This window comes from Arthrobacter rhizophilus, assembly GCF_026241105.1.
In the GTDB taxonomy this organism is placed as follows: Bacteria; Actinomycetota; Actinomycetes; order Actinomycetales; family Micrococcaceae; genus Arthrobacter.
On sequence record NZ_JAPFFT010000012.1, the window covers coordinates 1 to 111,139 of the forward strand.

Annotated in this window: 110 protein-coding genes, 1 pseudogene and 4 riboswitches (1 of these 115 cut by a window edge); of the genes and pseudogenes, 40 read left to right on the plus strand and 71 right to left on the minus strand. The window is 63.9% G+C overall.

Annotated features, from left to right (window positions below; genetic code table 11):
• Window positions 1–103: 103 nt before the first annotated feature.
• Window positions 104–637 (minus strand): GNAT family N-acetyltransferase, encoded by a 534-nt coding sequence (locus OOZ51_RS11620; RefSeq protein WP_265979741.1) that lies wholly within the window; start codon window positions 635–637, stop codon window positions 104–106.
• A gap of 127 nt (window positions 638–764) precedes the next feature.
• Between OOZ51_RS11620 and OOZ51_RS11625 the strand changes: the two genes are divergently transcribed.
• Window positions 765–2,288, plus strand: coding sequence for a UDP-N-acetylglucosamine 1-carboxyvinyltransferase (locus OOZ51_RS11625; RefSeq protein ID WP_265979742.1), 1,524 nt, complete (start codon window positions 765–767; stop codon window positions 2,286–2,288).
• 146 nt (window positions 2,289–2,434) lie between these two features.
• Here OOZ51_RS11625 and OOZ51_RS11630 read toward each other — a convergent pair whose 3' ends face one another.
• Window positions 2,435–3,259: an endonuclease domain-containing protein gene (locus tag OOZ51_RS11630; RefSeq protein ID WP_265979744.1), complete on the minus strand. Its 825-nt coding sequence runs from the start codon at window positions 3,257–3,259 to the stop codon at window positions 2,435–2,437.
• Window positions 3,260–3,545: 286 nt separating this feature from the next.
• Here OOZ51_RS11630 and OOZ51_RS11635 point away from each other — a divergent pair, with 286 nt between their 5' ends.
• Complete coding sequence (locus OOZ51_RS11635; RefSeq protein WP_265979745.1) at window positions 3,546–4,835, plus strand: glutamate--cysteine ligase 2; 1,290 nt, start codon at window positions 3,546–3,548, stop codon at window positions 4,833–4,835.
• Between the two features lie 41 nt (window positions 4,836–4,876).
• Here the strand turns inward: OOZ51_RS11635 and OOZ51_RS11640 are convergent, their stop codons facing one another.
• The 4 genes from OOZ51_RS11640 to OOZ51_RS11655 all read right to left on the minus strand — a co-directional run bounded on the left by OOZ51_RS11640 (window position 4,877) and on the right by OOZ51_RS11655 (window position 7,422).
• Complete coding sequence (locus tag OOZ51_RS11640) at window positions 4,877–6,085, minus strand: O-succinylhomoserine sulfhydrylase (protein WP_265979746.1); 1,209 nt, start codon at window positions 6,083–6,085, stop codon at window positions 4,877–4,879.
• A complete protein-coding gene (locus OOZ51_RS11645) occupies window positions 6,086–6,496 on the minus strand; it encodes a rhodanese-like domain-containing protein (RefSeq protein ID WP_265979747.1) in 411 nt (136 codons plus the stop codon).
• Window positions 6,493–6,750, minus strand: a complete 258-nt coding sequence (locus OOZ51_RS11650) for a DUF1737 domain-containing protein (RefSeq protein ID WP_265979748.1) — start codon at window positions 6,748–6,750, stop codon at window positions 6,493–6,495. Before OOZ51_RS11650 ends, OOZ51_RS11645 begins: the two co-directional genes overlap by 4 nt.
• 10 nt (window positions 6,751–6,760) lie before the next feature.
• Window positions 6,761–6,873, minus strand: a riboswitch (SAM riboswitch).
• A gap of 189 nt (window positions 6,874–7,062) precedes the next feature.
• The gene (locus OOZ51_RS11655) at window positions 7,063–7,422 is read right to left on the minus strand and encodes a hypothetical protein (RefSeq protein ID WP_265979749.1); all 360 of its coding nucleotides are present in this window, start codon (window positions 7,420–7,422) and stop codon (window positions 7,063–7,065) included.
• Between the two features lie 285 nt (window positions 7,423–7,707).
• On the opposite strand from OOZ51_RS11655, the gene OOZ51_RS11660 reads away from it, so the two are divergent.
• Window positions 7,708–8,292, plus strand: coding sequence for a hypothetical protein (locus OOZ51_RS11660; RefSeq protein WP_265979750.1), 585 nt, complete (start codon window positions 7,708–7,710; stop codon window positions 8,290–8,292).
• 77 nt (window positions 8,293–8,369) lie between these two features.
• Window positions 8,370–8,867: a DinB family protein gene (locus OOZ51_RS11665; protein ID WP_265979751.1), complete on the plus strand. Its 498-nt coding sequence runs from the start codon at window positions 8,370–8,372 to the stop codon at window positions 8,865–8,867.
• 14 nt (window positions 8,868–8,881) lie between these two features.
• On the opposite strand, the gene OOZ51_RS11670 is transcribed toward OOZ51_RS11665, so the two are convergent.
• Complete coding sequence (locus tag OOZ51_RS11670; protein ID WP_265979752.1) at window positions 8,882–9,823, minus strand: aminodeoxychorismate lyase; 942 nt, start codon at window positions 9,821–9,823, stop codon at window positions 8,882–8,884.
• Window positions 9,824–9,922: 99 nt separating this feature from the next.
• Here OOZ51_RS11670 and cls point away from each other — a divergent pair, with 99 nt between their 5' ends.
• The gene (cls, locus tag OOZ51_RS11675) at window positions 9,923–11,395 is read left to right on the plus strand and encodes a cardiolipin synthase (protein WP_265979754.1); all 1,473 of its coding nucleotides are present in this window, start codon (window positions 9,923–9,925) and stop codon (window positions 11,393–11,395) included.
• Between the two features lie 3 nt (window positions 11,396–11,398).
• Here cls and OOZ51_RS11680 read toward each other — a convergent pair whose 3' ends face one another.
• Window positions 11,399–11,848: a MarR family winged helix-turn-helix transcriptional regulator gene (locus OOZ51_RS11680; protein WP_265979756.1), complete on the minus strand. Its 450-nt coding sequence runs from the start codon at window positions 11,846–11,848 to the stop codon at window positions 11,399–11,401.
• 112 nt (window positions 11,849–11,960) lie between these two features.
• On the opposite strand from OOZ51_RS11680, the gene OOZ51_RS11685 reads away from it, so the two are divergent.
• Window positions 11,961–13,058 carry an FAD-dependent oxidoreductase gene (locus OOZ51_RS11685; RefSeq protein ID WP_265979757.1) on the plus strand — a complete coding sequence of 366 codons (1,098 nt, stop codon included), beginning with the start codon at window positions 11,961–11,963 and terminating at the stop codon, window positions 13,056–13,058.
• A gap of 44 nt (window positions 13,059–13,102) precedes the next feature.
• Here OOZ51_RS11685 and OOZ51_RS11690 read toward each other — a convergent pair whose 3' ends face one another.
• On the minus strand, window positions 13,103–13,744 hold the full coding sequence (locus OOZ51_RS11690) for a hypothetical protein (RefSeq protein WP_265979758.1): 642 nt from the start codon (window positions 13,742–13,744) through the stop codon (window positions 13,103–13,105).
• Between the two features lie 288 nt (window positions 13,745–14,032).
• Between OOZ51_RS11690 and OOZ51_RS11695 the strand changes: the two genes are divergently transcribed.
• Window positions 14,033–15,613 (plus strand): NCS1 family nucleobase:cation symporter-1, encoded by a 1,581-nt coding sequence (locus OOZ51_RS11695; RefSeq protein ID WP_265979759.1) that lies wholly within the window; start codon window positions 14,033–14,035, stop codon window positions 15,611–15,613.
• Between the two features lies 1 nt (window position 15,614).
• Here OOZ51_RS11695 and pabB read toward each other — a convergent pair whose 3' ends face one another.
• The 7 genes from pabB to uriH form a co-directional block, all read right to left on the minus strand.
• Entirely contained in the window at window positions 15,615–17,642 is a 2,028-nt protein-coding gene (gene pabB, locus OOZ51_RS11700) for an aminodeoxychorismate synthase component I (protein ID WP_265979760.1), read from the minus strand.
• Entirely contained in the window at window positions 17,639–18,274 is a 636-nt protein-coding gene (locus OOZ51_RS11705) for a low molecular weight protein-tyrosine-phosphatase (protein ID WP_489667151.1), read from the minus strand. The genes pabB and OOZ51_RS11705 overlap by 4 nt, the downstream gene beginning before the upstream one ends.
• Window positions 18,275–18,479: 205 nt before the next feature.
• Window positions 18,480–20,072 carry an ABC transporter permease gene (locus tag OOZ51_RS11710; RefSeq protein ID WP_265979761.1) on the minus strand — a complete coding sequence of 531 codons (1,593 nt, stop codon included), beginning with the start codon at window positions 20,070–20,072 and terminating at the stop codon, window positions 18,480–18,482.
• Window positions 20,069–21,031 carry an ABC transporter ATP-binding protein gene (locus OOZ51_RS11715; protein WP_265979762.1) on the minus strand — a complete coding sequence of 321 codons (963 nt, stop codon included), beginning with the start codon at window positions 21,029–21,031 and terminating at the stop codon, window positions 20,069–20,071. Before OOZ51_RS11715 ends, OOZ51_RS11710 begins: the two co-directional genes overlap by 4 nt.
• Before the next feature lie 160 nt (window positions 21,032–21,191).
• Complete coding sequence (locus tag OOZ51_RS11720) at window positions 21,192–22,136, minus strand: ribokinase (RefSeq protein ID WP_265979764.1); 945 nt, start codon at window positions 22,134–22,136, stop codon at window positions 21,192–21,194.
• A complete protein-coding gene (gene uriT / locus OOZ51_RS11725) occupies window positions 22,133–23,560 on the minus strand; it encodes a uridine transporter UriT (RefSeq protein WP_265979766.1) in 1,428 nt (475 codons plus the stop codon). Before uriT ends, OOZ51_RS11720 begins: the two co-directional genes overlap by 4 nt.
• On the minus strand, window positions 23,561–24,631 hold the full coding sequence (gene uriH / locus OOZ51_RS11730; protein ID WP_265979767.1) for a uridine-preferring nucleoside hydrolase UriH: 1,071 nt from the start codon (window positions 24,629–24,631) through the stop codon (window positions 23,561–23,563).
• Window positions 24,632–24,794: 163 nt separating this feature from the next.
• Here uriH and OOZ51_RS11735 point away from each other — a divergent pair, with 163 nt between their 5' ends.
• Window positions 24,795–25,832 carry a LacI family DNA-binding transcriptional regulator gene (locus OOZ51_RS11735; RefSeq protein WP_416346374.1) on the plus strand — a complete coding sequence of 346 codons (1,038 nt, stop codon included), beginning with the start codon at window positions 24,795–24,797 and terminating at the stop codon, window positions 25,830–25,832.
• A 128-nt stretch (window positions 25,833–25,960) separates the two neighbouring features.
• Here OOZ51_RS11735 and OOZ51_RS11740 read toward each other — a convergent pair whose 3' ends face one another.
• The 7 genes from OOZ51_RS11740 to OOZ51_RS11770 all read right to left on the minus strand — a co-directional run bounded on the left by OOZ51_RS11740 (window position 25,961) and on the right by OOZ51_RS11770 (window position 30,443).
• The gene (locus OOZ51_RS11740; protein ID WP_265979768.1) at window positions 25,961–26,584 is read right to left on the minus strand and encodes a LysE family transporter; all 624 of its coding nucleotides are present in this window, start codon (window positions 26,582–26,584) and stop codon (window positions 25,961–25,963) included.
• Window positions 26,585–26,691: 107 nt separating this feature from the next.
• Window positions 26,692–27,084, minus strand: a complete 393-nt coding sequence (locus OOZ51_RS11745; RefSeq protein WP_265979769.1) for a type II toxin-antitoxin system VapC family toxin — start codon at window positions 27,082–27,084, stop codon at window positions 26,692–26,694.
• Window positions 27,081–27,305 carry a type II toxin-antitoxin system Phd/YefM family antitoxin gene (locus tag OOZ51_RS11750; protein WP_265979770.1) on the minus strand — a complete coding sequence of 75 codons (225 nt, stop codon included), beginning with the start codon at window positions 27,303–27,305 and terminating at the stop codon, window positions 27,081–27,083. Before OOZ51_RS11750 ends, OOZ51_RS11745 begins: the two co-directional genes overlap by 4 nt.
• A gap of 82 nt (window positions 27,306–27,387) precedes the next feature.
• Entirely contained in the window at window positions 27,388–27,849 is a 462-nt protein-coding gene (locus OOZ51_RS11755; protein WP_265979771.1) for a hypothetical protein, read from the minus strand.
• Between the two features lie 48 nt (window positions 27,850–27,897).
• Entirely contained in the window at window positions 27,898–29,151 is a 1,254-nt protein-coding gene (locus OOZ51_RS11760; protein WP_265979772.1) for an RNA polymerase sigma factor, read from the minus strand.
• 3 nt (window positions 29,152–29,154) lie between these two features.
• Complete coding sequence (locus OOZ51_RS11765; RefSeq protein ID WP_265979773.1) at window positions 29,155–29,514, minus strand: YciI family protein; 360 nt, start codon at window positions 29,512–29,514, stop codon at window positions 29,155–29,157.
• Between the two features lie 113 nt (window positions 29,515–29,627).
• Window positions 29,628–30,443 (minus strand): methyltransferase domain-containing protein, encoded by an 816-nt coding sequence (locus tag OOZ51_RS11770; protein WP_265979774.1) that lies wholly within the window; start codon window positions 30,441–30,443, stop codon window positions 29,628–29,630.
• Between the two features lie 86 nt (window positions 30,444–30,529).
• Here OOZ51_RS11770 and OOZ51_RS11775 point away from each other — a divergent pair, with 86 nt between their 5' ends.
• Window positions 30,530–31,372, plus strand: a complete 843-nt coding sequence (locus OOZ51_RS11775; protein WP_265979775.1) for a hypothetical protein — start codon at window positions 30,530–30,532, stop codon at window positions 31,370–31,372.
• Between the two features lie 111 nt (window positions 31,373–31,483).
• Here OOZ51_RS11775 and OOZ51_RS11780 read toward each other — a convergent pair whose 3' ends face one another.
• The 14 genes from OOZ51_RS11780 to OOZ51_RS11845 all read right to left on the minus strand — a co-directional run bounded on the left by OOZ51_RS11780 (window position 31,484) and on the right by OOZ51_RS11845 (window position 44,606).
• Window positions 31,484–32,710, minus strand: a complete 1,227-nt coding sequence (locus OOZ51_RS11780) for a pyridoxal phosphate-dependent aminotransferase (RefSeq protein WP_265979776.1) — start codon at window positions 32,708–32,710, stop codon at window positions 31,484–31,486.
• Between the two features lie 63 nt (window positions 32,711–32,773).
• On the minus strand, window positions 32,774–33,703 hold the full coding sequence (locus OOZ51_RS11785; RefSeq protein WP_265979777.1) for a PASTA domain-containing protein: 930 nt from the start codon (window positions 33,701–33,703) through the stop codon (window positions 32,774–32,776).
• Window positions 33,704–33,751: 48 nt separating this feature from the next.
• Window positions 33,752–34,222, minus strand: a complete 471-nt coding sequence (locus tag OOZ51_RS11790; RefSeq protein WP_265979779.1) for a hypothetical protein — start codon at window positions 34,220–34,222, stop codon at window positions 33,752–33,754.
• Window positions 34,219–34,755, minus strand: a complete 537-nt coding sequence (locus tag OOZ51_RS11795) for a phage tail protein (RefSeq protein WP_265979780.1) — start codon at window positions 34,753–34,755, stop codon at window positions 34,219–34,221. The genes OOZ51_RS11790 and OOZ51_RS11795 overlap by 4 nt, the downstream gene beginning before the upstream one ends.
• Window positions 34,742–37,369: a baseplate J/gp47 family protein gene (locus OOZ51_RS11800; protein ID WP_265979781.1), complete on the minus strand. Its 2,628-nt coding sequence runs from the start codon at window positions 37,367–37,369 to the stop codon at window positions 34,742–34,744. Before OOZ51_RS11800 ends, OOZ51_RS11795 begins: the two co-directional genes overlap by 14 nt.
• Entirely contained in the window at window positions 37,366–37,800 is a 435-nt protein-coding gene (locus OOZ51_RS11805) for a GPW/gp25 family protein (protein ID WP_265979782.1), read from the minus strand. Before OOZ51_RS11805 ends, OOZ51_RS11800 begins: the two co-directional genes overlap by 4 nt.
• 13 nt (window positions 37,801–37,813) lie before the next feature.
• The gene (locus tag OOZ51_RS11810) at window positions 37,814–38,155 is read right to left on the minus strand and encodes a hypothetical protein (RefSeq protein ID WP_265979783.1); all 342 of its coding nucleotides are present in this window, start codon (window positions 38,153–38,155) and stop codon (window positions 37,814–37,816) included.
• Window positions 38,155–39,675, minus strand: coding sequence for a phage baseplate assembly protein V (locus tag OOZ51_RS11815; protein ID WP_265979784.1), 1,521 nt, complete (start codon window positions 39,673–39,675; stop codon window positions 38,155–38,157). Before OOZ51_RS11815 ends, OOZ51_RS11810 begins: the two co-directional genes overlap by 1 nt.
• Window positions 39,672–40,430: a CIS tube protein gene (locus tag OOZ51_RS11820; RefSeq protein ID WP_265979786.1), complete on the minus strand. Its 759-nt coding sequence runs from the start codon at window positions 40,428–40,430 to the stop codon at window positions 39,672–39,674. Before OOZ51_RS11820 ends, OOZ51_RS11815 begins: the two co-directional genes overlap by 4 nt.
• Before the next feature lies 1 nt (window position 40,431).
• The gene (locus OOZ51_RS11825; protein ID WP_265979787.1) at window positions 40,432–40,911 is read right to left on the minus strand and encodes a hypothetical protein; all 480 of its coding nucleotides are present in this window, start codon (window positions 40,909–40,911) and stop codon (window positions 40,432–40,434) included.
• A 649-nt stretch (window positions 40,912–41,560) separates the two neighbouring features.
• A complete protein-coding gene (locus OOZ51_RS11830; protein ID WP_265979789.1) occupies window positions 41,561–42,052 on the minus strand; it encodes a phage tail protein in 492 nt (163 codons plus the stop codon).
• Between the two features lies 1 nt (window position 42,053).
• Window positions 42,054–43,343 (minus strand): phage tail sheath family protein, encoded by a 1,290-nt coding sequence (locus OOZ51_RS11835; RefSeq protein WP_265979790.1) that lies wholly within the window; start codon window positions 43,341–43,343, stop codon window positions 42,054–42,056.
• 13 nt (window positions 43,344–43,356) lie between these two features.
• Window positions 43,357–44,052, minus strand: a complete 696-nt coding sequence (locus OOZ51_RS11840) for a hypothetical protein (RefSeq protein WP_265979793.1) — start codon at window positions 44,050–44,052, stop codon at window positions 43,357–43,359.
• Window positions 44,053–44,069: 17 nt separating this feature from the next.
• Window positions 44,070–44,606 (minus strand): MarR family winged helix-turn-helix transcriptional regulator, encoded by a 537-nt coding sequence (locus OOZ51_RS11845; protein WP_265979794.1) that lies wholly within the window; start codon window positions 44,604–44,606, stop codon window positions 44,070–44,072.
• 75 nt (window positions 44,607–44,681) lie between these two features.
• Here OOZ51_RS11845 and OOZ51_RS11850 point away from each other — a divergent pair, with 75 nt between their 5' ends.
• Complete coding sequence (locus tag OOZ51_RS11850) at window positions 44,682–46,889, plus strand: MMPL family transporter (RefSeq protein ID WP_265979796.1); 2,208 nt, start codon at window positions 44,682–44,684, stop codon at window positions 46,887–46,889.
• On the opposite strand, the gene OOZ51_RS11855 is transcribed toward OOZ51_RS11850, so the two are convergent.
• Window positions 46,865–47,800 (minus strand): NAD-dependent epimerase/dehydratase family protein, encoded by a 936-nt coding sequence (locus tag OOZ51_RS11855; protein WP_265979797.1) that lies wholly within the window; start codon window positions 47,798–47,800, stop codon window positions 46,865–46,867. The two genes, OOZ51_RS11850 and OOZ51_RS11855, sit on opposite strands and share 25 nt — an antisense overlap.
• A gap of 135 nt (window positions 47,801–47,935) precedes the next feature.
• Here OOZ51_RS11855 and OOZ51_RS11860 point away from each other — a divergent pair, with 135 nt between their 5' ends.
• The 7 genes from OOZ51_RS11860 to OOZ51_RS11890 all read left to right on the plus strand — a co-directional run bounded on the left by OOZ51_RS11860 (window position 47,936) and on the right by OOZ51_RS11890 (window position 54,708).
• Window positions 47,936–48,661 carry a TetR/AcrR family transcriptional regulator gene (locus tag OOZ51_RS11860; RefSeq protein ID WP_265979798.1) on the plus strand — a complete coding sequence of 242 codons (726 nt, stop codon included), beginning with the start codon at window positions 47,936–47,938 and terminating at the stop codon, window positions 48,659–48,661.
• A 22-nt stretch (window positions 48,662–48,683) separates the two neighbouring features.
• Window positions 48,684–49,505: an oxygenase MpaB family protein gene (locus OOZ51_RS11865; RefSeq protein WP_265979799.1), complete on the plus strand. Its 822-nt coding sequence runs from the start codon at window positions 48,684–48,686 to the stop codon at window positions 49,503–49,505.
• On the plus strand, window positions 49,498–50,349 hold the full coding sequence (locus tag OOZ51_RS11870) for a DUF817 domain-containing protein (RefSeq protein ID WP_265979800.1): 852 nt from the start codon (window positions 49,498–49,500) through the stop codon (window positions 50,347–50,349). Before OOZ51_RS11865 ends, OOZ51_RS11870 begins: the two co-directional genes overlap by 8 nt.
• Before the next feature lie 268 nt (window positions 50,350–50,617).
• Complete coding sequence (gene dnaK, locus OOZ51_RS11875) at window positions 50,618–52,498, plus strand: molecular chaperone DnaK (RefSeq protein WP_265979801.1); 1,881 nt, start codon at window positions 50,618–50,620, stop codon at window positions 52,496–52,498.
• A 2-nt stretch (window positions 52,499–52,500) separates the two neighbouring features.
• Window positions 52,501–53,184: a nucleotide exchange factor GrpE gene (locus OOZ51_RS11880; RefSeq protein ID WP_265979802.1), complete on the plus strand. Its 684-nt coding sequence runs from the start codon at window positions 52,501–52,503 to the stop codon at window positions 53,182–53,184.
• A gap of 106 nt (window positions 53,185–53,290) precedes the next feature.
• Window positions 53,291–54,256, plus strand: coding sequence for a DnaJ C-terminal domain-containing protein (locus tag OOZ51_RS11885; RefSeq protein WP_265979803.1), 966 nt, complete (start codon window positions 53,291–53,293; stop codon window positions 54,254–54,256).
• Window positions 54,257–54,285: 29 nt separating this feature from the next.
• A complete protein-coding gene (locus tag OOZ51_RS11890; RefSeq protein ID WP_265979804.1) occupies window positions 54,286–54,708 on the plus strand; it encodes a heat shock protein transcriptional repressor HspR in 423 nt (140 codons plus the stop codon).
• A gap of 4 nt (window positions 54,709–54,712) precedes the next feature.
• On the opposite strand, the gene OOZ51_RS11895 is transcribed toward OOZ51_RS11890, so the two are convergent.
• The 6 genes from OOZ51_RS11895 to OOZ51_RS11920 are packed head-to-tail and all read right to left on the minus strand — an operon-like array spanning window position 54,713 to window position 61,735.
• A complete protein-coding gene (locus OOZ51_RS11895) occupies window positions 54,713–55,348 on the minus strand; it encodes a CG0192-related protein (RefSeq protein WP_265979806.1) in 636 nt (211 codons plus the stop codon).
• A 10-nt stretch (window positions 55,349–55,358) separates the two neighbouring features.
• On the minus strand, window positions 55,359–57,749 hold the full coding sequence (locus tag OOZ51_RS11900) for a bifunctional salicylyl-CoA 5-hydroxylase/oxidoreductase (protein WP_265979807.1): 2,391 nt from the start codon (window positions 57,747–57,749) through the stop codon (window positions 55,359–55,361).
• Between the two features lie 15 nt (window positions 57,750–57,764).
• Window positions 57,765–59,423: an AMP-binding protein gene (locus OOZ51_RS11905; protein ID WP_265979808.1), complete on the minus strand. Its 1,659-nt coding sequence runs from the start codon at window positions 59,421–59,423 to the stop codon at window positions 57,765–57,767.
• 41 nt (window positions 59,424–59,464) lie between these two features.
• Complete coding sequence (locus OOZ51_RS11910) at window positions 59,465–60,355, minus strand: acyl-CoA thioesterase (RefSeq protein WP_265979809.1); 891 nt, start codon at window positions 60,353–60,355, stop codon at window positions 59,465–59,467.
• A gap of 5 nt (window positions 60,356–60,360) precedes the next feature.
• Window positions 60,361–60,843, minus strand: coding sequence for a cupin domain-containing protein (locus OOZ51_RS11915; RefSeq protein WP_265979810.1), 483 nt, complete (start codon window positions 60,841–60,843; stop codon window positions 60,361–60,363).
• Between the two features lie 34 nt (window positions 60,844–60,877).
• Complete coding sequence (locus OOZ51_RS11920; protein WP_265979811.1) at window positions 60,878–61,735, minus strand: fumarylacetoacetate hydrolase family protein; 858 nt, start codon at window positions 61,733–61,735, stop codon at window positions 60,878–60,880.
• 165 nt (window positions 61,736–61,900) lie between these two features.
• Here OOZ51_RS11920 and OOZ51_RS11925 point away from each other — a divergent pair, with 165 nt between their 5' ends.
• On the plus strand, window positions 61,901–62,299 hold the full coding sequence (locus tag OOZ51_RS11925; RefSeq protein WP_236813204.1) for a RidA family protein: 399 nt from the start codon (window positions 61,901–61,903) through the stop codon (window positions 62,297–62,299).
• 46 nt (window positions 62,300–62,345) lie between these two features.
• Entirely contained in the window at window positions 62,346–63,845 is a 1,500-nt protein-coding gene (locus OOZ51_RS11930) for an amino acid permease (RefSeq protein WP_265979812.1), read from the plus strand.
• An 86-nt stretch (window positions 63,846–63,931) separates the two neighbouring features.
• Here the strand turns inward: OOZ51_RS11930 and OOZ51_RS11935 are convergent, their stop codons facing one another.
• From OOZ51_RS11935 to OOZ51_RS11970, 8 genes are all read right to left on the minus strand, one after another.
• On the minus strand, window positions 63,932–64,807 hold the full coding sequence (locus OOZ51_RS11935) for a PaaX family transcriptional regulator (RefSeq protein ID WP_265979813.1): 876 nt from the start codon (window positions 64,805–64,807) through the stop codon (window positions 63,932–63,934).
• Between the two features lie 261 nt (window positions 64,808–65,068).
• Window positions 65,069–65,764, minus strand: coding sequence for a GntR family transcriptional regulator (locus OOZ51_RS11940; RefSeq protein WP_265979814.1), 696 nt, complete (start codon window positions 65,762–65,764; stop codon window positions 65,069–65,071).
• Window positions 65,761–66,540, minus strand: coding sequence for an amino acid ABC transporter ATP-binding protein (locus OOZ51_RS11945; RefSeq protein ID WP_265979815.1), 780 nt, complete (start codon window positions 66,538–66,540; stop codon window positions 65,761–65,763). The genes OOZ51_RS11940 and OOZ51_RS11945 overlap by 4 nt, the downstream gene beginning before the upstream one ends.
• A complete protein-coding gene (locus OOZ51_RS11950) occupies window positions 66,537–67,511 on the minus strand; it encodes an amino acid ABC transporter permease (RefSeq protein ID WP_265979816.1) in 975 nt (324 codons plus the stop codon). Before OOZ51_RS11950 ends, OOZ51_RS11945 begins: the two co-directional genes overlap by 4 nt.
• A 113-nt stretch (window positions 67,512–67,624) precedes the next feature.
• Window positions 67,625–68,545 carry an ABC transporter substrate-binding protein gene (locus OOZ51_RS11955; RefSeq protein ID WP_265979817.1) on the minus strand — a complete coding sequence of 307 codons (921 nt, stop codon included), beginning with the start codon at window positions 68,543–68,545 and terminating at the stop codon, window positions 67,625–67,627.
• 120 nt (window positions 68,546–68,665) lie between these two features.
• The gene (locus OOZ51_RS11960) at window positions 68,666–70,360 is read right to left on the minus strand and encodes an amidohydrolase family protein (RefSeq protein WP_265979818.1); all 1,695 of its coding nucleotides are present in this window, start codon (window positions 70,358–70,360) and stop codon (window positions 68,666–68,668) included.
• Between the two features lie 313 nt (window positions 70,361–70,673).
• On the minus strand, window positions 70,674–71,207 hold the full coding sequence (locus OOZ51_RS11965) for a Fic family protein (RefSeq protein WP_323054744.1): 534 nt from the start codon (window positions 71,205–71,207) through the stop codon (window positions 70,674–70,676).
• A 280-nt stretch (window positions 71,208–71,487) separates the two neighbouring features.
• Entirely contained in the window at window positions 71,488–74,862 is a 3,375-nt protein-coding gene (locus OOZ51_RS11970) for a DEAD/DEAH box helicase (protein ID WP_265979819.1), read from the minus strand.
• A gap of 166 nt (window positions 74,863–75,028) precedes the next feature.
• Here OOZ51_RS11970 and OOZ51_RS11975 point away from each other — a divergent pair, with 166 nt between their 5' ends.
• Window positions 75,029–75,859 carry a DMP19 family protein gene (locus OOZ51_RS11975; RefSeq protein WP_265979820.1) on the plus strand — a complete coding sequence of 277 codons (831 nt, stop codon included), beginning with the start codon at window positions 75,029–75,031 and terminating at the stop codon, window positions 75,857–75,859.
• Window positions 75,860–75,974: 115 nt separating this feature from the next.
• Here OOZ51_RS11975 and OOZ51_RS11980 read toward each other — a convergent pair whose 3' ends face one another.
• Entirely contained in the window at window positions 75,975–76,517 is a 543-nt protein-coding gene (locus OOZ51_RS11980) for a COG4315 family predicted lipoprotein (protein WP_265979821.1), read from the minus strand.
• Window positions 76,518–76,671: 154 nt separating this feature from the next.
• Between OOZ51_RS11980 and OOZ51_RS11985 the strand changes: the two genes are divergently transcribed.
• Entirely contained in the window at window positions 76,672–77,172 is a 501-nt protein-coding gene (locus OOZ51_RS11985; protein ID WP_265979822.1) for a sigma-70 family RNA polymerase sigma factor, read from the plus strand.
• Window positions 77,169–77,864 (plus strand): anti-sigma factor, encoded by a 696-nt coding sequence (locus tag OOZ51_RS11990; RefSeq protein WP_265979823.1) that lies wholly within the window; start codon window positions 77,169–77,171, stop codon window positions 77,862–77,864. The genes OOZ51_RS11985 and OOZ51_RS11990 overlap by 4 nt, the downstream gene beginning before the upstream one ends.
• A 33-nt stretch (window positions 77,865–77,897) precedes the next feature.
• On the opposite strand, the gene OOZ51_RS11995 is transcribed toward OOZ51_RS11990, so the two are convergent.
• From OOZ51_RS11995 to OOZ51_RS12005, 3 genes are all read right to left on the minus strand, one after another.
• On the minus strand, window positions 77,898–78,710 hold the full coding sequence (locus tag OOZ51_RS11995) for a methylenetetrahydrofolate reductase (RefSeq protein WP_265979824.1): 813 nt from the start codon (window positions 78,708–78,710) through the stop codon (window positions 77,898–77,900).
• A 17-nt stretch (window positions 78,711–78,727) separates the two neighbouring features.
• A complete protein-coding gene (lipA, locus tag OOZ51_RS12000; RefSeq protein WP_265979825.1) occupies window positions 78,728–79,753 on the minus strand; it encodes a lipoyl synthase in 1,026 nt (341 codons plus the stop codon).
• Between the two features lie 49 nt (window positions 79,754–79,802).
• Window positions 79,803–79,908: riboswitch (glycine riboswitch) on the minus strand.
• Between the two features lies 1 nt (window position 79,909).
• Window positions 79,910–80,008: riboswitch (glycine riboswitch) on the minus strand.
• Window positions 80,009–80,128: 120 nt separating this feature from the next.
• The gene (locus OOZ51_RS12005) at window positions 80,129–80,887 is read right to left on the minus strand and encodes an IclR family transcriptional regulator (RefSeq protein WP_265979826.1); all 759 of its coding nucleotides are present in this window, start codon (window positions 80,885–80,887) and stop codon (window positions 80,129–80,131) included.
• A 172-nt stretch (window positions 80,888–81,059) separates the two neighbouring features.
• Between OOZ51_RS12005 and OOZ51_RS12010 the strand changes: the two genes are divergently transcribed.
• The 6 genes and pseudogenes from OOZ51_RS12010 to dhaL (OOZ51_RS12035) all read left to right on the plus strand — a co-directional run bounded on the left by OOZ51_RS12010 (window position 81,060) and on the right by dhaL (OOZ51_RS12035) (window position 85,917).
• Window positions 81,060–81,815 (plus strand): MIP/aquaporin family protein, encoded by a 756-nt coding sequence (locus OOZ51_RS12010; RefSeq protein WP_265979827.1) that lies wholly within the window; start codon window positions 81,060–81,062, stop codon window positions 81,813–81,815.
• A pseudogene (gene dhaK, locus OOZ51_RS12015) lies at window positions 81,812–82,803 on the plus strand (dihydroxyacetone kinase subunit DhaK). The gene OOZ51_RS12010 and the pseudogene dhaK overlap by 4 nt, the downstream one beginning before the upstream one ends.
• A gap of 1 nt (window position 82,804) precedes the next feature.
• Window positions 82,805–83,452, plus strand: coding sequence for a dihydroxyacetone kinase subunit DhaL (dhaL, locus tag OOZ51_RS12020; protein ID WP_265979828.1), 648 nt, complete (start codon window positions 82,805–82,807; stop codon window positions 83,450–83,452).
• A complete protein-coding gene (locus tag OOZ51_RS12025; RefSeq protein WP_265979829.1) occupies window positions 83,449–84,168 on the plus strand; it encodes an HPr family phosphocarrier protein in 720 nt (239 codons plus the stop codon). The genes dhaL (OOZ51_RS12020) and OOZ51_RS12025 overlap by 4 nt, the downstream gene beginning before the upstream one ends.
• Window positions 84,169–84,226: 58 nt before the next feature.
• Entirely contained in the window at window positions 84,227–85,234 is a 1,008-nt protein-coding gene (locus OOZ51_RS12030; RefSeq protein ID WP_265979830.1) for a dihydroxyacetone kinase subunit DhaK, read from the plus strand.
• Between the two features lie 26 nt (window positions 85,235–85,260).
• Window positions 85,261–85,917, plus strand: a complete 657-nt coding sequence (gene dhaL, locus OOZ51_RS12035; RefSeq protein ID WP_265979831.1) for a dihydroxyacetone kinase subunit DhaL — start codon at window positions 85,261–85,263, stop codon at window positions 85,915–85,917.
• A 133-nt stretch (window positions 85,918–86,050) separates the two neighbouring features.
• Here dhaL (OOZ51_RS12035) and trmB read toward each other — a convergent pair whose 3' ends face one another.
• On the minus strand, window positions 86,051–86,974 hold the full coding sequence (gene trmB / locus OOZ51_RS12040; RefSeq protein ID WP_265979832.1) for a tRNA (guanosine(46)-N7)-methyltransferase TrmB: 924 nt from the start codon (window positions 86,972–86,974) through the stop codon (window positions 86,051–86,053).
• 77 nt (window positions 86,975–87,051) lie between these two features.
• On the opposite strand from trmB, the gene OOZ51_RS12045 reads away from it, so the two are divergent.
• On the plus strand, window positions 87,052–88,338 hold the full coding sequence (locus OOZ51_RS12045; RefSeq protein ID WP_416346375.1) for an MFS transporter: 1,287 nt from the start codon (window positions 87,052–87,054) through the stop codon (window positions 88,336–88,338).
• A gap of 72 nt (window positions 88,339–88,410) precedes the next feature.
• On the opposite strand, the gene OOZ51_RS12050 is transcribed toward OOZ51_RS12045, so the two are convergent.
• Together OOZ51_RS12050 and OOZ51_RS12055 are read right to left on the minus strand one after the other, a co-directional pair.
• The gene (locus tag OOZ51_RS12050; RefSeq protein WP_265979833.1) at window positions 88,411–89,703 is read right to left on the minus strand and encodes an MFS transporter; all 1,293 of its coding nucleotides are present in this window, start codon (window positions 89,701–89,703) and stop codon (window positions 88,411–88,413) included.
• Window positions 89,704–89,731: 28 nt separating this feature from the next.
• Complete coding sequence (locus OOZ51_RS12055; protein WP_265979834.1) at window positions 89,732–90,964, minus strand: M20 metallopeptidase family protein; 1,233 nt, start codon at window positions 90,962–90,964, stop codon at window positions 89,732–89,734.
• Between the two features lie 143 nt (window positions 90,965–91,107).
• Here OOZ51_RS12055 and OOZ51_RS12060 point away from each other — a divergent pair, with 143 nt between their 5' ends.
• Window positions 91,108–92,163 carry an Lrp/AsnC family transcriptional regulator gene (locus OOZ51_RS12060; RefSeq protein ID WP_265979835.1) on the plus strand — a complete coding sequence of 352 codons (1,056 nt, stop codon included), beginning with the start codon at window positions 91,108–91,110 and terminating at the stop codon, window positions 92,161–92,163.
• 29 nt (window positions 92,164–92,192) lie between these two features.
• Here OOZ51_RS12060 and OOZ51_RS12065 read toward each other — a convergent pair whose 3' ends face one another.
• On the minus strand, window positions 92,193–93,344 hold the full coding sequence (locus tag OOZ51_RS12065; protein WP_265979836.1) for an alkaline phosphatase family protein: 1,152 nt from the start codon (window positions 93,342–93,344) through the stop codon (window positions 92,193–92,195).
• On the minus strand, window positions 93,341–94,606 hold the full coding sequence (locus OOZ51_RS12070; protein ID WP_265979837.1) for an alkaline phosphatase family protein: 1,266 nt from the start codon (window positions 94,604–94,606) through the stop codon (window positions 93,341–93,343). The genes OOZ51_RS12065 and OOZ51_RS12070 overlap by 4 nt, the downstream gene beginning before the upstream one ends.
• A 151-nt stretch (window positions 94,607–94,757) precedes the next feature.
• Between OOZ51_RS12070 and OOZ51_RS12075 the strand changes: the two genes are divergently transcribed.
• Window positions 94,758–96,227, plus strand: coding sequence for an MFS transporter (locus OOZ51_RS12075; RefSeq protein WP_265979838.1), 1,470 nt, complete (start codon window positions 94,758–94,760; stop codon window positions 96,225–96,227).
• On the opposite strand, the gene OOZ51_RS12080 is transcribed toward OOZ51_RS12075, so the two are convergent.
• A complete protein-coding gene (locus OOZ51_RS12080; protein WP_265979839.1) occupies window positions 96,224–96,898 on the minus strand; it encodes an SAM-dependent methyltransferase in 675 nt (224 codons plus the stop codon). The two genes, OOZ51_RS12075 and OOZ51_RS12080, sit on opposite strands and share 4 nt — an antisense overlap.
• A gap of 383 nt (window positions 96,899–97,281) precedes the next feature.
• On the opposite strand from OOZ51_RS12080, the gene OOZ51_RS12085 reads away from it, so the two are divergent.
• Window positions 97,282–99,006, plus strand: coding sequence for a DEAD/DEAH box helicase (locus OOZ51_RS12085; RefSeq protein WP_265979840.1), 1,725 nt, complete (start codon window positions 97,282–97,284; stop codon window positions 99,004–99,006).
• A 113-nt stretch (window positions 99,007–99,119) separates the two neighbouring features.
• Here OOZ51_RS12085 and OOZ51_RS12090 read toward each other — a convergent pair whose 3' ends face one another.
• The 5 genes from OOZ51_RS12090 to OOZ51_RS12110 all read right to left on the minus strand — a co-directional run bounded on the left by OOZ51_RS12090 (window position 99,120) and on the right by OOZ51_RS12110 (window position 102,508).
• Window positions 99,120–99,770 (minus strand): MBL fold metallo-hydrolase, encoded by a 651-nt coding sequence (locus OOZ51_RS12090; RefSeq protein WP_265979841.1) that lies wholly within the window; start codon window positions 99,768–99,770, stop codon window positions 99,120–99,122.
• 36 nt (window positions 99,771–99,806) lie between these two features.
• A complete protein-coding gene (locus OOZ51_RS12095) occupies window positions 99,807–100,826 on the minus strand; it encodes an aldo/keto reductase (RefSeq protein WP_265979842.1) in 1,020 nt (339 codons plus the stop codon).
• Window positions 100,827–100,904: 78 nt separating this feature from the next.
• On the minus strand, window positions 100,905–101,270 hold the full coding sequence (locus OOZ51_RS12100) for a DMT family transporter (RefSeq protein WP_265979843.1): 366 nt from the start codon (window positions 101,268–101,270) through the stop codon (window positions 100,905–100,907).
• Between the two features lie 2 nt (window positions 101,271–101,272).
• On the minus strand, window positions 101,273–101,587 hold the full coding sequence (locus OOZ51_RS12105) for a DMT family transporter (RefSeq protein ID WP_265979844.1): 315 nt from the start codon (window positions 101,585–101,587) through the stop codon (window positions 101,273–101,275).
• A gap of 9 nt (window positions 101,588–101,596) precedes the next feature.
• Window positions 101,597–101,661, minus strand: a riboswitch (guanidine-III (ykkC-III) riboswitch).
• A gap of 217 nt (window positions 101,662–101,878) precedes the next feature.
• Complete coding sequence (locus tag OOZ51_RS12110) at window positions 101,879–102,508, minus strand: HutD/Ves family protein (protein ID WP_265979845.1); 630 nt, start codon at window positions 102,506–102,508, stop codon at window positions 101,879–101,881.
• A gap of 133 nt (window positions 102,509–102,641) precedes the next feature.
• Here OOZ51_RS12110 and OOZ51_RS12115 point away from each other — a divergent pair, with 133 nt between their 5' ends.
• The 7 genes from OOZ51_RS12115 (at window position 102,642) to OOZ51_RS12145 (ending at window position 107,871) form a co-directional block, all read left to right on the plus strand.
• Window positions 102,642–103,238: a phosphoribosylanthranilate isomerase gene (locus OOZ51_RS12115; RefSeq protein ID WP_265979846.1), complete on the plus strand. Its 597-nt coding sequence runs from the start codon at window positions 102,642–102,644 to the stop codon at window positions 103,236–103,238.
• Between the two features lie 217 nt (window positions 103,239–103,455).
• Entirely contained in the window at window positions 103,456–103,806 is a 351-nt protein-coding gene (locus tag OOZ51_RS12120) for an ArsR/SmtB family transcription factor (RefSeq protein WP_265979847.1), read from the plus strand.
• Window positions 103,803–104,264: an SRPBCC family protein gene (locus tag OOZ51_RS12125; RefSeq protein WP_265979848.1), complete on the plus strand. Its 462-nt coding sequence runs from the start codon at window positions 103,803–103,805 to the stop codon at window positions 104,262–104,264. Before OOZ51_RS12120 ends, OOZ51_RS12125 begins: the two co-directional genes overlap by 4 nt.
• Window positions 104,265–104,393: 129 nt before the next feature.
• Window positions 104,394–104,870 carry a hypothetical protein gene (locus OOZ51_RS12130; protein WP_416346376.1) on the plus strand — a complete coding sequence of 159 codons (477 nt, stop codon included), beginning with the start codon at window positions 104,394–104,396 and terminating at the stop codon, window positions 104,868–104,870.
• 342 nt (window positions 104,871–105,212) lie between these two features.
• The gene (locus OOZ51_RS12135) at window positions 105,213–105,614 is read left to right on the plus strand and encodes a YccF domain-containing protein (protein WP_265979886.1); all 402 of its coding nucleotides are present in this window, start codon (window positions 105,213–105,215) and stop codon (window positions 105,612–105,614) included.
• An 81-nt stretch (window positions 105,615–105,695) separates the two neighbouring features.
• Window positions 105,696–107,432 carry a ubiquinone-dependent pyruvate dehydrogenase gene (gene poxB, locus OOZ51_RS12140; RefSeq protein WP_265979850.1) on the plus strand — a complete coding sequence of 579 codons (1,737 nt, stop codon included), beginning with the start codon at window positions 105,696–105,698 and terminating at the stop codon, window positions 107,430–107,432.
• A gap of 100 nt (window positions 107,433–107,532) precedes the next feature.
• Window positions 107,533–107,871: a DUF1801 domain-containing protein gene (locus tag OOZ51_RS12145; protein ID WP_265979851.1), complete on the plus strand. Its 339-nt coding sequence runs from the start codon at window positions 107,533–107,535 to the stop codon at window positions 107,869–107,871.
• A 24-nt stretch (window positions 107,872–107,895) separates the two neighbouring features.
• Here OOZ51_RS12145 and OOZ51_RS12150 read toward each other — a convergent pair whose 3' ends face one another.
• The 4 genes from OOZ51_RS12150 to OOZ51_RS12165 form a co-directional block, all read right to left on the minus strand.
• Complete coding sequence (locus tag OOZ51_RS12150) at window positions 107,896–108,675, minus strand: 2-phosphosulfolactate phosphatase (protein ID WP_265979852.1); 780 nt, start codon at window positions 108,673–108,675, stop codon at window positions 107,896–107,898.
• Complete coding sequence (locus OOZ51_RS12155) at window positions 108,672–109,541, minus strand: DUF4031 domain-containing protein (RefSeq protein ID WP_265979853.1); 870 nt, start codon at window positions 109,539–109,541, stop codon at window positions 108,672–108,674. The genes OOZ51_RS12150 and OOZ51_RS12155 overlap by 4 nt, the downstream gene beginning before the upstream one ends.
• A gap of 18 nt (window positions 109,542–109,559) precedes the next feature.
• On the minus strand, window positions 109,560–110,027 hold the full coding sequence (locus OOZ51_RS12160) for an SRPBCC family protein (protein WP_265979855.1): 468 nt from the start codon (window positions 110,025–110,027) through the stop codon (window positions 109,560–109,562).
• A 96-nt stretch (window positions 110,028–110,123) separates the two neighbouring features.
• Complete coding sequence (locus tag OOZ51_RS12165; protein ID WP_265979856.1) at window positions 110,124–110,462, minus strand: hypothetical protein; 339 nt, start codon at window positions 110,460–110,462, stop codon at window positions 110,124–110,126.
• Between the two features lie 225 nt (window positions 110,463–110,687).
• On the opposite strand from OOZ51_RS12165, the gene clpB reads away from it, so the two are divergent.
• Window positions 110,688–111,139, plus strand: the start of a protein-coding gene (clpB, locus tag OOZ51_RS12170) for an ATP-dependent chaperone ClpB (protein ID WP_265979857.1). 2,218 nt of this gene lie beyond the right edge of the window; the window shows 452 of its 2,670 coding nt (coding positions 1–452); it begins with the start codon at window positions 110,688–110,690; the stop codon falls past the right edge of the window.

Below are 111,139 nucleotides of genomic sequence, written 5' to 3' on the forward strand. Positions count from 1 at the left end.
GCGGGCACTCTGAGGAAATGACCTGACCATAAAACGCTCCATCAATCAGAGCGTTGCTACGACCATATGACTTTGCCGGCCTCATAGCGACAACAACTGCGAGTTAGTTGGGTATTGTCGGGCGGTTGGCCCGCATAAGTGCGCCCGCACCGCCGTCGAACTGTGTTGTGTGAAAGCTCGGCGCCCTGGCGACTTCCACGAACCCCCATCGGCGATGCAACTCGATCGACGCCAGGTTGGACGCGTTGACGACGTACCAAGCTTCCGATGTGCGGCGCCATATCCAATCCAGTCGGGCTTGGGTCAGTGCTGTGCCGATGCCGCTGCGTCGATGTTCTGGCTGCACGGTGATCCCGCCCAGATAATGGCCCTTGGGAGCGAGGCCGTCGTCATAGTCCCAGAAGTGGGTCTTCCCCCAGCCGGCAAGCTCCCCGAGGTCGGACACTCCGCGCACAAAGGCAACCACCACGAGGCGGGTGTCGTCGTCGATCGCTTCTTCCAAGCTGTCGGCGGCTGGAAGGGCGAGGCCAGCTTTGGCCTGGATATCGAGAATGCCGGCGATGTCGGATCTTTTGGCAAGGCGGATTTCCGCACGTAGCTCAGGGGGCACACAGTTGGAAAAGCTGTTGCCGCTCATCGACTGAGCCTCCCTCCCAGTCGCGGTCGTGTCAATGCATATCGCACCAAACGACTATTTTGCCGAAATTGCGGCGTGTTGCACCATGAAATGGGCCCTCGTAGACCATCCATGATATTTATTGGTTATGACGCAACCGACTGCCGAACATGTAGGTCTCCTTCTTCGCGACGCCCGCGGCGAAAAGGGCTGGACACAGGGCCAGCTCGCTTCGGAACTGGGCACCAGCCAAAGCGCCATTGCCCGAATGGAACAGGGCAAGCAGAACCTCAGCCTCCGGATGATCGAACGCCTTGAATCCATCTTCGGTCGCACCATCGTCAAAGTCGGCAAGCGACAGATGACCCACCTGCGCGTCGAGGGCGGACGCACGCTCTCCGGCTCGGTGGACGTCAACAGTAGCAAGAATGCCGGCGTCGCGCTGCTTTGTGCGAGCCTCATCAACCGCGGCACCACCACCTTGCGCCGACTGGCACGGATCGAAGAAGTCAACCGGATCGTCGAGGTTTTGACCTCCATCGGTGTCGAGTGCACTTGGCTGAACGGCAACGATTTGCGCATCCGCCGCCCGAAGACCCTTGACCTCGCCTCCATGGACGTGGAGGCGGCGCGCCGCACTCGCAGCGTCATCATGCTGCTGGGTCCCCTCCTGGATGAGGCGGCTTCGTACCAGTTGCCTTACGCCGGCGGTTGCGACCTAGGGACTCGAACTGTGGAACCGCACATGCAGGCGCTACGTCAGTTCGGGCTCTCTGTGGAGGCCAAGTCCGGCTTCTATTCCGTGCAGGCCCCACCGGCCGACGGCGATCACCGCACGTTCGTGCTCACGGAGCGCGGTGACACGGTAACGGAGAACGCCATCATGGCCGCCGCACACCGCAGCGGTACCACGGTGATCCGCAACGCCAGCCCCAACTACATGGTGCAGGATCTGTGTTTCTACCTCCAGGGGCTCGGAGTGGTGATTGACGGCATCGGGACAACCACCCTGAAGATCACAGGCCGCCCGGCGATCGACGTCGACATTGAGTACTTCCCGTCTGAAGACCCGATCGAAGCCATGAGCCTCATCACCGCCGGCATCGTGACCAACTCGGAGGTCACCATCTGCCGTGTTCCGATTGAGTTCATGGAGATCGAACTGGCCACGCTTGAGCAGATGGGCCAGCAATTGGATATCTCCGGCGAGTACTTTGCACGCAACGGACGGACACGCTTGGTGGATGTCACCACCAAGCCATCCCGGCTACGCGCGCCGGAGGACAAGATCCATCCGATGCCGTTCCCCGGGTTGAACATCGACAACCTGCCTTTCTTCGCGGTCATCGCTGGCAATGCTGAGGGCCAGACCATGATCCACGACTGGGTCTACGAAAACCGGGCCATCTACCTGACCGAGCTCAACAAGCTAGGAGCCCAGATACAGCTCCTCGATCCCCACCGCATCTATGTAAATGGCCCCACCAAGTGGCGGGGGGCCGAAGTGGGATGCCCACCGGCCCTCCGTCCTGCCGCTTGCCTGCTGTTGGCCATGCTGGCGGCCCGTGGCACGTCCGAGTTGCGCAATATCTACGTGATTGAACGCGGATACGAGGATCTGGCCGAGCGGCTCAACACCATCGGCGCCAAGATCGAGTACTTCCAGGACTGACGGCGTCGGATTTCTGCGCTGAGCTCGGCCCTGGTCGGGCGGAACATTCTGCTGGATCACCCGGAGCGTGCTTTCGCCCAGGCCCGGAAACCCGCGGGGTGTGCCTTCTACCAGAGGCGGTGATCCAGCAGAATCCGTCGTTGCGATCAGTTCTGTTCGTTGTCCAGGGCCAGTACGGCGCGGATTTCCTCCATCACCTGCACCGGGTTGTTCCAGATCCTCTCGGGAGCGAAGCTCAGGACGTCAAAGCCACGTACCTGCGCAGCGTTCAGTCGTGCCATGTCTTTCCTCAACGCCTCCCGGGAACTGTGGAACGCGTAGCCATTGACTTCAACGATCAACCGACTGCCAATCAAAAAGTCGACCCGTCCGACACCGCGGATATGGACTTGGCGGCGGAATGGCAGGCCTTCCGATTCAAACAGCAGACGGGCGCTGATCTCGGGTACGGATTCGGACAGTCCGTCAGCCTTTGCTAACAGCCTTCTGGCGTTTCCGTAGTAGTCGGCAGAGATCTCACTTTCGATCATGGCCTGGGGGATGCCGAACTGCTGCATGGCCGACTGCGCAATGGCAATAGCATCCACGTCCGGCAAACAGGTCAGAGCGTGAATGACGGTGTCTTCTACGGATGCCACGGGGACGGCATTCTCCAGAGAGAAGCGAAGCCCGCCATGCCGGACGAAGCCCCTGCCCCGGCAGTGGCGCGTGGCCAGGTGCACATGCCAGGGTTTGTCCTTGATCCACAGACCGTAGCGTAAGGCCGCACTTGCACAGGTGAGCTGCCCGTTGTTGAGGATCGCCGTGAGGTATTCCGGATCCGCCGATGGGAGGGCCCACACGCCCTTTCGTGGTTGGTGTGCCCCAGCGGAAGCCAGCTTGTGGATCGCTGCGGGCGTATAGCCGTTGGCACGAAGCAGACCTACCCGGGCGACGCCGCCCACCGAGGAGAGGTAATCCAGGGCATCCATGGATCCAGCTAGCCATGGAATTTCAGCTGACGCCCCAATGAATGTGGCGTATGTGGATGAGTTGGCCGACATTCTGCTGGATCATTCCAGGGTGGCTTCCGCTCATGCCCGGAATATGGGGACACTCGTTCCGCATGGCCGGAGTGATCCAGCAGAATCCGTCGGGAGCCCACCCCAGCCCGGCCCCAGCCCACCCCAGCCCGGCCCCAGCCCACCCCAGCCCGCCCGGCCCCAGTCCCCGCCCCGCCCCTGTTTCCGAAAGGCTGCCATGGCGCACAATTGATCCGTGCGCACTTTTGGTGTGGAAGAGGAGTTGCTGATCGTCGATCCCGTGACCGGCGAGCCTCTTGCCCTGGCCGACGCGCTCCTTTCGGGCATGGCCCAGCGCGGCGCACCCCAGAATGGAGCGCCCCAGTACGGCGTCACCCAAGACGACCCCACCCCGGACGCCCCCGAGACCAGCTTCAACCCTGAGGACATGGACGACCCCGATACCGCCCTCACCCACGAGCTCAAGCTTGAGCAGATCGAGACGCAGACCCGGCCATGCCGCAGCTACGCTGAACTGTTGCACCAGATCCGCAAGGGGCGGGGCCTCGCGAGCCACGCGGCACGGCGCCACGGTGCAAGGATCGCGGCGTTGGCCACGTCACCCGTGGACGCCGCTTTGCACACCACTCCGGATCCCCGGTATGCCGTCATGCTCGAACGCTTCGGCATCACGGCACACGAACAGCTCACCTGCGGATTCCATGTACACACCTCGATCGAGTCTCCGGAAGAAGGCGTTGTGGTCCTGGACCACATCCGGGACAAGCTGGCGGTCCTCACCGCAATCAGTGCCAATTCGCCCTTTTGGCGGGGGCTGGCGACGGGCTTTGAGAGCTACCGGACGCAGGCCTGGAACCGTTGGCCGTCCTCGGGTCCGTCGGCCGTCTTCGGTTCCTTGGCCTCATACCGGCGGGTGGTCCGAAGGCTCATCGAAACGGGTGTCCTGCTGGACGAAGGCATGGTCTACTTCGATGCCCGGCTATCCCGGCACGTTCCTACGGTGGAAGTTCGTGTGGCCGATGTCTGCCTCCGGGCCGAGGACGCCGCGTTGATCGCAGTGCTCGTCAGGGCCTTGGTAGAGACCTCTGTGCGTGAGTACCATGCCGGGATAGAGCCCGCGGTAGTGCCCACGGTGCTCTTGCGGATGGCGTCGTGGCAGGCAAGCAACTTTGGACTCCGCGGCGAACTCCTGGACTTTGGAACCTTTCGGCCCGAGCCTGCTGCCGACGTGGTCTGGTCTCTGGTGGAATATCTGGAACCGGTGCTTGCCGAACAGGGTGAATTCGACTTGGCGAAGGCCGGCGTGGCAGCCATCCTGAGCCGTGGCAACGGCGCTATCGAACAGCGTGGTGTTGCCGAGCGCTGGAGCGAGAACAATGGCGGGGCGCCCGACGCCGCCGGGCTGGCCGCCGTCGTCGAGCACGCTGTTCAGATCACGATGCGCTCAGAGAGGGATCAGAGCGACACCAAGCCGCAGCCTGTGCTCACCTGGGTGCGCCAGGACTGGCGCGAGGCGCCCGGCTAACCCACGCCGGGCTAGACCACGCCAGGCTAGACCACGCCCGGCTAGACCTGCTTGAGTGCCTGTTCCAGGTCCCGGATGAGGTCGTCCACATCCTCCAGCCCCACCGAAAGCCGCACCACGCCGTCAGCGAGCCCGATGGCTGCCCGGCCTTCGGGACCCATGGCACGGTGCGTAGTGGTGGCGGGGTGAGTGATGAGGGACTTGGAATCGCCGAGGTTGTTCGAGATGTCGATGACTGAGAGCCCGTCCAAAAGCGCGAACGCGGACTCTTTCGCCGAACGTCCCGCGGAGGGGAGCAGCTCGAAGGTCAGCACGGTGCCGCCGGCTTTCATCTGCTTCGCGGCGAGTTCGTACTGCGGGTGCGACTTCAAGAGCGGGTACTTGACCCAGCTGATGGCCGGCTGTTCCTCAAGCCATTCAGCGATCCGCAGCGCCGACGCCGAGGAGTGGTTCACGCGCAGCCCCATCGTTTCAAGGCCCTTGGTCAGGACCCAGGCGTTGAACGCGGAGAGGGATGGTCCGGTGTGCCGCATGAGCTGCTTGACGGGACCATCGATGAACTCCTTGGTGCCCAGGATCGCTCCGCCCAGGACCCGGCCCTGGCCATCGATGTGCTTGGTGCCCGAGTAGACAATCACGTCTGCGCCGAGATCGCCGCAGCGCTGCAGCAGGGGAGTGGCAAAGACGTTGTCGACGACGACGGTGGCGCCGGCCGCGTGGGCCAGTTCGCTCACCGCGGCGATGTCCACGATTTCCTGCATGGGGTTTGACGGCGACTCGAAGAACACTGCCGTTGTCGGCTCGGACAACGCGGCACGCCACTGGTCCAGGTCCGGTCCGTCAACGAAGACGGTCTCGACTCCCCAGCGCGGCAGGATCTCGTTGAGGATGACGAAGCAGGAACCGAACAGTGAGCGCGCGGCAACCACCCGGTCACCGGCAGCCAGCAATGCACCAAGGGCGGTGAAGACAGCGGACATGCCCGACGCCGTCGCGAAGCACGCCTCGGCACCCTCAAGCAGGCGGAGGCGTTCCTGGAAGGTGGCCACGGAGGGGTTGCCGTAACGGGAGTAGACGAAGCGTTCGTCCTCTCCGGTGAACGCGCGCTCGGCGGCTGCGGCGGATTCGTAGACGAAGCCGGAGTTGAGGAAGACAGCCTCGGACGTTTCCTGGAAGTTGGTGCGGTCAAGGCCTCCGCGGACTGCCTGGGTGTCGGGGCTCCAGCCGGCGGCGTCAGGATTGAAAGTCACTTAGATTTCCCCCAGGTTCGTCGGAAGTCCACGGTTTTTCCAGCCGTTCACGGTTCGCTCGCCGTAGCGGTCAGGCTCGCCTTCAAAGCCCTCCAACACGTTGTAGGCGGTGTAGCCGGCTTGGGTTGCGGCGATGGCGGCGGCGATGGACCGTTGGCCGGAGCGGCAGAGGAAGATCAGTTCGGTGCCATCGGCCTCCGGGGCCTGCTGTGTCAGCTCTTCCATGAAACGTGTGTTGGGGATTCCGCCGGCAAGGTTCCACTGGATGAACAGGGGATCGTTTTCGGTGGCCTTGGTGTCTGGAATGCCGATGTGTGCCCACTCGCCTTCGGTGCGGACGTCCACCAGGATGGCGCCCTGCTCCAGTTTGGCCCAGGCGTCGTGCGGGCTCAGGTCGCCTGCGTAGCTCATGCGTGGCCCTCGCCGTCGAACTCTTCGTCGAGTGCATCCACTGCAGATGCGACTGCCGCATCCGCGCTGGCGATCGCCGCGGGGAGGACGATGGCCTGCGCCACGATCACGTCCGTGCCGTTGAAGGTGGCAGCCGGGCTGCCGTGCAGCACGTAGCCTTCCGCGAGCGCGGTGGAGATCCGCTCGCAGAATTCCTTGGTGTCAGGACCCGTGACGAGACGGTAGGAGAGTCTTTCTTCGGTGGGTTCAGGCATTGGTGCTCCTCAGTCACGCTTGCAGTTCGAAAGTGTCGATACGCCGAGTAGTCACCTGAGGCACCCCGCCGGAGAGAGGGTTGCCGACCAGCAAGTCAGGGCTTCGCGCTGGTGCTCATTACTCAAGAAGAAAATAACATCCACGACGGCGGCCCGCATCACCGGCCTTCGTCATGTTCCGTAACCGGCGCGGCGGCCCAGCGGATTCGGGCGAAAATCATCGCTCGACGTCTGCCCTGCGGGACCCGAATGCCCCTTCAAATATGTGGCAGGATCACGCCTGAGCTTGCGACGGCTGGGAGCCGGTGGGGACTAAGCCTCGGTTTCCCTCGGAAGCGGCTCCAGGCTTGCTTGGATCCGGCGTGGCAATTGTTTGGATTCTTGCACCAAAAACGACGGTGAATGATGGAACGTGGAGCCTTGATGCTTCCGGATTTCAAGCAACTCGTGGACGGATATCCCGGTGGCCGTGGCCAAGGCATGCAGCGAGAGGCTGTTGTGATGAGCCAAGGCAAAGACCACGCCTGACAGGGCTTCGAAACCTTCTGTCTCGTAGATTTCCTGTACCAAGTTGGACATGGCATTCGCATCGTCGATTGATCCCGCTGACGCCGCAGTCGCCATGGCGGTCAGCGACCATGCAGCAGAGTCGGGGCTGATGTAAATGCTCATGTCGATACCCTACGGACTCAAGCCCACTTGTGGAATGGGCGGAAACGTTTTCCTCCCCAACCCAAGTGACTCGCAGTTGGTGTCGTTATGGACGCCCGTAACGACAACAACTGCGAGTCAGTTGGGCAAGAAGCCTGATGCGCCGGCCCCAGAACCGGCGCATCAGACAATTTTTGTCCGGCTGGGTGCCGCTGGCCTTAGAGGTAGATCGCCCTTCCCCAGCAGGGTTCACGAAACTAGTTAACTACCGCGGCCATGGCGGCACAATAGACCTTGGCCGGCTAAATGAGCCTGCCCGCTACACTCGGATTCATGTCGGGTCATGGGGGAACCAGAACGGTAGCGGTATTGCTGGCGGGGCTGCTGCTCGCCGCTGGGATGTCCGGCTGTGAATATACCGACGCCGGTGATCCGCGGCCGGTTGCCGCGCCCACTCGGACTTCTCCGGGGCGGGTCCCGGTGCCCACCAAGGATCAGGCCACAGCCGCCCTCGAAGCCAACAACCTGGTTATGGCTAAACGTCTGCTCGGGCAAGCATCCGGGGCGGTGATCCTGGAGGACTCCGGCACCGTGGGCGGCGCGGTCAGTGGAGTCAACAAGAGCACCAGGGTAGAGACCGCCGGCTCGTACACCGTGACGGCGGCCTGCGTTGGTGCTCCGGAGGTCCAGATGGTCGTCGGGCAGGATCCGCGGACCGGGCTGGCCCCACAGGACCAGACGTTCGATTGCTCCGCCCCCTACACGGGCGTTGTTCAGCTGCAGCCGGGGCCGGTCACCGTCCAGGTCCACCTGGCGCGGGCCAACTCGGGCCCCTCCGCCTCTGCCGGAGCCGGGGAAGTCGCCGCGGTGAGAATTACGGCCAACGGCTGAGAGGCGAGGCTGATCATTGGGTTGTCCGGGGGCTGCCTTCGATTGCCCTGGGACCACAGTCTTGGGATACTCCACGCATGTCTTCTCTCCCCGTGACGTTTGCCGAGGACGTCATCAACCGGCCAATCAGGACCCAGTTCGAGGCATTCATTGACGAGCACCGCCGCGCGCTCAATGCCTGCTTGAACGGCCTGACCGAGGAACAGGCCCGCCGGTCATTGGTGCCGTCCCGGACCACGCTGCTGGGGCTGGTCAAGCACGCGACCTTCGTCGAGAAGGTCTGGTTCGACGAGGCCATCACTTGCCGTCCACGCGCCGAAATCGGTATCCCCGCGACGCCGGACGAGTCGTTTATCCTCGACGACGACGACACGATCGCCACAGTCCAGCAAGCACACCTCAAGGCATGTGAGGCGTCACGCCTTGCGACCTCGTCCTTGGAGCTCGACAGCATGCTGAACGGCAATCGCCGCGGCCCGCTGCCGTTGCGCTGGGTGTACCTTCACCTGCTGCGCGAACTCGCTCAACACTGCGGGCATGCAGACATCCTGCGCGAGCAGATCCTGAGTCAGTAGCGCCGCGATGGCGCCTATTCAATCCCTGCGAACAACTCGTTGAGCTCGGCCGTGAGCTGCTTGCGCATTGCCGGTGTGCCGATCTCCCTGCCGTCCACATGATTGACGGGCGCGATGAGCCGGATGCTTGAGATCAGCCACACGGCGTCGGCGTCGAACAGGTCGTCCGGGACCAACGGGCCGTAGCCGAGTTCCCAGCCAGCCGCCTTCGCTTTCGCGAAAAGTGCGTCTTGCGAGGTGCCGGGGAGGATGCCGCTGTCCAGTTGCGGAGTGATGAGGCGCTTGACCGTGCGAACGGAACCGGCGCCGTCGTCGACCGTTTCAACGTGCGCCAGCAAAACGGTGGAGGTCGGGCCCTCCAGGACCCGGCCGTCTGTTGAGGTGAAGATCGCGTCATCCGCACCTTGCTTGTGCGCGTAGCGCAGCGCGGCCATGTTCACGGCATAGGACAAAGTCTTGGCACCGAGCAGCAGCCAGGGGGCGCGCTCGCCCGCCTCTGTGTCGAAGCCGCGGTCAAGAAGTACGACGTCGATGCCCGTCTCGCGCTGCCGGCGACTGCCTGCAGGGGACCGCGAAGCCTGGATCCAGCATGTAGGGGTCGAAGCGCCTTCGACGCCGCGTGTCACCAGAAGCTTGACGACGACCTCGTCCTCGGCCGGGCTCGGCGCGGGAAACGCGTCGCGGAATTCGATGATTGCAGTGTTGATCGCCTTGCGCCACACCTCTTGATCGGGAATGTTCAAGTCCAGAGCGCGGGCTGAGCTTTCGAGCCTGTTCAAGTGGGCCTGTACCTTCCGTGCCCGGCCCTCGAGGGCGAGCAGCGATTCGAAGACGCCGTCACCTCGCGTGGCGCCCAGGTCCGTAGCCATGAGCTGCGGCTGGCTGGAATCGGCGATGCGGCCGTTTTCGAACGCGGGATCCAGGAAAACGAGGACCGTCGAGGCAGGAAAAGTCATACTTCCAGCTTAGTGCGGCCCCGCAGGACGGGAGGTCAGCAGCGGTGCGCCAGATAGGCTGTGCTCACTGCTAGTTCTTTTGACCGCGGGAGTTGTCGAGTGCTGTTTCCTTTTCAGGTCGGAGTGGAGTGGACCGGGCTCCTGGGCGCATGGGTGATCGCTGAAATCATCCTGCGAATCGTGCTGCTTGGCGTCATCCCGGGAAACCGCCGTCCCACCACGGCCATGGCCTGGCTATTGGCCGTCTTCCTCGTCCCTTCGGTCGGTTTCGTCCTTTTCCTGTTGTTCGGCAATTTCCGGCTGTCCCGTCGTCGTCGTGAGCAGCAAGAGGAGGTCAACGAAAGGGTGCGTGCCGGCACCTCGGCGATCGCCGCCGTCGTCAGCACATACTCCGGACCCGAATGGGTGACGTCGGCGGGTGAACTGAACCGGCGCCTCGGCTCGCTGCCGATGGTGGACGGCAACTCCGTGGAGCTGATCCCCGGCTACGAGGAATCACTCAAGGCCATGGCTGAAGCCGTGCGGGGGGCCAAAAAGTTCGTCAACGCGGAGTTCTACATCATGAGCAGCGACTCCGTCACCGACGAACTCCTCACCGAGTTGGAAAACGCGGCTGCGCGCGGTGTCAACGTGAGGCTCCTGTTCGACCACATCGGCACGCTGCGGATACCGGGGTACCGAAGGCTGGTCCGCAGGCTCAGGGGTGGCCGGATCCAGTGGCGCCGCATGCTGCCGCTGTTGCCCGTCCTCGGTCAGTGGCGACGTCCCGATTTGCGGAACCACCGGAAAATCCTGGTGATCGACGGCGAAATTGCCTTCACCGGCTCCCAGAACCTGATCGAGCCCTCCTATAACAACCCCAAGCACCGACGCGCCGGCCGTAAATGGGTGGAGCTCATGGCGCGCATGGAGGGGCCGATCGTTGCCACCCTCAACGTCGTTTTCGCCACCGACTGGCTCAGCGAAACGGACGAGTCCCTCGAAAACCAATTGCAGGTCTCGGTCCGCGCGACACCCGGCAGAATGACCGCCCAGGTGGTCCCCAGTGGCCCGGGATTTGTCACGGAAAACAACCTGCGCCTCTTCAACACGCTGATCTACTCGGCTCAGCACCGCATCTCGATTTGCAGCCCTTACTTCGTGCCTGACGATTCGCTGCTCTATGCCATCACGACGGCGGCCCAGCGTGGCGTGGACGTGGAACTCTTTGTTTCCGAGAAGGGCGACCAATTCCTGGTGCATCACGCGCAGCGGTCCTACTACGAAGCGCTCTTGGAAGCCGGAGTGCGGATCTACCTATACCGGGCACCTTACGTGCTGCACGCCAAGCACTTCACGATCGACGACGAAGTTGCCGTCCTCGGTTCAAGCAACATGGACATGCGCTCCTTCTCCCTCAACATGGAGGTCTCCGTGATGCTCCTGGGTGCCGAGGCCGTGGACAGCATGCGCTCCGTGGAGTCGAGCTACCGGGAAATGTGCCGCGAACTGACCCTGGACGATTGGCTGGACCGGCCGATGCTTGCCAAGTACGTGGACAACGTGGCGCGATTGACGGCGACGCTGCAGTAAGGGTCAATCCTCGGCGCAGGCTTCGTCTGCGGGTTCGGCATGGATCCGCGACAGCAGCCCATGGAGTTGGAAGAGTTCATTCGCGGAGAACCCGGCAAAGGCCTCGCGTTCGACGTCGGCCACGGCAACTTCGATCGAACCCACCGCGCGTTTGCCTTCCGGGGTGATTTCCACGATGTGACGACGGCGGTCCGCGGGATCGCGGCGGCGTTCCGCGAGCCCTTCGCGTTCAAGATCGTTCAACACGGCCACGAGCGCGCTGGCGTCGATTGAGAGGATATCGATGAGGCCTTGCTGGCTGATGGGCCCGGACTCGGCAAGCCGGCACAAGAGGACTGCATGCCTCGGACTAAGCCCGGAGAAGTCCAGCGCTTGGCGAAGACGAGTGTTCATGATGCGCCCGTGGCGCGCCAAGAGAAACCCCAATTGTTTGCCTGCTGCTGAAGGACTCATCGAGAAAATCTTATCACTGAGGAAATTATTGATCATTTGAAATCGTTGTCATTCATGAACGATCTGAGCGGCACCAGCCGAGCAGCGTGAGCTTCTTAACTAAGGAGTTGCCATGAATGATCAGGCCCAGCACCCCACTGTGGTGGTTATCGGCGGAGGCTACGGTGGCATCGCCGTAGCCAAGGCGCTCGACGAATATGCGACGGTTACCTTGGTGGAGCCCAAGGACGCCTTCGTCCACAACATCGCGGCGCTACGTTCCGTGGTCCAGCCCGACTTCCTGCCGCGCATGTTCCTGCCGTATGACCGGCTGCTGGTGCACGGCGAGGTGTTGCGCGATCGAGCTGCCAGGGTGGACGGACACACGGTCGAGTTGGCTTCGGGGGCCAGTTTGATGCCGGACTATATTGTCCTCGCCAGCGGTTCCAGCTACCCCTTCCCGGCCAAAAGTGATCGGCTGGTCACCACCGACGCCATCGCCCGCTATCAAGCCGCACATGATGACCTCAAACGGGCCAGCAAGGTGATGCTCCTTGGTGCCGGGGCAGTGGGCCTTGAATTCGCCGGCGAGATCGCCGCCGCGTGGCCGGACAAAGATATTGTGCTGGTGGATCTAGCGCCGGACATCCTTCCTGGACCATACGATCCACGGCTGCGGGTGGAGGTCAACCGGCAGCTGGATGGTCTCGGCGTGCGGCGAATCATGGGCAGCGCGTTGGTACAGCCGCCCCCGGTACCCGCCGGGGAGTTCGGCACTTTCACGGTCAACACCACGGACGGCACGGCCATCGAGGCGGACATCTGGTTCCGCTGCTACGGGATCGCCCCACAAACGGACTATGCGGCGGGAGATCTCCTTGCCGCACGGACGCCCGAGGGCTACCTGGAAGTCACCCCAGAACTCCGCGTGGTGGGCTTCGAGAACGTCTATGCCTTAGGCGATATCTCGGCGATCGACGTGAACAAAGCCGGCGTCGCCGGACGCGAGGCTGCGGTGGTTGCCAAGAACATCCAGGCCCAGATTGACGGCACAGGCGAACTGGCTGCCTATCCGCCGTCGCGGCCTGTCATCATCCTTCCGTTGGGGCCCGCGGGCGGTTCGGGACAACTGCCCGACGGCGAGATCGCCAGCCCGGAGCTGATCTCCAAGATCAAAGGCCAACACATGATGATCGACCGGTATGCGGAGATGCTGAACCTGACCGCCTGAGCATGGAGCCCGGGCCCGGTGCGATGGCCACCGTCCCAGTGACGTTACTGGTGGTTTACATAGGCGATGCACTGGCCTTGGTTCTTGAACTGTGGATAGTCCATCCAGCCGTCCTTCTTACATTGGTCCTTGGCCGTGGGCGAGAGGCCCTGCGACGTTAGGAAGCTCTCCGAGAAGCGAAGGTTTTGCGTATCCATTGCCGACGCGGTACCCGCATCGGTGTAGGTGTGGGCGCCGGACGAAATCGTTGCCGAATATGTCAGGGAAGGGGCCGTAAACCCCTCGAGGGCCCTGACATGGCGGCGCGCCTGCCGACAGAATGCAGTCCCCGTGGCGCCAGACGCCAGGTCCTTTGTGCCGGTCACGGCCCCCGTCGCGCTCGTGATCGTAAACGTGGCGTGGAAAGCCGCCAGGGTCGGCGTGCCGTCCGGCAGCAATCCCACGGCGACCGAGACATCTTCGACGAAAGTGCCGGGATAGGGCCCGCTTGCAGTCCCCACATAGTGCACCGTGAATGATCCAGATCCGGGGCAGCTCGTCACGTCGAAGCTTGAGGCCGCCCGGTCAGCGACGAATGTCTCCCCGACGAGGGTTGGGGGCAGGGTGCCGGCCTGTGCCGCGGCGGATCCGGTCAGTAGTCCTGCCAGCAGCAGACAGGGTCCCAGAATCAGCTTTATCGTTTTCATTGCTTTCCCCATTTTCCTGGTTGTCGTTTTATAGGACTCGCTCTCGCCCACTAGCTTCGGGGCTCAGGCTGCGCAATCCGGCCCATCCGTCAGGGCACGGACACTGTGCGTGACTCTAGAACGGTGGATACCTGCTGTCGCGAGTGGTCCTTACCCGTTTTCCGCTGCGTATCTGCTGTGTAGTTATCTTCCTTCGACTTGCACCCGACAGCCGGGGGCTTTCCTTCCAGCCGGATTGGGGCGATTCTGTAATTCCAAGCATGTTTGGAAGCGTTGTTCGGAGGCATCATGGCGCGGAAAAACGAGTCCCCGGCTGTGCAGGCACCGCCCGAGCCCGGCGACGAATACCCCGAGAAAGTTCGAATCCTGGCCGAGGGCCGATTGGTCAGCGACCGGCTGTGGAACGCGGACCTCGCTCCGGCCCGGCAACGGAACTGGAGGGTCCGCAGCCTCTTCGCCCTGTGGATGTGCGACGTCCACAGCATCGCCGGTTACACCTTCGCCGCCGGCCTCTTCATCACCGGTTTGGTGGGCTGGCAAGTCTTCCTGGCACTCGTCCTTGGCATCACCCTTGTCTACTTCCTCATGAACTTCGCCGGGACAGCGGGGCAGAAGACCGGCGTTCCGTATCCGGTCCTGGCGCGGATGTCCTTTGGCCTCTTTGGCGCGAACCTCGCGGCCCTCATCCGGGCGCTCATTGCCATTGCCTGGTACGGCATCCAGACGTGGCTCGCCTCGGAAGCCGTGTTGGTGCTGTTGTTCTCCGTGTGGCCGCAACTGACATCCCTCGACGGCCCGGACGTGCCGCGCATCCTTGGCCTGACACCGCTCGGATGGGCTGCTTTCCTGGTCCTCTGGGCGGTGCAGTTGCTGGTCATCCGCCGGGGCATGGAGACGGTCCGGAAATTCCAGGATTGGGCCGGCCCTGCAATTTGGGTGGCCATGTTCGCGCTCGCGGTCTACATCCTGACTCAAGCGGGTGACAAGTTCAGCCTCTCGATCCCCGGCGTCGCGCCCTTGGACGGCCCCGCTGCCCTGACGCAGTTCTTCTCCGCCATCGCCCTGACGGTCACGTACTTCTCGGCACTGCTCCTGAACTTCTGCGATTTCTCCCGGTTCTCCCCGGATCGCAGGACCATCTTGCGTGGAAACTTCTGGGGCCTACCTGTGAACTTCATCGCCTTCGCCCTTGTCACGGTGGTGGTCACCGCCGGCGCGGCGTCCTACTTCACCGCAGACCAGTACCGCGGCCAGGACATGTTCAAGGTCATCACCGACCCCGTCGCGATCGTTCAGGCCATCAAGAATCCGTGGATCACCATCATCGCCGCCGTCACGTTTGTGGTGGCCACGATCGGCATCAACGTAGTGGCAAACTTCGTCTCTGCCTCTTACGACCTCGCCAACGTGGCCCCGCATCGGATCGACTTCCGCCGCGGCGGACTCATCAGTGCCGTCTTGGCGATCGTGATCCTGCCGTGGAACCTCTTCAGCAGCCCGGTGGTGATTGTGTACTTCCTGGGCGGCCTGGGCGCGCTGCTTGGCCCGCTGTTCGGGGTTATCTTCACTGACTTCTTCCGCATCCGGCACCAGCGCTGCAAGGTCTCGGACCTGTACCACGAGGACGAGAAAGGCCTCTACTTCTATACCAAGGGCTGGAATCTCAAGGCCATCGCCGCGCTGGTTCCGGCCGCCGCCGTCGCCAGCGTCATGGCCCTGGTCCCGGCCCTGCAGACCTTCCTGCCGGGAGGCTCGGGCCTGGGCCCGTATTCATGGTTCGTGGGGGCCATCCTCGCCAGCCTCATCTACTACACGATCACCCGCAACGATCCGAGAACGGTCCGCGCCCGCACGGAAGAGCACGACTGACTCAGCCCTCGGGGAACTCCGCGCCCAGCGCCGAGAGCACGCCGAATGCCTTGGTCCGGATTTCTTCGTATTCGTCCAGGGGCGTGGAGTCCGCAGTGATGGCGCCACCGACGCCGAGACTGAGCATGCGTCCGCCGTCGCCGTCCGGACCCATCACCAAAGTCCGGATCACGACGGCGAGGTCCGTCGCCGCGTTGAGCGAAAAGTAGCCAATCGCACCGGAGTAGACCCCGCGAGGGCCGGACTCCAGCTGGTCCAGGATGTCCATGGTGCTGATCTTCGGAGCGCCCGTCATGGACCCAGCGGGGAATGCGACGGCCACAGCCTCGGCCCGGGGGGCTCCCGGCCGCAACTGGGCGTCGATGGTGCTCACCATCTGGTGCACGGTGGCGTAGCTTTCCACTTCGCACAGCCGGCTGACAGTCACCGATCCCGGCACGGCAAAATGACTCAAGTCATTGCGGAGCAGGTCCACGATCATGATGTTCTCGGCACGGTCCTTGAGGGAAGATTCGAGGCCGCGCCTCAGCGCTTCGTCGATGACGGGATCGTTCGCCCGGGCCCTGGTGCCCTTGATCGGCTCGGCCCGCATGCCGCCGTCGGAGGTAATCCGCAAGAAGCGCTCCGGCGAGGTGCTGGCTACCGTCAGCTCGCCGAACCGCAAATAGCTTGCGAAAGGCGCGGGGTTGCGGTTACGCAGCGCGAGGTAGCTCTCCCACGGGTCCAGTCCCGGATCCGCGGCGCTCACGGTGGTGGTCAGGCAGACCTCGTACGTGTTGCCCTCGGCGATCTGGCGCTGGGCGTCAGTGATTTTGCCTTTGTATTCGTCTTCGGTGTCGCGGCTGGAAAAGCTCGGAACCGGCGGTGTTCCCGGCGCCGGCAGCGGCTTCTCCGAGGCGCGCACGACGGCGTGACGCACCCGGGCGAGCCACTCGCCGTCGTCGGGGTCAAGGGTGAGGGCCCAGACGTGGCCGCTCTGGTGGTCGAGGACCACCGCGCGCCCGGCGAAGATCAGTTGGGCGTCCGGGGTGTGCGATCGCACGTTGGAGCCACCCGTTTCGCGCTTCAGCTCGTATCCCAGGTAGCCGAGCCAGCCGAGGGTGAATCCGCATTCGTAGCCATCGGGGCCTTTGAGCGTTCTACGGCCCCACACCGAGTTGAGCCAACGGAAGAACAGCCCTTCGGCAGCCACGGATGCCTGGCCGGCCGTAATGGTGGTGACTCCATCGGAGTGCCGCGCCCACTGTCCGAAGGTTCCCGAATCGTCGGCCATGATGCTGAAGCGGCGGCGATCAGCGCCCGGCGCCGTGCTGTTGCCGGAAGCATTGGAGGAATCCAGCCATACTGCCCGTGGCGAATCGCCATACAGCTCGGAAAACAAGGCCGCCGGATCCGCGAGCACGCCCTCATGGCGCTCGTAGTTCAAACTCAAACCGCGGCGTGCCGAGAGTTCGGGAGCCAGTACGGCTGAGAGGGAGGGGAGGTAGTTCAGCGCTTGCAGCACGTCCTCCGGGGCATTGCCGTCCGCGCGGTTCCGGACCCTGATGTCAAGGTGTTCGAGGACGTCGTCGGTCTCCAGCCACTCGTCCTCCTGGGATGCCCAGCTGTCCCAGAATTGCTCGTAGCTGCTGCCGTCCCGGGCCAATGCACGGTGCTTGCGTTCGTCGTCGGGAGCGTCTACCCAAACCACGGCGTCCAGCATGGGGCGGGCGGCGCTGGCGGCCGCCCCGACGCCCTCCACAATGACGATCTCGGCAGGCAGGGTCACGTGGCTGCGGCCGTCGTAGTGTTTCTCCCAGTCCCAACTCACCCATTCGGCCGCATCGCCGTTGTGCAGTGGTGCCAGGACGGTGGTGACGTAACGCTCGATGCCCGCGGCGAGGCCGTTCCAGCCCGGATAAATGTCCTCAAGATGGAACAGCGACACCTTGTGATGCATGCGGAGACGGGCGGCCAGTTCGACGGCGAGGGTGGTCTTTCCGGCGCCGGAGCGGCCATCGACGGCGATGATCACGGGTGCTGGGGTCATGAAATAGAGCGTACCTGCTGTGGGTCGAGGTGCTGTGCCTGCGGCCCAGCGCCTGGATGTCCAGCGCCTGGATGCCCGGCGCCCGGGTGCCCAGCGCCCGGGTGCCCAGCGCCCGGATGCCCGGCGGCGAGGGCGGCCCGCGTGTGGGCCACGATTCCGGGGACGGCCGCGCGGATGAGGTTCCACGTGACGTCAAAATCATGGTGGCCGCCGTACCAAGGATCCTCGATGCCCAGATCCAGGGTGCTCCGGCCAGCAACCGCAGGGTCGAAACTGCGCAGCATCCGGATTTTGGCGAGGGTTTGCGAGTCCGGGGCGGCCTCGTGCAGCCAGCCGTAGTGGTCCACATCGAGGGCCAGGATCAAGTCCCGTTCCCGGAACCATTCCTGCCGCCAACTCCTGGCCACGTGCTTCTCAGAGCGGATGCGGTGCGCCGAAAGGACACGGGCGGCGCGTGGATCGATGGCGTGTCCGGCCTCGTATGACGTGGTTCCCGCGGAGTCCACTACAACCGCCCCACCCAGCCCTCCGGCTTCGAACGCTTCGGTCAACATCAGCTCAGCCATGGGCGAGCGGCAGATGTTCCCCGTGCAGACGGTGATGATGCGGTATGGGCTCGACGCTGAGTACATGCAGCAAGCATGGGGGATGCTACCCCGTCTTGGCTAGTCAAAAAGTTGGGAGATTACAGAATTTGTAAGTCGCTGGTGGGGGCGTAAAAGCAGGTGCCCCGTGGCCTCAACTTCCTACCGTTTTTGATCGCCGTTTGACGCCGCCGATGGCGGTTTTCCGGGGCTCGGAACCGGAAAAATGGTAGGAAGTTGAGGCGGCCGTCGCTTAAGTGCACACCAGATCCCGACGGCGGTAGCCCGCCAGCCCGGCAACGGCAAGGATGGCGGCGATCGCCAGGGTCCACCAGGTCGAAAGCCAGTCCGTTCCGGCCGAGAAAACGTGAGGAACAATATGGAAAGGACTCGTATCGAGCAGCCATTCCGGGACCTTCAATATCGGCCCGAAGAACGTGAGCAGCAGCCAGTAAACCAGGATCAGCCAGGCGAGCGAACGCAGTTGCGGGGCAAGCCCGAGGAGGGCAAGGGCCACTCCCACGGCGAGCCATATCGCAGGAAGCTCCGCGGCGCCCTGCAAGACCACCTTGCCCACGTCGAGGGGAGAGCCGGAGACGTTGGACGCGGTGGCCAAAGCAAGGGAGCAAATGCCCATCCCCACCGCGGGAGCAAGGATGGCAAGCGCCGCCGTCGGTATGACGTGGCGCAACCGCGACAACGGTGCGGACAATATCCACTCCGCCCTGCGCTCCTCTTCTTCCGCGAAGAAACGCAGGGCGAGCTGGATGCCCATCACCGCGCCGATGATCCCCAGGATGAGCAGCAGGACTTCGACGAACGCGTAGGTCAGTTGTTCTTCCGTGGCGACCCGGAAGGCGATCAATTGCCTGACGAAGGGGTTGCCGGCGAAGGCGCTGCTCAGGGTGCCCGTAACCAGGCCGAACACCGTGCCCAGAATCAACAGGTTCACCCCCCACGTCCACAGGGGAAGGCGGTTCAGCCGCGAGGTCAGGCCCCAGATTCCTGAGCGTCCCCGAGCCGGACCGGGCCTGGTGGGGATCAGTCCGAGACCAAAATCCCGCCGCGAGGACAACCACGCGGCAAGGATCACCAGCATTCCGCCGACCCCCACTAGGAGCAGCAACGGCCCGGGATTGTTTTCCGACGCCGGACGGATGTGCTCCGCCCAGCCCAGCGGACTGGCCCAGAGCAGCCAGTCGGAGTCTTGGAGGGTGTCACCGAGTCCCCGCACGAGGTAGCTGATGCCGAGCACCGTACCTGCAAGGGTGTTGGCTGTGCGCGCCACGGAGCCCAATTGCGCGGTCGCGGCTCCCACGCCTGCGAAGGCCACCCCAGTGCCTCCCATAGCGCCCGCCAGCGCATAGGCCGACGTGGTCGGCGCTCCAACCAGCGTCAACGCCGCCCCCACCAACAAGGCCAGTGCGGCGGAGGCCAACCAGGCGAACAGAACGGCGGACGTCAGCCTCGCGAGCCTGCCCACGACTCCCGAGTCCAAAAGCTCGGCTTGTCCTGAGTCTTCGGTTGCCCGGGTATGCCGGGTTACTGCGAGAATCGCCATGAGCGCGGCGAAGAACATGCCGAACATCTGGATCCGCCACGTGGTGAAGCCGATTGCGTTGCTGAGATCCGTTGCAGGGCCTAGGAGCAATGAGAAGGCCGGGTTGGTGGAAAGGCTCGATTGGAGGGCAAAGGCGTCCAACGGCGTGGGGAAGAGGGATCCATACACCGCGTAGACAACTACCGGAATGATCCCGAAGGCCAGAAACCAAGGCAGCAACTTCCAACGGTCCAAGCGGATGGCGTGGCGCAGCAGGGGCAGGGTGCCCGTGAACGCATGGTTCATGGTGCGCGCCTACGGCCGCGCCTAGCGAAGAACGAGGCGTTCAGCCGTTGGTCGTCCTCGTTTCCGGAAGGTTCATGTTGCTCGCCGTAGTGCTGGAGGAACAGGTCCTCAAGGCTCGGCGGTGTGACAGTGAGCGCGGACATCCCGTGACGGGCAAGCACGCTCATCGCGTCCCCAAGGGTTTGTGCGTCCACGCTGAAATGCACGCGGTTTCCCTCGATCCTCAGATCCGCGATTCCAGGCAACGCGGTCAACGCCCCGAGGCCATCATCGAGGGTGGCCGAGACGTTGGTGCGGGTCCGGCTGCGCATCTCTTCAAGGCTGTTCGTCTCCACGACCTTGCCTTTGCGGATGATACTGATGCGGTCGGCCAGGGCTTCCACCTCGGCGAGGATGTGGCTGGAGAGCAGCACGGTACGTCCCAAGGTTCGTTCCCGGAGGATTTCCTCCCGGAAGGTAGCTTCCATCAGTGGATCCAAGCCGGCAGTCGGCTCGTCCAGGATCAATAGCTCGGCGTTGGAGGACAAGGCAGCCACGATGGCCACTTTTTGCCTGTTGCCCTTCGAGTAGGTGTGCCCCCGCTTGGAAGGATCCAACTCAAGGGTTTCCAGGAGATCTTTGCGGCGCTTTTCGTCCAATCCACCCCGCAGTCTGCCGAGAAGATCGATGGCCTCGCCTCCGGTCAGGCTGGGCCAGATGCTGACATCCCCTGGGACATAGGCAATCCGCTTGTGCAGTGGGACCACGTCCCGCCACGGGTCACCGCCAAGAACCTTGACAGTGCCCGAGTCGGCCCTGAGGAGGCCAAGGAGAATACGGAGGGTTGTCGATTTGCCTGCGCCGTTCGGCCCCAGAAAACCATGGACTTCGCCTTCGAGTACCTCGAGGTCCAATCCGTCCAGGGCCCTGAACCGCCCGAACGATTTCACCAGCCCCGAAATGCTGACCGCGGCAGTCATGGAGTGAGCATACTCCCGCGCTGAGAGCGCGGACAGTATTCCCTGCGGACGGCCCGCGGACGCCTCAACTTCCTACCGCTTTTGATCTCGGTTGACGTCACGGATGGGGTTTTCCGGGGAGCCGGAACCGGAAACTGGTAGGAAGTTGAGGCGGGCTAAGTCAGGAAATCCGCAAGTGCCCCAGGACTTCCTCGGCCCCGGGGTAGGCGGCCTGGGTGCCTTTCTTGGTAGTGGCGAGCGCCGCGGCAACCGATGCGAACGCCGCGGCCTCCGCCAGGGTCTCACCTGCGGCGAGGCGGGCAGCCACTGCACCGGTGAAAGCGTCCCCTGCACCGGTCGTATCCACGGCATTGACCTTTGTAGGCGCGATCCGGGAGATCTGTTCCCCGGACGCGGCGAGCGAATCGAGCACCACCGAGCCGTGGGAACCGAGGGTAACCAGCACGCGTTGCAATCCCCGCTCGGCGAACTGGCTCCGGGCCGGCTCCCAGGCGCTTGCGTGCGCGCCGGGGTGGGGCATCTCGGCGTCGCCCAGGAACATCGAGGCTTCATGCGCGTTGACCAGCAGGACGTCGCTCAAGTCGGCCAGGCTCTGCGGGATCTCGGCGTATGGCGAGAGGTTCAACAGAACTGTTGCTCCGGCGTCGTGCGCTGTTTTGGCGGCAGCCTCAACAGTCTCAAGTCCGACCTCCAGGCAGAGGCAGAGCACCGCGGCGTCGTCGAAGGCGTCGGCCGACACGTCTGCCGGGGCGAGCGTTCCGTTGGCACCGGCCGAAATGATGATGTTGTTCTCGCCGCTCGCGTCCACCGCGATCACCGCGACGCCGGTGGCCGCATCCGCGGAACGGCGGACTCGCGACACGTCCACGCCTGCGCCCTCCGTGGAGGCGAGGAGCATGGCCCCGTTGGAGTCATTGCCGACGGCGCCGATCAGGCTTACCGTGCCCCCCAGCTTGCTCGCCGCGACCGCCTGGTTGGCGCTCTTGCCGCCGGGATTGACCGCGAAACCGTTGCCATGGACGGTTTCGCCCGGGAGCGGGAGCCGCTCGCAATAGATGGTCAGGTCGGCGTTCAAGGACCCGACGACGACGATCCTGCGGGTCACTTTTCCACCTCGGCTTCGAGGGGCTTGGGAATGAGCAGCGATGCCGCGAAGGCGGCAACCGTGATGGCCAGGCCGACGACGACGACCGTCAGGTAGGAGGCCTTGGCGTCGCCGAGCGCCGAGGTCGCCACAAGGACCGCTGGCAACACCAGGAAGCTCAGGCCCGCGCCGAGGTTGAAGGCGCCGGCGTTCATTCCGGGTAGGAAGCCGGGGTTGCCGGCAGGGGAGAGGACAACTCCGAGTCCGTTGAGCATGATGTTGACCGTACCGGCGTACATGATGCCGAGCAAGGCCGTTCCCACGATCATGAGGGGCAGGCTGCCGAGGCCAAAGAACGCGATGATTGCCAGGGCCGCGATACTGCCAAGCATTCCGATGCGCAGGACTTTGGTGTAGCCGAGCACCGGGGCGAGTCGGCCACTGATGGGCCCGAATACCCAGCCGAGGAGGGCATACGGAGTGAGGATCATGAGCGACATCTCGGTGGGGCCGACGCCGAAGCCGGGTGCAGCCGCCTGGACGTAAGCGGGGACGATGCCGTTGATGACCGCGAAGATGCCGGTCATGGCCAGGGTGGTGGTGAGCAGTGGTGCCCAGGTGGAACGCTGGCGAAGGTGGACGGTTTCCACCATGGGCGCCTTGGAGCGCTTTTCCACCGTCCAGAATGCGGCGAACGCGGCAACAGCAACGACGATCAGCCCGATGGCCAGCATCAGCGTGCCGGAGGAGAATGCACCCACCAGCTTGGAACCCTCGTTGAGGGCCGTCAGGAGCGCGCCCACGGCGATCACGATGAAGAACACGCCCAGCCAGTCCATGGTGGTGCCGGCGGCGGGCTTGCTCTCACCGGCAAGGAAAGAGATCAGGGCTGTGGCCACGACTGCGAGGCCGACCATGAGCCAGAAGATGCTGCGGAAACCGAAGTGCTCGGCGAAGTAACCGCCCACGAAGGAGTCGACGCCGGCCACGCCGCCGTTGACTGCCGTGATGAGGCCCATCAGTGCTCCGTACTTGCGCGGGTTGTTGACCGCGGAGCGGAGCATGATGAGGCACAGCGGCACGGTGGGGCCGCTGACGCCCTGGACGATGCGGCCCACGAATAGCCACGTGACGTCCGGGGCCATGGCCGAGATGACCGAGCCAACGGCCATCAGCAGCATCATGCCGAGGAGGATCTTCTTGCGTCCCACGATGTCGCTCAAGCGCGGCAGGAAGAGCGAGAACAGGGCTGCGGCGGTGAAGAACCAGGTCTGGGAGAGGCCTATGACTGCCTGGTCCGTGTGCAGTTCGTTGCCCATGGTGACCAGGGCGGGGCTGAGCATGGACGCGTTGAGCTGGAAGGCCACGCAGGCGGCCAGCAGGGCGACCATGAGGGCGGTGACGTTACCGCGGGTGGTCTTGGTTTCGGTGATCAGGGTGGTCATTTACTTGGCCTCTACTGAAACGCTGCCGGCGGCGGCGACGACTGGTTCGACGGCAGTGGTGACGCCGCCGATGGTGGCGGGAGCGCCGGCGTCGGGCTCTCCGATGCTCGGCTCTCCGATGCGGACGATCGCGTCGGTGACGAGGTTCCAGAACTTCTCGTGGTCGAGGTCTACGGCAACGGAGGTATTGCAATCAGCCGGTGCGGGGCTACGGAAATCGGCCACGGTCATGCCAAGCGTGAGCTTGCCTTGCAGTTCGATGTCCACGGGGACCTTGCGGGTGGTCATCACGGTGGGATCGATGACGTAGGCCACGGCGCAGGGATCGTGGACCGGTGGATAGTCGAAACCTTGGGCGTCTTTGTAGGTCTTGGTGAAGAACTCCATCAGTTCCATGACGAACTTGGCCGGCCTGGTACCCACTGCGGCGATCTTCTCGACAACCTCCGGGGTGGCCAGGGCCTGGTGCGTGAGGTCCAGGCCCACCATCACGACGGGCCATTTTTCGTTGAACACGATGTGTGCGGCCTCGGGGTCGATGATGATGTTGAATTCTGCCACCGCGCTCCAGTTCCCCACGTGGTAGCCGCCGCCCATGAGGACAACTTCCTTGACGCGTTCTACGATGCGCGGCTCCTTGCGGGCGGCCATGGCGATGTTGGTGAGTCCCGCGGTGGGAACCAGGGTTACGGTGCCCGGCTCGTGCGCCATGATGGTTTCAATGATGAGGTCGACGGCGTGGCGGGAGTCCAGCTCGATGGTGGACTGGGGCTGCTCGGGGCCGTCCATTCCGGTTTCGCCGTGGATGTCCGGTGCGGTTTCGATGGAACGAACCAGCGGCCGGTCACAGCCGGCGGCAAAGGGAACACCCGTGATGCCCGCGATGGTGCCTACCGAAAGGGCGTTGCGGGTGACCTTTTCGAGGGTCTGGTTGCCAACCACCGTGGTGACGGCGAGCAGTTCGATGTCCGGGTTGCCGTGGGCCAGCAGTAGGGCCACTGCGTCGTCATGCCCGGGGTCGCAGTCCAGGATGATCTTCTTGCGTTCACGGGTCATGGTGTTGGGGTCCATGTTCATCTCCACGTCATTGGGGCCTGCATAAGGCAGGGCGCTAAAGCATTCAGGGGAATTCTGGCACTGGCTCGCGTGTCGCGTCAAGCGCTTAACGCAAATCGCGTCAAGCGCTTGATGCCTTGCGGGGTGGGAACGGCTGGTTCCCGGCTACGATCGATGTATGGAATCGGCGGAACGAGTGCAGCAGGCCCTAGTCCGTACGCAGCGCGTGACCGCGGCGATGGTGGCCTCGCGGGCAGGGGTTTCCACGGCAACGGTGTCCTTGGTTGCCAACGGGAAAACCCAAGGCAGGGTGTCCGAAGAGAACATTTCGCGCGTCCGCCAGGCCATCGCCGAGCTTGGCTACGTGGTGGACGGCATCGGCAGTTCCTTGGCCAAGGGCGTGAGCTCGATTGTGATCCTCGTGGCGCCGGACATTTCCAACCCCTTTTTCGCGAAGGTCATCGCCGGGGTCCGGGAATCGCTTGGTTCCGACTACCAACTGCTGCTCTCAGTAACCGACGCCGGTGAATTCCCGCGCGCTGACGACGTCCGGAAGCTCCTTGCCCTTCGCCCTGCGGGCCTGCTGGTGGATGCACCCAACGCGGCATTCCTCGAGGAGCTGTCCGTTGCCGGGCCGCTTGTCCTTCTCGACGCCCCGGGCCTTGAAACCTACGCCCCGTCGGTGAACCTCGATGTTGCCCATGGCGCCCGTGAGTTGGCCGCACATCTTGCTGCTTCGGGGCACAAGCGCGCGGCCTACGTGGACAGTGTGACAGGAACGGCAACGTTCGAGGTGCGCCGGGCGGCGTTCCTGGATGAGGCAAGCGCTCGCGGTATTTCCGTGGCGGACGCGCATATCACCAGCACCACCATCGACGTCGGCGCTGCCGCCGCTGCTTTTGCCGCCGCCTGGCCGGAATGGCAGCAGGCCGGGGTCACCGCCGTCGTCTGCGGAACGGACACGCACGCCTACGGTGTGTTGCAAGAGGCCCGTGTGGCTGGTGTCCGGATCCCGGAGGAACTGGCCGTTGCCGGCTTCGACGATCTGCCGTATTCGGCCACGAGCAACCCGAGCCTGACCAGTGTGCATTTGCCGGCGACGGCGCTTGGGCTCAAGGCAGGCGAACAACTCCGCGGGATCATGGAAGGCCGTGTGCTGGAGCCGGCGCAGTTGACGCTGGAGAGCTCGCTGGTGGTGCGAGGCTCCACGGCATAGATTTCCCGTCGATTGCTGAGCAAGTGCCGTTTTGAGGACTGAAAACGACACTGTGGGCCCACACCGGCGAGGGCCCCGGCCTGAGCTTGCGAAGGCTGGGAGCCGGTGGGGAGCAATCGATTGCCGCCCTAGTGGATGACGGCGAGCAGCACGCCCACCGACATGAACAGCACGCCGAAGGTGCGGTTGAGGACCTTCTGCCCATGCTCATTGTGCGTGAACCGTTGGAATGAACGGGCCGCCAAAGCGAAGAAGAACCACATGACACAGATGTCAATGAAAACGATCGTGGTGCTGAGGATCAGATACTGCGGCATCAGGGGCTGCTCGGGCCGGATGAACTGCGGCATGAAGGCCAGGAAGAAAACGATCGCCTTGGGATTGAGCAGGTTGACCCACACTCCCCGCTGGAACATGGACCAAGCCGGTTCGTTCCGCCGGGCTTCCACCTTCTCCTTGTCCAGGTCCGGGCGATGCAGGAACTGCCGGATGCCCATATACACCAGATAGGCCGCCCCGGTGTAGCGGATCACGTTGAAGACCACGGGCGAGCTCGAGACCAAAACCCCCACCCCGAGTGCCACGATCAGGATGTGAATGATCAGTGCAGCCTGTTGGCCCAACACTCCCCAGATGGAGCGGCGGAATCCGGAGTTGAGCGAATTGCTCATGGTGGAGATGGCGCCCGCGCCGGGAGTGAAACTGATCAGGGTACCGGCGCCCACCAGGGCCAGCCAAAGCGAAATTTGCACCGATCCAGCCTATGCCCGGACGAAGCGCTGACCGGACGCGTGGCGGTCAGGATGCGTGGGGGTCCGGATGTTCGGCTACTCGGAGGCGCAACTCCCTGGACGCGCGGCTACCAGATCGTATTGACGAGCCGGAATTCCTGGAGCGCCCGAGCGGACGTCACAAGCGTCAAGCCTTCGACGGCGGCCTGCGCAGCAATCATCCGGTCGAAAGGGTCCCTGTGTGGCCAATCAAACGATGCCGCAGCGAGAGCGTGCTCCGCTGTGAGGCTCAATTCCTCGGTGACTACACGTCTTACGTGCTGTCGGTAACCAGTCATGATCGGATCCAATGCAGCGAGGCGACCGCATGAGTACTTGTAAGCCAGTTCATAGGCCGAGGCAGCTGAGGCAAAAGTTCGATTTTCGAGGTCTTCGATGATCGACCGGGCTGTGCTGGACAATTGTTCTGGCCTGGTCATCGCGAGCACCAACGCGTTGGAATCCAGGAGAAACGCGGTCATTCCCAGTCCGCCAGCTCTTGCTCGGTCAGAGGGTCGAACAAGTTGTCAGGAAGATCGATCTGGCCCAGAAAGCCCAACTCGCGCTTCCGAGGGTGCTCAATACGAACTATCCGTGCAACAGGCTTGCCGGCTTTGGCGATAACCACTTCTTCCCCCCGTTCAACCAAGTGGAGAAGTTCGGAAAGGCGCGTTTTTGCTTCCTGGACGTTGTACTGTGCCATGTTGACCAAGCATACTTGGTCAACCCGTCCGGTGTGAGGTTCAGAACCGCGGCGGAGGCTCCTGGCCGCTGCGCTCCGACGCCTAGCCGCACTGGCCAAGCCTCGAATGTACCCAGTGAGTCATGGTGTCCGGCAGATCGTCTCCCGATGCATATTGGTCAAAGTAGGAGTGCGGTCCCGCAGACATATACCCGGTTTCGTCGACGCCAAAATGACCGATCATGTGGAGTCCCCGTTCCGCGGCTGCCTCTGACAGAAGCTTCGCTTCTACGAGGATTGGTTCGTCATAGCCGTAATTGTGCTCCGTCCAGATCCCCGCGTGCGCGATCGCAAAGTACTTGGTGCCCTCGAGATCCGGATGTTCCAGGATGGCGTCCTGGAAGGGTTTCAAGCTGCCTTCAAAGGACTCCGTGACAACTCTGATGCTTTCAAGCTGCATCTCGGCGTCGAGGCCGATCACCACGAGTCTTGGGCGGAGCTTTCCTTCTTGGACAATGAGCGGACGGGTGAGGAGTTCGAGGTCAAAGCCTGCTTGAATGATCATGATTCGAGGCTATTCGCGGCCGCAAGCCACAGACAGGGGCTACTTTGCCTATGTGGACAACTGCCCGAGGTTGGCCGCCTTCACCAGAAGATACTGCCGCTCCTGAACGCTTCCGGTCTTCTTCGCGGCGGCAAGAAAGCACTCCCTGGCCCCCACAAGCTCTCCGGACATTTCGAGCAGGTGCCCGCGAACGGCGTCGAGCCTGTGCCAGTTTTTCAGCTCCATATCAAGCCCATCCAATAGCTCAAGGGCGGCCCGTGGCCCTTCCACCATTGCCACCGCAACGGCCCGGTTGAGCGTCACAACCGGGCTTGGGGCCATGGCTTCGAGAACCGTATACAAAGCGAGGATCTGCGGCCAATCAGTCTGGTCCGTTGATGCCGCCTCGGCATGGACCGCCGCGATTGCAGCCTGCAACTGGTAGGGCCCCGGACGACCAACGCCCAGCACCGTTGACAAGAGTTCAAGGCCTTCGGCGATCTGCGCAGTGTCCCACAGCCCGCGGTCCTGCTCGGCGAGCGGCACGAGCATGCCGTCCGGCAGCGACCTCGCCCGGCGTCGTGCATCGGTGAGAAGCATGAGGGCAAGCAGTCCGCCTACCTCGAGTTCGCCCGGGAGCAGCACCCGCAGGAGCCCCGTGAGACGGATGGCCTCCGCGGTGAGGTCTTCGCGCTGCATGGATGGGCCGGAACTCGCCGCGTAGCCTTCGTTGAAGATCAAGTACAGGACGTGGAGTACGACGCCGAGCCGTGCCTGCCGCTCCGCGGCTTCAGGGGGCTCGAAATGGGCCCCTGCCTTCTTGATGCCCTGCTTCGCCCTGCTGATCCTCTGGCCCATGGTGCTTTCCGGGACGAGGAACGCGCTGGCGATTTCCGCCGTCGTGAGCCCTCCGACTGCCCTCAATGTCAGTGCAAGCTGCGAGGGTGCTGAGAGAGCGGGGTGGCAACAGAGGAAAAGGAGGGTGAGGGTATCTTCTGCAAACCCGTCCGCGTCACCAACTGAAGAAGGCTCCTCGCCGGGCGGCGGCTCCAAGGCTGCGGCGCGTTCTTCGCGAGCCTGCCGGGCACTCTCGCTGCGCCACTGGTCCACCAGGCGACGCGTGGCTACGGTGAGCAGCCACGCCTTGGGGCTGTCCGGGACACCGGACGTGGGCCATTGCAACGCGGCCTCGAGCAGAGCCTCCTGGACGGCGTCCTCGCACTCGGCGAATTGCCCGTGCCTGCGCACGAGCACGCCAAGGACCTGCGGCGCGAGCGTGCGCAGCAGGTCCTCGAGAATGGGTTCCCCGGAAAGCCCGGTCAAACGCTATACCTCCGGCGGCTCGTCCTGGACGCGGCGAAGCTCCACGACGGGCGCGTATTTCACGATGCTGGAGCAGATTTCCACGGCCCGTTCCTCGCTGGCGACGTCCACCACCCAGTAGCCGATCAGGGACTCCTTGGCCTCTGCGAAAGGTCCGTCGGTGGTGATGACCCCGTTATCCGTATTCTTGACCAGCTTGGCAGTGCTGGCATCGGCCAATCCGGCGTTGAAGACCATCTCGCCGGAATCGGTGAGATCCTTGTCGATCTGGATCATGAACCCGATCATTTCCTTGATCCATTCGGGGTCGGCAGTCTCCATCATGCCCTCGGCGGATCCAAACATCATGATCATGTATTTCATCTCGAACTCCTTATGAGGGCGCTCCGTTTGGGCGCTTTCGTTCATGGGTCGGAACTACAGGACGGTTTTCGACATGGCTTGGTGGAATTTCTCAAGAAACTTTTGGCGGGCCGCTAGGCCCGTGCGATGACCTCCCCGTTCGGGATCAGGAAGAAGCCGTCATCAGTGGAGCCCCAACGGTGCCAACCGGCTGCAATCCGCGCCAGATCGGCCTCGTTGGCCAGCCCGTATTCCAGCGCTTGCTCGGCAAACGCCGAGTGCAGGACGCGATCGCTCCACACCCGTGACTGCCAGCGGCGCTGCTGCGCGGTGGCATAAAGCCAGTTGCTGCTGGAGGGAGCGACGTCGGTGAAGCCCGCCTGCTGCGCCCAAGACACGAGCCGCCGCCCGGCGTCGGGCTCCGCTCCGTTCCGTCGGGCGATCTTCTGGTAAAGCTCCATCCAATCGTCGAGCTCCCGGACCTCGGGGTACCAGCTCATGCCGTGGAAGTCGGCGTCGCGCACCGCCACGATGGCACCGGGCTTCGCGACCCGCCGCATTTCGCGCAACGCGGCCACGGGATCGGTCAAGTGTTGGAGGACTTGGTGGGCGTGGACGAGGTCGAAGGTCTCGTCCTCGAAGTCGAGATCGTAGATGTTGCCGGTCACAAATTCCACGTTTTCCACACCCCGCTCGGCCGCAAGCGAGGCAGCCTGGGCCACGATCTCGGCGGAACGGTCCAGCCCGACTACCTTCGCGGGAGCCACCAGCTCCGCGAAGTCGCAGGTGATGCTCCCAGGTCCGCATCCGGCGTCGAGCACTGAGGTCCCGGCGGTGAGATGCGGGATGACGAACGCGGCAGAGTTCTCAGCTGTCCGGGAGGCATGGGCACGTACGACGGACTCGTGGTGGCCGTGTGTGTAGACGTCTTCAGGCTTCTGCTCGTTCATAGGGAAACGCTACCCCGATGGGGTCGAAAGCGAGCGGAACTTGGGCGAAACCTTGTTTTCGACTGCCCGCCTGCCACAATGGACCCATGGCCGCAGCGTGGTGGGGTCGGGGGTCGCAGCTGGGGCGCGGATCGGGCCTTGGCGGGCTGCGTGATGGAACATCCCCGGAGGCCTTGCGTCGCCCATTCTTTATTGCGGCAGTGGCCGTCTTCGCTTTGGTTGTCCTGGCTGAAATCGGCTTGTCGATCCTCCTCGGCGGGACCGCCGTCGAGCCCGTTTCCCCTGACCAAGCGGACAAGCTCGGCGTTCCTATCGACGTCTTCCTCAAAACCCAACGCGCGTCAGCTGCGCCGCCGGGCGCGGGAATCGGTTTTCTTGCGTTCCTGGACGGGCTGTTGCTGTTCACGGTGGTGATGCTCGGGCTCAGCCTGATCATGGACCTGCGGGTTTACGGCCGGGTTCAAGGCATCGTCACGTTGATTGTCACGTTTCTCTGGGTGGTGGGCGCGTTCCTCACGGCCCTCTTGGCCTTGGCAAAGCTGTTCCTGATGTTCGGCCTGTTCGTGGCTGCACCCTTCGGGACTATTGCCTACCTGGCGTTATGGGGGAGTTTTCCCACGAGCCAGGCGGCGGCCATCCTCGCCCTCCTCCTACTGCTGAAGATCGTTTTCGCAGTGTTGCTGGTCCTGAGCCAGCCGAAATTCCTGAAGGTCACCGGGCTTGTGGTGCTGCTTCTGGTATCGGTGCTTCTGCAGCTCATTCTTGGCCTCATCCACGGATTCCTCCCCGGACCGCTCGTGTCTATCGGGGATCAGTTCTGGGCGCTCATCACGGTGGTGGTGGCCTTGGTGTGGGCGCTCATCATGCTCATCGGATCCATCCCGGCCATTGTCAACGCGCTGCGGGTCAGCGGCTCGGGAGGCGACTGACATCCCGGACGCTCGCTCACTTTTGGTGACCTTTTCGAAGACCCTCGCTCACGTCATGTGAGTGAGCGTTGGGGGAAACGCCGCCATAGGTGAGTGAGGTTGTAAAGGGCCCTACTCCTGTGGCCGGTTTCGATAGGCTGCCAGGAACGTGGCGATCCTGCGCACGGCCTCCTCGATCTCCCGGACGGACGGCAGGATAACAAAGCGGAAGTGGTCCGGGTTTGGCCAGTTGAAGGCCGAGCCGTGGGAGACCAGAATCTTCTGGTCCTGCAGGAGGTCCAGGACGAATTTCTCGTCGCTCTCGATCGGGTAGACCTCAGGATCCAGCCGCGGGAACAAATACATGGCCCCGGCAGCCGGAACGCAACTCACCCCCGGGATGGCCGTCAGGAGCTTCAACGCCAGATCCCGTTGTTCCCGGAGCCTGCCACCTGGCCTGATGAGTTCCTCGATGCTCTGGTAGCCGCCCAAGCAGGTTTGGATGGCGTGCTGCGCTGGAACGTTGGAGCACAACCGGAGCGAAGCAAGGAGCTCCAGCGCCTCACGGTATTCAGCGGTGGCTGCGTGCGGACCGGTCACTGCGACCCACCCTGCACGGTACCCGGGCATCCGATAGGCCTTGGAGAGGCCGCTGAAGGTCAGGACGCAGATGTCGTCTGCCACGGAAGCGGTGTGGATGTGCTGGGCGTCCTCGTAGCGGATCTTTTCGTAGATCTCGTCCGAGAACAGCACCAGATCATGCTTGCGGGCCAGTGCCGCGAACTGCTCCAGGATATGGCGAGGGTATACCGCGCCGGTGGGGTTGTTCGGGTTGATGATGACGATGGCCTTGGTGCGTTTGGTGATCTTGGCCTCGACATCGGACATGTCCGGCCACCAGTTTTGGCCCTCATCGCAGAGATAGTGCACCGGATTACCGCCAGTGAGGGTCACCGTGGCCGTCCACAAGGGATAGTCCGGCGCAGGGATGAGGACCTCGTCGCCGTTTTCCAGAAAGGCCTGAAGCGTCATGGAGATCAGTTCGCTGACGCCATTGCCAATGAAGATGTCCTCGACGCCGATATTCATGAGGTTCTTGGTCTGGTAGTACTGCGAAATCGCGGTCCGCGCCGTGAAAATCCCCTTGGAATCGCTGTACCCTTGGGCGCCTCGCAGGTGGTGGATCATGTCCACCACAACGGACTCCGGCGCTTCCAGCCCGAACGGCGCGGTGTCCCCGAGATTCATCTTGAGGATCCGGTGCCCTTCGGCCTCCATGGTCTTCGCCGCTTGGAGGATAGGCCCACGGAGTTCATAGCGGACGTTCTGTAGTTTGCTGGAGTGCTGCATCGGACGCATGGTTGATCTTTTCATGGGCGGCACTGTTTTCGGCACCGGATTACGCGCAGCATCAAGTAGGCCCTACTGCTTGACCGCGCAGATCTGCGGCTGGACTTTGCAGATGTTGATCGGGTTCGGCTCGATGATGATGCCCCGGATTTCTGTGCGGACCAATACCAGGGCGTTTTGGTTCACTTTGCTTCCGACATCGGGGTTGACGCCCACCACAACGCAGCTTTGCAGGAATCCTCCGGGTGAGGCCTGGCACACGGAGCCCTGGGTGAAATCCAGCTGGATTTTCGCGTTCTGGAAGGCTGTCCGTGCATCTTCGATGTGCAAGCCCAGGACCGCGGGCACCACCGATTTCACCGGCGTCGCGATCTCCAGGTTGACCATGGAACCGCGCCCGGCGGACTTGTTGGCCTCGGGAGACTGCGCGACCACTGTCCCGGCGGCTTGATCGCTTTCCTTGTCCGTTGTAGCTGCCGAGAAGCCGGCATTCTTGAGGATTTGCACCGCCTCAGCTTGCGCCTTGCCTTTCACGTCCGGCACGTTGACGTCCTTGAGAAGGAACCAAATCACTCCACCAATCGCCGCCAGCAGCACGACGCCGCCGATGATCACCCACAGCCACGGGAATCCGGGCCTCGGCTTGGTCGGTTCGGTGGGCTTGGTGACGGTCAGCGTGACCACGTGGGCCTGGTCGGCATAGTCCTCAGGGGCGTCGTCGGCAGAGTAGGCGATCAGTTTCACGGGATATGAGCCCGGTGCGGCACCGGTGGTGTCGAAGTTGACTAGGTATTGCTCCGTGGCTCCGGCGGCGATAGTCCGCAACGGAGTGGGGATGGTGGTGTAGCTCGGCGACGGCGGTGTGCTCTCCGTGCCGGGAAAGGCCCCCAACACCACGCGTTCGGGGCCGGGAGCTCCGTTCGTCACGGACGCTGTGAGGGAGCCTTTGCCATCCTTGAGCTCCACCGTGGGAGAACTCAGCGTCATGGTGATGGTGCTCATGCGACAACCGCCTTTCGGGCAATGGCAATGGAAAAGTTGGCGGCCACGTCATCCTGCTTCCAGGAGCTTCAGCGCACACGTGCCAACAACGCGGCACGTGATGCCTAGCTGACCTCCGGAGGTGCCGAAGGTCAGGCTGACGGTGTCGCCTGCTGTGACGTCCTGCTCTGTTCGCGTGCCTTCCACGACAAGGGTCACGGTGACTGCTTGCTGGGGAGCCAGCCGGGCACGCTTGGTGGGGCTGCCCAGATCGAACGGGCCCCCGAATTTCCTGACCTCGAAGATGCAGCTTCCCGCCACCAGCAGCTGTGTTGCCGCCGCGGAGCATTGGCCGCCTGGGCTCATGAGATCCGAGGAAGCGAGGATGCCTCCTTTGGCAGCCTGCGAGAACCCCGCTTGCCAGGTGGCCGCCGCGTTGTTGTTCCCGCCGCCGCAACTGACGCCGAAAACCAGCACGAGCACGGCGATGACACCGCATAGGACCACCGCGATGATTGGCTTCCGGTTCTCATCGTTCACGAGTCCATCACCGCGATCTCGTCCGTGACGTGGGCAGGCTTGATGCCCTTGACGATTCTGCGAATCAGCTCCCCTTGCCCAGCGGCGGCCGCGGGGACCAGAACCTTGATGTGGAACTCGCCCGGGACGGATTCGACGCCGAACCCCGCGATCCCGGTGGCCAGCTGCAGGAAGCGGGTGAGACCGTCCACGGTGCCCCGGCGTGCGGACAACGAGGCCGCGCACGCAATCAGGTCCCGTTGCCGGGCCAGCGGGACTCCTGCCGCCGCGGAGTCCACGGATTCCGGGCCTGGTAGGGTCAGCCAGTCCAGGTCCACCCAGCGCGACAGAAACGGAATGAACGACGACGGCGAGCGGCCGGGATCGGGAACGGTGTGGATGCGGTCCAAGACGTCCCGGACGGGCTGTTGCATGTCCTCCGCCACGGCGATGAGGGCCTGCAACGGCGTGCTGGTTTCCGCCGCCACTTGGTAGATCTCGGGCATGACCTTCAGCATCGGGGAGTTACGCAGCACGGGTTCAACCATTGCCATGCACCACTTCGATTCGGTGGTCGCCGGAGCAGAACAGCCACGTGTTCGGGAGGGTCACTACGTCGTCAACCATCCGCCGCGTGCAGCTCGCCCAAGAAACGGCGTTGTCCGTGCTCCGGTAGATCCCCTTTGGGCCGGATGCGAGCACAAGCTGCGTACCGTCGTCGCGCACTACGCCGGACACCGCGCGGACGGGCTCGAAACGCGTCCTGTCCCGCAAGGGCAGATTGCAGTTCACGTCTGGCACGCTCCACTGCGCGGAAGCCTGCCCGAGCTGCAGGCGAAGCACGCCTCCGCTCTGGGTGGCAGCATAGGCGGCATTGCCCATCACATGGACACCCCAACAACTGCCACCAGTCCAGCCCGTGTTGAACTGTTCCCAGGAAGCCATGAGGGTAGCGTCGAACTGGGTGCGGGCGAGTTCGTCGATCTTCAAGCGGAGGCAGCCCGTCCCTGTACCCTCCGGCACGGAACGGCCGAGCCAGACATAGCTTGCGCCGCCGTCGTACTGGATCGTCATGCAGCGGATGTCCTCGCCCGCGGATTTGATCTGATGGAAGCTGCCGGCCGCTCCCGCGTCGGGCGAGAGCCAAATGCCGGCGGAGGCTTCGGCAGCCACCACCACGCCGGTTCGGCCGCGCACGTCCACGAGTGCGTCCACCGCGTAGAAGCCACGGTCCGGCTGGCTCGCGTCCACCACGTTCTGGACCGGGATGGCGCCCTCGCCCATCGGCAGCTCATAGAGTCCGTGCTCGCCGGCGAGAAGCAGCACCGGGACGCCCTGCCGGTCCACCCAGCACAAGTCCGCGACGACGAAGCCCAGTTCCGCGGCCCGCCGCCACGATTCGCCGAGGTCCTCGCTGACGTAGATGCGCGATCCGGTGGGGGTCACGGTGCTGACCGCCACCATGCCGGGATGCTGTCCGGGACCGAAACCGCCAGGGCCAAAGCCACCGGCGCCGAAGCGGCCCGGAGCCGGGGAGCGGAAAGGCGCGATGGACCTTACCGGTTCGCTGGCCGCCTCCGATCCGAATTCGGCGCAAGCCTCCCAGCCATCGCCCGCGTTGGTAGTGCGGAAGAGGGTACTGTCCCGGGCGACAAACCAGGTGTTGTCCTGTCCCTCGGCCTGCACCAGCGCCAAGGCATCGGCGTCCGGAACCTTGTCCACTTCGAGCCGCACCCGGTCCACGTACTGGACTCCGGGTTCGGCTTCCTCCACGGCGCGGTAGAGGTTGGAGACGCGCAACGGCTTGCCGAAGCCCGAACCGTAGTTGGAAGAGCTCAAGCTCAGGGGACTGATCCCTTCCGCGAGCCGGCCCACGATCCTGGACTTCACGGCCTCGGCGTCCTCATCTGGCCGGACTACGATCCTGGCGTCCACCAGCACTTGTTTATAGAGGCCCCAGCGGACCACGGGCTCTGCCCCCACGGTGGACCGGCGGCGCAAGTACTGTTCAACCTCGAGCCGGACGCTTTCACGTGCTTGGGCGTTCAGTTCGGCGGCGCGCACAGGACCCGGCGCACCCGGCACGAACGGCACCAGCACTACCTCCACCTCGCCGGGTTTGGCGAAAGCCCAGATGTCCCGCCGCGTGAACGCACGCGCCCTGGCGACACCACCGTGACGCATGGCCAGGACCTCGTAGTCGCGCACAGTGACGGCCCTGTCCCGGGCCTGGAAATCCTGCGGTGCCCGGCGGAGCGCATTCTCCAGCGATTCGCCATCGCGGCCTCCCGTGGCAGGTTCCGGATTGCTGACCTTCAGCCCCGGGATCGGGGTGCGCATGACCGTCAACTGGCCCGCGCCGACGTTGCCGCGCAGGCCTCCGCCGCCGCGGTACCAGGCGCGCACCTCGGCCCCCGGACCCGGAACAACGGCCGTCCGCGCTACGGACTCCTCGTCCCACCATGCGAACATCACGACGCCGGCACTCCGATCGATCCGGACTGGCGCCTCATCCAGGCCCGCGTCTGCGAAGGCCTCAACTTCGCGGCAAAACCGGAAAGGCCTGCCATCTACCAGGACGGCTTCGCCGCTGCTCAGCTGGGTGCCCGCGGGGACTTCTATGGCGATGGACAGGCCCGCCCCGGAGACAATGGGCGCGTTGGGGATGACAAAGCTTTGGCCCGGTCGGCCGGTTCCGACGCCGATGGGGACGGCGTCGTACAAGGTGACATCGGCTGCCGGGACCTGCACACTGGACTGGCCCGCCGCGAGGACGGCCGCCGTCGTCGTCGTGAACACCGGTTGAGGGGCGCCGGGCACGCCGGGCAGGCAGCTGACCTGGGTCCCGCGGGGGATGCGGATGTCCTGGCTGTCGGTACTGCTTCCCGCCGACGATCGGGTGAACTCGAGGACGGTTTCGGCGGTGCTGGGCGGGTACAGGCTGGTTCCAAGCAGGTTCAAGTAGACCGCATACAGCTTTTCCGGTACCCGGTTGAGCCGGTACATCAGGGTGTCCGTGAGGTAAGCGAAAGCCTCGAGGATGGTGATGCCGGGATCATGGACAGAGAGATCCGTCCAATCCGGGGCAATCTGCTGGATGCGCTCGCGGGCACCGGCCACCAAGTCCGCGAAGCTGCGATCGTCAAGATTCGGCACGGGGATACTCATGCTGCACCTCCGGAATCAACGGGCAGGGCGATGGCGAGCTGGTCCTCGAGCTGGGTTGAACGGACCCGGTAGCGCAACCGGACCTCCAGCACTTCAGGACTTTCGGGGGACCGGGACGCGTCCAAGGATAGGACTGTGATCCGGGGCTCCCATTGCTCCACGGCCCTGGCCACATAATGGATGGCCAAGCCCGCCGTGGTGTCATCCGCGGGCGCGAACGCGAGCCTGAACAGATGGCAGCCGTAGGTGGGCCGGTTGACGCGCTCGCCGGGCCTGGTGCTCAGCAGCAGGAGGAGCGCCTGGCGCACGGAAGCTGCATCCGTGACGGTGGCGAGCCGTCCGTCGGGGGTCAGCCGCAAGCCGGGAAGGCCGGTGGCGGCATCGAAATCTGGATGGACGAATGCCACCGACTTGTATCTGGGGATGCTCACGGCTGGCCGCCTCTCATGACCCCGCCGCCACGAATTCCTGGCCCGGCCTCCGGACCGTGTACTTCACGGCACCGGGCGGAGTGCCGTCCGTGTAGCCCTCCACAGTGTCCAGGCAGACCTTCTTGCCACCGATCCGGACAAAACCCGAATAGCCCTTGATCACCGGCAGCGTCTTGGTGCAGGGCTTGATGTTGAGGCCAACGTTCGGGCACATGCTGATGTCGCGTCCCTGGGGATCGTTTTCGACCAAAACCAGCGAATCGGCAACACGAACCCACTTCTGGGAAGGCACGTTTTCCACTTTGCCGTCGTGCCCGCAGCGCAGGATGGCCTCCTTGACCAGGAACTTCAGCATCAGGCCTCCTCGAAATCGACGGTCTTGGCACGGATCTTCATGGCCCTGCCCGGTGCCTCCAGGACCAGGTCCGTTGCCGAGGTGATCCGCAGCTTCTCCGGCCCGAGTTCCACCGTGGAGCCGTGCCCGTCCGTGAAACTGATGGTGCGGCTGCCGCCGTCGAGCACTATCTGCTGCCCGTTAGCGCTACGGAAGGTGTAGCGGCTGTCCCGGGGGGTGTTCACTGTGTTGTCCGGCGTCTGCTCCCGGCCGTAGAGCCCGCCCAGAATGATGGCCTGCGCCGGATCCGTGGCGGGAAGCAGGACCAGCACGGTGTCCTCCGGGGCGGGCGGCACCACGAAACCTTTCCTTGCGCCGGCTCCCATTGTCAGGACGGGTGCCCAGGCTGATTCCAGCGGCGGATACGCGGGCAGCCGGACCCGTGCCCGGCCGCGTCCTTCCGGATCCTCAACGTCCAGCACGGTGCCCAGGGTGAAGACGTCGGGACGCCGGGCGGTCGGGGGTTCCGGGGGTCGTGTGGTGATGGTGGTTTCGTAGCCCGTGCCGTCCAGCTTGTGAGTGGCGGTGGCAATTGCATAGGTGCCTTCGAGCGACGTCGCGAGTCCGCGTACGCGCACCCGGCGCCCGGCGCGGAGGCGGGGATCGCCGTCGGCCACGAAGACGGCGGTGACTTGCCCCGCCATCCGGACGTCCAGTTCCGCCTGGGCCAAGCCACGGGCCAGGGATTCGGAGGCGAAGGACTCGTTGTCGCGCAGGAGTTCGCCGCCGGCGCCAACACTGGCCAGCGCAGGGTCTGCGGAGACGTTGGCCTTGGCGTCGCTGCTCCCTGCGGTGGCCTGCTGCACCGAGGCGTCGTCGGACCGCCAGCCCGAGGTCTTGGCACCGAGATACGCCGGCTCCTGGCTCAACTCCACCTCGGCCGAATGCAGGCTACTGCCCAGTTCCAGATCAATCGGTTCACCGTCGCCGGACAATTCCGTCAGCCTCAGCGCATCGCCATCCACCACGGGGTACGCACCCACCCGGGCGCTCTGCTCCACCAAGAGACTCAAGTCCGAGCGGGCACATTGGTACACCTCACCCAGCCGGGTTGCGCCGCCCACCACTTCCAGGCCCGTACCCTCCGTGAGCGTGCGGGCCAGCCCGGCGAGATCGACGTCGCTGTGCAGCCGGGTGAACTGGCGTTTCCTCAACCGGTGCAGGGCATCGTAGGCGCGGACCCTGACTTCCTGCGAAAGATCTGCCCCGTAGCTGTGCTCCACCACCGTCACTTCGCCCACGAAAAGAGGAGTTCGTTGGCCCCCCAATTCCACGCGCAGGGCGTCCCCAGGTGCGGGGTCCACCCCGCCGCGTGCCGTCGCCGAGCGTCCCGGGCCGGGGCGCCAGCTAATGAGGCATTGGGCCGGCCTGGCGAGCGAGCTGAGGACCTGCACGGAGATGATCGCCGCGGTTTCGGCCGCGGAGAGGCGGCGTCGCCCGAGGGTGACGATGAGTTCCGGGAGGCCCTGGAGCTGTTTCATGGCGCCTCGCCAACCGGCGGAACGGCGAGGGGGCCGTTGAAATGGGCGGGATCGTCGATGTTGTTGTACTCCAGCAGCAACTTCCACAGCAGCGGCGTGCCAAAGGCGGCCAGGCTGAGGCGCCCCAACTCACCCGGCGGAACCTCCGGAAGCAGCTCGCCGCCGTCGGGCGCTGTTGCGTCCCTGTCCGTGCTACCGTCGCCGCCCACCGCGAGCGTATCCACGGGCGGCGCCGTTAGATCAACGGCCGGGAGCCGCTGGGCGAGCTCGTAATTCTCGCCCCCTTCCTCGTCAGCGCTCTGCCCGACCCGCACGAACACCATGCGCATCCACGAGCGCAAGGGGGAGCCATCCGGAGAAAAACGGTCGAAGCGCTCTGCCACCTCGGTCACGATCCCGGGCACGTTCCATGCGCGCCCCCACACGAACCGGACCGACGGCGGCCGGCGTTGCCTCTCCACCTCGGCCGAGTTCTCCGCGAGCGCCCAGATGGGCCGCGTCATCTGGCGCACGTCCTGGACATGGAGCGACGCCGGCGCGAGGTCGACGTCGAACAGCAGATCCAGGCGAAGCTCGGTGTGTCCGCCTCCCGTGAAGAGCAGGGGATCGTCCGCGAGGCCCGTTCCCGTCAGCTTGCCGCCCGCCGAACGCCGCGGCTCAACACCGGCGGTCCGTGACATCACCACCGTCTCCGGATTGAGCAGGCAGCCAAGGTGTTCCCCGGTGTCCTCGATCAGGAAAGCGACGCGTTCCATGTCAGACCGCCAACTGTTCGCGGTTCAGCCGGGCGGCGCGGGCCATCGCTGCTGTTGCTGCCGCCGATGTTTGTTCCGTGGTGCGCAGTGCGGGGCGCGGGGCCAATTCCGGCCAGTTTCCGGTGATTGGTGCGGCGGGGGTACGGTCCGCCGTCGTGCTGGGGTGGCCTTGGTGCTCTGCATTCTTCAAGCCGACGACGACGGCGGGAGCCGCTTCCGGCGGCCGGTGCGGTGGTGTTGTGGGCGGCTGAGGGGCGGTTGCGTTTGGTGGGGTGGTTACGGCAGCCGGGGCTGCGCCCGGTGGGCTTGTTTCGATGGCCGTGGCTGGGGGTCCTGGGTGATGTGTTGCTTGCCCAGGGGCCGGCCGGGTTGTCGCGTTGGCTGAAGGCGTCCCGCGGAGTCTTAGGAGGTGGCGTGGTTGCGGGGCATCCGGGGATGCGGACTCCGAGGAGGGGATTGCCAGGGTTTCGACCGAATCCATGCTCGGGGACGTTCGCACGGAGGGAGAGGAGGCCGCCACCGGTTCCGGAGCGCGGACGGGAGGGGAGCTAGCGGCGTGAGCACTCTGGAGGCGTTTGCCCAGCGTCAGCCGGGGGAGGAAGGACGACTTTGGGGCGGTTGGGGCTTCGGAGACGGTCACGGCGTAGGCGGGAGAGGGAGCACCAGGCGCCGGACCGTCGTCTGGGATTGGATTTTCGCGGGTGTACCGCCGGGGCTCGGACTCAAGGACGCGGTCCTGGAGCGAGCCAGGACTCCTGGTTTCCCTGACGGTACTCGGGCGGTATGTGTCCGGATGTGAGCGAGCGTTGGGGCTGGAGGGGGGTATATCTGCAGGAGCGTTGGGGCTGGAAGGGGGTATATCTGCAGGAGCGTTGGGAGGGGACGGGACGAGGCCGGCGTCGAGCAATAACCGGACCCAATGCTCCGGTGCGCCGGACATGTCCAGTCTCCGTGCCGGCGTCGGGCCTTCCGTTCCAACACCGCGCTGCATTCCAACTACTCCAGCAGGCCGGCCACCACCTCGGGAGCCAGCCCTGGCGCCACGGTTCGGCTCCGGTTCCAGTCTCTCCGCGAGTTCCCGGAGCCGCCGCGCCACCGAACGACGCCACGGGTTCCGGGGCCACCTCCCATCAAGCCACGGGAGCGCGGGCATCGTCGAGCTCCAAGCGGTCGTACGCGATGCTGAGGGATTCGATGGCCAGGTCCTTGCCGAGGGCGTCCAACGGGGCTCCGAACCAGTCGCACGGCCAGGCGCCCAGCAAGTTCCAGCGACGGACCTCCACCGAGCCGGCGTCGTTGAGCATGGCGACGGAGACGTTGCGCCGCTCCACATGCCCATCGACGGCCTTGAACAGCCATTGGAGCATTTCCGTGGAGTCGGTGAGTCCGTAGCGGAGCGTTACCGGGGTGTACTCGACCTGGCCGGGGATGACGCGGACCGTGCTGTTCTCGCCACCGGAGCGGTACAAGATGCGGTCGATTTTCAGCCCGAGGCCTTCAACCTTGGTGAAATGCCCCTGGACCACGCCTTGGATGACGAGTTTGAAGTTGTAGGCGCGGTACGGGTCCACTACGTTCCCGGGTTGGGCAGCAGGTGCCGGGTTGCTTGGCTGCGTGCTCATTTCAGGCTCCTGCGCTCTCTGTCTCGCTGGTGTTGTCGGCCGATTGCATGAGCTTGAAGATCACGAATTCGGCGGGTTTGACGGGTGCGATGCCGATCAGGGTGACAACCTGCCCGGCATCGCGGACTTCGGGCGGGTTGGTTTCTTCGTCGCATTTCACAAAGAAGGCCTGTTGGGGAGTAGTACCCAACAGCGCCCCGTCCCGCCACACATTGGTCAGGAATGCGCCGATGTCGCGGCGGATGGACTTCCACAACGTGTGGTCGTTGGGTTCAAAGACCACCCAGCGCGTTCCGTCTGCCACTGATTCCTTGATCATGTTGGTCAGCCTGCGGACGTTGACGTACCGGTATTCGCTGGCCTCGGGCGCCTTGGTCCGGGCACCCCAGATGCGGATGCCCTCGCCTGGGAAATAGCGGATGCAGTTCACCCCCGCCGGGTTCAGCACTTCCTGTTCGCCGCGGCTGACCCGCCGGACCAGGTCCAGTGCCCCTTGGATCGGCTCGTTGGCGGGAGCCTTGTGGACACCGCGCGTCGCGTCGACGCGCGCCCAGACCCCTGCAACATGGCCCGACGGCGGTTGGGTCACCTTCTTGCCGGAGACTGGATCGATCATGACAATCCAGGGGAAGTACAGTGCGGTGTAGCCGCCGGGGGATTGGGGAGCGCCGATCGCGTCCTCGCCAGTTGCCCGCCCGGCGTTCGGCTTGTCGGTACCGGGCTTGGGGTCGTCAGACGTGTCCGCGTCGCCTTCGTCGCCCGCTTTCGCGCCGGCCGACTTAGGCGCGTCCGGCACACCGGAAGTGGCCGCCCGGGTGAGGGCTCCGACGTCGTCCACTTTCTCCGGAGTGTCCATGATTGCCATGCGGTCCTGCCGCAGGGGATGCTCCACGTGGGCCTGCAGCGCCGCGTACGCTTCGGCGTCGGCGTATCCGGGGGCGGCCACCATGGAGATGTCGTCGATCGCTTCGAACAGGGTCACGCCGCTGGGCTTTGCGGCGGTGCCGGTGAGGCTGCCACCGGTACCGATGTTGACCACGTAGCAGCGGCTGCCGCCGTTGGCGAAGAATCCGAAGACCGCGTTGGACAGGGGTGTCCCCTGCGTGGATTTGCCGACGTATTGGTCCACGAACTGGGTCCAGTTGTCCAGAACCCTTGCTTCATCCGGATACGCCAAAGGGTCCGGGGAAACTCCTACAAAACCGGCAATGCTGGTGCTGACCTGGCCGATCGAGCGTGCACCGCTGGGCACTTCCTGTACATACACTCCCGGCGCCTGGTAATTCGCCATGGTGTGCTCCCTTTCACTCCCACCGGATGATGACCGGCAGGCTGCTCGTGTCTGCTGAGACTTCACGTTCAGTGCCGCGGACAGCCACGACAAAGTGCTGGAGTTCGTCCGCCGAGGCCAGGACCTCGAAATGGCCGGTGGGATCGCTCACGACGGCGGTGACGGACGAATGCGGGCGGATATAGGCGTCGGGGATGCCTTTGTTGTGGACGTCGACAAGCCTTCCGTGGATCCGGCGCGCCACGCTGGTCGTGGCGACGAGGGGTTCAGTGACCGGCGGGCCGGAAGGCTCGTCGAGACGTATCCCCACAGGGACGCGGATCAGGAAACCGAGGCCTTGGCGGATGCCGGAATCGTATTCGTCCGGCTGGAATTCGCCGCTGGAGACCACCGAGTACTGGGTGTTTTGCTCGATGGCAACCAGGAGCTTCTCCATGTTGTCCAGTTGCGTGGGACCGTGGCATTCCACGGCTACTTTGAGTTCGAGGTCCAGAAGGGGGCCTTCCCGCCGGGAGCGGCCCACCCTGTTCATCGCGACGGTGTGGACAGTGACAGGTGCGTCGGTGGATTGGCCGGTAGGTGGTTCGGAGCCGTCATCGAAGCGGACACGCTCGGGCGAAATGGCGTCGGAAAGCACCCCGAGGAGCTCGGTCAACGATGATCGCACAACACCCACGGTGACACCCCAGTCCACGAAAGTGGCCAGCACAGCCGATGTGCACTACGTTACTCCCGCAGTGGCCTGCGAGTCACTGGGACCTCAGGAATAACTCCATTCGATGGTTCACGGTTTGGGGTGACGCCACCGCGGGCAGTTACGGTTGCCTCAACGACTCCCTGCATGAAGGTCACCACCGTTCGGAGTTCTTCCGGCGAAAGTGCGCCAATTACCGGGGCAATGGCGCCCGCCAGGGGAGAAAACAGTTCGCTGCCAGTGGCGCGCGCGGAATCGGTCATCTCCAGATGAACTTGGCGGCGGTCCTTTTCGCTGCGGCGACGCGCCAGATGACCTGCCCGGTCCAGCCGATCCACCAGTGCGGTTGTTGCCGGTGAGCTCAGGTTGAGCGCGGCTCCGAGCGCGCCAGGAGTCATGGTCTTGCCCTCGCGGGCGGCGGTCACCATGGCCGCCAATGCATTCAGGTCGGTGCGATGGAGGTGGTGGCGGCTACTGACGGCCTCCACGTAGCGCTCAGTTTCGACTGTGAACTGCTGGAGGAGCCCGAGGAGTGCCGCTGCGGACGGAACGTACTGATTGTCATCCATGAGGCCTCCTTCAGCCTCAAATTATCCCACTGGGGTATCATTGACCAATTATCTCCATGATAGATATATTTCATCATGGAAGTAACTGAGAGGGGTGTGGGGTCTGTGGGCAAAAGGCTAGGAACCGGTAACCGCGGCAGTTCGCGGTGGTGGGTGGCGGCTGCCGTCCTTTCACTGATCGCGTGGATGGTGGTCGGCGGATTCGGCGGGCCTACCTTCGGAAAGCTCAGCGAGGTGTCCAGTAATGACCAAGCTTCCTTCCTTCCGGCCAGCGCTGAATCCACCGAAGCCCGGGAATGGCAGAACAAGTTCACTTCCGCCAGCAGCATTCCAGCAGTGGTGCTTATCGAGTCGCCGGAGAAGCTCTCGCCCGCCCAATTGGCTGGGCTGGGGTCCCTTGGCACCCAACTGGCTGCCGTCGATGGGGTCAGCCACTCGGCGTCGCTAGTCGGACCGATTCCGTCCGCGGACGGCAGGGCGGCGCAATTCCTTGTCCCAATGGAGCAAGGGAACGGGGTCAAGGGGAGCATCCAATCGCTTCGCGCAAAGGCCACCGGCTATCTAGACGATGCCGGGCTTCCCGCGGGGACTGCCGCATATGTGACCGGGCCGGCGGGTTTCCTTGCTGATTTGGTCAACGCCTTTGGCGGTATCGACGGGATTCTTCTTTTCGCGGCCTTGGGTGCGGTCCTGGTGATCCTGCTGGCCGTCTACCGATCCGTGGTGCTGCCCTTTGCTGTGTTGCTTACCTCAGTCTTCGCACTTTGCGGCTCCATTTTGGTGATCTTTGCCTTGGCGAAGGCGGGCGCAGTCCAATTGACAGGGCAGAGCCAGGGCATCCTGTCCATCTTGGTGGTCGGCTCTGCCACCGACTATGCCCTCCTCTTTGTGGCCCGCTACCGCGAAGCTTTGGGCCATATGTCGAACAAATGGTCAGCGCTCGGACGTGCCTACAAGGGCAGCTTTGAGGCCATCCTGGCATCCGGGACCACGGTCGCCTTGGCGTTGCTTTGCCTGCTCTTCTCCGAATTGAACTCAAACCGCGGCCTCGGACCTATCGGCGCAATCGGGATCGGCTTTTCGATGTTGGCCAGCCTGACGCTCCTTCCTGCCACCCTTGGCTTGCTCGGCAGGACCGCATTTTGGCCACGCACCCCGAGGAAAGCCCCAGCCAACTCCGACATTCCCCGGGTCTGGAGGCTTCTGGCAAGCATCATAGCCAAGCGGCCCAGGACCGTTTGGCTGGGCGCCGCCGCCGTCTTGGTGGTCTGCGCCTCCGGGCTGTTGCAGCTCCAAGCCAGCGGGGTTCCGCAGTCCGCGCTCATCTTGAGCAAATCGGAGGCAGTGGACGGCCAGGCGGCACTGGGCCGGCACTATCCCGCCGGCGCAGGAAGCCCGGTGGTCATTGTTGCCGACCAGAAGGCTGCAACCGCGGTACTTGCGGACGTCAAAGCCCAGGGAGGCATCTCCGATGCGGCCATGGTTGTCGCTCAAACCGGCTCCGGCGGCCGTCCGCTGGCGGAACCTCCGGCGGAGGCCGCGCCTTTGGTACGGGACGGGCGGGTGCTGATCAATGCCACCCTGTCCGCCGAGGCAGATTCGGCGAAGTCTGAACAGACCGTCGCCACGCTCCGGCAGAAGCTGCATGACAAGGCGCCCGGGACGTTGGTGGGAGGAACTACGGCCACCGCTGCGGACACCAACGCCAGCGCGCAGGCCGATCTTTGGCGAATTATCCCGATCGTTTTGGCCGTTATCCTGTTGGTGCTCATGGCACTGCTGCGGGCCGTCCTGGCGCCGCTATTGCTGATCGGCACCGTAGTGCTGTCCTATGCGGCAGCGTTGGGTGTCTCAGCTTGGGTGTTCAATCATGTGTTTGGATTCCCCGGAGCGGATGCCTCGGTTCCGCTTTTCGGTTTTGTATTCCTCGTGGCCCTCGGCGTTGATTACAACATCTTCCTCATGACCCGCGTCCGGGAAGAATCGCTGGGGGCGGGAACCCGGGCCGGTATCTTGAAAGGGCTCGGGGCCACCGGCGGGGTGATCACCTCGGCCGGCGTTGTTCTTGCCGCAACCTTTGCGGCCCTCGGTGTCATACCGATTCTCTTCCTCGCACAAATCTCCTTCATTGTGGCGTTCGGCGTCCTGCTCGACACCACTATCGTGAGATCGCTCCTGGTCCCCGCCCTGTCCTACGACATAGGTGGGCGGATTTGGTGGCCGGGACGTTTGGGCCGGGCTCGTGCGATGGCGAAACATCATCGGGTAAGCGCAACTTCCTGATCCCGCCACCAGGCCACGGTTGCCGACATGGCGTCCGCAAGCGGCGTCGGCTCGAGCCCGAGCTTGGCCTGGCTTGCCCTGGAGTCCATGACGAACGGCCGCTCGAACTGGTACAGCATCTCGGCCGGCTCGCGCATTTCCGTGGAAAACAAGCCAAGGGTCCGGAGCAACCAACCCGGGACCACACTTAGCTTCGGTTCCGGAACACCGGCCGAGCGTGCGAAGTTTCCCGCGATTTCCCGCATTGTCATGGCGGGGCCTGTCGGGGCGTGCAGCACTGAGTTCCAGAGTTCGGGCTTTTGCGCGGCGGCGATCATGGCTGCGGCAAGGTCCGGGACGTAGGTGAAGGCATGGGGCTGATCGGCGTTTCCAAGGACCTGGACCGTTTTGCCTTTGAGGACCAGCGGAACCATGCGCTCGCCGGCATGCGCCAGGCGGGCCCGTGGCCCGAAGAAATCGCCTGCCACCACGCTGACCGTGTTGGCCAGGTGGGCTTGCCGTGCCTTCAAAAGCGCCGTCCGGATTCCGCGCTTACCGCCAGCCGCCTCACGCGGGCTGCCCTCGGTGATGGTCTTGTCCGGCTCGCTGTACGAGTAGAGACTTTCCGGGAAGACGACGACGGCGCCTGCCGCCGCTGCGGCGTCCATCACCACTTTCTCCGCTCCAGGAAGTTCGGCCGCCCAGGCTTTGGCCCGGTAGGCAGAGCCGTGGATGCAGTGGAAGACGGCCGTGGCGCCGTCGAAGGCGTGCGCCAACTTGGCCGGGTCCGAGACGTCCACTCGGAGCTTCTCGATCAGCGGGTGGTCCGGGCCGCTGCCGGATCGCGTCAGGACGCGAACCTGCGCTCCGTGCTCCGCGAGTTGCTCGGCAATGTTCCATCCGACGGGGCCTGCTCCAGTGACGACGTACATGGTGGTGCTCGCTTTCTGATGGGATTGGATTGGAGAGCAGTGCTCTCTGAATTCAGAATGCGCCCTTCCCGTTTGCATGTCAAGAGCACTGCTCACATTTGTTGTCAGTGCTCTCATTTGTGGCATGCTGGATGCATGAACCCCGCTCCCGCCGCAGCAGCCAAGCAATCGACACCCCGCGAGCGCGCCCGGGCCCGGACCGTGGCGGACATCATCCGGCTGGGCCGCCAGCACCTTGCTCTCCATGGGGCCGCGGGTCTGTCCCTGAGGGCTGTGGCACGGGATCTCGGCGTGGTTTCCTCTGCCGTGTACCGGTATGTCGAGAGCCGCGACGAACTTCTGACCCTTCTCCTGATTGACGCTTACGGCGAGTTGGGCGACGAGGTGGATGCCGCCGTCGAAGCCCTCCCCGACGATGACTACCGCGGAAGGTTCCTGGCGCTCGGGCGGGCCGTTCGCCAGTGGGCCCTGCGCGAACCCGCCAGTTATGCCCTGCTGTTCGGCAGCCCGGTGCCCGGATACCAGGCACCGGCCGAGCGCACAACCGAACCCGGAACGCGCGTGATTTACCGGATGGTGGGAATCTTCGACGCCGCCCACCGCGCAGGTGTGCTGGCCGCCGATGTGGCGCCCGCCGTCGTCGTTCCTCCTGCTCTTGCCGCAGACCTCCAGGCCATCCGGGCCGAACTGGGCCTCGCCGTTCCCGAGCCGGCCGTGGCCCGGGGTGTGCTGGTGTGGACGTCGGTCTTCGGCGCGGTCAGCTTCGAGGTGTTCGGCCAATACGGGGCGGACACGTTCGCGGCCCGGGACGAACTGTTTGATCACCAGCTGGAGGTCCTGCTTGGGATCGTGGGGTTGTAGCCGCCGACGGTAGAGTATCTAGATGGCTCGCGGACTTGTTGACATCGGCGCGGAGGGCGTTTTGCTCGCCGGGGCGGGCCGCGCCATCTTGATGCAGATCGCCGATCCGGCGGTCGGTCACGGCGTCGCGGAGCACAGCAATTTCGCCGAGCGGCCACTGGACAGGCTCCGCGCCACCATGACGTACGTCTATGCCGTGGTCTATGGCACTGAGGAGCAATTGGCTGCGGTGCGCCGGGCCGTGAACCGTGCGCACGCTCCGGTTCGGCGAGCGGCGGACGATTCCACCAAGGGGTACAACGCCTTCGACGCGCAATCCCAGTTGTGGGTGGTGGCGACCCTCTACGACACCGCGGTCACCGTGTACGAAAGAGTCCATGGAACGCTCGACGACGACACCGCCGATCGTATCTATCGCGAGTACGCGCAGATTGGGACAGCCCTCCAGCTGCCCCCCGAACTCTGGCCCGAGGACCGCTCGGCCTTCGCCAGGTACTGGCAAGAATCGTTGGGGAAGCTGGAACCGGACGCGGCGGCTTTGAGGGTTGCCCGCGAACTCCTGTATCCCGTGAGTGGGCCGCTCTTGTTGCGCCTGAGCATGCCGTTGGCCCGTTTGCTCACGGCGGGCCTGCTGCCCGAGCAGCTTCGGGAGGGGTTCGGGCTGCCTTGGAATACGTGGTATCGGCGCAGTTTTGATGGCGCCATGCGTCTCTTGGCCATGGCCTATCCCAGGCTGCCGGAGAAGGTCAGGCATTGGCCGAAGAACTTCTATCTTGGCCAACTCGGCCCGGCCGGGAGTCGCACGGGCCCGGTGAGGGCGGGCCAGCAGCACTCCGATGCGTGAACTCACCGCGGTAGAGGAACTTATCGATGGGAGTGCAAGCCGCTTCCTGGGGCGCGCTCCCGCCCGGGGCCTTCGGACCAAGCTCACGGAGTTCACCGTGTTCGGGCTCAAGCAAGCATGGGCTTGCATCTTTGGCGCTTCGCTCCTCGCCGTCATCTTCGGGGCGCACCTTTGGTACCCGGCCGACGCTGGCCTGGCCCGGAACGATTTCCTGACGATCGCTGCCGTGGTCATCCAGATACTCATGGTCGCCACGAAGCTTGAGACTCTCCGTGAGCTGAGAGTGATCGTGCTCTTCCACCTGGTGGGGACGGTCATGGAACTGTTCAAGACCGACGTCGGCTCGTGGTCCTATGAGGCCGAGGGCGTCCTTCGGGTCGGCGCTGTTCCGCTCTTCAGCGGCTTCATGTACGCCGCCGTCGGCTCGTACATGGTGCGCGTCTACCGCGTTTTTGACCTGCGCTTCTCCAGATACCCGAGGCGCTGGATCACTGCGATCCTGGCCGCAGCCATCTACGTGAACTTCTTTTCGCACCACTACATCGTTGATGCCCGCTGGGTCCTGCTGGCCGCCGTCGTCGTGATCTATGGCCGGTGCGTCATGTACTTCCGGGTGTTCCGACGCCGGTTCCGGATGCCGCTGATCGTGGCCTTCTTGCTGGTGGCGCTCTTCATCTGGATTGCCGAAAATATCGCAACGTGGTCGCATGCCTGGCTGTATCCGAGCCAGTTGGATGGCTGGCACTTGGTGTCCCCGGACAAGCTTGTCTCGTGGTTCCTCCTGATGATCATCTCCGTGGTGCTGGTGGCATGGGTCTACGAGCCGACGCCGCCTGACGCCTGACGGAACACCCGCCGTCGACATCGCCGGAACGCTGCGGAGTCGCCGGGACGCCCACGCGAACCGGCACCGTTCCCGCGAGTTCGACGTCGGCCCTTCCGGGGTTGAGCGTAGTTGACTCAACTTTGGATTGACTTTGAGCCGGGCCTGAGTACAGTTGAGTGCAGAACGCTCAACTAGCCGAATGTTGAGTGCTCCCCGGCTCCAAACCCTCCATGGGTAGCGAAATCGGGTGAATTCTCGATCGTCGGCCATTGAAAGGAAGCAACATATGTCACGCGCTGTAGGTATCGACCTCGGAACCACTAACTCCGTCGTCTCTGTTCTCGAAGGTGGCGAGCCCACCGTCATTGCCAACGCCGAGGGTGGCCGCACCACGCCGTCGGTCGTTGCATTCTCCAAGTCCGGTGAAGTCCTGGTTGGCGAAATCGCCAAGCGCCAGGCCGTCAACAACATCGACCGGACCATCGCCTCCGTCAAGCGCCACATGGGCACCGACTGGAGCGTTGCCATTGACGACAAGAAGTACACGCCGCAGGAAATCTCCGCGCGTATCCTCATGAAGCTGAAGAACGACGCCGAGAGCTACCTCGGCGAAAAGGTCACCGACGCTGTCATCACCGTCCCGGCCTACTTCAACGACGCCGAGCGCCAGGCCACCAAGGAAGCCGGCGAAATCGCTGGCCTCAACGTCCTGCGCATCGTCAACGAGCCCACCGCGGCTGCACTTGCCTACGGCCTGGACAAGGGCAAGGAAGACGAGCTCATCCTGGTCTTCGACCTCGGCGGCGGAACGTTCGACGTTTCCCTGCTTGAAGTCGGCAAGGACGAAGACGGCTTCTCCACCATCCAGGTCCGCGCCACTGCCGGAGACAACCGCCTCGGCGGCGACGACTGGGACCAGCGCGTTGTTGACTACCTACTGAACCAGCTCAAGGTCAAGGGCATCGACCTCTCCAAGGACAAGATCGCCCTGCAGCGTCTGCGCGAGGCTTCGGAGCAGGCCAAGAAGGAACTCTCTTCCTCCACCAGCACCAACGTCTCCCTCCAGTACCTCTCCGTCACCCCCGACGGCCCGGTCCACCTGGACGAACAGCTGACCCGCGCCAAGTTTCAGGACCTCACCAAGGACCTGCTGGAGCGCACCAAGAAGCCGTTCCACGACGTCATCGCCGAGACCGGCATCAAGCTCTCCGAGATCGACCACATCGTGCTGGTGGGCGGTTCCACCCGCATGCCCGCCGTCTACGACCTCGTCAAGGAACTCGCCGGCGGCAAGGAGCCCAACAAGGGCGTCAACCCGGACGAAGTTGTTGCCGTTGGCGCAGCACTGCAGGCCGGTGTGCTGAAGGGCGAGCGCAAGGACGTCCTCCTGATCGACGTCACTCCGCTGTCCCTCGGTATCGAAACCAAGGGTGGCGTCATGACGCACCTGATCGAGCGCAACACGGCCATCCCCACCAAGCGTTCCGAGACCTTCACCACCGCTGACGACAACCAGCCGTCCGTGGCCATCCAGGTCTTCCAGGGCGAGCGTGAATTCACCCGCGACAACAAGCCGCTGGGCACGTTCGAACTGACTGGCATCGCTCCCGCACCGCGTGGCGTCCCGCAGGTCGAGGTCACCTTCGACATCGACGCCAACGGCATTGTCCACGTCTCCGCCAAGGACAAGGGCACCGGCAAGGAGCAGTCGATGACCATCACCGGCGGCACCGCGCTGTCCAAGGAAGACATCGACCGCATGGTCCGTGAAGCCGAGGAGCACGCAGCCGAGGACAAGGCACGCCGCGAGGCTACGGACACCCGCAACACTGCCGAGCAGCTCGCCTACTCCGTGGACAAGCTCATCGCCGAAAACGACGACAAGCTGCCCGAAGAGGTCAAGACCGAGGTCAAGGCCGACGTCGACGCTCTCAAGAAGGCCCTCGAAGGTACCGACGACGCCGCAGTGAAAACCGCTTTCGAGAAGCTGCAGCACTCGCAGTCGAAGCTCGGCGAAGCGATCTACTCGCACGCCGGTTCCCCGGATGGTGCAAGCAGCGCTGCCGGTGCTGAGGGCGCCCACGCCGGTGCCAAGCCGGGTTCTGCCTCTGGCGATGAGGACATCGTCGACGCCGAGATCATCGACGAAGACGAAAAGAAGAAGTAACCATGCCCCACCACGGCAACGAAGCAGAGCACTCACCTTCCAACAACGAGGGTAAGCACGACGAGCGTGAAGGAGCCGGTCAGCAGAAGCCAATTATTCGGGACAACCGCAAGGTTGACCCGGAGACCGGGGCCGCCCGCCACCCCCAAGGATCGGCAGCAGATTCCAACGCCGCTGCCGCTGAGGGTGACGCCCTGTCCCAGGCTGAGGAAATCCTCAACGGCATCGAGGTGCCGGCTGAAGAGTCGGTAGCCCCCGGTGCCGCTGCAGAAGCAGAGGCCGCGGAACTCCGCAACGACCTCCTGCGCCTGCAGGCCGAGTACGTCAACTACCGCAAGCGCGTGGAACGTGACCGAGCCGTCGCAGGGGAAATGGCCGTCATCGGCGTCTTGAACTCCCTGCTGCCGGTGCTCGACGACGTCGACGCCGCCCGCCAGCACGGCGACCTCGTGGACGGCCCGTTCGCCTCGATCGCCGCCAAGCTGGAGAACGCGCTGAAAACGTACGGCCTGGAGCGCATCGCGGAAACTGGCGTCGATTTCGACCCCACGATCCACGAAGCCCTCATCCAGCAGCCGGGCGAGGACATCGAAGTGGACACCGTCAGCCAAGTGCTGCGCTCCGGCTACCGCTCCGGCGACCGAGTGCTTCGTGCGGCTCAAGTGATCGTGGCTGTGCCGGCGTAGTCACCGCGCCTTCGCGGATGAGGGGGCCCGCCCCGGGCCCCCTCATCCGCTACGGCTCAGCGGTAATCTCGCCGTAACGCTTTTGTTGATTTGAAAGGAAACGCCCTTGGCCAGCCAGGACTGGGTTGAGAAGGATTTTTACGCCATCCTTGGTGTCGCCAAGGACGCCTCTGACGCTGACATCAAGAAGGCGTACCGCAAACTTGCGCGGAAGTACCATCCGGATACCAATTCCGGGGATGTTGCTGCGGAGAAGAAGTTCAAGGACATCTCGGAGGCCTATTCGGTGCTTTCGGATGCCGAGGAACGTCAGCAGTACGATGCCATTCGTGCCATGGGCGGGGCACGCTTTGCGCCCGGTGCGGGACGCGGTGGGCCGGCCAATGGCGGCTTCGAGGACCTGTTCGGCGGACTTTTCGGCGGCGGCGCACGTCAGCCTGCCGGTGCCGGTGGCATCCCTCCCGAGTTCGCTGACCTGTTCGGCGGCGGTTTCGGCGGAGGGCAGACCGGTTTCCAGCGTGCCCCCCAGAAGGGCAGCGACCGCACGGCGTCCACCTCGATTTCCTTTGCCGGCTCCATCCACGGCACCACGGTGAGCCTGCGCGAAAGCAACGGCAACGTCATTGAGGTCAAGATTCCCGCGGGCATCAGGGACGGCCAGAAAGTCCGTCAACGGGGCAAGGGCAATCCGGGTGCGGCAGGTAATGGGGACCTCATCATCACGGTGAACGTCAAGCCCCACGATTTCTTCATTCGCGACGGCGACAACATCCGCATCCACGTGCCGGTCACCTTCGCGGAGGCCGCTTTGGGTTCCAACATCCACGTGCCAACGCTCGACGGCGACAGTGTCACCGTCCGCGTCCCGGCCGGGACGCCTTCCGGGCGCACCCTCCGGGTCAAGGGCCGAGGCGTCAAAACGACAAAGGGCACCGGCGACCTGCTGGTGACAATCGACGTCGCCGTCCCTCGGAACCTTAATAAAGAAGCCGAGGAGGCCGTCAAGGCATTCGCCGCGGCTACCGCCGACGCCGATCCGCGCCACGACTTGGCCGCCAAGGCCCGCTTGTAGCGTCAGCGACACACCGGAGGGACGTAGTCATGGGCATCGACATCAACCAGCCGATCTTCGTCATCTCCGTCGCGGCCGAACTGGCTGACATGCACCCGCAGACCCTGCGTCAGTACGACCGGCTCGGCATCGTGTCGCCGAGCCGTGCACCGGGCAAGTCCCGGCGCTACTCCCAGCGGGATATCGACCGCTTGCGTGAAGTCCAGCGGCTCTCCCACGAAGGCGTATCCCTCGAGGGCATCAAACGCATCCTCGATCTCGAAAACCAAGTGGCCGCGCTGCAATACCGCGTGGCCGAGTTGAGCGAGGAATTGCAGCGCCGGCGGGGCCCGCTGGAGGCCCGTATTTTCGCGGCAGGAGCAGCGGGCGACGTCGTCAGCCTGGCCCGCGGGCAGCGCCCCCGGGCGCGGTCGCAGGCAGTTGTGGTTTGGCGACCGCGTCCGGGGGAGTAGCCCTCTAGGCCTGCGACAGCGACGCCAGTAGCACGGGGTTGCTTTGCTTGGCCCAAGTGCCCCTCAGCGCAGCAGAATCTTCCGAACCCGGCGTCCCCAGATCCAGGACACGGTTCACCAGCAGTGTGAGCTCACCAGCGTCGATGCTTGTGATGGTGTCCTCGGTGATCGGGGCTGCCGGGCTCAGCGCGGGGACTTCGCTACCGGACGTTCCACTGCCCTTGACCTTGACAGAACCCGTGAGTGGTTCCAGAGCGCCGTCCACCTCCACGAACTGTTCGGCTTCCTGTTGTCCAGTGAGGATGACGGTGGCCAGCGCAGCGACGTAGACGGGATCGGCACAGGCGTCGTACACCCACCTCTGGCCCAACACGGAGTGTTCCATGGTGCCGAGCAGCGAGTCCTCCGCGCCGGGCAATTCCGAACCCCGGTAGGTCAACGGAACCTGATAGACCCTGCCGCCGTGGGAGACCAGATGGGTCTCGAGGCCGACTTCGCCGTCCGGATCATCGAAGCGGTAGGCGCCAAGGAGCTCGGGCGGGGCGGAGCCATCCTTGGTGAACCACGTCTGGGCGGGCAGGTACTTTTCGATGAGCTCCAATTTGCTTGGTCGCAGGGTCGCTCTGTGGATGATAGCCATGCCGTCCAGCCTAGTTGGCCAGTGCGGGCGCGGAGACTGAGCTCGGGGTCCAGCGCAGGTGCGTGTTGTCGGCGTCGGACTCGGGCTCTTTCAAGAGCGAAAGCCTGGGCCTCACGGCATCCGTGCGGGAGCTCGGCGGTTTGCGTCGGCCCGCACGGAACTGCGGCACCCATTGGGCTCCTGGGCCCTGGTATTCCTGCTCGGCCGCGGCGTGGAGCGTCCATTGGGGGTTGTACAGGTGCGTCCGGCCAAGCGCCACGAGGTCTGCCCGTCCCGCAAGGAGGATGGAATTGACGTCGTCGTAGCTGGAGATGGCGCCGACAGCGATGACGGCTGCTCCGGCCGGTGCGGCAACTTCCTGCCGGATCCTGTCGGCGAAAGGCGTCTGGTAGCTGCGGCCGAAAGCCGGTTGTTCCTCCTTGGCGACCTGACCGGTGGAGACGTCGATGCCCGCTGCGCCGTGGGCCACGAATGCCCGCGCGATCTCGAGTGAGTCATCCGAGTCGTTGCCGCCCTCGATCCAGTCCGTCGCGGAGATGCGTACAGTCACTGGCTTGCTGGCAGGCCAAGCCGCGCGGACGGCGTCGAACACTTCCAGGGGGAACCGCAGGCGGTTCTCCAGGCTGCCACCGTACTCGTCTGTGCGGCGGTTGGACACCGGCGAGAGGAACGAGGAAAGCAGGTAGCCGTGCGCAGCATGGAGCTCCAGAAGGTCGAAACCTGCCTCATCCGCTCGACGGGCAGCATCCACGAATTGCGCCGTGATGGCGGCCATGCCTGCACGGTCGAGTTCCGCGGGCGTCTGGTTGTCCGGACCGTAAGGCAGCGCCGACGGTCCGACGACGTCCCAGTTGCCTGATGCGAGCGGCTCGTCAATGCCTTCCCACATCAGCCGCGTGGAGCCCTTGCGGCCCGAGTGTCCAAGTTGCGCGCCGATCTTCGCCGTTGAGTTGGCATGGACGAAGTCCACGATTTCCTTCCAACTGTCGCGTTGGCCGTCCGTGTACAGGCCGGTGCACCCGGGGGTGATCCGCCCGGTCCCGGAAACACACACCATTTCGGTCATGACCAGTCCGGCGCCGCCAAGTGCCTTCGAACCGAGGTGGACTTTGTGGAAGTCGCCCGGGACGCCATCCACTGCGGAGTACATGTCCATGGGGGAGACCACAATGCGGTTCTTCAGCTCCAGTCCGCCGATCCGGAACGGCTGGAACATGGCCGGGGCGGTCTCTGCCAGTCCTTGGGATTGGGCGAAATTGCGGTCTACGGAGTCGGCGAATTCCGGGTCGCGCAGGCGCAGGTTCTCCTGGGTGATGCGGCGGCTCCGCGTGAGGAGGTTGAAGGCGAACTGCGTGGGGTCCTGCTCCTTGTATTGGGCGATCCGCTCGAACCATTCCAGTGAAGCCTGGGCAGCGCGTTGGGTGGAGGCCACAACCGGACGCCGCTCGGTTTCGTAGGCGGACAACGCAGATTCCACATCCGGGTGCTCGTGCAGGCACGCGGCGAGTGCCAGGGAGTCCTCCATGGCCAGTTTGGTTCCGGAGCCTATGGAGAAGTGTGCGGTGTGGGCAGCGTCGCCGAGCAGCACCACGTTGCCGTGGCGCCAGCTTTGATTGCGCACGGTGGTGAAGTTGAGCCACTTGGAGTTGTTGGAAAGGACTTCGTAGCCGTCGAGTTCCTCGGCGAAGATGGAACGGATCTTGCTGATCGCTTTCTCGTCGGACACGCCTGGCGGGAAGACCTCGGTTGTGGTCTCGTCGAACCCGGCAGCGCGCCACACGTCCTCGTGCATTTCGACAATGAACGTGGATCCTTCGTCGGAGTACGGGTAGCCATGGATCTGCATGACCCCCCATTCGGTCTCCTTGACGAAGAACTTGAAAGCCTCGAAAACCTGGTCCGTGCCCAGCCACATGAACTTGTTGGGCCGCAGGTCCAGGCTTGGAATGAAGGAGTCCGCGTAGTTGGCGCGGATCTGGGAGTTGATGCCGTCCGCGGCGAGGACCAGGTCATAGCCGGCCTCGAGTTCCTCAACGGGCGGCGCAACGGTCTGGAAACGCAGGTCGACGCCGAGCTCGGCGCACCGGCGTTGAAGCAGTTCCAGCAGTTCCTTGCGGCTCATGGCCGCAAAGCCCTGGCCGCCCACCGTCACCGTTTCCCCGCCGAAGTGGACGTCGATGTCGGACCAGCGTGCGAAGCGCCGGCTCATGTACTCGGCCACGACGGGGTCGGCGTTGCCGATCCCACCGAGCGTCTCATCGGAAAATACGACGCCGAAACCGAAAGTGTCGCTGGCGGCGTTGCGTTCCCAGAGGGTGATCTTGTGGGACGGGTCGAGTTGCTTCATCAGTGCCGCGAAGTACAGGCCGCCGGGCCCGCCTCCTACGATTGCGATTTTCATGCTTTTTGCTCCTTCTCAGGCCTGGCCCAGGCCTGCGCCGGCAAGCTGTTCGGGGTCGTTGTTGATGCGGTCGCGCAGCTTGAAATGCTGCAGCTTGCCGCTGGGGTTGCGGGGGAGTTCGTCGACGAACCGGATGTCCCGCGGGTACTTGTAGGGGGCGATCGTCCGTTTGACGAAGTCCTGGATTTCCTTGCGCTTCGCGTCATCGCCCCTGACGCCTTCGCGCAGGACGATGAACGCGCAGACCACGCTGCCGCGTGCCTCGTCGGGCCGGCCGATGACGGCGTTCTCCACCACATCCGGGTGCAGGTCGATGGCGGTTTCCACCTCGGGGGCACCGATGTTGTAGCCGGAGGAGACGATCATGTTGTCCGACCGAGCCTGATAGGTGAAGTACCCGTCCTCGTCTTTCGTGAAGGTGTCGCCGGTGACGTTCCAGCCGTTGACCACGTAGTTCGATTGCCGTGGGTCATCCAGGTAGCGGCATCCGGTGGGGCCGATGACGGCGAGCCGGCCGATCTGCCCGGGTCCTAGTTCCAGGCCCTCGTCGTCGAGGATGGCCGCCCTGTACCCGGGAACGGCCCGGCCGGTGGTGCCGGGCCGGATGTCGTCCCCGGATGCGGAAATGAACACGTGCAACAGTTCGGTGGCTCCGATGCCGTTGACGAGCCGGAGGCCCGTGGCCTCCCGGACTGCCTCCCACGTTTCCTTGGGCAGGTGTTCGCCCGCCGAGACCGCCACACGGAGCCCGCGGAGCAACGATCCAAGACCCTCCTTGAGGATGGCGCGGTAGGCGGTGGGTGCGGTGAACAGGATGGTGGCCCCGGCAGCGGCAGCACTCTCGGCAAGTTCCACGGGGGTGGCCCGTTCGGTCAGTAATGAGGATGCGCCGAACCGCAGCGGGAAGACCACCAGCCCGCCGAGGCCGAACGTGAAGGCGAGGGGCGGTGAACCGGCGAACACGTCGTCGGCGGTTGGCTGCAGAATATGGCGGGCGAACGTGTCGGCGTTCGCGAGGATGTCCCGATGGAAATGCATGGTGATCTTGGGCGTGCCCGTGGTGCCCGACGTCGGGCCGAGCAGCGCGACGTCGTCGGCCGAGGTGGGCACGGCCGTGAACTCGCCGCTCTTGGCGGCGGCGCGGGACGTGAGGTCGCCGGCGTCGTCGGATCCGTAGGAGAGGACAACGGTGTCCTCTCCTGCGGCCGCGAGCAGTTCGTCCATGAACCGGTGGTCGGAGATAGCCACGGTGGGACGCGTGAGGCTGATAAGCGTGCCGACCTCGCTGGAACGCAGCATCGGCATGGTGGTGACAACGACGGCCCCGGCTTTGAGCACGCCAAGCCAGGCCGCGACAATCCAGGGATTGTTCGGCCCGCGCAACATGACGCGGTTCCCGGGCACCACTTCGAAGTCCTCCGTGAGGACCTGGGCGACCTGGTTGGCGCGCTGCTGCAGTTCACCGTAAGTCCAGACCGCGCCGTCGGGGGTTCGCAGCGCGGCCCGCTCGGCACCATGGTTTGCGACGGCGTCGTCAATGAGTACCGCTGCTGCGTTGAGCGTCGCCGGGTACTGGAGTTCCGGCAGGGTGAATTCGAGGGTCGGCCACGTGCCGGCCGGTGGCAGATGGTCGCGGGTGAAGGTGTCCACGTGGGCTGATCTCAACATTGTCATGGCCACTCCTTTCAGTAACAGAACGGATAAGTCGAAAGTGTTCAGGAGCCGGCGCGGATCATGCCTTCTTGGGCCACCGTTGCCAGCAGGCGTCCTTGCCTGTCGAAGAAGCGGCCCGTGGCAAGCCCTCTGTTGCTTTGCCCGGACACGGCCTCCTGGGCATACAAAACCCAGTCGTCGGCGCGGCCGTCCCGGTGGAACCACATGGAATGGTCCAGGCTGGCCGTAGCCAGTCCGTGGCTGGACCAGTGGAGCCCATTCACCCGGAGCAGCGGCTCAAGGATGGTGTAGTCGCAGACGTAGGCCAATGCCGCCCGGTGCAGATCGGCGATGGCATGTTCGTCACCAGGGTCGGGAAGTTGCTCGAAAGCTTTCACCCAGATGGCCTGGTGCGGCACGGATTCGCCCTCCACCTGCAGATATACCGGCCCGGGAATGTGTCGCATATCGAAGCTGCGCTTCGAGGACCAGTACTCGGCAGCGGGCCCCTCGACGCCCTGCAGCACCTCGGCGGCGCTGCGGAGGGATTCGGGTTCGACGGCGGATGGCGCCTCGGGCTGGAAGTCCGGGCCGTCTTCGGGTACCTGGAAGGAGCCCATCGCCGCGTAGACGGTCTTGCCGTTCTGGTATCCACGGACGCTGCGGGTCGAGTATCCACGGCCGTCGCGGAGGCGTTCAACCTCGTAGCGGACCGTGGCCCCGATCTCCACGGGGCGCATGAAGTAGCTGTGCATGGAATGCAGCGAACGGTCGCCGTCGACCGAGCGCATCATCGCCGCCGCGGCCTGGGCCACCATGTCTCCACCGTAGGCTTTGGGCCACGGAACGTACTGCGAGGTGGCTTCGTAGGCTTCGTCGTGGATCTGGGCCGGGACGGCCGTCAGCTCGATGGCTTTTAGGAACGTCTCCGAGGTCAGGATTCCAGTGGACATGTCCATCAGGCCCTGCGGAACCCGGCGAGGGTCTCGTCCGCAACGTCCTCGAGGTTGATCACCAGGTTCTCCGGGGTGCGCGCGGTCAGCCACACGAGTTCTTCGTTGACCGACATGTTCGCCTCGACGTGCGGCATGAACGGCGGGACGAACACCCAATCGCCGGTCTTCATGTCCAGGAACTCGGAGTAGTTTTCGCCGAAGTAGATGCGACCGTGGCCGCGGAGCACGTAGCCGCCGGTTTCCGCTTCGCCGTGGTGGTGCGGCAGGGAGCGGTAGCCGGGAACGTTGGAGACCTGACCAAACCAGATCTTGGTGGCCGGCGTGTGCTGGATGCTGACGCCCGAGACGCGGACGCAGTCGCCGGACTGGGCCGTGTTGGCGTCCTCTTCGCCAGCGCGCGTGACGACGGGAATCACTTTGCCGTCCGGCTGGGCGTAGATGGAGTTGTCGCCTTCGAGGCGGTAATCGGTAGCGGTTGGGTTCATGATGCTCACTCCTTTGAAGTGGTTGGTATTGGTCTTAGGCGTTGGCGGGGACGGGTACGTGGATCCGGAACTCGTTTTCGAGCCTTCCGATCCCGTCGATTTCGGTGGTGAGGACGTCGCCGTCGTTCAGGAAACGTGGCGGTGTCATGCCCATCCCCACGCCCCCGGGCGTACCAGTCAGGACAAGGTCTCCCGGACGCAGGACGGTGAACTGGGAAATGTAGGAGAGCAGTCGCGCGGGGCCGAACACCAAGGTGCTGGTGTTCCCGGACTGCACCGGCTCGCCGTTGACATAACCGCGGACCTCGAAATCGCCGTCGACCTCGTCCGCGGTCACCATGACCGGCCCCACTGGGGTGGTTCCGTCGAATGCCTTGCCTTGGAACCACTGGAGGGTCCGGTTCTGCCAATCGCGCATGGAAATGTCGTTGGCCACCGTGTACCCCGCGATGGCCTTCCGCGCTTCGTCTTCGTCTGCGCGGAACAGCTCGGAGCCGACGACGACGGCCAGCTCGGCTTCCCAGTCGACCTTCGCGCTGCCGTGGACATGGATGGTGTCAGCCGGGCCGGTGAGGGTGTCCGCATACTTCGCGAAAAGCGTGGGGTATTGAGGCAACTCGCGGCCCATCTCCTGGATGTGGTCTCCGTAGTTCAGCCCGCAGCAAATGACCTTCCCGGCCCGGGGAAGCAGAGGTGCCAGCTCGCTAGCAGGTGCAGAAACGGCTTCCGCTCCGGAGGCTGAAACGAGGGCAGCTTCCACGAGCGCGCGCCAGTCCCCGACTGCAAGGAGGGCTCCGACGTCGTTGGCCGGCAGTGGAACATAAGTGTTCCCGCCCGTGGCAAGTGCCGCCGTCGTGCCCCCGTCGGCTGTCCGCAAGGTAGCCAGCTTCATGGTTTATGTCCCTTCGTTTCCCAGCAATTCCTACATTCTCTCTGCATTCATTCTTATGTGTCGACTTTTTTACGATCGTCACATATGCTCAATGTAGCACGGCGGGGAATGATCTGCATACGGCTTTTCGAACATGCCGCAGCCGCCATCACGAGGAGGAACAACATGAGCCACAAGACCGTCAATCCCGGGTCGCTCCCGAAGCCGTCAGGCTTTGCCCACGGAATGCTCGCCGGAAACACCTTGTTCCTCGGCGGGCAGACGGCCCTGGACAAGGACATGAACATCGTTCCCGGCGGGATCGTAGAACAGTTCACGCAGGCTTTTTCCAATGTGCTGACCACCCTGCGCGAGGCCGGCGGACTACCCGAGGATCTGGTCAGTGTGACCATCTACCTCACCGACGTGGACGACTACATGGCCAACGGCCGCGAGATCGGACGAATCTGGCGTGAAATGGCCGGATCCGAGTATCCCGCCATGGCTGGAATCGGCGTCACGCGGCTTTGGCAGAAGGAAGCCCTCATCGAGATCCAAGGCATCGCCGTCATTCCGGAGCGCTAGCCACGAGGCGCAACATTCAAGAAAGTTTCGAGCAAAGGAGACAACGATGTCACAAAGCTTCGACCTGATTAAGAACCGCGAGCGCGGACTCAAACGCGAACTCACCAGTCCCCAGCTGACTATGATCGCACTGGGCGGCGCGATCGGCACCGGGCTCTTCCTCGGAAGCAAGTTCGCAATTTCCTTCGCCGGGCCCAGCGTCTTGCTGAGCTATGCAATCGGTGGCCTGATCGCCGTGATGCTGATGGGCGCGCTGGCTGAGATGACCGTGGCGCATTCGACCACGGGATCCTTCGGGGCCTTCGCCGAGCATTACATTTCGCCCCTCGCGGGATTCCTGGTGAAGTACCTCTACTGGTCCTGCGTCGTGCTGGCCGTAGGCACTGAGGTCCTCGCGATCGGGGACTACATGAAACTGTGGTTCCCTGGGGTTCCCCCGCTGGTTTGGATCCTGTTGTTTGCCGGGGTTCTCATCGCCGTCAACATGTTCAACGTCAAGGCCTTCGGCACCCTTGAGTACTGGTTCTCCAGCATCAAGGTGTTCGCCATCCTGGGATTCATCCTGCTTGCCGCCATTCTGGTCTTCGGACAGCGGGAGTCCGGCTACGGCTTCCACAACTACACTGCCGAGGGCGGGTTCTTCCCCAACGGGGTGTCCGGCATGTGGGTGGCCGTGATCGTCGCGATCTTCAGCTACCTCTCGGTGGAGATGATCGCGATTGCCGCGGGTGAAGCGAAGGATCCGGGAACGGCGGTCAAGAAGGCATTCAAGGTCACGGTATTCCGTCTCTTTCTCTTCTACATCCTGACCCTGGCCCTGATCCTGGCCATTGCGCCCGTCAGCCAGATCCTCGCCGGAAACAGCCCCTTCGTCACCGTCATGCAGGTCATCGGCATTCCGTTCGCAGACTCTGTCATCAACGTCGTGGTGATTGTGGCTGCTCTTTCAGCGATGAATTCGCAGCTCTACATCTCCACCCGCATGATGTTCAGCCTGTCCCGGGCAGGGCAGGCGCCCGCCGTGTTCGGACGGCTCCACAAGAACGGATCCCCGGTCAACGCGCTGATTCTCTGCACAGGTGGAATCGCGGTCGCGGCATGCGTCTACGCCATGAACCCGGAGTCCGGCTTCACCTTCATGATGGCGTTGTCGATGTTCGGGGCCATGGCCACGTGGCTCATGATCTTCGTAACCCACTTGGCATTCCGACGCTCAGCGAAGCGCGAGGGAACGGTGCTGTCATACAAGCTGCGGTTCTACCCGGCGGCGTCCTGGGGTGGAGCCATCCTCATGGTTGCCATCATGGTGACGACGCTCTTCGTCGAGGCCTTCCGGATGACATTGATGTTCGGGGTCCCGTTCGCCATTTGCATCGTCGTCCTCTACTTCGTCTTGAAGAGGGGCCGCCAAGGCGCCCCTTCGGGAACTGCAGAGTCCGACGCCGCCGGTTCCGCAAGCGGCGACAAAGGCACCGCCGCCGGGTCCGCCGTCGTCGGGTCCGGCTCTGACGACGACCGGAACCTGAATGAGGCAGCGCACTCCTAGGGTGTGGGCGCGCTCTCCTAGGTGTGGGGAGGACCGGCCGCACTGCGGCCGGTCCTCCCGTGCTCCTTGGACTCGCGCGCTAGCCGCTAAGGCGCCACCAGATCGATGCTGCCGTGGATGAGCTCGTGCGCATAGGCTGCCGCAAGGGGCGCGGCGAGGCGATGAACCGCCTGGAACGTCTCGCGAACCGCCGGGCCGCGCCAGTCCTTCGGGAGGTATTCCATCGGCAGGTTCGGGTCCCGGTACGGGAAGCGCCGCCACAGGGTCAGCATGGGAATGTAGTAGCGGAAAGCATCCCGGCGCAGCTGGGCCGTCGAGTTGGCCAGCGCGGCCTCGGGATCATCTCCTACCAGACCGGCCCAAAGATCTCCGGCCCCTTCATAAAGATCCAAGAACTCGGCGAATTGCTCGTCGATGGCCTTCAGATCCCACCATTCGGCCACCTTCGGCCGCATAGGGCCCTCAAACAGGTAGTCGCCGCGGAAGAAGTCCACAAACTGGATGAGACCGCGCGAGGCAAGCCGCTCGCGGGCCTGGTCAAGGACTTGGGCCGGCGCTATCCATACCCCCGATGCCACGGATCCAAAACCGAGCCCGGACAGCTCGGAACGCAGTTGGTGCCGGCGGTTCCGCATTGACTCGGGGACGGAAAACACCGCGAGGACCCAGGATTCCAACTGGGCGGCGCGATCGGGGGCGAAAATCCTCCGATCACCCTCACGGAAGACGTCCAGAACGGTGTCAGACAGTTCGTATTTGGCGACGCCGTCCTGGCGGACACTTTTGAGCACGCCCTTGGCCTTTAGCCGCGAGACTGAGGAACGGACTCCCGGCGCGTCGTAGCCGAGGTCGCCCAGCATGGAAATCAGAACGGAAACAGGGAGGGCATCGCCTGAACTGCGGCCGTAGAGCCCGTAGATGGTGACGATCAGCTGCTGGTGGCGCACCGGGGGAGCAGGCATGTCCATCACGTTTCAGAGCCCCGATCCCATTCCACAGTTCTGTCGATGCTTTCTTGCATCACCGGCGGCGCTTAGTTGCCCTCCACGGTTCCCTTTTCGGGGACGTTGCAGTGCTCTGGCCGCGTTCAATTGTATACATCAAGTGACGGCCGTTCGGAACTTGATATGCCGAAGCAGGTGGGCTTAGGAAATGAGTGTCAAGGGAACCTCTCGTTTGTAGGCGGTGAGCCGCCGGGACTGTGGCTCAGCGCTCCCGTAGGCTCAGCGTTTCCGGTGGCTTCGCGGCATCCGGCCGTCCACGGCAGATGACAGGCGGCGGAGGGGAAGCTTCCCTTCCAATTGCGAAATGGCGGGTCCGCGGCTGTGCTCGATATGGGCAACCGCCAGCGCGGACGCGAGCTCAGCCTGCCCGGCACAGATCGCGTCGCACAATGCACGGTGTTCCCGGCAGAGTTGCCCGGCATCCTGCTGGACGACGTTTCCAAAGAGCCACCTCATGCGGTTAGCGACCGGGCGGATCACGGTGGTCATGAGTTCGTTGCCGGTTAGGCTGAAAATCTCGTCATGGATGGCCACGTTGGTGCTGGCCTTGAGGTCCTCGTCTCCGCTGGCCACCAGCGCTTCGGCCTCGGCGAGGACCAATAGCAAGCGCTCGGGGCTGGCCCCGGCAGCAACCTGGCGGGCAGCGATGCTCGCTGCCGAGACCTCGATGCTGAGCCGGATATCGAAGACTTCATCGACATCTTGAATCGTCATTTGCCTGACGACCGCGCCGTGACGCGGACCCGTCGTGGTGAAGCCGTCTGCCTCAAGCTGCAGGAGCGCTTCCCGGACCGGAACCCGTGACACATTCAATTCGGCCGAGAGGTCCCTCTCCCGAAGCCAGGTTCCGGGCGTCAGCTCGCCGCTGATGATCCGGTCCCGTATTTCGGCGTATGCAGACGCTGTTCTGGTCATCTGACGTGTCGCAGGAAGTTGGCAGTGCGTTCGTGCGAAGGATTATCCAGGACCTGGGCCGCCGGGCCGGATTCGATAACCCGGCCTTCGTCCATGAATATCACCCGGTCAGCGACTTCGCGAGCGAACCCGATTTCGTGGGTGACCACAACCATCGTCATGCCTTCCTCGGCGACGCGCTTCATGACCTGAAGGACGTCGCCCACCAGTTCGGGGTCCAGGGCGCTGGTCGGTTCGTCAAAGAGCATCACTTGGGGTTTCATGGCCAGCGACCGCGCGATGGCAACGCGCTGTTGTTGGCCGCCGGAGAGCTGTGCAGGATAAGACCCGGCCTTGTCTTTCAGACCCACCTTGCGCAGTGCTTCCAGTCCCTGCTCATTGGCCTCGGCTTTGGACAGCCCAAGCACGCGCCGGGGGCCGTAACTGACGTTCTCCGATGCTGTCATGTGGGTGAAAAGGTTGAAATGTTGGAAGACCATGCCGATCCGCCGTCGCATTTTGGCCGATTCCCGTTCGGTGTGTTCGAACAACTGTCCTTTGTGGATCTTGTAGCCGACGAGGTCTCCACCGACTTCTACTGTCCCGGATTCAACCGCCTCGAGACCGTTGATGCAGCGCAGCAGCGTGCTCTTTCCGGAGCCTGACGGGCCGAGGACACAAACTATTTCTCCTGGTGCCACGGTCATGTTCACGCCGCGCAGGATGTGGTTCTTTCCGAGCCATTTGTGGACGTCGTCGATCACCATCAGTGGCGCCTGTGCTGGAGCGAGGGTCATGGCTGGACTGCCTTTCGGGGAAGATCTGAGTGGTTCCGCAACAGGACGTTCCGGCGGATGAGTTCCCGGAACGACCGCCGGGCCGCGGCGCCGTCCGGGCTGAACTTTTGTTCCAGGAAGTACTGACCGATGCTGGCAACGCTGACAAGGACGAGGTACCAGGCCGTGGCCACAATGAGCAGTGGCACAATCTTGAAATTCTGGCCGTAGATGAGTTGGGTCTGCGTCAGAAGGTCGCTTCCGCCGATCGCAGAAACCAAGGAGCTGGCCTTGAGGAGGCCGATGAATTGGTTTCCCGTCGGTGGAATGATGACGCGGATGGTCTGCGGCAATACGATCCGCCGCAAAGCCTGTCCGCGTGTCAGGCCGATGCTGAGGCCGGCATCGGTCTGTCCCTTGCTGACCGACAGAATGCCGCCGCGAATAATTTCTGCCATGTAGCCGGACTCGGCCAATGACAGTGCACAGAGACCCGCCGTGAAGCCCGAGATGAGCTGATTGGTGTCGGTTCCGAGGATCTTGGGGTACAGCACCGCCAGGTTGAACCAGATGAGGATCTGGACCAGGAGCGGCACACCCCGGAAGAACCACACATAGAGTCGGCCAACAACAGCCGCGAGTCTGTTTTGGCTCTGGCACATGAGGGCCACTCCGAAAGCAAGGACCACCGAGATCAACATGCTGAAGACCGAGAGTTCCAGCGTGACGGCGATGCCTTTGAAGATGACCGGGTGGAACATGAACTCGCCGACGCTGGACCAATCCAGGTTCTCATTCGCCGCCTGGGACCAAATGAACAGTGCGGCAATCGCCACAATAAGCGTCCCGGTGGCCATCTGCCCGTAGGGCTTCCGGCGCTTGGCCTGGATCCCGGCCACGTGGCCGTCCGGCGCGCGTGTCGGATCAAGAACGGTCACGGGAGGCTTTCCGGTGTTATCGTGCGCCGGTGCCTGATGGCTGTCAACGATCATGGCGGAGATCACCCGACGGCGGGAAAGTTGTTTTCGTACGCATGTGGTGTCCTTCTTTGCGGAACTGGAATCCGGAGTGCGGTCCGCCGTGGCAGGCCGCACTCCGGAATTGACTAAGACGTTGCGAGATTGACGCCTGGCTTTGGCAGGTCTATGACAGTGACGTCCCACTTCTTGAGAATCGCGTCGTAGCTGCCGTCGGCATGCATTGCCTCGGTCGCCTTCAAGAAGGCATCCCGCAGTTGGGGGTTCTGCTTGTTGAAGATCATGCCTAGGAAGACCTTGGGCTCGAAGTTCACCGGCACTGATTCGAGCTTCCCCTGGGTCTCCCTGTTGATCACGGATACAGCCATGTCCGGCCAGAACATTGCGTCCACGCGGCCCGAAGTCAACGCGAGGTTCTTGTCACTCCCAGTGGGGAAGGTAACCAGTTCGGGAGCGGGCTTTCCAGCAGCAGTGCAGGCCTGGGCCATGATCCCGACCAGGCGCTCGTCGTCGTTGCCTTTGACTCCGCCGATCTTGATGCCGCAGCCGCCGTCGGGCTCGCCCGTAATCTTCTTCGGGTTGCCTTTCGCCACCATGAAGACCGTGCCCGCAACCTGGTAGTCCACGAAGTCCACCTTTTCTTGGCGGCCTTTGCGGTCGGTCATTCCGGCGATTGAGGCATCGAACTTGCCAGTCTGGACGCCAACCAACAACTGGTCAAAAGGGACCTTCTGGTAGCTGATCTTCAGGCCGAGCTTGGCGGCCATGGCATCCATAAGGTCGATGTTGAACCCTTTTACGCCGTTTTCGCCGATCGGTGTGAAGTTGGCTGGTTCGAAATCGGGCTGGGTTCCGACTGTGATGGTGCCCTTCGCCTTGATGTCTGCGGGCACCAAGGCCGCAAGGGCCGCGTTGGCACTGTCTGTTGTTGGCGATGCGGCCTGGCCCGGGCCTCCGCAGGCGGCAGTGCCGGCGAGGGTCGAGCCAAGAATCGCGGCGATCGCGACTTTTCTCCAGAGACTTGGTACCCGGGGAGCAAAGTTCTTCATTGATTTTTCTCCTACTTGTGGTGAACGGGAACAAACATGGGCAAAAGATGAAAGGAAAGACCAGCCCTGGCAGCGGGCTGCGGGCAGTAACGGGACGCGTTGAACGAAAGTGCCGGGACGCTAGGAAATGGCAGCCGGGATCAGGTCGCTGCGGGGTTCCTCGACGAAGACGCCGTCGGCGGCCATCTGGTCCCAGATGCGCTCTACTACCTTGCCGGCCTCGCGGGCCAGCCTCGCTTCGTCCACCACCACGAGTGCGCCGTTGCGGACTTGCCAGTGGCCGTCGGTCATGACGTTCTTGACGGAGAGGCCGTTTGCGTACATCAGGTGATTGAGCGGCTCTCGGGGAACCGTTCCCACGCCAACCAGTAGGCCACTGACATCGATGCTCGTCAGGTCAGCTTTCGCACCGGCGGCTATGCGCCCGAGGTCCTCGCGGCCCAGACCCCGGGCGCCTCCAAGGGTCGCTGATTCCATGGCGGTCCAAATGGAGGGACGGACCATGGGCACGGGGGTTGAATCGCCCAGGAAGTCTGCCCTGATTCGGCCATAGATGACGGCCATTTTGAGGTTTTCGATGTAGTCGTTCGAGTGTGTGTCCAGGCCGATGCCGGCATTTACGCCTGCTCCGAGAACTTCCGGCCAGGGCCACTGCGCGGGCGTGACACCCGCACCGGTGCCCGAGGGACAGTTGGCGAAGGTAAAGCTGGGATTGGCAAGCAGCGGAAGGTCCCGCTCAAAGTCGATTCCCAGGAGGTGCGCTCCAAAGACCCGCACCGAGCCGTCGAAGAGGCCAAGGCTATCCAGCCAGGGGATCTCGTCCTGGCCCCACAACCGGTTCATCGCCACCTTGTCCGGCTGCGGTGCCCGGCCATAACCTGCCTGCAGGTGGATGTGGAGTCCGTGGAGTTCTTGGGCGGCAGCCTTCATGGCAGCAAATGTTTCCGGGGTGTGCACCGCGTTCGTTGCCGGCGCCATCATCGGCAGGATGCGGCTGTCGTCGACGCCGTCGATGGTCCGGGCATAGGCGAGATTCTCCTGGATTTCGGCAAGTGTCTCGGGCACTGAATCGAACAATTTCTTGTCGTCGTCACCGCGTTTCCAGATCGGCAGGATCCGCCTCATTCCGGGCACGGCGCCGGACGGATAGCCGCGGATTCCGAATTGCCGAGCGACGCGAACGTAGGACTGCATGGATCTCAAGCCCTTGGACATTTCAACTTGCGTGGTGCAACCACCTCGGAGAATTTCCGCGAGGTTCAGGGCGGTCATCGTATCGAGGTCTTCGTCGGGAAGATCCTCCAACAGCACCATGGCATTGAGGAATTGCCTGCCCGGGCGCAAGGTGGCACCTTTGCTCATAGGCGTGAGGTTGCCCTCGACGTAACCGCGCGTGGCGGCGCCGCCTGCCACATGGCTGTGCATGGAAATCAAGCCCGGAACCAGAAGCTGGCCCTGGAGGTCGATGCGATCGTCCGTAGTACCGGACCAAGGGCGGACCGCCTCGATCCGGTCGCCACGCACTACTACTTCGTGATCGCGCAGAAGGACCATCTCGCCTTGCTGATGCGCCAGGACCCAACTTGCCGCAAGCACCAAGGGGTGGTTCTGATCGCGCTGTCCGTCGGTGCCGAGGCCTCGTTGTTGCGCACGGACCGAGTCGCGCTGCACCCGTTCCGCGAGGGCTACGGTATGTCCCCTGGTTACGCCCCGGCTGCGGCCGAGGAGCCTCGCGTCTTCCGTGACCGCGCCACCGTGGCCGCAAGCGTCGCAACCCAAACCTTCGGGAGCGGCATGTGATTCCAGCTCAACCATTGAGACTCTTCCTCCTCGTCATGGCGCCCCGTCAAGCGGGGCGTCGAATGCGCTCACGGTATACCAAGCTGAAAATTGGCGTCAATAGGCCCGGAAGGATTTCCTTTAAATTCAGAGGCGATGGAAGGGGTGAACCGGCCCTGGGTGGCGGAAATAGCGCCACTTGGAATACCAAAAAGAAATTTTGGCGTCGGTCCAGGGTTTCGTAAACTTCGGAAAAGTCATTGCCCTGCGCGGTCCTGATGATCTATTCTCGATAAGATATGACGATCGTCAGAATTTGAATATATGCTAGCAGGGCCTCGTAGATAGATCATTGTTCGTTGCCTGCGATGCGTGCGGCGCTGCGTGCTTCGAACACTGGCCGCTCCAAGAGCCAAGGAATGATCTTCTCGTCTGCGGAGCCCTTTCGGGGCCGGGCTGCCTCCATCCATGCGGCCGGGAGGGCATCGAGGGACGCCACTGACTCACGGGCCGCTTTCGCGGCGCGGAGTGAGGATCTGGCCAAGTACAGCACGAACGGATCTGCGTCGCCATTGCGGTAATTGTTGAGCAAGGAAAAGTAGGTCTCCACGTCTGCAACCATGGCCGAAGCGATCGGTATTACGGTGTTTTTGGTCAGCCCCCGCCGACGGGAGATTGCTCCGACCAGCGGCCGGCCAATACGGCCATTGCCGTCGGTGAACGGGTTGATGGATTCGAAATGTGCGTGCGCAATAGCGGCTTGGGCCATGATGGGGACGTCTCGCCGGGCGCAGAACGCCATGAGATCGTCCATGAGTCCGGGGACGAACCCTGCGGGCGGTGGCACATGAATGGCAGCAGGTGAGTAATCGCTTCCGCCGATCCAGTTCTGGACGTCCCGGTACGAACCACGATGGGTTCACGTCCTGGCTCGAACCAGAGATCCGCTATGAGCGGTGGCAGCGACACCTCTACCTCTGTGAACTCCCGATCCTCGCGGGCGGTCGTCCGGATGACTTCCATGGCAGAATCTTGCTTCCGTGCGCGGACCAAGTAGCCATGTAGCCTCCTGAAAACTGTGAATTAGCGGCTCGTTATTCACATTTCATGGCAAAAAAGTGATTAATGGTGATCTTGGTGGTCATTTCTCGGAGGGATGTGCCCTACTCCGCGAACAGCCCCGCCAGGTCTTCCGCCGTCAGGGCACCCCCGGCCAGGGCATCGCCTTCCATGACATCCGCGAAGAGCTGCGACTTCTTGGCCTTGAGCGCCATGACCTTTTCCTCGATGGTGTCCTTTGCTACCAGGCGGTAGACCATCACGTTCCTGGCCTGCCCGATCCTGTGGGTACGGTCTACGGCTTGTGCCTCGGAGGCCGGGTTCCACCATGGATCCAGCAGGAATACGTAGTCGGCCTCCGTCAGGTTCAGTCCGAACCCTCCGGCTTTCAAGGAAATGAGGAACACGGGCGCCGCGCCGTTCTTGAATTCGCTGACGACGTCGGACCGGTTCCGGGTGCTGCCGTCGAGATAGCAGAACTCCGTACCCTCTTCCTCAAGACGCTGGCGGACCTTGCCCAGGAATCCCGTGAACTGGCTGAAAATGAGCGCCCTGTGCCCCTCGGCGACGATGTCCTCAAGCTGCTCGAACAACACATCCAGCTTGGACGAGCGCACCGCGGACAACGACTCATCCACCAGGGAAACGTCCAGGCTCAACTGCCGGAGCAGGGTGAGCGACTGGAAAATGGTGAAGCGGTTCTTGTTGACGTCGTCAATGAGCCCAAGGATCTTCTGCCGTTCACGCTGCAAGTGGGTTTGGTACACCTTTTGGTGCCGTGGGTTGAGGACCACTTCAAGGACTTGCTCCTGCTTGGGCGGCAGGTCCTTGATGACCTGCTCTTTGGTGCGGCGCATCATGAGCGGACGGACCCGACGGCGGAGCTTGGCGAGCTGGGCCTTGTCGCCGTTCTTTTCGACCGGCTTCTGGTAGTACTCCGCGAAGCGGCGCGGGCTGGAGAACAGCCCCGGCGCCACGATGGAGGTCAGCGCCCAGAATTCCATGAGGTTGTTTTCCAGCGGCGTTCCCGTGATGGCCAGCTTGAACGATGCCGGGAGTTTCCGGGCGCACTGGTACGCCTTGGACTGGTGGTTCTTCACGAACTGGGCTTCGTCGAGCATGAGCCCGGCCCACGCCTTGGCGGCATAGGCCTCGTAGTCGATCCGGAACAGCGCGTAGGAAGTGATGACGACGTCGGTCCCGGCCATGGCTTCTTGCGGATCCGTGCCGCTCTTGGCGAAGGTCTCCCCGATGGTCTTCATGCTAAGCCCGGGCGCGAAGCGTTGCACTTCGGCGGCCCAGTTTCCCACCACGCTGGTGGGTGCGACTACCAGAAAAGGAGCGCTGCCACCGGAAGCAGATGCGGCCTCCTCCTTCGCCGCGCACATCAAGGCGATCGCCTGCACGGTCTTGCCGAGGCCCATGTCGTCCGCCAGGACACCACCCAGGCTGTGACGGTACAGGAAACTCAGCCAGTTGAAGCCCTCCAGCTGGTACGGACGGAGCTCAGCGTCAAGCGAGCCCGGCAGCGGCAACCCGGTCACGCCGTCGTCGAGCAATCCGCCCACGGCCTCGCGCCATGCGGCCGCTTGCTCGTCAACAATCCCTAGTTGCGCGAGCTCATCCCAAAGCCCGGCCTGGAAGCGGCTGATCTGCAGGGTGCCGTGCCGGTCCGGGTTATCCTGCAAGGACCTGGCCTCGTCGATGAGAGCACGGAGTTGGTGCAGCTCGGGCAGGTCAAGCGAGAAGTAGGCGCCGCTGGGCAGAAGCATACGGCTCTGGCCCGCGGCGAGGGCAGAAAACACCGCGGCGAAGGACACCGGTTCGCCCTCGAGCGTGATGACGATGCCGAGATCGAACCAGTCGCGGCTGTCCGTCGCCTTGGTCGAAATGGAGACAACGGGAGCCTCAGTGGCTTCGCGGTAGTCGGCGATCTCGCCGGAGGTGTCCACGACGACGTCGGGCAGTTCGCGGAGCCGGGGCAGTACCTCCTCGGTGAAAGCCAGCGTGTCCAGCCCGTCTAGCGCTACCGAGGCCGCCAGCCGGGGGGCTCCCCATCCGCCGCTCGAGGATTCGCCCAGCGCGCCAACCGTGTCCCAAGGCCGGCCCAAGATCTCCAGGATCCGAGCTTCCTCCGCGTCGTCGCGGTAGCCGTGATCGTCCGGGTGTCGCCAGAGGGGCTGGGCAGTCACGAGCTTGCCGGCCTTGTAGTGCCACTCCCAGTGCAGCCGCACCCGGTGGTCAGCGCCGTAGTTCGCCAGCAGGGACAGCGTGGGCACTGCGAGGACAGGCAACTCCACGGAATGGTCCGCCGCCGTGACCCGGGTGGATTGCTTGAGCTTCGGATAGAACGCAGTGAGGAATCGTTCCTCGTCTTTGGCCGGGATCTGGAGCCGGGACGCGCCCATGACGAAGTCCAGCAGTTCTTGCGACTCGCCGCCCTCCAGCGGGGCCAGCGTGATGAGGTTCTCGGGGGCCGAAACGCCGGGCAGATGCCCATCGCCAGGGCCCGTGAAGAACAAGCCATGCGCCGGGCGGCCGATCAAGCCCAAGGTCGCCGTATCAAGGGCGTCCCCGCCCAGGGTCACCGACGGCGCCAGCTGCAGCCCGTCGTCGGGCCGGCTGAGGTCAAGCCCGACGACGGCGGGCTCCCCAGCGATGCGGACGGGTTCAGTCCCGCCGGAGTGGATGAGCGCGACCCCCACTTTCGCGGCCTCAGCCAGCAGGCTCCACAGGTTCTTGCCGGCGAATTCGTTGAGCAACATCCACATGCTCGACGTGAGCTGCCGGTAGTCCGTGGTGGAATGCGCGGCAAGGAAGTTCTGCATCCAGTCGATGTGGGCTTCGTTGAATTCGCGCTTGTAGCCTAGGTAGTTCAAGTTGGTCCAGGAGACGTCGCCGCGGATCCACTTGCCCTTGGCTCCCATCATCACCGGGCGGGCCTTGAGCTGGCGCACGCTTCGGAGCGGATCGCGCCGGCCTGTGTAGGAGAAGTGCGGGGCGGGCTCTTCCACTTCGAACGCCAGCGCCAAGGGGAGGCCTTGGCCTTGCGGGGCGGTTCCCGGAGTGGCGATGAGCTTGCTGAGGGCCTGTTCCCACGCCGGCCGCTGCACCGTTCCACCAGCCTGGGCCGTCTGTCCGAACGCCGGGGCGCTGAGCAACTGAGCCCGCACGGCAGGATGGTCCTCGGCGGCGAAGAGAAGGGCGGCCACGTGTTTGCAGTCTTTGCGGACAGGGCAGCTGCACACCCCTACAGTGCAGCTCCAGCCGCCGGGCTTGCGGACCAGCTTGGCCGACGTCGAATACGCTGATGGGCCACTGCCCCGGACCTTGCCCATCATCAAACCCGTAGCCGAGTCGAAAGTGATGCTGCTGACCCGGCTTCCCATGGCATAGGCGAGACCGGCCGCCAAGGAGCGGTCGTTAATGGCGGGTGTCTGAATCGCCAGTTCCCAGGAGTCGTCTGAGTGGGAAGGCATTCTTTGGGGCTACTTTCGGCAGGAGGCTATCTATGAATCCTAGTCAGCCGCGAGCAGCGCTGAAACTTTGCCGGACGTTCACCTCGGCCTAGCCTGCCCGGCTGCCGCCCCCGCGTACGTTGAAAGGGTCCGGAGAGCACAAGCTTCCTAGCAGTGAGGAAATCCCATGACCAGCATTGAGAACCCCGTCGTTCTGACGAAGGACAGCATCGAGGCCGACAGCGCCGACGTTGTGGACGTGAACGTCACCGTGGTCAACGAGATGTACGAGGAGCTCCTCAACCATGAGGAAATCGCTACCAACGCTCTGCGCAGCTACTTTGTGGACTACTACCTGACGCAGGCACTGGCAGGCGGCTTCGCCCAGTACGTATTCACCGTCCCGGAGCGCGAAGAAGTGGACACGTTTGTCCGCGAAGGCCTCGAAGCCATGGGCGCCACCGGCCACCTTGAGCTGTTCAACCGCACCGCGGCAGCTTTCGACGCCCTGTCCGAGGACGACGCCGAGGCCTACCTGGATGGCGACCTTGACGAGTCGGAAGAGGCACCGGAAGCCGTTGCCGAACTCGAAGCCCTCGACGGCGAATTCGAATCCCTCCTGGAGACCGAGGACATCATCGAACTCAATGCAGCGTGGCTCCGCAGCCAGGATGGCGTCCTCTACTTGGACGAGGAACAGCTCAAGGCTCACATCGCCGAGCGCGTCGCCCTCATTCCAAACCTCGAAGAGCGCCAGGCCGAGGCCGCCGAAGCCGAGCTCGAAAATGCCCCTGAATTCGAGCTCATCATCCGTGAACTGTGCGACGCCGCCGGCTACGAGCTGGAGAAGATCACCATGGGCGATCCCAACTACGAGCACGACGGCGAGACGATCCTCGCTTGGCACTTCGCCACGGACCATGGCAACTACATCATGATCGAAGAGGACGACGAAGCCTTCATGATCCACCCGGAAACGAAGGAAATCATCGCGGCCGTCGAGTTCGAAGACGCCTAAAAACGCTCGCTCACCTCTAAGCCTTCCAAGGCAAACGCTCCTTCAGATCCGCCGGCCCGGCCGGACAGATCTGAAGGAGCGTTTGTTGTTTGGTGCGCAAAGGTGAGCGAGGGTTTCAGTAGGCCATTCCGCTTGCTGTCACCATGGAGCCGGACGGGCTGACCAAGGACCAGACACCGCCCACGCCCTGGCCCTTGATGTCGCCGGCGGCTTTGTCTTGCCCGAAGAAGTAGATGGGCATGCCGTTGATGGTGATCTGCATCTTGCCGTCTGCCGTGGGGATGGTGCCGAGGGTTCCACTCACGTCCTCAGCTGTCGGCTTGCTCGACGTCGTTGTCACGGCTGGCCACGAGGTGGCGCAGCCTCCGGTGCAGGCGCTCTTGCCCGAATCCTTGACGTCCTTGGTGAAGAAGTACACGCTCCTGCCGTTCGCGGCCACCACAATCTGGCCGGCGCTCGACGTCGCGGTCTCCAGGTCATAAGCAGCGGCGGAAGCGCTCGACGACGGTGCCGGACTCGTCGCCGTCGGGCTCGGCGCCGCGGCACTTGAGCTCGCCGGGCTTGAGGAAGTTGTAGAAGTCCCCGGGCTGCCTCCGCAGGCACTAAGGACAATGGCCAGTGCAAGGACGCCCAGACCGGTGCCTAGTTGCTTCTTCATGGCGTGCTCCTTTGCTTGGACCGGCCGTGGACGTGCCGGAAACTAACCCGTACGACGACGTGGGGTGAAGAATGGTTCAAAGGGCTGAACCATTTTCGTGTCGGGCACGTCGTATCGCAGGAGAAGGGGAAGCCGCAGCAGACAGGAGGCGCCGATGCCGCTCGACGAGGAGGTCGTAGCCGCGATCTACCGCGACCACGGCACAGCCCTGCGCCGCTTCGTGCTGAGCTGCACGCCGGACGCACATCTGGCTGAAGACGTGGTGCAGGAAACCATTCTTCGGGTGTGGCAGCACGCCCCCCAGATCACCGGGAGCCTGCGCAGCTATTTGTTCCGCACGGCCCGCAACGTCATTATCGACAATTATCGGAAGGCCCAGCGGCGGCCGGCCGAAGCTGCCGAACGTGACATGGCCGACCCGGAGGAAGCCACCGAACGCGTTGACGAGCTCCTCAACCGGGTCCTCATGGAAGAAGCCCTCTTGCGGCTCAGCACCGAGCACCGGGAGGTCCTGATAGCTCTGCATTACGAACGGTTCACGGTGAACGAGGCCGCGTTGAGGCTCAACATCCCCACCGGAACCGTGAAATCCCGGGCCTTCTACGCCATCAGGGCGCTTCGCACGATTCTGGACGAAATGGGGGTGCAGCGGTGAACGAAACAGGACTTCACCAATTGCTGGGCGCCTACCTGCTTGGCGGCTTGGAGCCTGACGAGGCCCGGGCCTTTGAGGAGCACCTGGAATTCTGCGCTGATTGCAGGCGCGAGCTTGGCGAACTCGAAAGCCTCCCGGCCCTTCTCGACGCCGTCCCCGTGCCCGACGCCGTCGCGCTCGCCGCCGGGCGCCCCGCCGTCGAGCGCCCTTCCGACGCTCGCTCACTTTTGGGATCCTTTTCAGAATCGCTCCCGCAGCCGATCCTCCTGAAAATGGCAGCGCGGCGCCGGAAATCCCGACGCCGGTGGATGGCTCTGGTGAGTGCCGTGGCCGCCGCTTGCCTCGGATTGGGAGTCCTGGCCGGGCCGCTGCTGAACCAGCCGCCCAAGCCTGACGCCAGCTACTCGGTGCAAACGGACAACGGCCTGCAACTCACCGTGGGGCTCGTCAGGAAATCGTGGGGGACCGAGCTGCAGCTGGAAGGCCGTAGCATGCCGCTGCAAGGCACCATGTACCTGTGGGTCAAGGGCCGCGACGGCAACGAGGAATTGGCGTGCGGTTGGACCGCGACGTCCAGCGGACACATCAAGGTGACGGGCGCGACGCCGGTCCAGCTCGCCGGGATCTCGGGCGTGGAACTGCGGGACGACGCTCAGAAGACGGTCGCGGTGATTTCGGTCCCGGGGAGCTAGGGGTCCCCGGAACCAGTCACGGCCGCCCGCCGGCTACGCGGAGGCTGGTTCGTTGGCCGCAGGATCGGGCAGGTTCATTGGCTCCCACGTGGGCCTGTCCAGCCTATTGAAGCTGTAGAGATGGATTCCCGCGACGCTGTCCGGGTGCGCCATGAGTTCGGAGACGAGGCTCTCCGGTGAGTACTTGTCGCCGCTCAGGAGCCGGCGGGCGAGAGTTCCCTTGCTGCTGAGGAACTTCAGGGATGTCCCGACGCCGATCTGGGTTGCCAGGGCCAGCAGTTTGGTCCGGGGAACGGCCCCGGCCACTCCGCCCCACACCGGCAGTTCGACCCCTTCGCGACGCAGGAGTGCTGTGTATTCAAGGACCTTGGGTGCGGAGAAGCACATCTGCGTGACAACGTGCGTGGCCAGATGCTGTTTTGCCAACAGGGCATCCAAGAGGTCCAGCCCGCCCACGGAAGGATGACCTTCGGGGTAGCCGGCGATGCCCGCGGAGATCCTGCCACCGGAGTCTTCGGCGATGTCCTCCAAGAGGTGGAGGCACGATTCGTAGGGGCCAGCACCCCGCGGTCCGTCTCCCCCAATGGCGAAGACCTCGGTGATCCCTGCAGCTTCGCAGTTCCGGAGGATGCCGGAAAGCTGCGCCCGGTCCTCCAGCCCGCGTGCCGACAGGTGCGGGATCACGTTGTAGCCAAGGAGGCTGAGCTTGAGGGAGGCCTCCATGGTTCGCGTGACGCCGTGATGGGGCAAGCAGGTAACGGTGATCGTTGTGGACACAGGCACCGTGGCCTGAACCTTCTCGACGATTCCGTCCGAGGGAATGATTTCAATCCGGGTGGGGAACATGCTGGGGTCCTTACGGATCATGCCGTGGCGTGGTGTGCGAGGAGGGTGCTGGCTTCCTGGCGGGTGGTGCCGGAGTCCTGGATGCCCTCGGCGATGTGGGCCAGGTGGGCGGGGATGTCGCGGCCTTTTTTGCGCATCGCGGTGGCCCAGAGGCGTCCGGCGCGGTAGGAGGAGCGGACCAGGGGTCCGGACATGACGCTGAGGAAGCCGATCTCCTCGGCTTCGGCGGCGAGCTCGACGAATTCCTGGGGTTTGACCCAGCGGTCCACGGGCAGGTGCCGTTCGGAGGGGCGCAGGTACTGGGTGATGGTGATCAGGTCACAGCCCGCGGCGTGCAGGTCGGCCAGGGCTTCGGAGATTTCGGCCCGGGTTTCGCCCATGCCCAGGATCAGGTTGGATTTGGTGACCATGCCGGCGTCCCGGCCCTGGGTGATGACGTCCAGGGAGCGGTCGTAGCGGAACGCGGGGCGGATGCGCTTGAAGATCCGGGGCACGGTCTCGACGTTGTGCGCGAAGACCTCGGGGGCGGAGTCGCAGATGGCTTGGATGTGTTCGGGTTTGCCGGAGAAGTCCGGGATGAGCAGTTCCACGCCGGTGCCGGGGTTCAGTTCGTGGATCTTGCGCACGGTTTCGGCGTAGAGCCAGACGCCTTCGTCTTCGAGGTCGTCCCGGGCGACGCCGGTGACGGTGGCGTAGCGGAGCTGCATGGCCTGGACGGAGCGGGCGACCTTGGTGGGTTCGAACCGGTCCACGGGGGAGGGTTTGCCGGTGTCGATCTGGCAGAAGTCGCAGCGGCGGGTGCATTCGGAGCCGCCGATCAGGAAGGTCGCTTCCTTGTCTTCCCAGCACTCGAAGATGTTCGGGCAGCCGGCTTCCTCGCAGACGGTGTGCAGGCCTTCTTTTTTCACGAGGTTCTTCAGGCCCACGAATTCCGGGCCCATCTGGACCTTGGCCTTGATCCACTCGGGCTTGCGTTCGACCGGGACGGCTTTGTTGCGCTGTTCAACGCGCAGCAGCTTACGGCCTTCAGGTGCCAGGGTCATGAGGAACTCCATAATTCAGGTGGCGCGGACGCACCACGATGATTCGGTTCCTCCCCGCTCTGTATTGGACCTGAGAGTTTCCGCGCCACCCGCCTTCGCGGCCGGACGCTTGCACCGTCGGTGAGTCCGGTTGCCCGGGCTGCTTTCCAGAGTTGCCTTGCCGCGGCGGTACATGGGCCTGAGAGATTCCTGGGGAGGATTTGCTCCTACGGCGCCTGCTGAAACGTACCGGCAGGGCTCTCCCGCCGCAGATCATAAGCACGTGCCGCCTTTCGGTGACACGTCTCACATGGTATCCGGTGCCCGGACGGCACGCAAAGAGTGGCTGTCGCAACTGTCGTGGGTTCCTCCACGGCCCTCTGCCCGGGCGCCAGCTTAGCGGGCACCTTGGGAGGACCATACAGAAGCTCCGAGTTCCCGTGAAATTGTCCATGCCGCGTCGCGGAGTTCGCGGACGGTGGCCTCGCTTGCCGGCCACTCGCTCGCGGAGAGCACTACCGACAAAACGGCGACGACGGTCCCGCTTTCATCGTAGACGGGGGCCGCGATGGAAGCCTCGCCAATCACCGCTTCCTCGTATTCCAACCCGAGCGCGTTCTTGCGCACTTCCTCAAGCTGGGATCGGAGGACGGCGGGGTTGGTAATCGTTTCGCCGGTAAATTCGGCCAGCGGCTTGCTGAGCACGTCATTTTCGAGCTCAGGGTTGTAGGCGAGTAGTACTTTTCCGAGAGCAGAGGCGTGGGCGGGCAGGTTGAGTCCCGTTTCCGGCATTTGCTCTGTGCCGTCGGGGCGGCGGTCGTGATGAATGATCAAAACCTCGCCGAGAAGGATTACGCCCAGTCGCGTCGCGTAACCGGTCCGTCGAGACAACTCGTGCATCCACCGCATCGCGCGAGCCCGGACGTCAAGGGTGTCGAGGTAGACGCTCGAAAGTTTCAGCAGCGCGGGCCCGAGCATGTAGCGGTTTCCGGAGCTTTCCTGGGCGACCAGCCCGTGTGCCTGTAGCGATTTCACGAGTCCGTGGACTGTGGAAGGCGGAAGCTCCAATGCGGCGGCCAGTTCGGAGATTCCAAGGCGCCTGGCGCCTTGGAGGAGCCCGAGGATTTTGGCCGCTCGGTCAATCGACTGGATCACAGCTCCACCACTCTCGCATCATCGGTTGCCTTGTCGGGCCAACAAGTTAATTTAGCCCCTTGACAGTCGGGAACCCTAAACGGCATTATTCGATATTAACGAATTCGAGTCGACAATGTCGAATCTACTCGTCGTCTAGCATCACCCCCGCCGTTCAAAGGAGAACTTCGTTATGGATGAAAACCGCATGTGGCAGCGGCTTGCTGCCGAGTTCCTGGGGACCGCGTTCCTCGTCTTCGTAGGCGTAGGATCCGTGCCCGCCCTCGCCATGGCCCGCGGCAATGCGCCGTTCACCGGCTCCGAGCTGGGCGTCATCTCGCTGTCGTTTGGCGCAGTTGTCATTGGCACCGTCTACGTCTTCGGTTACATATCCGGAAATCACATCAACCCAGCTGTGACAGTGGCGCTTGCAGCAACAGGAAAGTTCCCGTGGCGCGATGTGCCGGGATACCTCGCAGCCCAGGTACTCGGCGCCGTTGCAGGCTCATTCGCCATTATCGGAGTACTCGGCCAGCGCGCCAGCGAACTGGGTCTTGGAGTGGCCGCCTACGGCGAGATCCCCGTCTGGCAGGCCTTCACCGCTGAGTTCATCGGTACTTTCCTGCTCGTCTTCACGGTGTTCGGCGTGATCCACCGCAAGGCAGCACCGGGCTTTGCCGGGATTGTCATCGGATTCATCGTGTTCGCCGCAATCATCCCCGTCGCGCCCGCCACGGGGGCATCGATCAACCCCGCCAGGACCACCGGCCCGATGCTCGTACAGTTCCTGCTGGGCGGAACCGTTCACTGGGAGCAATGGCCTGTTTATGTTGGCGCAGAACTTGCAGCGGGCATCGTCGCGGGAGCATTGTTTGGGCTCATCTCGCGCACGCAAGCTGACCGCACCTCGCTGACCGCTGCTCTGACGGAACAGGAAACCCGGGCATGAAGAAGCTGATCAACTCCCCGCAGACCCTGCTGGCGGATGCACTGCGCGGTGTCGCAGCCGCGCACGGCCAACTGTCAGTGGACTTCGAGAACCGCATCGTTCTCAGCACCGCACCACGGGAGGGACGCGTCGCACTAGTCTCCGGAGGTGGCTCGGGCCATGAACCGCTGCACAGCGGGTTCGTCGGCGCAGGGATGCTGGATGCCGCGTGCACCGGTGAGATCTTTACGTCACCGACTCCAGACCAGATTCTGGCCGCCGCCACTAGGGTGAACACGGGGGCGGGCGTGCTTTTCGTGGTCAAAAACTACACTGGCGACCTGCTCAACTTTGAAATGGCCGCCGAACTCGCCCGGGAGCAGGGAATCGAGGTCGCCTCGGTTGTCGTCGCCGACGACGTCGCAGTTGAGGACTCCACCTGGACGGCGGGCCGGCGCGGTGTTGGCACCACGCTGATACTGGAAAAGGTTGCCGGCGCCGCCGCGGCCCGCGGCTGGTCGCTTGAGAAGGTGCAGGTGCTCGCCAAAGGGATCGCCGACGCAGGACGTTCCATGGGAGCGGCGCTTACCAGCTGCACTGTTCCCGCCGTCGGTAGGCCCAGCTTCGATCTCCCCGAAGACGAAATGGAACTCGGCGTCGGCATCCACGGCGAGCCAGGACGAAAGCGCGTACCGCTGATGTCGGCCGCGGAACTGTCCCACGCGTTGGTCGAGTCGATCACCACCGACTATGACTTCAGCGGCAAACCGGTCATCGCTCTGCTGACCGGCCTGGAGGAACCCCGCTGATCGAACTCTACGCAATGTTCGCCGAGGTCTCCGACCGCCTCAACGAGCGCAACATCACGATAGCCCGTTCATTGGTCGGCAATTACGTCACCAGCCTCGACATGCGGGGCTGCTCCCTGACTCTGGTCGGTGCAGACAACGAAATTCTCGACCTCTGGGACGCGCCGGTGAACACCCCCGCCCTCCGCTGGAACGATTGACATGCCAGAAACACTCACGATTGATGCGCTACAGCAGTGGCTGCACCGCTTCGCGTCCGAAATCACGACACAGGCAGACTGGTTGACCGAGCTGGACTCGGCGATTGGAGATGCCGACCACGGGACCAACATGGTCCGCGGCACAGCCGCAGTGGTCGCCAAGCTCGATGGCGGGACGACAGGCACGGTACAGGAACTGCTCAAGGCCGTCGGCATAACCCTGGTGTCCACGGTCGGCGGAGCCAGCGGGTCCCTGTACGGCACCTTCTTCCTTGAAATGGGCCGAAACACCCCCTCAGACGTGCAATTGAACGGATCTGAATTGGAGAACGCGCTGCATGCCGGCGTGAACGGTGTCATTGCACGAGGACACGCGACAGTTGGCGACAAGACGATGATTGACGCCCTCGAACCGGCCGTCACGGCACTGTCCCAGTCCCTGGCTGACGGCCGGCAACTGCAGGGCTCAATCGCGGACGCCGCCACGGCGGCGACGATCGGCCGGGACTCCACCAAACCGCTCGTCGCACGCAAAGGACGGGCGTCCTACCTCGGTGAGCGCAGCGCCGGACACATCGATCCGGGAGCCGCGTCAGCGGCCATCCTGGTTGCAGCGCTGGCCGCCACCATCGGGGAAGGACGCGCATGATCGGCATCGTGCTCGTCTCACACAGTGAAGCCCTCGCAAACGCTGCGATGGAACTCGCCCTGCAAATGGTTCACGGCGCGCAACCTCCCATCCGGATCGCCGCGGGCGCTGCCGGAGGGTTCGGCACCGACGCAACAGCAATCGCGTCCGCGATCGATGACCTCGCGACGACGGAGGGCGTGCTTGTGATCACCGACCTGGGATCAGCGATCCTCAGTTCATCCCTGGCCTTGGAGATCCGCAGCAGCACCTACCAGGCCTTGATCAGCGACGGCCCCTTCGTCGAAGCAACTACGGCGGCCGTGGTCGGCGCAACGGCAGGCAGTTCGCTGGCCGACGTTGCCGCTGAAGCGAGCAACGCCCTCAACGCAAAAAGGACGCAGACTGTCACCGGACCGGGCGCTTCAGTCCCGGAGAACACCGATTCGGAAAACCCCGCCGCCAGCGCGGAGGAACGTCTGATCAATCCGATGGGCCTGCACACCCGCCCGGCAGCACTACTCGTGCAGACGGCCGGGGAGTTCAGCGCCGACATCGAACTGACAAACACCACCGCCGGGCGAGGACCGGTCAGCGCATCCAGTGTGATCGGTCTGCTGTCCCTCGCAGCGAGCAAGAACGATCAGCTCCGCATTGATGCCAACGGCCCCGACGCCAGTCGGGCCGTGAACGCGGTAAAGCGGCTCGTCATCCAAGGGTTCGGCGAGCTTTCCTAGCCTTTCCTATCCCTTCCCTCTCCTTCCACTGACCTGAAACAAGAACCGGAGTACTTCCATGCCTACAGCCGTGCGCCGACACATCATCAACAACCCCCACCGTGTGATCGACGAAGCCCTCGACGGTTTCGCCCTCACCCATCCGGAGCTGGTGACGTTCAACAACGAACACAACCTGATCTCCCGCAAAACCCTGACACCCGGCAAAGCCGGACTTGTCTCAGGCGGAGGCTCCGGCCACGAGCCACTGCATGCCGGATTCGTCGGGAGCGGCATGCTCGACGTCGCCGTCTGCGGCGCAGTCTTTGCCAGCCCCACCGCAGACCAAGTGCATGCGGGCACCAAACTCGCCAACACCGGCGCAGGCGTAGTGCAGATCGTCAAGAACTACACCGGTGACGTACTCAATTTCCAGATCGCCGCATCCCTGGCCGATGACGACGGCGTCCCTGTAGAGCAGGTCCTGGTTGACGACGACCTCGCCTCCGACAACGGCAATGACGGCCCCGGACGCCGCGGCACCGCCGCAGTGGTCACCGTAGAGAAGGTATGCGGCGCCCTTGCCGAGCGGGGCGCCGGTGTTTCCACGATCGCCACACGCGGCCGCGACGTCGTAGCGCGTTCCCGCAGCCTGGCGATCGCCCTGGATGCGGGTGCGCACCCCGGGGAGTCCGCTGCAGCGTTTGAGCTGGAACCACACGAGGTGGAATACGGAGTGGGCATCCACGGCGAACGCGGTACCGGCCGCATCGCCTTTGCACCCGCTGACGATCTGGTCGAACAGCTCGTGACCCCGTTGGTTTCCAGCCTGCAGGTCAAGCGCGGCCAGTCGGTGATTGCAATCGTGAACGGCCTCGGCGGGGCCTACCCGCTCGAGCTATCCATCGCAGCCCGCAACGTACACAACCTTCTGAACGGTCGTGGCATCAGCATCGCGCGTTCCTTGGTCGGCACGTACGTGTCTTCCCTGAACATGCACGGCCTCTCCGTCACCCTGACCGTCGCCGATGACGAGCTGATCAGCCTGTGGGACGACGCGGTCCGCACACCGGCCCTCACTTGGTAACAACACAACAAACCGAAGGAAACACAATGACCAACCTCATCGACGGCAGCACTGCACTGGCGTGGTTCACCGCGTTCAACGAACGATTTGCCTCGACTCAGGCCTACCTGACAGAACTGGACCGCCTCGCCGGTGATGGCGACTTCGGCGTGAACATCGCCTCCGCCCTGGAACGCACCCAAGCGCGTTTGCCGCCCGCCACGGAAGCGACCTGCACCACCGTGTTCGAAGCCGCAAGCCGTGGTTTCATGGCCACCGGAGGCACCAGCGGACCGCTGTTCGGGATGTGGTTCCGCGACATCGCCAAAGGCACCAAGAATGATGCAGCAGCCGTCACTGACATCGCCCAAGGCATCGCCGCGGGCCTGTCGACGATCCAGAAACTCGGCGGCGCTCGGGTCGGTGACAACACAATGATCGACGCACTGGAACCGGCATCCGTTGCCCTCACCGCGGGCGCCGAGCGCGGCAGTACGCTGGGCAATGCGCTCCTGGAAGCAGCCCTGGCTGCCCGGGCCGGTGCCGAGTCCACTGCCGACCTCGTCGCCGCCCGCGGCAGGGCCACCTACGTGGGCGAACTCGCGCGGGGGGTGCTCGATCCCGGGGCGGTCACCATCGCACTGTTCTTTGAGGCCGGCGCGGACACTGTCGGCGCGGACACTGTCGGCGCCGGCCGGGCGTAGCGACCGTTGGGCGTGGCGACCGTTGGGCGCCACAGCCTAGTCGGCTGACGGCAGGAATGCTGCGCACGGGATGTCCTCGAGCTTAGAGCAGCTAGCCTTCCGGTCGAAGGTGCGCGGCGTGGAGGCGATGCTGTTAGATCCTTCGATAACTGAGGTCGAAGATCATGCGCCCGGCCTCGTGGGCCTTGTTTTCGAAGCTCGTGCGGATCCGGCCCTCGAAGCGCGGAGCCCATCCGCCCACGTGGTCCACTCCCTCATTGGGCCCGGTGTGCTCGGTGCTGACCGGTGCTCGGCCTTCCTTGACGGGTGCTCCGCCCACCATGGATTCCACGCCGGATTCCCACACCTGGGTGAGGGGGCTTTCCGCGCCGGTCCGCTCGCCGTCGTGCAGGTTTTCAAACTCAGTGGAGCCGGCGAGGACTTCGCGGACGTGGATGGCGTAGTTGGACCAGTCGGTGGCGATCCGCCACAGGCCACCCTTCTTGAGGGACCGCGCAGCGAGTTCGGCGAACGCGGGCTGGATGAGGCGGCGCTTGTGGTGCCGGGATTTGTGCCACGGATCCGGGAAAAAGACCCAGAGCTCGCTCACCGAACCCGCGGGGAGCATGGTGGCCAGGACCTCGGGGGCGTTGGCTTCCACCACTCGGACGTTGCTGAGCCCGCGGCTGTTGATCTTGATCATGGTGTTGGCCAGGCCCGGAGTGTAGACCTCGACAGCGAGGAAATCCTTGTCCGGGTTTTCCTCCGCGGCATGGCACACGGCATCGCCGAGTCCTGAACCGATTTCGACGATCAGCGGCGCCTTGCGCCCAAATTCCACTTCGGCGTCGAACACGTAGTCCGGGTGCACCGAGGTGTTGGCGACATGCCGTGGAACCTGGATGGCCCAGCGGTCCGAGTGCTCCTCCCACGCGGCCTGGCGACGGCCTTGAAGGCGTGTCCCGCGGCGCACAAAGCTGACCGGCCGGCCACCATAGGTGCCGAAGGAGGCTTGGCTGCCGGGGGTCACAGGGCGCGGAGACTGCGGCGTTTCAGGGGATTCTGGGGATTCACTCATCCCCTCCAGAATACCGTCGCACGGTCAAAGCCCCGCGGCGGAGCCGGTGTGTGTGGACAAACTGCCAGAATGGGTTGGTGACCCCCGCCTCAAGCGCTTCCAAGAACACCAGGCCGCATCCCGGCGTCCCCGGGATCCTCGTCGACGCTGAGATCGATGAGGTTCCCGCTGCCGAACCCACGCAGGTCAAGACTCGCCGTGGACTCGTCTTCCTGGGGATCTGCCTGGTGCTCATCGGCCTGAACCTACGGACGGTGTTCTCGAGCTTTTCGGCGGTCCTTCCGGAAGTCACCGCCGACGCCGGGCTGCCGGGTTGGGCGGTGGTCGTCCTCACCACTGTGCCAGTGACGTTGTTGGGTGTTTTCGCCCCGCTGGCGCCGGTCCTGGCCCGCCGTTTCGGTGCCGAGAGAGTGTTGCTTGGCGCGATGGCGGTGCTGACCGCCGGGCTGTTGCTGCGTCCCGTGGATCTCGCCGGTGCCGGGCACTTGCCCGCCCTACTCGCTGGAACGGCAGCGTGTGGCGCCGCGATAGCGCTGTGCAACGTGCTTCTGCCCGGAGTGGTCAAGCGCGATTTCCCTCACCGGCTCGGACTCATGGGCGGCCTGTATACGACGGCGATCTGCGCTTCTGCCGCGCTGGGCGCCGGTTTTACCTACCCTGTGTTCACGGCTGCCGGGCACTGGACTTCGGCGCTGTGGTTCTGGGCGCTGCCCGCCGCCGTCGTACTTTTGCTTTTCTTGCCGCTGGCGCTCCGCCAGCATCCCGTCCGCCACAACGCCGCCGACGGCGGTGCGAACGTGTGGCGTTCCGCCGTCGCCTGGCAGGTCACCGTCTTTATGGTGCTGCAGGCCATGATGTCCTTCAGTGTGTTTGCCTGGCTGGCACCGATTCTGCGTGATCGCGGGATCGACGGCGGGACGGCTGGCTTGATCGTGTCCGTTTCGATCGTGCTGCAAATGCTGGGTTCATTCCTGGCTCCGGGGCTGGCCGCCCGTTTCAAGGACCAGCGCGTCATCAACACTGTGGTGGCGCTCATGACCGGCGGCGGCTTCGCCTTGAGTATTTTCGGTCCCACGGACCTGATCTGGGTGTGGACCGGGCTGCTGGGCCTGGGCCAGGGCAGCCTCACGGCCGTGGCTCTGACCATGATCATGCTGCGAACCCGTGATTCCCACACGGCCGCGCATCTTTCCGGCATGATGCAGGGCGTCGGCTACGGGCTGGGGTCTACCGGAACGCTGATGGTCGGCCAGTTGCACCAAGCTACGGGTGGCTTCGCGGCGGCCGGCATCCTGTTCCTCCTGGTGGGTTCTTTGGCTGCTTTCTTCGGTTTCCGCGCGGGCCGGAACCGTTACGTCGACTAACCCAAGTAACTAGCAGTAGGTGTCGTTATGAGGGCTCATAACGACACCTACTGCGAGTCAGTTGGGAGAGTTTTAGTGCGTCAGGTCCTTGCCTTTGGTTTCCGGAATCGTGAAGGCGAACGCGATTCCAATGGCCAGCAGGATCACCGCGTAGACGTTGAACATGTTGGTCTGGCCGATGCTGCCCAACCAGGTCTGCAGGTACGGGGCAGTGCCGCCGAAAGCAGCCACGCAGATGGAGTACGGGACACCGACGCCCACGGTACGGATCTTGGTGGGGAAGAGCTCGGCGTACACGGCCGGGACAATCGAGGCGCTGCCGGCGATGAAGAAGAGCATCACGGACATGCTGACGGCCAACTGCCACGGGGAATCCTTCAGGAGCCACGTCATGGGGAAGTGCAACAGGGCGGCACCGGCAGAGCTCATGATCAGCACGGGCTTGCGGCCGATGCGGTCGGAGAGCTTGCCCCAGAACGGGAGCGAGGCGATGAACGCGATGTTGCCGATGACACCGGCCCACAGGGCTTCTCCGCGGTCCATCTTGAGGGTGGTTGCCGCATAGCTCGGCGCCACGACGCCCCAGATGTAGTAGACAACGGTTAGACCGACGGTCAGGCCGATCACCTGCAGTGCCTGCTTGCGGTATTTGACGATCTGCGGCCACATGGGCTCGTGCTTTTCCTTCGGCGCTTCGGCTTCGAACGCCTCCGTCTCTTTCATCTTGGCCCGCATGACCAGGGCGTAGATGCCCAGGGCGCCGCCCACCAGGAACGGGATACGCCAGCCCCACGCGTTCATGTCGGCCTTGCTCAGCACTCCGGTCAGGATGGCGCCCAGCAGGGTCCCGGCGAGGATGCCGGCGGTGCCGGAGGTGTAGATGAGCGTCGCCCAGAAGCCGCGCCTTTCCTTGGGTGCCATTTCGGACAGGTACGTTTGCGACGACGGCAGTTCGCCGCCGTGGGCGAGGCCCTGGATGAGGCGGGCCACCAGGAGCATGACCGAGGCCAGGGCCCCGACGGCCTGGAACGTCGGCGCGATGCCGATCAGCAGGCTGCCGAAGGCCGCCAGGCCGACGGCGAACGTCATGGAGGTCTTGCGGCCGATCCTGTCTCCGATCCAACCAAAGACGAAGCCGCCGAACGGCCGGGCCACGAAGCCGACGGCGAAGATCGCCAAGGTGGAGAGGACCGCGGACGTGGGGTCGGCATTGCTGAAGAGGGCGCTGGCAATGAAGGGCGAGAATGTGGCGTAAATAGCCCAGTCGTACCATTCGACGGCGTTTCCGATGCCGGTGCCAATGAGGGTCCGCAGATGGGACTTGTGAACCTGAACGGTGGCTGATGCGCCTACGGTGGCGGTCATGTCTTGCTCCAAGTGGCTGGGGTGGTGGTTAGTTGCCGGCGGCGAGGGTGGCGATGCGGGAGATCGCGAGCTCTGCGTAGAGCGCCGCACCGTCGGACAGGACGCCGTCGTCGAAGGTGGCGTAGGGGGAGTGGTTGAACGGTGAGGTGGTGTGGTCCACGCCCCGCGGCACGGCGCTGAGGCCTACGAAGGTTCCCGGCACTTCGGCGAGGACCCGGGAGAAATCCTCCGAGCCACTGATTGGCGTGGCCCAGCGGGAGAGCCGCGAATCGCCGAACATGCCGGAGATGACGTTCTCCGCGGTGTGGGTCTCGTCCTCGTCGGTGACGGTCATGGGGTATTCGCCGCGGTAGTCGACATCCACCTCCAGGCCGTGTGCTGAGGCGATGCCCTTGAGGAGTTGGGGGATGGCGGTCATCATCCGGTCGCGGGAGGCTTCCGAGAAGGTGCGGATGGTGGCTTCGAATCGGGCAGATTCGGGAATGATGTTGCGCTTGGTGCCAGCCTGCAGCACGCCGACGGTCAGGACTACGGGATCGAACATGTTGAACTGCCGCGTGATCATGACCTGCAGCGCAGTCACCATTTCTGCGGCTGCCGTGACGGGATCCTTGGCCGAATGGGGCGCCGAACCGTGCCCGCCGGCACCCAGGATGGTGACGAAAAGCCCGTCAGAGGCGCTCATCATCACTCCAGGCTTGGTACAGAACTGGCCATACGGTTCCAGGGAGGAGAAGACATGCATGCCATAGGCGGCGTCAACGCGGCGGCCTGCAGCGTCCAGGACGCCTTCGCGGATCATGTGGCCCGCGCCGTCGAACCCTTCTTCGCCCGGTTGGAACATCAGGACCACATCGCCGGCCAGCTGATGGCGCCGTTCGGCCAGCAGGGTAGCGGCTCCGGCGAGCATGGACGTGTGGAGGTCATGGCCGCAGGCGTGCATGGCGCCGTCGATCTTCGAGGAGAACTCGACGCCGGTGCGCTCCTGGACGGGAAGGCCGTCCATGTCGGCGCGGAGCAACACCGCTGGCTTCTGCGCAGGTTTCGCGGCAGGCGCACCGGGCGCGGTGCCGCGCAGGACTGCAGTGACCGACGTCGTGCTCTCGCCAAGGGTGATTTCGTACGGGAGTCCGTCGAGCGCCTTGAGTACCTTTTCCTGGGTGCGCGGGAGGTCCAGGCCGATTTCCGGCTCCTGGTGGAGCTCGTGGCGGAACCGGGCGATTTCTCCCTGCATCTCTTTGGCGTCTGCGGCGATCGACATCTGTTCTCCCGTTTCCTGAACGTTTGGTAAGTATCCATAGCCATTGTGGAGTGATTAGCCTCACAATCTCCTAAAGCCCTGAAAAAATTCAGGAGCATGCCAGAATTAACAGGATTCACGCACCGCCTAGGAGAGGATCGCTCATGGAACTCAGTGAAGAGGACCTGCGGCTGATCAATGCCCTCCAGATCTCGCCGCGGATCAGTTGGTCCGACGCCGCCGAAGTCCTCGACGTCCATGCCACTACGTTGGCCTCCAGATGGGACCGGCTGCGCGAGTCTGGAGCAGCCTGGACCACAGCCCACCTCATGGGCGATCCCAAGAATGCCTGCTTGGCGCTCTTGGACGTGGATTGCGAGATGCACCTCAGGCCCGAGGTCACAGCCGCGCTTGCTGCGATTCCCGAGGTCATCACGGTTGAGGAGGCCGCCAGCAACCGGGACCTCATGCTGACTGTGATCACCCAGGACCTGAGCGAGTTCAGCACGCGGCTATTGCCCAAGCTCAAGGAAATCCGGGGGCTCACCAAGTACCGGACCTCGCTCTGCACGCGGATCCACACCAGTGGCTATGCGTGGCGGCTCAATGTGCTGAGCCGGGCGGAGCAGCAGGCTCTGCGTGCCCTTGCCGGGCCGGAAGCGGCCAATCCGTCCGCCCCTTACGCGGTGGTCACCCCGCTGCCGGCGAGCCACATGGCACTTCTTCCCTTCCTCGCGCGGGATGGGCGGGCCTCCGCGGCGGAGATCTCACGTGCCCTGGGGCGCCACCCTGCCACGGTGCAGCGGCAGCTCGGCCGCGTGCTCGCGAGCCGGATGCTGTCCTTCCGCTGCGAAATTGCCCAGAAATTCTCCGGCTTTCCCATGACGTGCCAGTGGTTCGCGAATGTTCCGGCAGGACAACATGAAGCCGCGGCCGCCGAGCTACGGGCCGTCAGGAACGTCCGGTTCACGGCCTCCACCACCGGGAGTACCAACTTTGTGATCATCATGTGGCTGCGTTCACTGGCAGAGATCATGGAGATGGAACTAGCAATCCAGCAGCGCATTCCCGGGATCGAACTCGTCGAAAGCGTCGTGATGCTGAGCACGGCCAAGCGGGTCGGCTGGATGCTGAACCCCGACTCGACGGCGACTGGCGCCGTCGTACCTACCGCCGCCGGTGAGCTGGTCCCCGCAATCGAGCTGACGACCCCGGCGTAACTCGCGGTCCGCCCGGTGCGGGGCCCGGCCTAGAGGCGGGCGTTGTAGACGTCGAGTCCGAAGCGGTTAAGTCCCGGGGTGCCTGCGTAACCGAGGTACGGAAGGGCGAAGGTGTCCTCAATGCTCGCCAGCAGGCTGTAGTGATTGTAGGGGGTGGTGGACCAGGTGCCACCCTTGGTGAAGGGCGAGATGACCAAGGCGCCGACGCGGCCGCCGCCCTCCCCGACGATCCCGGGAAGCGGGGAGTTGGGTCCCGGGCCTTCGCCGCAGCACGCGCTGGCGTCCGATTGGGGGCTGTCGGATTCGTCGAAGGTGATCACCAGGACACCGTCTTGGCGGAACGCGGGAGACGAGGTGATCAGCGGAACATACTGCTTAAGCCATGCATCCGCGCTGGTCAGGCCGCCGGGCTGTCCGTCCACGCAGGGGGAGTCGTGTCCGTCGTGGCAGAGGTTCGGGGTGATCATGGACAGGTTTGGCGTGGTGGAGACCGAAGCAAGATCGGTCTTCAGGGCGCCGAGGTCCACATCGTTCTTGGCGCAGTCGGGTGATCCCGTGATCCCAGCGAAGTAGACAAAGGGATTGTGGCGGGCCGCATACTGGTCCCCGACCTTCGCCTTCTGCGTGTCATCGGGGGCGCCGAGGGCGGGGTGGCGGCATGGAGTACCCATGTCCTCCATGTAGCCCTTCCAGGTCTTCCCGGCTGCAGTCAATTGGCCGGCCACCGTGGGAACATCAGCGGGGAAGACACAGCCATCTCCCACGGCCTGGCCGGGGGATGCAGTTCCGGTCTTGGCGAACGGAGAGTACGTCTGGCAATCTGCCTGCATCTGCGGGTTGGGGCCTTGTCCGGAAATCTGGGCGACGTAGTTCGGTTGGGAGTTGTGTGCGGTGCCGAAGTACTGGTTCAACAGGACGCCCTGGCTGCGCAGCGTGGTGGAAAGGTACGGCGCGGCCGAACTTGGTCCCCACGTGGTGTCGTAGCCCTTGTTTTCGAGATTGATCACGAACACATGCTTGGCGCCGGGGAGATAGCCCGCGCTCTGGGTCGTCTGGGGTTGGCTTGCTTGGGCCTGCGTCTGGTGGATGCCGAATGCAATACCGGAAACGGTCAACAAGACAACCATCAGGGCCGCAAATCCGAGCCGGAGCCTGGAAATGGTGAAGGTTTTGAATGTCATGGCAGGATCCATCCGTCCGCTAGAGCCTTTTGTTTCAAACCAGCCCACTCTTCTTCCGCGGGCGGTCCGACGGGAGAACATGCCGGTCCGGCGACATAGGGCGGCACGAGGTACGTCGGGGCCGCCAGATTCGGTGCTGATTGGAAATCGAGCACCTCGGCGATGTTTCGGGCGGCGCTGTCCCTCGGTGTCAGGGCTTGAAGCCCCCAGCGCCACTCGATGGCCTTCAGGATTGAGGTGTGGTCGTACGTATCGTGTGCCACGTGGCGCCTGCGGGCCCGGGGTGAAACAACCAAGGACGGGACGCGGAAGCCGCGCCTGGCGGTATCCGGATTGCTGTCCGGTGCTGTTTCCGGGGGCACGTGGTCGTAGAACCCGCCCCACTCGTCGTAATTGACCACCAGCATCGTGTTGGCCCAGTTGGGGCTCTTGGTCACTGCGTTGTAGACCTCTGCCAGGAAGAGTTCGCCGGAGCGGATGTCTGCGTGGGGGTGGTCATCGCCGGAGGTTCCGCTGGATTCATCCGTGAAGCGCGGATCCACGAAGGAGACTGCGGGAAGTTTCCCGGAACTGCAATCGCTGAGGAATTCCGAGTAGTGCTTCGAGATTCCGAGGTACTTGGTTCCCCAGAGCGCGGTGAAGGGAATGTCGCCGTAGTAGTACTTGCCCTGTACGCCGGCAGCTGCCAGGCGGTCCCAAATCGTGGGCATGGTGCTGGTGACGGTCGAGTTGTGGAGCCTGTCTGTGGCCGCCGAGTGCTGATAGAAACGATTTGGATAGGTCTCGGCCAGGGTGGCAGCGAAATAGCGGTCGCAGACGGTCCAGTCGGGGCCCGCCTGGCGCCAAAAGTCCACGTCGCTTGAGTCGTAGTATCCCACCGCGAATTCATCGTTATCACCGGCTCGCAGCCAGCCGTCGTTCTTGCCGTTGTTGAACTGGATCCGGCCGCCTTCGTAAGAATGATCGGGGTCGGGATGGGCGCAGCCCTGGAAATCCGTTAGGTGGTGCGTCGTGTGGGGAATCCCGTAGCGGTCAACGTACGTCAGGCCGGATTGCTTTCCATCAGCCCCGGGCATCCAGCCAAGGAAATGGTCGAAGGAGCGGTTTTCCATCATCACCACAATGATGTGGTCGATGCCCGAAGCACCGGGTTGAGGGAGTGGGGTCGCAGCAGGAGCGGCTCCCATGGTCGCCCCGCTGACAAGGGTCGCCGCCGTGGCGGATCCGGCGACTGACAGGAAATTGCGTCTTGTGAAGTTCACCCCAAGAGTCGATCACGGAATGATTACGGGCACAATCGATAGTTGGCTATTTAATACAGTGTTCGCTCAGAGTTAATTTCAGATGAACATTAATCACTTGAATGGATTTTAATTGTGGCACCAAACTCGTTTGGGCTTCTAGGCTGGGATGATGACTAGCCACGACGCGACAGCCGGCATCCTGCAACGCCCGTACCTTTTGGCGACTGTGGGTGCCTGCGCGCTGGTTTTCCTGGCAGCTTTCGAATCGATGGCCGTCACCACCATCATGCCGCTGGTGAGCCGCGAACTGAACGGCGCCGGACTCTATGCTCTGGCGTTCGCCGGGCCCCTCGCCACTGGTGTGATCGGGATGGTAGCCGCAGGGAACTGGGCGGACCGGCGTGGGCCGTCCGCTCCGCTGTACGCTTCCGTGGCCCTGTTCGCAGCGGGACTGCTCATCGCCGGTACCGCGGGTTCCATGCCGATGCTCGTCGCTGGGCGGCTCGTCCAAGGCCTCGGTAGCGGCGCCATGACAGTCGCACTGTACGTCGTGATCGCGAGGGTTTACCCCGCCAGGCTGCACGCCCAGGTCTTTGCGGCGTTCTCGGCTGCCTGGGTCATTCCTTCGATGATCGGGCCTTTCGCGGCCGGCGTGGTTGCCCAGTTGAGCAGCTGGCACTGGGTTTTCCTGGGCGTCGTGGGCCTGGTGGTTCCGGCGTTGGCGATGATCCTGCCCGCCATGCGCGGCATGCGTTCCGCGCCCGACGTGCGGGAGGCAGGTTCCACGAAGACCGCGCCACGCCAAGCAAAGCCCGACGCCGCGGACGTTCCCTGGGCGTTCGGCCGCATGGGATGGGCTGCGCTCGCAGCCCTTTCCGTCCTCGGCCTGAACCTGTCCGGGCAGGTGCCCGGCGTGGGTTGGGTGATCGCCGCCGTCGCGCTCGTCATCGCAATGCTGGCCGTGAAGCCATTGGTTCCCCGCGGCACCCTCGGCGCACACCGCGGCCTGCCGAGCGTCATCCTTATGCGTGGAATCGCCTCCGCCGCGTTTTTCGGCGCCGAGGTCTACGTTCCGTACCTGCTGACGGAGCGCTACTCCTTCACCCCGGCGTTCGCCGGACTCGCGCTGACTGGATCGGCCCTCGCCTGGGCAGGAGCGTCCGCCGTCCAGGGCCGGCTGGGTTCCAGGCTTGGGAATGCCGTGGCTGTCCGGATCGGTTCTGCGCTGGTGCTCGGTTCAGTGGCCGTTCTCCTTGTGACCACGGTGTTTGCGTGGCCGGCCGCGGTGGCGATTGCGGGTTGGCTCTTCGCGGGCGCCGGTATGGGCCTGATGTACCCGCGCCTGAGCGTCATGACCCTGGCACTCTCCCGCCCCGAGGACCAAGGCTTCAACAGTTCGGCAATGTCCATCGCCGATTCCCTGGGAGGCGCCCTCTCGCTCGCCGTGACGGGACTCGTCTTCAGTGCGCTGACGACGACGGTGGCCTCCTTCGCGGGAGTGTTCGCGCTGACGTCGGGGATCGCCGTCGTCGGACTCATCATTGCGCCGCGCGTGGCGGGCAGGCGGCCTCCGGGCGGTCCGGGTGGTCAGGGCGCGGAGGCTCACCGCGCCGAGGAAGCCGACGACGTAAGAGCCTAAGACTTTCTGTGGGCCCGGAGCACGCTGTCGACGGTGGTGGCCTGCTGACCGTCCGGACCGGTCACCACGCGTTCTCGGGATTCAGCGACGTTGATTCGCCACGAGCCAGGGCCGCGGGTGAGCGCGTCTACTAAGTCTTCGGGAGTGAAGAACTTGTCCTTCATTTCCTTGTGCGCGCTCCACGGAGTCAGGCCCTCCGGGTGATGCCCCACCACAAGCAAAGCCCCGCCGGGAGCCACGGCTGCTGCGGCCGAGGCAAAGGAATCGCGCCACGGCAGAAGCGGAGAGTGAAGGAATTGGTCGGACACCAGATCAAAGGCCTCGCCCGGACGCCATGTTGCGAAGTCCCTCTGCAACCAGGTCATCCGGTCCTGTAGCCCCGCTTCGATCGCATGGGCGGCTGCCCGTTCAAGCGCGACGGCGGAGACATCCACGGCGGTCACCGTCCAGCCATGCCGGGCGAGCCAGATGGCGTCCGCGCCCTCCCCGCAGCCCAGGTCCAGGGCGGTGCCAGGAGTCAGGCCTGCGGCTTCCGAGATCAGCTGCGGATTGGGATTCCCGCTCCATCTCTTCGCTTTTTCCTGGTACACCTCGTCCCAAAACTGCGCTGCGTCAACGCCGTGGTTCGGTTCGCTGTGAAGGTGGGCTCCGCCGTCGTGCTGGTGCGTCATGGCTCAAGCGTGCCCTGACGTGCCCCCGCGGGGCAACGGCCACCCACCCAACTGGCTCGCAGTTGTTGTCGTTTTCAGGCCCTAAAACGACAACAACTGCGAGTTACTTGGGCAACAAAGACCCCCGTGGAAAGGTGGGCTGTCCGCGGATGCTAGAATGGACTTACTTGATGTGCAGTGATGCCCGCTTAGTCCCGGATTCGGGGAGTGGGCTTTTTTCATGTGAGAGGCACATCCTGCGTCGATGAACGCGTTTTCTCTGGTCCCGGCCACGGCTTATTGCCTACCGGTCGATCACTGACTTTTTCCTCGGCGAACCCTTGGCCCAACCGGCGTCGGGGGACGATGTCCGTTGGACACCGCCAGAAAGACCCTTGAAACACATGACTACTTTTGCTGCCCTTGGCACGCCCAAGGCCATCGCCGAGTCCCTCGCTGCAGATGGCATCGAAGAAGCCTTCCCCATCCAGGTCAAGACCCTCCCGGATACGCTCGCAGGCCGCGACGTCCTGGGCCGTGGCCGCACGGGCTCCGGCAAGACCATCGCTTTCGCTATCCCGCTTGTGGCACGTCTCGCCGAGCGCGAAGCCAAGCACTTCCGCAAGCCCGGCCGCCCGATGGGCCTGGTCCTTGCACCGACCCGTGAGCTCGCCACCCAGATCAACGCCACCATCGAACCGCTGGCCAAGGCCATGGGCCTGAACACCACGGTCATCTACGGTGGCATCTCCCAGGCACGCCAGGAAAAGGCCCTGCGTGCCGGCGTCGACATTGTCATCGCCTGCCCGGGCCGCCTTGAGGACCTCATCCGCCAGCGCATCCTGACCCTCGAAGCTGTCGAGATCACCGTCTTGGACGAGGCCGACCACATGGCCGATCTCGGCTTCCTCCCGGTGGTCAAGAAGCTCATGGACATGACTCCTACCCAGGGTCAGCGCCTGCTCTTCTCCGCGACGTTGGACAACGGTGTTGACAAACTGGTCAACCGTTACCTGTCCAACCCGCTGACCCACTCCGTGGACGACCCCCAGGCTGCGGTCACCACCATGGAGCACCACGTCCTGGTGGTCAACGACCAGACCGTCAAGAAGCAGCTGATCGTAGAGTTGGCCTCCGGTGCCGGCCGCCGCCTGCTCTTCATGCGGACCAAGCACCACGCACGCAAGCTCGCCAAGACCCTGACCGATTGCGGCATCCCCGCCGTCGATCTCCACGGCAACCTGTCACAGAATGCCCGTGACCGTAACCTTGCCGAGTTTGCCAGCGGCGAGGTCCGCGTCCTGGTGGCCACCGACGTCGCGGCCCGCGGCGTGCACGTCGACGACGTCGAACTCGTCATCCACGTGGACCCGCCCACAGAGCACAAGGCTTACCTGCACCGCTCCGGCCGTACGGCCCGCGCAGGTTCAGACGGCACCGTCGTCACGCTGACACTTCCCGAGCAGCAGTCCGACGTCAAGAAGCTCATGAAGGCTGCCGGCGTCGACGTCTCGTTCGAGCGCGTCACGGCCAGCTCCCCGCTGGTTGCCCAGCTCGTGGGCCAGGTTGCCGACAAGGTTGACCCGCGCACCCGTGCGGCACTGCTCGCAGCGAAGGCCCAGCAGCCGGGTGGCGGCACCTCCACTGGTGCCAATGCCCAGCGCAAGCGCAACCGCCGCACCACCCAGGCTGCACCCACTGCGGGTGGCCGTGGTGGTCGCGGAGGCCGTGGCAAGGTTGCCTCCGAGCCGGTACGCACCGACATCAACCGTGCGGATCGCCGCGCAGCAGCGAACGACGACGTCGCCCGCAGCTCGCGTGGTCGCGGCAATTCTGCTTCCACTCACCGCAATGACGTTCCCGCTGCTCAGGGACAGAACGGTCGCAGCGGCCGTCCGGCTACCGGTCAGCGTGCTGCCGGTGGCAATCGCTCGGCGTCGGCTCCGCGTACCGAATCCGCAACTGCTACACGCAGCAGCGGCAACAAGTCCGTGTGGTCCTCCAACACGGGTGGCAACTCCGGTGGCTCGTACGGCTCGGGCTCGGGCAACTCGGGTTCGGGTCGCCCGGCCCGCAGCGGCCCGCGCCGTGCCTCGGCTCCGGCGTCGAACGAGCGTCGCGGCCGCTAGGCCGGTTTGGGGCCCACGCACTCCACTGGACATGCTCAGCGTGGGCAATGAGGAGTGGACATATTCCTGATATGTCCACTCCTGGGCTCAAAGAATGAGCATGTCCATAGGGATTACCAGCCGCGCTCGCGCCATTCCGCAAGGTGTGGCCGCTCCGCGCCGAGTGTTGTCGGATCTCCATGGCCAGGATGCACCACGGTGTCATCCCGGTAGGCCTCGAACAGCCGTTCGCTCACGTCGTTCAACAGCGACGTGAAGCGGGCGGCATCGTTCTGCGTGTTGCCAACCCCTCCGGGGAACAGCGAATCGCCGCTGAAAATGTGCGCGGGCCCTTCCGGGTCCAGGTACACGTAGGCGATTGAACCTGGAGTATGGCCGCGCAAGTGCACCGCGGTGATGTCGAAACCGTCGAAGTTTCCCACATCGCCATGGTGCAGCGGTACGTCCACGGATACCGGCAGCGCGTCGGCGTCGTCCACTCCGGCCGTGGTCTTCGCGCCCGTGGCTTCCACCAAACCGGGAAGCGCGCGGACGTGGTCCCAGTGCTGGTGCGTCGTGGCGATCAGGGCCAGCTTCGGGGTGGCCTTGGTGTCCGCAGCCGAGTCCTCGATCATCCGCTGGATGGCCGGAAGGTCGTCCGCGGCGTCGATCAGGAGCTGCGTCCCGCTTGCCTTCGCGGTGAGCAGGTACGCGTTGTTGTTCATCTCGCTGACCGAGATTCGCCGGATGGTGATGTCACGCAGTGAATGAATGAGTGAGTCCATTCGTCCACTCTACGGAAGCCGCGTGCGGCCGGCCGGTTACTCGCGGCCCTGCGAAACCCAGGTGGGATCCGCGGACCGGGAGCCGACGACGGCGTCCGCGGCGCCGTCGAGCACGTCCAGTTGGGCGGCACTCAGCTGGAGGGACAGGGCGCCCAGGTTTTCGTCGATCCGGTGCGCCTTGCGTGTGCCGGGGATGGGGACCACGCTGAGCTGGAGGCGGCGGCCCTGGGCGAATAGCCAAGCCAAAGCCACCTGGGCGGGAGTTGCATCCCGGCCGGTGGTCTCGGACAGCTCCGCGGCCACGGCGCGAACCGCAGCAACAACTGCTTGGTTGGCATCGAGGGCGCCGTCGGCAAAACGGGGGATGCGGTGCCGGAAGTCGTTGTCGCCGAGTTGATCGGCGCTGACGGTTCCCGTGAGAAAGCCCCGGCCAAGCGGCGAATAAGGTACGAAACCCACACCAAGCTCAGCCGCAGTCGGGACGACGTTGCGTTCAACGTCCCGGCTCCAGATGGACCACTCGCTCTGCACAGCGGAGATCGGGTGCACGGCGTTGGCTTCCCTCAGCTCCTCGGCTGTCACTTCAGACAAGCCCAGGTGCCGGACCTTGCCTGCCCGGACAAGGTCTGCCATGGCCTCCACGGTTTCCACAATCGGAACGCGGAGGTCACGGCGGTGCATGTAGTAGAGGTCAATAACGTCGGTGCCCAGGCGGCGGAGGCTTGCTTCCGCCGCCTGGGCCACATAAGCGGTATCTCCCCGGACGTCGGTGTAACCATCGCGCGGGTTGCCCACGATTCCAAACTTGGTGGCCAGTTGGACCTCGTCGCGGCGATCTTTCAGCAGTTTTGCGATCAGTTCCTCGTTGTCACCCGCGCCGTAAATATCCGCGGTGTCAATGAAGCTGATGCCAGCATCCACGGCATGGTGCAGCGTCTTGAGGGATTCGGCGGGATCCACCTCGCCATAAACGGGCGTCAATGCCATCCCCCCGAAACCGAGGGGGCTTACGGTCAGGCCGTCGCCGAGCTGTACGTTCGTGGTTTCCGGGCTCATGGTGGTTCTCCTTCGCCGAGTGTTCGTCTCATTGCTGGCAACTCCGGGGGGAGGGGGAGTATTCCGCTTGCCTGGCGCTTAAGGTTGGGCTGGCTCGGTCACTTCATCGCGCTTTTCCGTGGGAAGGGCCTTCAACCCCGCGGCGCAGCCCACGATTCCGGCAATGAACAGCAGCTTGAGCGGGCTGGCCGGTTCGACGCCGGTGGCCATCGCCCAGCCGACCGTCAGTGCCGCCCCGATCCCGACCCAGACGGCGTAGGCCGTGCCAAGGGGAATCCGCTTCACCGCGATGCCAAGGCCGATCATGCTGAGGGTCGCCGTCACGGCGAAGACCACGGTGGGAATGGCTTGGCTGAAACCGTCGGACAGGCCGAGGGCCGTTGCCCACACCGCTTCGAGGACGGAGGAGGCCAGCAAAATGGCCCATGCAAACTTGGCGTCCATCGCTACGCCACCACCTTCAAGCCGACCACGCACACGCCGATACCGGCGAGCAGCAGCAGCCGGGCCGGCGTCGGGCGCTCAACTTTGGTGATCATTGCGTATGCGGCCGTGAGGACGACGCCTACTCCCACCCACACCGCGTAGGCGGTGCCCGTGGGGATGGATTGCATCGCGAAGGCCAGGCCCGCGGTGCTCGCAATCACGGTGACCAGGAAGATGGCGGAGGGGACCGGTTTGCGGAAGCCGTTGGAACGGTGGAGCGCTGCGGCCCAGACGGCCTCGAGCGCACCGGACAGAATGAGGACAAACCACGACATGACAGATCCTTTGGCCAGTCTTGTCGCGTGCCGGGTACTGAACCGTCGTCCGGAGGTCCCTGCGCGGACCTTCCTTCGAGGCTAGCAAATCCCGACGCCGGGCGGCCAGCTTTGGTGGCGAGCCTCACCCGGTCGCGGGGCTCACGTGGGGACATGCCCAGTCGTGAGCTCTAGCAAGGGACATGTCCACCGCTGGGGTTAGCGAGTGGGCATGTTGTGGTCACCATGAGGGACATGTCCAGCGTTGGGGTCAGCGAGTGGGCATCTTGCTGTTATGTCCAGTGCTGGGACCTACGAGTGCGCATGCTCCACGCGGTCGATCGAGATAACGGCCAAGAACCCACGGCCCAGGATTTCGGGGCTGCGGGTGTCCGAACCGACTACGGCGTCGTAGCGCGCGAGCTCGATGGGCTCGTCAGTCGGCGCGGCGGCGGTTTCGCCGTCCGCGGCGTCGGCAGGCTCCGTGCCGGGCGTGACAGTAGCCTTGCCCTCCAAGAGGACGGCCATCTGACCCTCGAACACCGGGTGCGCGCGCTTCTTCGAGAGCTCGATGATGGACGTGTAACCCTTGAATTCGCCGGCCCGGGCGATCACGTTGAGGTCGCGGATGTCGCCGGTGGGGAGTGCGCTGGAAGAGGCTGCCTCACCCGAGAACCGGAAGGGCCGATACTTTTCCAGCGGATGCTCTTCGCCGTCCACCGTGAGCAGCAGCAACTCGCCGTCGATCACTGTGATGACGCGCTCCATGCCGGGGAAAGTCGAGAAATCGCCGGCCGATCCGACGTCGGCGATGCTGACGCGCCAGTCCCACGCCCCGTCCTGCGCCGATGCTGCTTTCGGATGGCTGGCCAGTTCGCGGGTCACCCCGCCGCCGTTGCGCCACGGTTCAGGTCTGAGCTCGGCAAAACGGATGATCTCCATATGCTCCAGCCTAGCCCGAGCCCGCCTTTGGCTGGCTGAACGCTCGCGTAACATCGGCGCAATCTTGGCCCGGTTCAACAATCCCCGGGGCCCTTGCTAACGTCGTAGGGAGGTAAACGGTGGGAGGCGCGGAATGTTCGTCAAAGTGTGTGGCTTGAGCACGCCGGAATCGGTGCAGGCTGCCGTCGAGTCCGGCGCAGACGCAGTGGGTTTCGTACTGACGACGAGCCCGCGCGAGGTATCGACCGACCGGGCCCGAGACTTGCTGGTCCATGTACCGGAAGGCGTCACCGCCGTCGGAGTCTTCCGTCACGAGACCGCCGTCGACGCCGTCGCAACCGCCCTCGAGGCCGGTCTCGAATGGGTCCAGCTGCACGGAAGCCGCTCGCCGGAAGACGTCAAGACAGTGCACGACGCCGGCATGCGGCTGATCAGGGCCGTCACCATGGGTGCTGCACCCGCGGAGTTCGACGACTGGGGTGAGGAGTTGCTCCTGATCGACGCCGCCGTGCCGGGTTCGGGGGAGGCCTGGGACTATTCCTCGGTCCGGAAACTGGGCCTGGGTGGGCGCCACTGGTTGTTGGCCGGAGGGTTGACCCCGTCCAACGTCGGAGCAGCGACGCAGGAAGCCGAGGCTTGGGGCGTCGACGTGTCCAGCGGTGTGGAGTCGTCACGCGGTGTGAAGGACCTCGACCTCGTTCGCGCCTTCGTCAAGGCCGCCAAAGCCTGACACCCCCGCCAAACGCTCGCTCACGTTTGGTGCCCTTTCGCCAGACGCTCGCTCACGTTTGTCCCCCTTTGGCGCCATGCTCCTGCAGATGATGTGAGCGAGGGTTCCAGGATTAGTGAGCGAGCGTTGCAAGAAACCCTTGACAGTCGCTGTTCGACATCGCATATTTAACACATCGGTTAATTAGCTTAATAGTTAAATACAGAGGCCCCAAAACATGTCCACAGATCGGCTCAGTCTCATCTTCTCGGCCCTCGCCGACCCCACCCGAAGGGCAATTTTGGCCCGGCTTTCGGAGGGTGAAGCCACCGTGAACGAGCTCGCCGAACCGTTCGACATCAGCCTTCCCGCCGTCTCGCGGCACCTCAAAGTCCTGGAAACCGCGGGGCTGATCAGCCGGAGCCGGAATGCGCAATGGAGGTCTTCCAAGTTGGAAGCGGCACCACTGCGCGAAGCCACCGAATGGATGGACAAATACAGGCGGTTCTGGGATGCCAGCTTTACTCGCCTTGATGCCCACCTACGCAAGATTCAGCACGATTCAAAGAATCCAGGAGTCAAGCAATGAACACGGAACAGCACATCCTCACCATGACCCGCGAATTCGATGCCCCACGGGAGATCGTCTTCGAGGCCTTCCTGGACCCCGATCAGCTCGCCGCATGGTTCGGGCCCGTAGGTGTTGATTCTCCGCGCGACCGGATTGTCGTGGAACCCAAGGTGGGCGGCGTCTGGCAGCTCGTCATGACCTGGGATGAGGACGGCGCCCCCAAGGAATCGCCTATTGACGCCGTCATCACCGCTTACGATCCGCCCGCCCTCCTTGTCGCCACCCAGAAAGCAGAGCCCGACGCCGGGATCACGCTCTTGCTCGAAATGCGCCTTGAGTTCGAGGTGCTGGAAGGCGACCGCACGCGGCTTCATCTCACCCAAGGCCCGTTTGACTCCGAAGAATGGGTTGAAATGACCCGCGAGGGGTGGGGTACGTCGTTCACCAAGCTGGACACCCTGCTGGTGCGGGATTAGGGAGCGGGCCAAAGGCCGCCAGAAGTCAACTTGGAAGGTCGGGGTCCGTTCGGGCTACACTCCACGGCGGGGACAGAATGCCATTGACTCCGGAGACCGAACGGTTCCGGAGACACACGATCAAGCAGAATGCGACCTTTGAAAATCCTTGTTAAACCTCTTAACGGCCCTATCCGCTACCTGACAGTCGCCTTTTTTGCCGCTTTGGCATTGTCTGGTTGCTCATCGCAGGCAGGCACCGCGTCGGCGGGCACGCCGTCGCCATCTGCCGTAGGCGATTCCGCATCCGCAAGCCCAACACCGTCGTCGGGGCCCTTTGGAGGCTTCGCTTCGGCGGCCGAGATGTGCTCCACTATTTCGCAACAGGCCACGGGAGCTTCGTTGCTGCCTATGTCTGCAGCGCAGGGAAAGACCGCTGAACTGGAGCAATACAAAGCCGAGCTTGCCGCTACGGCCCAGCGCGTTCCGGATGCTCTCAAAGCCGATTTCACCAACCTGAAGGACACCGCGATCGCAGGTTTGAAAGACCAAACCGTGTACTCGAGCGGCAAGTTCGAAAAGGCGATGGCTCCCGTTACAACCTGGCTGAGCGCCAACTGCAAGTAGGCCCTGGCTCACGGTGTCCCGCCGATGGCCTGCCCTGGCGCTCCTAGGTGAGCGGGCGTTGGCCAAAAGGCCCGCACGAGTGAGCGGGCGTCTGCCAAGAGGGCCGCATAGGTGAGCGAGCGTTGCGGGTGAACCCAACTGACGCAACGCTCGCTCACCTTTGGGCCCAAAAATAGAGCATCCTCCTTCAGATCATCTGCGGGAGGGTGCCGCCGTTTGGGCTCATATGTGGGTGAGCGCTGGGCAAAAGGGGTTCATATTTGAGCGGGGATCTGAAGATCAGGGGGATTTCAGGGCGAACCCCTAGGCCCTGGCCGCATCCCGCAAGGGACAATGGAAGATATGAAAACCCTGCTTAACATCATCTGGCTCGTCTTCGGCGGCTTCGTTCTGGCCTTGGGATATTTCATGGCCGGAATCGTCTGCTGCTTGTTGATTGTCACTATCCCGTGGGGCATCGCGTCGTTCCGGATTGCCTCGTACACGTTGTGGCCGTTTGGTCGCATGGTTGTCGACAAGCCCGGAGGCGGGGGAGTCTTCCCGCTCGTCGGCAACGTCATCTGGCTGCTGGTTGCGGGCATTTGGATCGCGATCGGCCACGTGGTCACAGCTTTCGCTATGGCCATCACCATCATCGGGATCCCGCTGGCCATCGCCAACCTGAAGCTCATTCCGGTATCGCTCATGCCGCTGGGCAAGCAGATCGTGCCCAGCAACCGCCCGTTCGTCAGCACCTACCGCTAGCCTCCCCCCATAAGGCACCACGAACTGTTCCGGAGTAGCGTAGGCCGTGTCTGCACTGCCTCCCCTCGAAAGGAACAGTCCATGTCCGCCGCCAGGAACACCGTTGCCAAGAACATCGTCGCCACCCTCAAAGCCAACAATGTCCAGCGCGTCTACGGGATACCCGGAGATTCGCTGAACGGATTCACGGACGCGCTGAGGGAGGAAGACAGTATCCGGTGGGTCCATGTCCGGCACGAGGAAGCCGCCGCGCTGGCAGCCGCGGCAGAGGCGGGTCTCACGGACGAGTTGGCTGTGTGCGCCGGATCCTGCGGCCCCGGCAATCTCCATCTGATCAATGGGCTCTACGATGCCAACAAGTCCAGGGTCCCTGTGTTGGCCATCGCCGCCCACATACCCAGCGAAGAGATCGGCAGCCAGTACTTCCAGGAGACGCATCCCCAGGAGTTGTTCCGGGAATGCAGCGTCTACGTCGAGCACGTCGCACATCCCAGCCAGATGCCCCGGATCCTGGAAATCGCCATGCGGGCCGCGGTCGAGAAGCGGGGCGTCGCCGTCGTCGTGATTCCCGGTGATGTTGCCCTCGCGGAGGCACAAAGCGACCGGACCGCGGTAATCCGGGCCGCCCGCCCGGAGATCCGGCCCAATAGCCTCGAACTCGCCGAGGCGGCGGACATACTCAACGCGGCCGGCAAAGTGACTATCCTCGCGGGTGCCGGCACCGCGGGTGCGCACGCGGAGGTCATGGCGTTGGCGGACGCGTTGGCGGCGCCGATTGTCCACGCGATGCGGGGCAAGGAACACATCGAATACGACAACCCGTTCGACGTCGGCATGACCGGCCTTTTGGGGTTCAGTTCCGGCTACCGGGCGATGGAGAGCTGTGAGGCCTTGCTCATGCTGGGCACCGACTTTCCGTACCAGCAGTTCTATCCGGAGAACGCGAAGATCATCCAAGTAGATATCAGGGGCGAGCAGCTCGGCAGGCGCGCCCGGATCGATCTTGGCCTTGTGGGCACGGTCAAGGACACTGCGGCCTCGCTCCTGCCCTTGATCAAGCGCAAGGCGAAACGAACACACCTCCAAGCTTCGCTCAAGCACTATGCGAAGTCGCGCGCCAAGCTCGATGACCTCGCCTCTCCGGCGAAAGACGGACAGCCCATCCATCCACAGTTCGTGGGCAGGCTCGTGGATGAGCTGGCGGCCCCGGATGCGGTTTTCACGTGCGATGTCGGGTCCCCTACCGTGTGGGCCGCCCGCTATCTGACGATGAACGGCCGACGCCGGCTTCTCGGCTCGTTCAACCACGGAACCATGGCGAACGCCCTCTCGCACGGCATCGGGGCGGCGGCTGCGTATCCCGGGCGCCAGGTGGTTGCCCTGGCCGGCGACGGCGGGCTGACCATGCTGCTCGGCGAACTGATCACCTTGGTGCAGAACAGGCTCCCGGTCAAAGTGGTGGTCTTCAACAACTCCTCGCTGAACTTCGTGGAGCTCGAAATGAAGGCCGCCGGCTTCGTCAACTACGGCACGGACTTGGAGAACCCGGACTTCGCCAAAGTCGCTGAATCCCTGGGGATCCGCGGCATTCGCGTGGACAATTCCTCGGGGCTGCAGGCTGGCCTGGCTGAAGCCCTCGCGCACGACGGCCCGGCCCTCATCGATGTCCGCACGGCCCGGCAGGAACTGTCCATTCCACCGGCAATCAGCGCCGAACAAGTCAAGGGCTTCACGCTCTACGCGATCCGGACTGTCCTCTCCGGCCGCGGCGACCAGCTGATCGACCTCGCGAAGACCAACATCCGCCAGATCTTCTGACCGGACCCCGGCGCGGGACTAGGTTGCAGAGGTGTCGCCTTGGGCTCCAGCAGCCGCGGCCAGGCTTATGGTTACTGCCATGGGCAATAGAAATCCAGAAGTGGACACCTGGCTTCAGCAGTACGACAACCCGCACCGCGAATTGCTCGGCCAGATCAGGGAATTCGTCCTCTCCGTAGACCCCCGTTTGTCCGAAGCCATTAAATGGCAGGCACCCACCTTCATATACAAGGGAAACATTGCCTCGTTCTTCCCGCGATCAAAGAAGAACGTCACCCTGATGTTCCACCAGGGCGCGTCGATTGCCGATGAACTGGGCCTGCTCGAGGGTGACGGCGAAGTCTCCCGGGTTGCGCGTTTCGTGGACAGCGCCGATTTCGAGGCAAAGAAGCCGGCGCTTGAGGCCGTGATCCTGGGGTGGATCAGGGAGAAGGGCTAACCGGCACGCAGGCTTTGCGGGCACTCAGGGCCGCCCGAACGCACCATCCATCAACAGGGCCACAGCGAATCCGGCATCAAGTTCGGCGGCGATCTCGACGTCGTCGGCGTACCCTGCACCGATCAGCTCCCGGCCGCTTGAACAGCCTTGCAGGGCGTCGCGGAGCCGGGGCTCGGCAGCGTTGAATACTGCCATCGAGGCCTCAGCCTCCGGCGAGAAACCTTCCCTGCCGTCTTCCGGGGTGAAGCCGCCACGGCCCGCGGCAGCGAGCCCGGCAATGAAGGCCCCGGCCCCGATCTGATCCTCCACAGCTGGCCGGAGCGGACCGCCGGGCCATCGCTCACCGGCCGCGATCACCGCGACTACGGCGTCAGGGGGCAGTTCGGACACCATCCAATCCGCGGTGGCGGCTGCGTTACGCAGTGACACTGCTGCAATGAGCGGCACTTCCCGCGCGAGTTCATGGGCAAGTGCGGAACCGTTGGGCGAGGGCAGGACCACACGACTCAAGGCCGGTGCGTCGCGAAGGCTCGACGGCGAGAGGCTCAGTCCGCCGCCACCCCTCGGACCCGCCAACAGGGCACCGTGGTGGGCTGCGAAGTCCTCCGCACCCGCATCCATCCACGGGTAAGGGAACACCATGGCGCCGCGATCGACGGCGACGCTCACGCACGTGGTGAAGGACAGTACGTCAACCACAACGGCAAGATCGGCTCCGGACGATATGGCGCGGGCGCCGTCGAGCCCCCACTCAAACCTCACCGCGAACGGAAGCTGCCGGTGCACCATCGCGGCCGTGGTCATGACAGTTCGGCCTCCAGGTTGCGTTGGGCGGCATCCAACCAGAGGCTTTTCGCGCGCTCGCTGTGAAAGAGCGGATCCAGGGCGAGTAATTGGCGGACCACCGCGGCCCGGCCGACAGCAAAGTCGGCATCGCTGACGTGGGCGTAGTCCTCGCGGACAGCCGTCAGGTAGCGCGCGTAAGCGGCGGGTTCCGCGCCGAGGATGGACAGATCGGCGTCGCACAGGAGGGCTCCGGCATGATCATCCGGCGCGGGGCTATGCGTGGAGGTCAGCCTGACGAGCCGGGCAACTTCGTCCACGACTGACTCGGGAAGGCCTGCAATGGCGAGGCGGTCCTCGGCCAACTTGGCTGATTCTTCCTCGTCCTGTCCGGCGATTCCTTCATAGACGGCGTCGTGGAACCACGCGGCAAGGGTGACCGAGCGCGCTGGAAGCGCGGGGTCGGTAAGGAGGTCCAAGGCTTCGAGTACCGCCAGCAAATGCGTGCGGCTGTGATACTTCCGGTGCTCCTCACCCCAGCGTTCCAGGAGTTCGAAACCCAGCTCCTCATGTCCCGGAAGCGTCGAATTCCAGCGCTCCAGCAGGGGCACCGTGAGGGCCTTGCTCCGCTCTCGGGCAGGGATGCGCAAGCCGCTCGCGATCAGCTTGCGCACCAAAATTCGGGCCTCAATGGGGATGGCCCCGGCGGACAGGAGATCCTGGTAGCGGCGCTCGGGGACGTCGTAGTGGTCGCCGTCGAAGGCCCGTTCGGGGATTCCCGCGGCCTTGGCAAAAGCATGCAGTTCGTCGAGCGATGTGTCCGAGACCAGATGGGAAAAGACTGTCCCGTGCGCGGGCCACAGCGGCGGATCAACGTAGACGGCCATGGCCTGCGCCCGGACGGACTACGAGTTCTTCTGGGTGGCTGCCGCAGAGAGCGAGGTCAGGCCTTTTTCGAAGTCGCCGCCCACCATCTTGTCCATGTTCATGAACAACGCGAAGATCTTGCCGATGCCTTTGTTCTCGCCCGTCATTGTCCACGTGACGCGGGTGCCGTCGCCTTCCGGGACGAAGGTGAATTCTGTGGGGTTGACGGCCTTCATTGGCTTGGTGAATTCCAGGCGGATGTCGATCTTGCCGGGCTCCTCGGAGCCGACGATTTCCATGTTGCCGGTGCCTGCCTTGTTGTTGCCGCTCCACGCATACTTTGCTCCGACGCCGGATTCGTTGCCCGAGTAGCTGCGGCTCAGCTTGGGGTCAACCGCCTCCCACGGAGACCATTTGGTCCATTCGTGGAAGTTGTTGACGAGCGGGAAGATGTCCGCGGGAGCCGCGGGGATGAGTGCATTGCGGGTGACTGTGAAGGGTGCCATGTGCATATCGTACGGCGGTTTGTAGTGATAGTGGGTCCGGGCCGAGCGCTGCGTCCCGAACGCGGCGCGTGGCCCGGACCCACGTTGTCGCGAGCGTTACATGCCCGGGATGTCGAGTTGCTCGTAGATGTGGATGGAGGCTTCCGGTGCCATGAGGAAATGGGGGTGGCCTTCGAGGAGCTTCAGGGCTCCGTCCATGTCCTCCGCTTGCAGGACGCTGTAGCCGCTTACGCCGGTCTCGGCATCGGACACTCCGGAATTCCCGACAATCTTGCCTGCGCCGAGGGGCGTACCGAGATCAACAATCCCGTCACCAGCTCGCGTGGCCCAGTCCGTCCACAGCTTCATGCCTTCCGCTGCTGCCTCGGGAGTGCTGTCAGCCATGGCCGATTCGGCCGATTGCGGTGCATTGTAGAGAACAACGAACTTCTTCATTGCGCGTCCTTTTTCTCAGCTTGCCGGGTGGGTGATCCGCCCAGTCAGAACCGATCCTAGGGCCAGGAGCCGCAAACGGCGAGGGGCTTTTCCACATAGGTAGGGTGAACTATGGACAGTAGTTTCGCCGTCGGCAAACATGGATCGGGAGGGCCGGTTTGCCAAAGTTGAGCATAGTAGACTCAACTTTGAGAAGCAGTCATCTTCCCGAAAGGAGTCTCTTCCATGGACGTCAAATTCACCACCAAGAGCCAGGAGGCTCTTTCCGCAGCGGCCATGAACGCCTCCACCGCCGGAAATCCGCAATTAGAGCCGGCCCACCTGCTCAAAGCGCTCATGGACCAGCGCGAGGGCGTCGCTGTCGCGCTTTTGCGCGCGACGGGAGCGGACCCGGACGCGGTGAGCGTGCAGGCGAGTTCTGCGATCAAGGCCCTGCCGTCGTCGTCGGGCAGTTCCGTGCAGCAAGCGCAGCTCTCCCGCCCCTCCATGCAAGCCATCCAGGCCGCTCAGCACGAGGCCGAGAAGCTCGGTGATTCCTTTGTGTCCACTGAGCACCTCCTTTTGGGACTCTCCGCCGGAAGCGACGCCGTAGGGAAACTACTGCGCGACGCCGGTGCCTCGCATGAAGCGCTCCTCGCCGCCCTGCCGGGTGTCCGCGGCGACCGGAAGGTCACATC

Excerpts from the sequence above, each read along its gene's own strand:
- OOZ51_RS11620 (WP_265979741.1), bottom strand. The coding sequence starts at position 637 with ATGAGCGGCAACAGCTTTTCCAACTGTGTGCCCCCTGAGCTACGTGCG.
- OOZ51_RS11625 (WP_265979742.1), top strand. The coding sequence starts at position 765 with ATGACGCAACCGACTGCCGAACATGTAGGTCTCCTTCTTCGCGACGCC.
- OOZ51_RS11630 (WP_265979744.1), bottom strand. The coding sequence starts at position 3,259 with ATGGATGCCCTGGATTACCTCTCCTCGGTGGGCGGCGTCGCCCGGGTA.
- OOZ51_RS11645 (WP_265979747.1), bottom strand. The coding sequence starts at position 6,496 with ATGAGCTACGCAGGCGACCTGAGCCCGCACGACGCCTGGGCCAAACTG.
- OOZ51_RS11650 (WP_265979748.1), bottom strand. The coding sequence starts at position 6,750 with ATGCCTGAACCCACCGAAGAAAGACTCTCCTACCGTCTCGTCACGGGT.
- OOZ51_RS11655 (WP_265979749.1), bottom strand. The coding sequence starts at position 7,422 with ATGAGCATTTACATCAGCCCCGACTCTGCTGCATGGTCGCTGACCGCC.
- OOZ51_RS11660 (WP_265979750.1), top strand. The coding sequence starts at position 7,708 with ATGAGCCTGCCCGCTACACTCGGATTCATGTCGGGTCATGGGGGAACC.
- OOZ51_RS11665 (WP_265979751.1), top strand. The coding sequence starts at position 8,370 with ATGTCTTCTCTCCCCGTGACGTTTGCCGAGGACGTCATCAACCGGCCA.
- OOZ51_RS11670 (WP_265979752.1), bottom strand. The coding sequence starts at position 9,823 with ATGACTTTTCCTGCCTCGACGGTCCTCGTTTTCCTGGATCCCGCGTTC.
- OOZ51_RS11680 (WP_265979756.1), bottom strand. The coding sequence starts at position 11,848 with ATGAGTCCTTCAGCAGCAGGCAAACAATTGGGGTTTCTCTTGGCGCGC.
- OOZ51_RS11685 (WP_265979757.1), top strand. The coding sequence starts at position 11,961 with ATGAATGATCAGGCCCAGCACCCCACTGTGGTGGTTATCGGCGGAGGC.
- OOZ51_RS11690 (WP_265979758.1), bottom strand. The coding sequence starts at position 13,744 with ATGAAAACGATAAAGCTGATTCTGGGACCCTGTCTGCTGCTGGCAGGA.
- OOZ51_RS11695 (WP_265979759.1), top strand. The coding sequence starts at position 14,033 with ATGGCGCGGAAAAACGAGTCCCCGGCTGTGCAGGCACCGCCCGAGCCC.
- pabB (WP_265979760.1), bottom strand. The coding sequence starts at position 17,642 with ATGACCCCAGCACCCGTGATCATCGCCGTCGATGGCCGCTCCGGCGCC.
- OOZ51_RS11705 (WP_489667151.1), bottom strand. The coding sequence starts at position 18,274 with ATGTACTCAGCGTCGAGCCCATACCGCATCATCACCGTCTGCACGGGG.
- OOZ51_RS11710 (WP_265979761.1), bottom strand. The coding sequence starts at position 20,072 with ATGAACCATGCGTTCACGGGCACCCTGCCCCTGCTGCGCCACGCCATC.
- OOZ51_RS11715 (WP_265979762.1), bottom strand. The coding sequence starts at position 21,031 with ATGACTGCCGCGGTCAGCATTTCGGGGCTGGTGAAATCGTTCGGGCGG.
- uriT (WP_265979766.1), bottom strand. The coding sequence starts at position 23,560 with ATGACCACCCTGATCACCGAAACCAAGACCACCCGCGGTAACGTCACC.
- uriH (WP_265979767.1), bottom strand. The coding sequence starts at position 24,631 with ATGGACCCCAACACCATGACCCGTGAACGCAAGAAGATCATCCTGGAC.
- OOZ51_RS11735 (WP_416346374.1), top strand. The coding sequence starts at position 24,795 with ATGGAATCGGCGGAACGAGTGCAGCAGGCCCTAGTCCGTACGCAGCGC.
- OOZ51_RS11745 (WP_265979769.1), bottom strand. The coding sequence starts at position 27,084 with ATGACCGCGTTTCTCCTGGATTCCAACGCGTTGGTGCTCGCGATGACC.
- OOZ51_RS11750 (WP_265979770.1), bottom strand. The coding sequence starts at position 27,305 with ATGGCACAGTACAACGTCCAGGAAGCAAAAACGCGCCTTTCCGAACTT.
- OOZ51_RS11755 (WP_265979771.1), bottom strand. The coding sequence starts at position 27,849 with ATGATCATTCAAGCAGGCTTTGACCTCGAACTCCTCACCCGTCCGCTC.
- OOZ51_RS11765 (WP_265979773.1), bottom strand. The coding sequence starts at position 29,514 with ATGAAATACATGATCATGATGTTTGGATCCGCCGAGGGCATGATGGAG.
- OOZ51_RS11770 (WP_265979774.1), bottom strand. The coding sequence starts at position 30,443 with ATGAACGAGCAGAAGCCTGAAGACGTCTACACACACGGCCACCACGAG.
- OOZ51_RS11775 (WP_265979775.1), top strand. The coding sequence starts at position 30,530 with ATGGCCGCAGCGTGGTGGGGTCGGGGGTCGCAGCTGGGGCGCGGATCG.
- OOZ51_RS11780 (WP_265979776.1), bottom strand. The coding sequence starts at position 32,710 with ATGCGTCCGATGCAGCACTCCAGCAAACTACAGAACGTCCGCTATGAA.
- OOZ51_RS11785 (WP_265979777.1), bottom strand. The coding sequence starts at position 33,703 with ATGAGCACCATCACCATGACGCTGAGTTCTCCCACGGTGGAGCTCAAG.
- OOZ51_RS11795 (WP_265979780.1), bottom strand. The coding sequence starts at position 34,755 with ATGGCAATGGTTGAACCCGTGCTGCGTAACTCCCCGATGCTGAAGGTC.
- OOZ51_RS11800 (WP_265979781.1), bottom strand. The coding sequence starts at position 37,369 with ATGAGTATCCCCGTGCCGAATCTTGACGATCGCAGCTTCGCGGACTTG.
- OOZ51_RS11810 (WP_265979783.1), bottom strand. The coding sequence starts at position 38,155 with ATGCTGAAGTTCCTGGTCAAGGAGGCCATCCTGCGCTGCGGGCACGAC.
- OOZ51_RS11815 (WP_265979784.1), bottom strand. The coding sequence starts at position 39,675 with ATGAAACAGCTCCAGGGCCTCCCGGAACTCATCGTCACCCTCGGGCGA.
- OOZ51_RS11820 (WP_265979786.1), bottom strand. The coding sequence starts at position 40,430 with ATGGAACGCGTCGCTTTCCTGATCGAGGACACCGGGGAACACCTTGGC.
- OOZ51_RS11825 (WP_265979787.1), bottom strand. The coding sequence starts at position 40,911 with ATGGATTCGGTCGAAACCCTGGCAATCCCCTCCTCGGAGTCCGCATCC.
- OOZ51_RS11830 (WP_265979789.1), bottom strand. The coding sequence starts at position 42,052 with ATGAGCACGCAGCCAAGCAACCCGGCACCTGCTGCCCAACCCGGGAAC.
- OOZ51_RS11835 (WP_265979790.1), bottom strand. The coding sequence starts at position 43,343 with ATGGCGAATTACCAGGCGCCGGGAGTGTATGTACAGGAAGTGCCCAGC.
- OOZ51_RS11845 (WP_265979794.1), bottom strand. The coding sequence starts at position 44,606 with ATGGATGACAATCAGTACGTTCCGTCCGCAGCGGCACTCCTCGGGCTC.
- OOZ51_RS11850 (WP_265979796.1), top strand. The coding sequence starts at position 44,682 with ATGGAAGTAACTGAGAGGGGTGTGGGGTCTGTGGGCAAAAGGCTAGGA.
- OOZ51_RS11855 (WP_265979797.1), bottom strand. The coding sequence starts at position 47,800 with ATGTACGTCGTCACTGGAGCAGGCCCCGTCGGATGGAACATTGCCGAG.
- OOZ51_RS11860 (WP_265979798.1), top strand. The coding sequence starts at position 47,936 with ATGAACCCCGCTCCCGCCGCAGCAGCCAAGCAATCGACACCCCGCGAG.
- OOZ51_RS11865 (WP_265979799.1), top strand. The coding sequence starts at position 48,684 with ATGGCTCGCGGACTTGTTGACATCGGCGCGGAGGGCGTTTTGCTCGCC.
- OOZ51_RS11870 (WP_265979800.1), top strand. The coding sequence starts at position 49,498 with ATGCGTGAACTCACCGCGGTAGAGGAACTTATCGATGGGAGTGCAAGC.
- dnaK (WP_265979801.1), top strand. The coding sequence starts at position 50,618 with ATGTCACGCGCTGTAGGTATCGACCTCGGAACCACTAACTCCGTCGTC.
- OOZ51_RS11880 (WP_265979802.1), top strand. The coding sequence starts at position 52,501 with ATGCCCCACCACGGCAACGAAGCAGAGCACTCACCTTCCAACAACGAG.
- OOZ51_RS11890 (WP_265979804.1), top strand. The coding sequence starts at position 54,286 with ATGGGCATCGACATCAACCAGCCGATCTTCGTCATCTCCGTCGCGGCC.
- OOZ51_RS11895 (WP_265979806.1), bottom strand. The coding sequence starts at position 55,348 with ATGGCTATCATCCACAGAGCGACCCTGCGACCAAGCAAATTGGAGCTC.
- OOZ51_RS11900 (WP_265979807.1), bottom strand. The coding sequence starts at position 57,749 with ATGAAAATCGCAATCGTAGGAGGCGGGCCCGGCGGCCTGTACTTCGCG.
- OOZ51_RS11905 (WP_265979808.1), bottom strand. The coding sequence starts at position 59,423 with ATGACAATGTTGAGATCAGCCCACGTGGACACCTTCACCCGCGACCAT.
- OOZ51_RS11910 (WP_265979809.1), bottom strand. The coding sequence starts at position 60,355 with ATGTCCACTGGAATCCTGACCTCGGAGACGTTCCTAAAAGCCATCGAG.
- OOZ51_RS11915 (WP_265979810.1), bottom strand. The coding sequence starts at position 60,843 with ATGAACCCAACCGCTACCGATTACCGCCTCGAAGGCGACAACTCCATC.
- OOZ51_RS11920 (WP_265979811.1), bottom strand. The coding sequence starts at position 61,735 with ATGAAGCTGGCTACCTTGCGGACAGCCGACGGGGGCACGACGGCGGCA.
- OOZ51_RS11925 (WP_236813204.1), top strand. The coding sequence starts at position 61,901 with ATGAGCCACAAGACCGTCAATCCCGGGTCGCTCCCGAAGCCGTCAGGC.
- OOZ51_RS11930 (WP_265979812.1), top strand. The coding sequence starts at position 62,346 with ATGTCACAAAGCTTCGACCTGATTAAGAACCGCGAGCGCGGACTCAAA.
- OOZ51_RS11935 (WP_265979813.1), bottom strand. The coding sequence starts at position 64,807 with ATGCCTGCTCCCCCGGTGCGCCACCAGCAGCTGATCGTCACCATCTAC.
- OOZ51_RS11940 (WP_265979814.1), bottom strand. The coding sequence starts at position 65,764 with ATGACCAGAACAGCGTCTGCATACGCCGAAATACGGGACCGGATCATC.
- OOZ51_RS11945 (WP_265979815.1), bottom strand. The coding sequence starts at position 66,540 with ATGACCCTCGCTCCAGCACAGGCGCCACTGATGGTGATCGACGACGTC.
- OOZ51_RS11950 (WP_265979816.1), bottom strand. The coding sequence starts at position 67,511 with ATGATCGTTGACAGCCATCAGGCACCGGCGCACGATAACACCGGAAAG.
- OOZ51_RS11955 (WP_265979817.1), bottom strand. The coding sequence starts at position 68,545 with ATGAAGAACTTTGCTCCCCGGGTACCAAGTCTCTGGAGAAAAGTCGCG.
- OOZ51_RS11960 (WP_265979818.1), bottom strand. The coding sequence starts at position 70,360 with ATGGTTGAGCTGGAATCACATGCCGCTCCCGAAGGTTTGGGTTGCGAC.
- OOZ51_RS11970 (WP_265979819.1), bottom strand. The coding sequence starts at position 74,862 with ATGCCTTCCCACTCAGACGACTCCTGGGAACTGGCGATTCAGACACCC.
- OOZ51_RS11975 (WP_265979820.1), top strand. The coding sequence starts at position 75,029 with ATGACCAGCATTGAGAACCCCGTCGTTCTGACGAAGGACAGCATCGAG.
- OOZ51_RS11980 (WP_265979821.1), bottom strand. The coding sequence starts at position 76,517 with ATGAAGAAGCAACTAGGCACCGGTCTGGGCGTCCTTGCACTGGCCATT.
- OOZ51_RS11985 (WP_265979822.1), top strand. The coding sequence starts at position 76,672 with ATGCCGCTCGACGAGGAGGTCGTAGCCGCGATCTACCGCGACCACGGC.
- OOZ51_RS11995 (WP_265979824.1), bottom strand. The coding sequence starts at position 78,710 with ATGTTCCCCACCCGGATTGAAATCATTCCCTCGGACGGAATCGTCGAG.
- lipA (WP_265979825.1), bottom strand. The coding sequence starts at position 79,753 with ATGACCCTGGCACCTGAAGGCCGTAAGCTGCTGCGCGTTGAACAGCGC.
- OOZ51_RS12010 (WP_265979827.1), top strand. The coding sequence starts at position 81,060 with ATGGATGAAAACCGCATGTGGCAGCGGCTTGCTGCCGAGTTCCTGGGG.
- dhaL (WP_265979828.1), top strand. The coding sequence starts at position 82,805 with ATGCCAGAAACACTCACGATTGATGCGCTACAGCAGTGGCTGCACCGC.
- OOZ51_RS12025 (WP_265979829.1), top strand. The coding sequence starts at position 83,449 with ATGATCGGCATCGTGCTCGTCTCACACAGTGAAGCCCTCGCAAACGCT.
- OOZ51_RS12030 (WP_265979830.1), top strand. The coding sequence starts at position 84,227 with ATGCCTACAGCCGTGCGCCGACACATCATCAACAACCCCCACCGTGTG.
- dhaL (WP_265979831.1), top strand. The coding sequence starts at position 85,261 with ATGACCAACCTCATCGACGGCAGCACTGCACTGGCGTGGTTCACCGCG.
- trmB (WP_265979832.1), bottom strand. The coding sequence starts at position 86,974 with ATGAGTGAATCCCCAGAATCCCCTGAAACGCCGCAGTCTCCGCGCCCT.
- OOZ51_RS12050 (WP_265979833.1), bottom strand. The coding sequence starts at position 89,703 with ATGACCGCCACCGTAGGCGCATCAGCCACCGTTCAGGTTCACAAGTCC.
- OOZ51_RS12055 (WP_265979834.1), bottom strand. The coding sequence starts at position 90,964 with ATGTCGATCGCCGCAGACGCCAAAGAGATGCAGGGAGAAATCGCCCGG.
- OOZ51_RS12060 (WP_265979835.1), top strand. The coding sequence starts at position 91,108 with ATGGAACTCAGTGAAGAGGACCTGCGGCTGATCAATGCCCTCCAGATC.
- OOZ51_RS12065 (WP_265979836.1), bottom strand. The coding sequence starts at position 93,344 with ATGACATTCAAAACCTTCACCATTTCCAGGCTCCGGCTCGGATTTGCG.
- OOZ51_RS12075 (WP_265979838.1), top strand. The coding sequence starts at position 94,758 with ATGACTAGCCACGACGCGACAGCCGGCATCCTGCAACGCCCGTACCTT.
- OOZ51_RS12080 (WP_265979839.1), bottom strand. The coding sequence starts at position 96,898 with ATGACGCACCAGCACGACGGCGGAGCCCACCTTCACAGCGAACCGAAC.
- OOZ51_RS12085 (WP_265979840.1), top strand. The coding sequence starts at position 97,282 with ATGACTACTTTTGCTGCCCTTGGCACGCCCAAGGCCATCGCCGAGTCC.
- OOZ51_RS12090 (WP_265979841.1), bottom strand. The coding sequence starts at position 99,770 with ATGGACTCACTCATTCATTCACTGCGTGACATCACCATCCGGCGAATC.
- OOZ51_RS12095 (WP_265979842.1), bottom strand. The coding sequence starts at position 100,826 with ATGAGCCCGGAAACCACGAACGTACAGCTCGGCGACGGCCTGACCGTA.
- OOZ51_RS12100 (WP_265979843.1), bottom strand. The coding sequence starts at position 101,270 with ATGGACGCCAAGTTTGCATGGGCCATTTTGCTGGCCTCCTCCGTCCTC.
- OOZ51_RS12105 (WP_265979844.1), bottom strand. The coding sequence starts at position 101,587 with ATGTCGTGGTTTGTCCTCATTCTGTCCGGTGCGCTCGAGGCCGTCTGG.
- OOZ51_RS12110 (WP_265979845.1), bottom strand. The coding sequence starts at position 102,508 with ATGGAGATCATCCGTTTTGCCGAGCTCAGACCTGAACCGTGGCGCAAC.
- OOZ51_RS12115 (WP_265979846.1), top strand. The coding sequence starts at position 102,642 with ATGTTCGTCAAAGTGTGTGGCTTGAGCACGCCGGAATCGGTGCAGGCT.
- OOZ51_RS12120 (WP_265979847.1), top strand. The coding sequence starts at position 103,456 with ATGTCCACAGATCGGCTCAGTCTCATCTTCTCGGCCCTCGCCGACCCC.
- OOZ51_RS12125 (WP_265979848.1), top strand. The coding sequence starts at position 103,803 with ATGAACACGGAACAGCACATCCTCACCATGACCCGCGAATTCGATGCC.
- OOZ51_RS12130 (WP_416346376.1), top strand. The coding sequence starts at position 104,394 with ATGCGACCTTTGAAAATCCTTGTTAAACCTCTTAACGGCCCTATCCGC.
- OOZ51_RS12135 (WP_265979886.1), top strand. The coding sequence starts at position 105,213 with ATGAAAACCCTGCTTAACATCATCTGGCTCGTCTTCGGCGGCTTCGTT.
- poxB (WP_265979850.1), top strand. The coding sequence starts at position 105,696 with ATGTCCGCCGCCAGGAACACCGTTGCCAAGAACATCGTCGCCACCCTC.
- OOZ51_RS12150 (WP_265979852.1), bottom strand. The coding sequence starts at position 108,675 with ATGACCACGGCCGCGATGGTGCACCGGCAGCTTCCGTTCGCGGTGAGG.
- OOZ51_RS12155 (WP_265979853.1), bottom strand. The coding sequence starts at position 109,541 with ATGGCCGTCTACGTTGATCCGCCGCTGTGGCCCGCGCACGGGACAGTC.
- OOZ51_RS12160 (WP_265979855.1), bottom strand. The coding sequence starts at position 110,027 with ATGGCACCCTTCACAGTCACCCGCAATGCACTCATCCCCGCGGCTCCC.
- OOZ51_RS12165 (WP_265979856.1), bottom strand. The coding sequence starts at position 110,462 with ATGAAGAAGTTCGTTGTTCTCTACAATGCACCGCAATCGGCCGAATCG.